Genomic DNA, 115343 nt, shown 5'->3' on the forward strand with positions numbered 1-115343 from the left:
TCGCTCTCGGCGTGGTCCTGCTGCGCCGGCAAGGGATCGGTATCCTGCGCCGGATGTCGAGCGAAGGACGGAACGGCGTGATGCCCGGACGCGATCTGCTGAGGCCGGCGATGACGGTCATTGCCGCGCTGCTCCTGATCATTCCCGGTTTCCTCACGGATATCATCGCCATCCTCATTCTCATTCCGCCGGTGCGCGATTTCGTCTGGCGGTCGATCGCCAAACGCTTTGTCGTCGTCAACGCCAAAGGCGGCTTTTCCGACCGCCCGAAAGCCGATTTCCGCGATCGCAACCCGAATTCAAAGGTGGTCGATCTGGACGAGGAGGACTATCATAGGGAACCGGACCGGAACTCGCCATGGTCCGGCAAACATCTCGGTGACTGAGGTCTTGCCGGCGATCGGGTGCGGCTTGCGCCCAGGGTTGTAAGGCCCTCCCCGAAATGTTAGATGGCGGCACCATTCCCATGCCCTTCGAGGAAAAGCCAATGGCAGACGATACCAACAGCAACGGTGCGACGAACCCCACTCTTTCGATCCTTGCGCAATATACCAAGGACCTCTCCTTCGAAAATCCGGGTGCGCCGCGTTCGCTGCAGGCCCGCGACAAGGCTCCGACGATCAACATCAATGTGAACGTCAACGCCAACCCGCTTTCCGACACGGATTTCGATGTCGTGCTGTCGCTGAATGCCGAAGCCAAGGACGGCGACAAGACGGTGTTCCATACGGAACTCGTCTATGGCGGCGTCTTCCGCGTCGCCGGTTTCCCGCAGGAGCACATGCTGCCGGTTCTCTTCATCGAGTGCCCGCGTATGCTCTTCCCCTTCGCCCGTCAGATCATCGCCGACGTGACCCGCAATGGCGGTTTCCCGCCGCTGATGATCGACCCGATCGACTTCACGCAGATGTTCGCTCAGCGCGTTGCCGAAGAACAGGCCCGCGCCAAGGTTCAGGCCGTTCCGAACTGATCGAATTCTTTTGATTCTGACATGCGGATGCCCGGGCCGGTCCCGGGCATTTTCAATTCGGGCTGGCGTATTTCGCCCAGATGCCCTTTTCGCCGAGTTTGGCGACCAGCGCCTCATGCGCCTGCGCTTCAGACTGGCTGAGGCGGGAGCCAAGCGGACGAGGGCGTTCGAGCGTCGCTGCAAACGCCATATCGTCTTCCATCGCCATGTCACCGCGGGCCGCCTGGCCGGGTTGACCCGATATGCTCAGGCCGAACGCTGCCTGTCTGCCGCCGATCATCTCGATATAAACTTCGGCCAATAGTTCGGAGTCGAGCAGCGCGCCGTGTTTGGTACGATGCGAGTTGTCGATGCCGTAACGCCGGCAGAGCGCGTCGAGCGAATTCGGTCCCATCGGGTGCTTGCGCCGCGCCATCGACAGCGTATCGATGACCTTGTCCGGCAGGATTGGCGGCAAACCGATGCGCGCGAATTCGGCGTTGATAAAGCCCATATCGAAGGTCGCGTTATGAGCGATCCACTTGCCGTCGCCGAAGAAGGCGAGGATTTCGTCGGCAACCGCGGCGAAAGGCTTTTTGTCCTTCAGGAATTCATCGGTAATGCCGTGTACCGCGAGCGCATCCGGATGGACCTTCTGGTCTCCCGGGTTGATGTAGATATGCAGCGTGTTGCCGGTCGGAAAATGGTTGAAGAGTTCGATGCCGCCGATTTCGATGATACGGTCGGCGCGGTTATCGAGGCCGGTAGTTTCCGTATCGAAGATGATCTCACGCATTCCGGAAATCTCCCTTGGCAATCCGCTTCTTCAGCTCGGCGATGATCTCAAGCACCTGCGTCCTCGTCTCGGCAATGCTGTGGCTGGTGTCGACCAGATAATCGGCGCGGCGTCGTTTTTCCGCATCCGGCGTCTGGCGAGAGAGAATCATGTCGAATTTTTCCTCGGTCATGTCGTCGCGCGCAAGCACCCTCTGACGCTGAATCTGTGGATCGGTGCTGACGACGACGATCACATCCACTCTTTCCCAGGCGCCGGTTTCGAAGAGCAGCGGAATATCGAGCAGAACCATTTCAGCGCCGTCTGCCTGCTGTCGCGCCAGAAATTCCATTTCCCGTTTGCGAACCAGCGGATGGACGATCGCTTCGAGGCGTTTAAAGCCTTCGGGATCAAGCGTGAGCTGGCGGCCCAGCTCATGCCGGTCGACTGCTCCATCCTTCATCGTGCCGGGAAAAGCGGCATTCACCAGCGGCGCTGCCTCGCCGGCGTAGAGGTCATGGACAACGGCGTCGGAGTCGTTCAAGGGAATTCCGGCTTCGGCAAAGAGTTTGCCGACCGTCGATTTTCCCATTCCGATTGAGCCGGTGAGTCCGATCTTCAGCATCAGTGGACTTCCATGTCAGCAACGATCAGAGCGCGCAACGCCGCGTCGACAACGGGGCGCTTGCCGAACCATTTTTCGAAACCGGGAACAGCCTGGTGCAGCAGCATGCCGAGACCATCGACGATCGGCCGTCCCTGCTGTTCCGCCTGCCTCAAGATCGGTGTCTTCAAGGGGACGTAGACGATATCGGTGACGACGGCATCCGCTGCAAGCGGCGCAAAATCGATCAACGGCGCCGCTTCGCCATCCATGCCGAGCGAGGTCGTGTTGATGAAGAGGCCGGCGCCATGCATGACTTCGGCAAGCGCGCCCACCGGATGGGCTCGAACTCTCGGACCGAAGCGATCGGCCAGTTCTCGTGCGCGTTCGACAGTGCGGTTGACGACGTGGATTTCCTTAAAGCCACGATCGCGGACCGCCTGAATGATCGCCCGGCTTGCGCCGCCGGCACCGAAGACCACGGCCGTATCATGACGGTCCCAGCCGGGATGGCGCTCGTCGAGATTGGCGGTGAAGCCGCGGCCGTCGGTATTGGTGGCATGCAGGAGGCCATCCTCCAACCAGAGCGTATTCGAGGCGCCGAGCTCATGCGCCAGATCGTCCGGCTTGTCGGCGAGCCGGAAGGCAAGTTCCTTGTGGGGGATGGTGACATTGCCTCCGATAAAACCGGAACTGCCGTCCTTCAGCGAGGCAATGAAATCGGGAAAGACATCGGGCGCCACCTCGTGGGCGCGGTAGCTGCCCGGCAGGCCAAGCGTCTTCAACCAGTATCCATGGATCAGCGGCGAGCGCGAATGCCTGATGGGAAAGCCCGTGACAAATGCATTCGGCCCCAGTGTTTCACGTGAATCATCCATCAATCGCCCCCAATTCTCGCAATTTTCCCAGGAGCGGCAGCATCGGCAGCCCGAGTATGGTGAAATAGTCGCCCTCGATCTTCTCGAAGAGTTGAACGCCCTCGCCTTCCAGCTGGTAGGCGCCGACGCTGGAGAGCGCCCGGTCACCCACCCGCACCAGGTGCCTGGCGATGAAATCTTCCGTCAAGGGTCGCATCGTCAGTTCGGCATGGCCGACATGCTCCCACAGGACGGCGCCGTCGTGGACGATCGCGATGGCGCTGTTCAGCCGGTGGGTCGTGCCCGACAGGGCGCGAAGGTGGTTCGCTGCATCGGCCAGATCCTTCGGTTTGTGAAAAACGCGGTCGCCGAGCGACATCGTCTGATCCGAACCGATGACGAGACCCTCGGGAAAACGGGCGCTGACATCTTCGGCCTTAGCCTTGGCCAGGATGCAGGCGACGGTATCCGGCTTCGCACCGGCTTTTTCCAGCGGCGCCTCAACCGCCCTTTCGTCGATCTCTGCGGGATGTGCCTCAAAGGAGAGACCGGCATTTTCCATCAGCATCCGCCGAAAAGGGCTCGACGATGCAAGGATGAGTTTCGGTGTCATGGATTCTCCACTCCCGGCTTTTCGTCAGCGCTTAGCGCAGCTTCGGGCGGAGGGCAACAATGGCAGCCGCCGTTTCCTCGATCGAGCGGCGAGTAACATCGATCAGCGGCCATCCGTGGCGAGCGCAGAGGGAGCGGGCATATTTCAGCTCCTCGGAGATCGTGGCTCGATCGGTATAGTGCTCGCGGTCGAAACCTTGGGTCGTCCCGAGCACACGATTTTCTCGGACCTGGGAAATCCGGTCGGTAGTGGCGATCAGGCAGACGATCAGCGGTTTTGTTGCCGCGAGCAGGTTCTCCGGCAAGGGTACGCCGTAGACGATCGGGATGTTCGCCGTCTTGATGCCGCGATTGGCGAGATAGATGCTGGTCGGCGTCTTCGATGTCCGGCTGATGCCGATGATGACGACATCGGCATCGTTGTAATCATCCGGCATCTGGCCGTCGTCATGATCCATGGTGAAGTTCAACGCCTCGATGCGGGCGAAGTAACCGGCATTCATCACATGCTGGGCTCCGACACGGCGGCGGGACGGGGCGCCAAGATAGATCTGGAACGCATTCATGACCGGCTCAAGCACGTTGACCGAGGCGACACCCATCTCGACGCAGCGCTCGTCGATCAGGTTCGCCAGATCGCGGTCGACAATGGTGTAGAGCACGATCCCGGGCGCATCATCGATCGCCTGCAGAACCGGCAGCAGCTGTTTGCGATTGCGGATCAGCGGATAGACATGCTCGATCGGCTGAGCGGATCTGAACTGCGCCGAAGCGGCGCGGCCGGCGGAGATGAGAGTCTCTCCGGTCGAGTCAGAAATCAGGTGCAGATGAAAGAAGTTCGTTCTGTTCTCCACGTTATTTTCCGCTGCCTGTTGAAAAGACTGGATGATGGAGAGCTAAGGCGGCGAGGCTGCCTCGGGCAAGGGAAAACATGCCTGCTTATCCACATTTCGAATTTTCCGGACGGGTTTCGACCGCTCCTGTGGAGGCTGGGGATGAAATCGGCTTGTCGTCCACCAGCCCACAGCCTATCCACAGGCACGAAAAAACGCGTCCCCCGGCAAGGATCTGGAATCGCTTTCGGATTCGGATTCTCCCCGGAATTTGACAGGAACGGAGAAATTCTTTCGAGTTCCTCTTCGAACACGCGACAAATGGCATCGGCGGTGGATAGATTTTAATCCTTGATAGACACCGACTCTAAGAAATAGAAACCTTTTAAAATATCTTTGATTTTTTATAGGGAAGACGCGCTTGAGCGATAGGCGGCGAAAGATCATGAGGGTTCTCGACGGCGAAAGCGTCTTCCCTCCTCCTCTCTGGCTGATGAGACAGGCAGGACGCTATCTGCCGGAATACAGGGAGACCCGGGCAAAGGCCGGAAGCTTCCTCGATCTCTGCTACACGCCCGATCACGCCGTTGAAGTGACGTTGCAGCCGATCCGCCGCTACGGCTTCGATGCAGCGATCCTGTTTTCCGACATTCTTGTCATTCCCGACGCGATGAAGCGGAATGTTCGTTTCACTGAAGGCCATGGACCGGAGATGGATCCGATCGATGAAGCGGGCATCGGCAGATTGAACGGCGACGACGTTGTCGATTATCTCGGACCGGTTCTGGAAACGGTTCGGCGGTTGCGGCAGGAATTGCCTGAAGAGACGACTCTGCTCGGTTTCTGCGGCGCGCCTTGGACGGTTGCGACCTATATGATCGCCGGCCACGGCACCCCGGATCAGGCCCCTGCCCGTCTCTTCGCCTACAAACATCCTCGCGCCTTCGAGCATCTGCTGATGCTGCTTGCCGACGTTTCTGCCGATTATCTGGTGGCGCAGATCGACGCCGGCGCCGATGCCGTGCAGATCTTCGATTCCTGGGCGGGTGTTCTCGGCGAGAAAGAGTTCGACGCCTTCGCCGTCAAGCCGGTTGCACGGATGATCGCTTCGATCAAAGCGCGGCGGCCGCAGGCGCGCATCATCGCCTTCGCCAAGGGTGCAGGCTACCAGCTGAAAACCTATCGTCAGAAGACCGGAGCGGATGCGATCGGTCTCGACTGGACCGTCCCGTTGGCCTTTGCCGCCGAACTTCAGAAGGATGGTCCGGTTCAGGGCAATCTCGATCCGATGCGCGTCGTTGCCGGCGGCCGAGCACTGGAAGAGGGTATCGACGATATTCTGCATCATCTCGGCAATGGACCGCTGATCTTCAATCTCGGCCACGGCATCACGCCGCAAGCCGATCCCGAGCATGTGCGTTTGCTGGTCGAGCGCGTGCGGGGCTCACGGATGCCACAGGCATGACGATGGAAAAGCAGACGGATCGCAGAGCCGGCGCTTACGCCCGGCGCCGCGCGCATTTTGCGCTCGTCTTCTTCGCGCTGATGGCAGTTGGGCTTTTCGCCTGGAATCCCGACAACCTCTATCTCTGGATCAAAGCGCTTCATATCATCGCGGTCATCTCCTGGATGGCAGGGCTGTTCTATATGCCGCGGTTGTTCATCTATCATACCGACGCCGAACCAGGCTCGGTGCAGTCGGAAACCTTCAAGGTGATGGAGCGCCGGCTGCTTCGCCTCATCATGACGCCGGCGATGATGCTGACCTGGATCTTCGGTCTCTATCTCGCCTGGTCGGTCTACGGGTTCCAGGGCGGCTGGCTGCATGCAAAGATCGGCCTGGTGGCGCTGCTGACCGCGATCCATATGTTCTTCAGCAGCGCCGTGGGCGCGTTCGAGCGGGACGAAAACCGCCGTTCTGCGCGCTACTGGCGGTTCATGAACGAGGCGCCGACAGTGCTGATGATCGCGATCGTGATCCTCGTGGTGGTGAAGCCATTCTGAGGAGAAATCCTCCCTCAGGTTAAATTTGCTTCATTTTAAGCAGCCCCCTTGCGGCGGCGATAACGAGTCGCTATTTTCCGCGCATCTCATCTACGTGGCATGTGTGTAGATTTCAGTCGTCTGCGAGCCCCTTTCGCAGTACCGAATACGACCCAACATCGCCTTTCCCCTTCGAAATTGAAAAGAGTATTGGTCACTTCATGGCTGAAATGAAGCTTCAGGAACTTAAGAGCAAATCCCCGACGGATCTTCTGGCTTTCGCCGAATCGCTCGAGGTCGAGAATGCAAGCACGATGCGCAAGCAGGAGCTGATGTTTGCGATCCTCAAAATGCTTGCCAGCCAGGATGTGGAAATCATCGGTGAAGGGGTCGTCGAGGTGCTGCAGGACGGTTTCGGCTTCCTGCGCTCGGCGAATGCAAACTACCTGCCTGGTCCCGACGACATCTACATCTCGCCGTCGCAGATCCGCCGTTTCTCGCTGAAAACCGGCGACACGGTCGAGGGACCGATCCGCGGGCCAAAGGAAGGCGAGCGTTATTTCGCGCTGCTCAAGGTCAACACCATCAATTTCGACGATCCGGAAAAGATTCGTCACAAGGTACATTTTGACAACCTGACGCCGCTCTATCCGAATGAGCGCTTCAAGATGGAACTCGAGATCCCGACCTCCAAGGATCTGTCGCCGCGTGTGATCGACCTGGTGGCGCCGCTTGGCAAGGGCCAACGCGGACTGATCGTCGCGCCGCCGCGCACCGGTAAGACCGTGCTTCTCCAGAACATCGCGCATTCGATCACGGCCAATCATCCGGAATGTTACCTCATCGTCCTCCTGATCGACGAGCGTCCCGAGGAAGTGACCGACATGCAGCGCTCGGTTCGCGGCGAGGTTATCTCCTCGACCTTTGACGAGCCGGCAGTGCGTCACGTCCAGGTGGCCGAAATGGTCATTGAAAAAGCAAAGCGTCTGGTCGAGCACGGGCGCGACGTCGTCATCCTGCTCGATTCGATTACGCGCCTCGGCCGCGCCTATAACACGGTCGTTCCCTCCTCCGGCAAGGTTCTGACGGGCGGCGTCGATGCCAACGCGCTGCAGCGGCCGAAGCGCTTCTTCGGCGCCGCGCGCAACATCGAGGAAGGCGGTTCTCTGACGATCATCGCGACCGCGTTGATCGATACCGGCAGCCGCATGGACGAAGTCATCTTTGAAGAATTCAAGGGTACCGGCAACTCCGAAATCGTCCTTGACCGCAAGGTTGCCGACAAGCGCATCTTCCCGGCGATGGACATTCTGAAGTCCGGCACACGCAAGGAAGACCTTCTTGTTCCACGCCAGGACCTGCAGAAGATCTTCGTTCTGCGTCGTATTCTCGCGCCGATGGGTACCACCGATGCGATCGAATTCCTGATCGATAAACTCAAACAGACGAAGAACAATTCGGACTTCTTCGAGTCGATGAACACCTGATCCTTAGCCGGATTCCTCCTATAAGAGCTGGCGCATCGTCTCGATGTCGCCAGCTTTTTGTTTAAGGGAATCGATACGGACTCGAACTGAAAACCGGACGCATGGCCCTGTTGAATGATACCATCTATGCGCTTTCGAGCGGCGCTCCGCCCGCAGGTGTTTCGGTCGTCCGCATCAGCGGTCCGCTGACCAGAGATATATTGATCCGGCTGGCGGGGTCGGCACCGGCTGCCCGAACGGCTTCCTACCGAACGATTCGGACTCGTAACAACCAACCGATCGACAACGGCTTAGTGCTATTTTTCCCCGCCCCATACTCCTTTACCGGCGAGGATGTGGCCGAGTTGCAGGTCCACGGCAGTAAGGCCGTGCTGGCAGCATTGTTCTCCGAACTTGGCGATATCCCAGGTGTTCGTATGGCCAATGAGGGCGAGTTTTCGAGGCGGGCCTTCGAAAACGGCAAGCTTGATCTTGTCGAGATCGAGGGGCTCGCCGACCTGATCGGCGCCGAAACCGAAATGCAGCGCCGTCTTGCCGTGGAGCAGAGTGCCGGCGGTGTCTCGGCAATTTACGATTCGTGGGCGGAACGATTAACCCGGGCTCGGGCCTTGATCGAGGCGGAGCTTGATTTTCCCGACGAAGACGACGTTCCGGGCTCCGTCTCGGATATGGTCTGGACCGACATGACGCGGCTTCGCGACGATATCGGCCTTCATCTCAAAGCGTCCTCGGCGGGCGAAATCATCAGGGACGGCTTTAAAGTGGTGATCGCCGGCGCTCCGAATGCCGGAAAATCGAGCCTGCTGAACGCTCTGGCCCGGCGTGACGTCGCAATCGTCACCGACATTGCCGGAACGACCCGTGATGTGCTGCAGGTTGATCTCGATATTGACGGTTATCTTGTCAAACTCTATGACACCGCCGGTCTGCGCCAGGCGGACGACCGGGTGGAAATGGAGGGCGTGCGGCGCGCGCATGTTGCGCTTCGTGATGCCGATCTTGCGCTGCTGCTGGTCGACATGAGCAATCCGACGATCCCCGGTGACTTGGAGCAGACTTTGCCCCATGTTACTGTCGGAACGAAGAAGGATCTCGTTGAGACTGGTTCGGATCGCTATGACCTGAAGATTTCGACGCTGACCGGTGACGGTCTGTCGGAGTTGCGTCAGCTGATCGGGCGCGTTGTCGCCGAGCGTTTCAGTGGCCTGTCTCTGGCCATCCCCAGCCGACAGCGGCATAAGGATTCGCTGACGAAATGTTTGGCAGCGCTCGACGCGGCAATCTTGGAGATTGACGCAGATCTTGAACTGCGCACCGAGCACCTTCGGCTTGCGGCTGAATACCTGGGGAGAATTACCGGGCGGGTGGACGTCGAACAGTTGCTCGACGTGATCTTCTCGGAGTTTTGCATCGGCAAGTGATTCACGTGAAACCTTTTCCGGCGGAGCGCCCTCAGGTTCACGAGAAACCCTGCTGTTTTGGAGTTTTGATATGACCGATAGTGGCTATGATGTGATCGTCATCGGCGGCGGCCATGCAGGGACTGAGGCGGCCAGTGCGGCTGCGCGCCTCGGTGCGATAACTGCGCTCGTTACCCACAGACGAGACACGATCGGGATCATGTCCTGCAATCCGGCGATCGGCGGGCTCGGCAAAGGACATCTGGTTCGTGAGATCGACGCGATGGATGGCCTGATGGGCCGCGTTGCCGATGTTGCCGGCATCCAGTTCAGAATGCTGAACCGCAAAAAGGGTGCGGCCGTGCGGGGTCCACGGACCCAGGCAGATCGAAAGCTTTACCGGCTGGCGATGCTCGCTGCAATCGAAGCGACGCCAGGCTTGGACATTATCGAGGGCGACGCATTCGATCTCGATGTGATCGATGGCCGTGTTGCTGGCGTCATCATGAAAGACGGCCGACGGCTGCAGGCGCCGGCCGTGGTCTTGACAACCGGCACCTTCCTGCGCGGTCTTATTCATATCGGCTCTGAAAAGACGCCGGCCGGTCGCGTCGGCGAAGCTCCGTCGATCGGTCTGTCCGCCACCCTGGCGGGGTTGGGGCTGCGGCTGGGACGGTTAAAGACCGGAACGCCGGCCCGGCTGGATGGTAAGACGATCGACTGGCAGTCCGTCGGCCGACAGGGTGCGGATGAGGAACTCGTGCCCTTTTCCTTCATGACCGATTCCATCACCACACGGCAGGTCGAATGCGGCGTTACCAGGACCACCGAGGCGACACACCGCATCATTGTCGAGAATATCAAGCGTTCGGCGATGTATTCCGGGCAGATCGAAGGCGTCGGACCGCGTTACTGCCCGTCCATCGAAGATAAGCTGGTGAAATTCGGGGAGCGCGACGGACATCAGGTCTTTCTGGAACCCGAGGGACTGGATGACGACACGGTTTATCCGAACGGCATTTCAACGTCGCTGCCGGCCGAAGTTCAAGCCGCCTTCATCAAGACCATTCCGGGACTCGAATCGGCGAGGATACTGCAGCCGGGTTATGCCATCGAATATGACCATGTCGATCCAAGAGAGCTTACCCCATCGCTTGAGGTCAAGCGACTGAGAGGTCTGTTCCTCGCGGGCCAGATCAATGGCACCACCGGTTATGAGGAGGCAGCGGCCCAGGGACTGGCAGCTGGACTGAATGCCGCCCTACGCAGTTCCGATTCGGACCCGTTCCATTTCAGCCGCACAAGCTCCTATATCGGCGTGATGATCGACGACCTGACGTCGCGCGGCGTTACGGAACCGTATCGAATGTTTACCTCGCGTGCGGAGTACCGCCTGACTTTGCGTGCCGACAACGCCGATGTGCGGCTGACACCGCTGGCTATGGAGCTTGGATGTGTGAGCGCCGAGCGCGCCGAGCGATTCAACAGGTATCAGGCCGAGATTGACGCTGGGCGCGCCCAGCTGATGGCGCTGACAGTGACGCCCAATGAGGCGCGACGGGCGGGCTTGAACATTAACCTCGATGGCCAGCGCCGGACGGCCTACGATCTCTTGTCTTACCCGGCCTATGATTTCGCCGCACTTCGACAGGTTTGGCCGGAGGAACTGGGTAGGCTCCGGCCAAAGGTCGCGGAGGCGTTGGAGATCGAGGCAGGTTACTCGGTCTACCTTGATCGGCAGGCGGCTGCGATCGCCGATCAACAACGCGACGAGGAGCGGCGGATACCGGCTGATTTTAATTATGACGCGCTCTCGGGGCTTTCGAACGAGCTCAAGGCGAAGCTCAGTGTTGCTCGCCCGTTCAACGTTGCCCAGGCAGCGATTGTCGAGGGCATGACCCCTGCTGCCATTGCGCTGCTGCTCGTGCACCTGCGTCGGCAGCGCGGATTTGAACGCCAACGCGCCTGATACAAGATGTGAGAGTCTTTCAGAATGGAATTGAACGGGTTGCGTGTTTCACGTGAAACACAGGAACGACTTCAACATTTCGCGACGCTGTTTCAGAAATGGGCAAAAACGATCAATCTGGTGGCGCCATCGACGGTCGATGCGCTGTGGCACCGCCATATTGCTGATAGCAGTCAGATTTTTCAGATCTGCCCTCGGCCCGTCACCTGGGTCGATCTCGGCAGCGGTGGCGGCTTTCCCGGTGTGATTACCGCAATCTTCCTGGCAGAGCTGCAGGAGGGATGGGTGCATCTTGTCGAAAGCAACCATAAAAAGGCAGCGTTTCTGCGAACGGCGCTGCGGGAGACGAATGCACGGGGGAGCGTACATGCCATTCGAATCGAAGACGCCCCTGGCGAGATCGGCGATTGCGAGGCGATTTCAGCGCGAGCCCTGGCCGATCTTGATGGGTTGATCGGCTATTCAGCCCCCTGGATGCTTGGCAAGGAAAATTGCCGGGGGTTTTTTCACAAAGGCCGGGATTACCTGAGGGAAATCGCCGAAGCCCGTGGTCGGTGGGAATTCGATCTGATAGAACATGAGAGCGTCGTCGAGCAGGAATCCGTGATTTTGGAAGTATCGAACCTCCGGCGCTTGGTTTAACAGATCGGATATTGCAGCAATGGCTGGCGAACGACATCGGATAATAACCATCGCAAATCAGAAAGGTGGCGTTGGCAAGACGACCACTGCAATCAATCTGGCAACGGCGCTGGCCGCTATCGGCGAGCGTGTCCTGATCGTCGATCTGGATCCGCAGGGCAATGCCAGCACTGGCCTCGGTATCGACCGCCGCGACCGCAAGCTCTCCTCCTATGACCTGATGGTCGGTGACCGCGGGATCCGCGACGTGACGCTGGAAACAGCCGTTCCCAACCTCTTCATCGTTCCTTCGACCATGGATCTGCTTGGCATCGAGATGGAAATCTCGCAGCAGAGCGATCGGGTGTTCAAATTGCGGAAGGCACTGTCCTCTCCCGAGGCTATGGCATTCTCCTATATTCTTCTGGATTGCCCGCCCTCTTTCAATTTGCTGACGATGAATGCCATGGCGGCCGCCCATTCGGTGCTGGTGCCGCTGCAATGCGAATTTTTTGCGCTGGAGGGGCTGAGCCAGCTGCTCGAGACCGTCAGTCAGGTTCGTCGGACAGTAAATCCGCGGCTGGATATCCAGGGCATCGTCTTGACGATGTTCGATGCGCGTAACAATTTGGCCCAGCAGGTGGTCAATGATGTGCGGACGCATCTCGGGGAAAAGGTTTATCATACGTTAATTCCCCGTAACGTCCGGGTGTCCGAGGCGCCGTCCTACGGCAAGCCCGCTATTCTCTATGATCTGAAATGCGCGGGTAGCCAGGCCTATCTGCAACTGGCCTCCGAGGTCATTCAGCGTGAGCGCCAGAGACTGGCCGCGTAAGATCATTTCCGGAATGAGGTGAGTGTAGATTATGAATGACGATGTCTCGAAAAGACGACTGGGTCGCGGCCTTGCAGCACTGATTGGTGAAATGGATCAGCCTGTTCCGGTCGAAGCTGAACGCACCGTCAGCGCCGACCGGATGATTCCGATCGAATTCGTCAGCCGCAACCCGCGCAATCCGCGTCGTTTCTTCGATGACACCGAACTGCACGATCTTGCGAGTTCCATCCGTCAGCACGGTATCGTTCAGCCGATCGTGGTGCGGACGATGTCGCAAGACAGATATGAAATCATTGCCGGCGAACGGCGCTGGCGGGCAGCTCAGCTCGCCGGCCTGATCGAAATTCCCGTCATTATTCGCGACGTTGACGACAAGACCGCGCTTGAGATTGCGATCGTCGAAAACGTGCAGCGAGCGGATCTCAATCCTCTCGAAGAGGCATTGGGCTATGAGCAGCTGATCGCCGAATATGGCTACACCCAAAATGATCTTGGCGAGATCATCGGTAAAAGCCGGAGTCACGTCGCCAACTCGTTGCGTTTGCTGAAATTGCCCGATCCGGTTCGCGATCTTCTCGCCGCCGGCAGCCTTTCCGCCGGCCATGCCCGCGCGCTTGTGTCGACGCCCGACCCGGCAAGCCTTGCCCGCACCATTGTCGCCAAGGGCATGTCGGTGCGTGATGCCGAGAAGTTGGCGCAGAACAATATCAAGGCGCAATCGGAGCCGCAGCAGCCGGCCCTCCGTCGCGATCAGAAGGATTCGGATACGCTGGCGCTGGAGCGGACGCTTTCCGATGCGCTCGGCCTTGAGGTTTCAATCAATCACAAGAACGGTGGCGGCCAGATCAAAATTTCCTATAAGTCGCTGGAACAGCTCGAGGAAATCTGCCGCCTGCTGGAAAGGCGATGATCACCCGGATTTGCGACCGGATTGAAGGGTGGTGGAGAGAAGTGTTTGCATCGCAACACTGTCTTCCAGCACCTGCCGCCGTCGGCTCTGGAGGATCGCCGCCTGCAGGCGATTGGATTCACGCGCGATGTTTTCCGCCGACCAGTGGCGGAGCGCCTGCTCAATGATCGGCTTGCGGCGAAAATGCAGATGCCGACCCATCGTCTGCATGACTTGAGGCGCCTGCACCCGCTTTTCTTCCATTTCAGCGCGCATCATGTCCAGAAGCTGGAATTGCTTCAGGCAGGCCTGCAGCACCAGAAAGATCGCGGTTTTTGAACTGCTGATCTTTTGCATGGCATGCAGAAAACCGTTGAGGTCACCGCTGAGGATGGCATCGACGGCGTCATCAACGGAGATCGCGCTGGCGTCGCCAATTATTTCGGCAACGTGATGTTCCTCGACCGTATTGAGTCCGCTGCAATAAAGGGCGAGCTTGCGCACTTCGTTACGAGAAGCGATGCGATCACCGCCGATCAGTGCGATCAGCGCCTGACGGGCTGCCGGGGTAATGCCAAGCTTCTCCGCCCCGAGTTCAGCGTCGATCAAGCCGTTCAGAGCCCGGCTATCGTCGGCGTAGGAGGGGATCGTCATGACGGATCGTGCGACTTCCGCAGTCTTGCGAAGCAGGGATCCTTTTTTCAGGTCGCCGGCCTCGACGATCAGGTAGGCGGCTTCGAGCGGTTTCTCGGCCAGCAGTGTCAGCGAGTCGACCAAGTATTTTTCGTTGGCGGCGCCGCGGATCCAGATGAGTTTCTCGCCGCCGAACAAGCCGATAGACCGAGCCTCGTCAACCAGGCGACCGGGATCCTTCTGCAGATCGCCGATATCGAGTTTGGTCAGCGAGAAAGGGTCGTCGAGTGCGACGCCGGTCTTGCCGGCGATCTGGCCGGCACGTTCGGAAACCAGACCCCGATCCGGCCCGTAAACGACGAAAATCCGATAGTTCCCGGCCGATTTCTGCAGGAAAGTCTCGAACTCATGGGACTTGATTTCAGCCACCTGCCCGCCCTCAGCGGCTGAGGGCAGCGGCGAGATCGGCTCCTACGAATTCCGCCGCCTGATCGGCCGCGCGGTTTTCGGCATCGCGGATCGCCCTTTGCTTGGCGAATTCCTGTTCGGAGAAATCCACCAGAGCCGTCGTCTGGCGACTGCCGGCTTTGATCACGTGACCGTCGGCTACGGCGCTCAGCGTATAGGTGACGGTGACGGTGACGCGACCAGCGCGCGATGTATCGCCGGATTGCCGCAGCAGCGTATCGGCGACGCTCGAGGTAGCGCGCATTTGGACGTGATATTGTGGATTTACCGCTTCGCCGGCGCCTCGCGATGCCAGGAAGATCAGGTGATTGCGCACCTGCTGCTCGACGCGACTGGCTGCATCGGAAAAGCCGACCGAGGACAGCTTTTCGACGACCCCCGAGTTCTCCGAATAGAGCGGCCGAACCTGGCAGGCCGAAAGAAAGGCCGAGGCAGCAAGGATCATGGCGATGCCGGCATTGCGAGCCAGCCTGCGGGAGATATCAGACGACAATGTTCACAATCCTTTGGGGAACCACGATGATCTTCTTCGGCGCCTGACCGTTCAGCACGTTCTTCACCGCATCCAGTTCCAGCACGGCGTTGGTGACGGCATTCTGATCTGCATCGCGAGAAATTGTCAATTCAGCCCGCTTCTTGCCGTTGATCTGCACGGGCAGAATGACGTCATTTTCCATGACCAGCGCTTCCACGTAACGCGGCCAGTCCGTGCGGGCGAGCAGCCCGGCATTGCCAAGCGTCGCCCAGCATTCCTCGGCAAGATGCGGCGTCATCGGTGCGACGAGCTGGATCAGGATCTCGGCAGCGTCACGCACGGCGGCACGATAGGCGATGTCGCCTTCACCCGCCGCAACCCTCGTCAGCGGCGCGGCGAGCGCATTGACGAGCTCATAGATGCGGGCGACGGCCTTGTTGAACCAAAGCTTGTCGTAGTCGTTCTGAACAGCCTTCAGCGTCTTGTGCGCCGCCTGCGAGACTGCCAGAGCCTCTCCTTCGCTTGCCGGTGCGGGGGCAACGGTCGACAGGCCGTCGGCCGCTTCGGAAATCAACCGCCACAGGCGCTGAGTGAAGCGATGGGCGCCTTCGACGCCGGCTTCCGACCAGATGACATCGCGCTCCGGCGGCGAATCGGACAGAACGAAGAAACGGGCGGTATCGGCGCCATAGGAGGCGATGATATCGTCGGGATCGACAACGTTCTTCTTCGATTTCGACATCTTCTCGATCGAGCCGATGGCGATTTCTTCGCCTGACGCCAGCAGGAAGGCATGGCGTTTGCCGTCGATCTCCTCGATGCGGATATCGGCGGGCGCCACCCATTCCCGGCTGGCGCCGGAGCCGCGGCTGTAGGTCTCATGGACCACCATACCCTGAGTGAAAAGGCCCTTGAAGGGTTCGGTGGCGGCGACATGGCCGGTCTCGCGCATGGCGCGGGTGAAGAAACGGGAATAGAGCAGATGCAGGATCGCATGCTCGATGCCGCCGATATATTGGTCGACCGGCAGCCAGCGATTAGCCGCCTCAGGATCGGTCGGCTTGGCTTCCCATGGCGCGGTAAAGCGGGTGAAATACCAACTTGAATCGACGAAGGTGTCCATCGTATCCGTCTCGCGGCGAGCGTCCTTGCCGCAGTTCGGGCAGGCGACGTGACGCCAGGTCGGATGGCGGTCGAGCGGATTGCCGGGCTGGTCGAAGGTTACATCCTCCGGCAGCTTGACCGGCAGATCCTTCTTCGGCACCGGCATAACGCCGCAGGCGTCGCAATGGATGACCGGGATCGGGCAGCCCCAATAGCGCTGGCGCGAAATGCCCCAGTCGCGCAGGCGGAAATTGATCATCCGCTCGCCCTGCGGCGCATTGCCGAGGGAAGCCGCCGACAGCCGGTCGGCGACGATATTGAAGGCTTCTTCCGTCGTCTTGCCGTCGAGGAAACGCGAATTGATCATCACGCCGTCGCCGTCATAGGCGGTGTCGCCGACGGAAAAACTTGCGGCGTCACCATCCCTCGGCATGACGACCGGCACAACCGGCAGGCCATATTTCCGGGCAAAATCAAGGTCGCGCTGGTCCCCCGACGGGCAGCCGAAGATCGCGCCCGTGCCGTAATCCATCAGAACGAAATTGGCGATGTAGACCGGCAGTTCCCAGGAGGGATCGAGCGGATGCCTGACGCGGATGCCGGTATCCATGCCCTTCTTTTCGGCGGTCTCGAGCGCAGCGAGAGAGGTGCCGGCGCGGCGGCACTCTTCGCAGAAGGCTTCGATCTCAACATTCTTGGCGGCCGCATCCTTGGCCAGCGGATGATCGGCGGAGATCGCCAGGAAGGAAGCGCCGAACAAGGTGTCCGGCCGTGTCGTGTAGACCGTGATTTCGGTCTCGCCGGCAGGCGCCGTTTCCGGCACGATCTCCCAGCGGACCGTCAGGCCTTCAGAACGGCCGATCCAGTTCTTCTGCATCAGGCGCACTTTTTCCGGCCACTGGTCGAGCGTATCCAGCGCATCCAGCAGGTCTTGGCTGAAATCGGTGATCTTGAAGAACCATTGCGTCAGTTCGCGCTGTTCGACCAGTGCGCCGGAACGCCAGCCGCGGCCGTCGATCACCTGTTCGTTGGCAAGAACGGTATTGTCGACCGGGTCCCAGTTCACCTTCGACTGCTTGCGGTAGACCAGGCCCTTTTCCAGGAAGTCCAGGAACAGATGCTGCTGGTGCTGGTAATAGTCGACGTCGCAGGTGGCGAATTCGCGGCTCCAGTCCAGCGAAAGTCCCATGGCCTTCAGCTGCGCCTTCATCGAAGCGATGTTCTGGTAAGTCCAGGAAGCGGGATGCACGCCGCGCTCCATGGCGGCATTTTCCGCCGGCATGCCGAAGGCGTCCCAGCCCATCGGATGCAGAACGTTATAGCCGCGGGCACGCTTGTAGCGGGCGACCACGTCGCCCATGGCGTAGTTGCGGACATGGCCCATATGAATGCGCCCCGAGGGGTATGGGAACATTTCGAGAACATAATATTTTTCGCGCGGATCCGAATTGTCGGTCTCGAAGACCTTGTCTTCGTTCCATTTTTGCTGCCAGCGGGGCTCGGCATCGCGCGGATTATAACGTTCGGTGGCCATGGTATTCAAAATTCCGGAAAATCAGGGGAGTTGGTCGAGACCTTCACCATGAAACCACCGTAGCGTCAAGTTTTGCAGGCGTTGCAAGCGTCCGATCTTCATGCCGCCGAAGCGATTTCACCAGCGCGGGTCTTGGCAAGCACGGAATGGCTGGCTAGTTCATTGCCAAATCTTTTCACGCTGATATGTCGAGGCAGAACGATGGACCTTCAAGAGCGGTTGAATGACGTGCGGTCGCGGGTCGCGGCTGGGGAACGCCAGGCAGGCCGTCCGGCTGGTTCCGTTCAGCTCGTCGCCGTATCGAAGACGTTCGAGGCGGATGCGATCCGCCCGGCCATCGAGGCCGGGCAGCGGGTGTTCGGCGAGAACCGGGTGCAGGAAAGCCAGGGCAAATGGCCTGATCTGAAAGCCGAGTACCCTGATATCGAACTGCACCTGATCGGGCCGCTGCAATCGAATAAGGCGGCGGATGCTGTCGGGCTTTTTGACGTCATTGAAACGGTGGACCGCGAAAAGATCGCCCGCGCCCTTGCCGAAGAGATGAAGCGGCAAGGCAGGACGCCGCGGCTCTACGTCCAGGTCAATACCGGGCTGGAACCGCAGAAGGCCGGCATCGCTCCCGAGGATACGCCTGGTTTCGTCGCCCTCTGCCGCGATCAGCTCGGCCTGTCCATCGACGGGCTGATGTGCATTCCGCCGGCCGACGAAAATCCGGGGCCGCATTTCGCCCTGCTCGGAAAGCTCGCACTGAAATGCGGTGTCAAAAAACTCTCCATGGGCATGTCGGGCGATTATGAGACGGCGATCGCCTTCGGCGCCACCAGCGTACGCGTCGGGTCGGCGATTTTCGGCGCGCGCTGATACCTGCTTTCGTCGGGCTTTCCGTCCTCCCCGGCCCAGCCTAAATTGATATCGAGGCTTGCATGTCCTGGGGAGGAGCAGATGCAAAACGGCTATCATCAGGTCTATGCGGCCTGGAAACAGGATCCCGAAGGCTTTTGGCGCGAAGCCGCCGCCGATATCGACTGGTTCAAGCCTCCGGAGCGGATCTTTTCACCCGATGAAGGCGTCTATGGCCGCTGGTTTTCAGAGGCTGAGACCAATACTTGCTACAATTGCCTGGATCGGCATGCCACGGCCGGACGCGGCGGCGAGACGGCGATCCTGTTCGACAGCGCCATGACCGGCGAGAAGCGCCGTTTCACCTATGACGAGGCGCTCGGCGAGGTGAAGGCGATCGCAGCAACACTGCTTGAGATCGGCATCGGGAAGGGCGACCGCGTGATCCTCTATATGCCGATGGTCCCAGAGGCGGTGTTTGCCATGCTCGCCTGCGCTCGCATCGGTGCGGTCCATTCGGTCGTTTTCGGCGGCTTTGCCGCCAGCGAGCTTGCGGCGCGCATCGACGACAGCGGTGCCAAGCTGGTGATCACCGCGAGCTGCGGCCTCGAGCCCGGCCGCACCGTCGCCTATAAGCCACTGGTCGATCAGGCGATCGAGCTTGCGCGGATGAAGCCGGAGCGCTGCCTGGTGCTGCAGCGGCCGCAGCTTCAGGCAGAACTCGCCGGCGGTCGCGACCAGGATTTCGAGGCGGCGGTGGCGCGCCATCGCGGCGCGGAGGTGGCCTGTGTTCCCGTCAAGTCGACCGATCCGCTCTACATCCTCTACACCTCCGGCACCACGGGCCAGCCGAAGGGCGTCGTGCGCGACAACGGCGGCCATATGGTCGCGCTCAACTGGTCGATGCGGAATATCTACGGCCTCAGGCCCGGCGAAGTCTTTTGGACGGCGTCCGATATCGGCTGGGTCGTCGGCCATTCCTATATCGTCTATGCACCGCTGATCGCGGGCGTGACCACGCTGATCTACGAGGGAAAGCCGGTCGGCACCCCGGATGCCGGCGTCTTCTGGCGGATCGTCTCGGAATATAGGGTGCGTGTGCTCTTTACGGCGCCGACTGCATTCCGCGCCATCCGGCGGGAGGATGGCGAGGGCGAACTGCTGCGCCAATATCCAATGCCGGATTTCCGGGCGCTGTTTCTGGCCGGCGAGAGGGCGGACCCTGAAACGCTGAAATGGGCGGAGCGCATGTTCGGCGTGCCGGTCATCGATCACTGGTGGCAGACGGAGACCGGCTGGTCGATCGCCGCCAATCCGCTTGGTCTTGGCGCCCTCCCCGTCAAGCATGGCTCACCGACATTGCCGATGCCCGGTTATGACATCGCGGTGCTCGACGATGCCGGTCACCCGGTCGAGGCGGGAACGCTCGGCAATATTGTCATAAAGCTGCCCTTGCCGCCGGGTTGCCTGCCGACCCTCTGGAAGGCCGACGATCGCTTCCGGTCGGCTTACCTCGATGAATTTCCTGGCTACTACAAGACCGCCGATGCCGGCTGTGTCGACGAGGACGGTTATCTTTTCGTCATGTCGCGCACTGATGACATCATCAATTGCGCTGGTCACCGGCTTTCCACCGGGGCGATGGAGGAGGTCTGCGCGCGCCATCCCGATGTCGCCGAGTGCGCGGTCATCGGCGTGACCGATGCGGTGAAGGGCCAGGTTCCATGTGGTTTCCTGGTGCTGAAACGCGATGTTTCCCGTGAAACGCCGGCGATCGAATCGGAGGTCGTGGCGATGATCCGCCAGTCGATCGGCCCAGTCGCGGCCTTCAAAACGGCCATCACCGTTAACCGATTGCCGAAAACGCGCTCCGGCAAAATCCTACGCGGAACCATGCAGAAGATCGCTGACGGCATACCCTGGAAAATGCCGGCAACCATCGATGATCCGGCGATATTGGAAGAGATCGCAGAGGCACTGCGAAAGCGTGGTTTTGGCTCCCTGCCGATGTGAAATCAGCGGGAAGGCTGCCGGAAGGTCAGCATATTGCTCGGCCTTGTGTGAGATGCTCTACAGCAACGCCAATGAAAAACCCCGCCTTTTCGGCGGGGTTTTTGCATGAGAAGGCTGATATCTCAGTACTGCTCGTCCTCGTCTTCGTCCTTCGGGGCCGAGCGCAGCGAGCTCAGCTTGCGGAAAACGGCGTCGGCGTCGATTTCCTTTTCCTCTTCGCGCTCGTAGCTCGGGGTCAGGCGCTCGGTCTCCTGCGCCGATTGCAGCGTTGCGCCAAGCTCCGCGGCGGTCGGCAGGGGACGACCCTTGGCGGCCTTTTCCACTTCCATGTCGAGGTCGATCTGGCTGCAGAGACCGAGGGTCACCGGATCCATCGGCGCCAGGTTGGCGGAGTTCCAGTGGGTTCGCTCGCGGATCTGCTCGATCGTCGATTTCGTCGTGCCGACGAGTCTCGATATCTGCGCGTCCTTCAGCTCCGGATGGTTGCGGACGAGCCAGAGAATGGCGTTCGGGCGGTCTTGACGCTTGGAGACCGGCGTGTAACGCGGGCCGCGGCGCTTGGATTCCGGCACGCGCACCTTCGGTTCGGAAAGCTTCAGCTTGTGGTTCGGGTTGGCTTCGGCACGAGCAATCTCATCGCGGGAAAGCTGTCCCGTCGAGATCGGGTCGAGACCCTTGATGCCCTGCGCGGCTTCGCCGTCGGCGATGGCTTTGACTTCGAGCGGGTGCAGTTTGCAGAACTGCGCGATCTGATCGAAAGACAGCGCCGTGTTGTCGACAAGCCAGATGGCAGTCGCCTTCGGCATGAGCAATGTTTGAGCCATGGATATAGTCCTTCTATCGTCCGCGCCGGTCGCGGTCCGTGGATTGTCACCACAATGTCCGGGAAATATGGCGCTATATAACTGGACTGTCGCAGAATTGCAATTCTTCCGAAATCAAATGACCTTTGTCTAATTGCCGTGGCGATGCGAACTGCTATGAATCGCCGTGATTTGAAGTTCGGGCCCAGATAGCTCGCGGTCCGTCGCATGTCCCATGAGGAGGAGTTCCATGTCGGAGAAGATCTATCCGGTCACGAAGCCGGTAAAGGCGCGCGCCCTGATCGATAAGGATAAGTACCTGAAATGGTACGAGGAAAGCATCGAAAATCCAAACAAGTTCTGGGGCAAGCACGGCAAGCGGATCGACTGGTTCAAACCTTACACCAAGGTCAAGAACACCTCCTTTACCGGCAAGGTCTCGATCAAATGGTTCGAAGACGGCCAGACGAACGTCTCCTACAATTGTATCGACCGCCATCTGAAGACGAATGGCGACCAGGTGGCGATCATCTGGGAAGGGGACAATCCCTATATCGACAAGAAGGTCACCTATAACGAACTCTACGAGCATGTTTGCCGGACAGCGAACGTGTTGAAGAAGCATGGTGTCAAGAAGGGCGATCGCGTCACCATCTACATGCCGATGATCCCCGAAGCAGCCTATGCGATGCTCGCCTGCGCCCGCATCGGCGCGGTGCATTCCGTCGTCTTCGGCGGCTTCTCGCCGGAGGCGCTGGCAGGGCGCATTGTCGATTGCGAATCGACCTTCGTCATCACCTGCGACGAAGGCGTGCGCGGCGGCAAGCCGGTACCGTTGAAGGACAATACCGATACGGCGATCCATATCGCCGCCCGCCAGCATGTCACTGTCAGCAAGGTGCTGGTCGTGCGCCGCACCGGCGGCAAGACCGGCTGGGCGCCGGGCCGCGACGTCTGGTATCATCAGGAAATCGCCACGGTGAAGCCGGAATGCCCGCCGGTGAAGATGAAGGCGGAAGATCCGCTGTTCATTCTCTATACGTCAGGCTCGACCGGCAAGCCGAAGGGCGTGCTGCACACGACCGGCGGTTACCTCGTCTACGCGGCGATGACGCATGAATATGTCTTCGACTATCATCACGGCGACGTCTACTGGTGCACGGCCGATGTCGGCTGGGTCACCGGCCATTCCTATATCGTCTATGGGCCGCTGGCGAACTGCGCGACGACGCTGATGTTCGAGGGCGTGCCGAACTTCCCGGATCAGGGCCGGTTCTGGGAAGTGATCGACAAGCACAAGGTCAATATCTTCTATACGGCGCCGACGGCAATCCGCTCGCTGATGGGGGCCGGCGACGAATTCGTCACGCGCTCCTCCCGCTCTTCGCTGCGCCTGCTCGGCACTGTGGGCGAACCGATCAATCCGGAAGCCTGGGAATGGTATTACAATGTCGTCGGCGACAAGCGCTGCCCGGTCATCGATACCTGGTGGCAGACGGAAACCGGCGGCCACATGATCACGCCGCTGCCGGGCGCCACTGATCTGAAGCCGGGTTCGGCGACGACGCCGTTCTTCGGCGTCAAGCCTGAGCTGGTCGACAATGAGGGCAAGGTGCTGGAAGGGGCTGCCGACGGCAATCTCTGCATCGCCGACAGCTGGCCGGGCCAGATGCGCACGGTCTATGGCGATCACGACCGCTTTATCCAGACCTATTTCTCCACCTACAAGGGCAAGTATTTCACCGGTGACGGCTGCCGGCGCGATGCCGACGGCTATTATTGGATCACCGGCCGTGTCGACGACGTGCTCAACGTCTCCGGCCACCGGCTGGGAACGGCGGAGGTTGAGTCGGCCCTCGTCTCGCACAATCTGGTCTCGGAAGCGGCCGTCGTTGGCTACCCGCATTCGATCAAGGGTCAGGGCATCTATTGCTATGTGACCTTGATGGCCGGCCACGAAGGCACCGACACGCTTCGCCAGGAACTGGTGAAACATGTGCGCGCCGAAATCGGGCCGATCGCGGCGCCCGACAAGATCCAGTTCGCGCCCGGCCTGCCGAAGACCCGCTCCGGCAAGATCATGCGCCGCATCCTGCGCAAGATTGCCGAAGACGATTTTGGCGCTCTCGGCGATACCTCGACGCTCGCCGATCCCGCCGTCGTTGACGATCTGATCGCCAACCGGCAGAACAAGGCGACCGCCTGATATACAGAGCCGCTCCGACCATCCGAGTCCGGGCGGCTCACTTTGTTTTGGCTGGCCGAATTTGGATGGCCTGCACGAGGCCCGGATTTCGGGCCCGACAATCCGTGCTTAAAAATCGATTGCCCGGCCGTTGATCTCGTAATCGCCGAAGCGGGCCGGCTCGGCCCCGCCGCGGCCGCCGATCTCAGGTGGCAGCTCCAGCGGCTGCTGGTTCTTCCGTCGTTCCTCAGCCTCGGCAAGCGCACGCTGGGCCGCCGGGGACAGCACCTTGCGCGGCGGCTCCGATCCCTCCACCGTCGGCGTTTGGCTATTGTCGTTATCGGCTTCCTGCATCGCCTTCTCCTGCCGGAAATATTGAAAATGGCGGGTGAATAACCAAATCATAATGCGCGGTCGCCGCGAATGAAAGCTTGCGACGCCGAAATCGGAGTTGGAGATTGGCAATGAACCTCGTTCGCACTGCCATGTTGCTTGCCTTCATGACGGCGCTTTTCATGTTCGTCGGCTTTCTGATCGGCGGTCGGGGCGGCATGATGATCGCCTTTCTCATCGCCGCCGGCATGAATTTCTTCTCCTACTGGAACTCCGATCGCATGGTTCTTGCGGCCTATCGCGCGCAGCAGATCGATGAGCGAAATGCGCCGGAATTCTTTGCAATCGTGCGCGATCTCGCCCGTAATGCCGGCCTGCCGATGCCGAAGGTCTATCTTTACGACAGCCCGCAGCCGAATGCCTTCGCAACCGGCCGCAATCCCGAAAATGCTGCCGTTGCCGCCTCGACGGGCCTGCTCGCTGCCTTGTCTCCCGAGGAGGTCGCAGGCGTGATGGCGCATGAGCTCGCCCATATCCGGAACCGCGACACGTTGACCATGACGATCACGGCAACGCTTGCCGGCGCGATCTCGATGCTCGGCAACTTCGCCTTCTTCTTCGGCGGGAACCGCGACAACAACAATAATCCCCTCGGTTTCATCGGCGTTCTCGTCGCGATGATCGTCGCACCGCTCGCCGCTATGCTGGTGCAGATGGCGATCAGCCGCACGCGTGAATATTCGGCCGACCGCCGCGGCGCCGAAATCTGCGGCAATCCGCTCTGGCTCGCCTCCGCACTTGGAAAGATCGCCCGCGGCGCGGCTCATGTGCCGAATGTGGATGCCGAGCGCAATCCGGCGACGGCGCATATGTTCATCATCAATCCGCTTTCCGGCGAGCGCATGGACAATCTGTTTTCCACCCATCCGAACACGGAAAACCGCATTGCCGCGCTGCAGGAGATGGCGCAAAGCGGCATGAATGTCTCGACGGGACCGGTGCGTGCTGCTAATCCGTCGCGGAAATCGCGCTCTGTTCCGAATACGGGTCGCGGTGGTTCGCAACCGCCAAAAGGTCCGTGGTCTTGAATTCAGACGGCAGGAAAAAGCCATTCCGGAAACAGAAACCTTCCGCCGACCGATCGGCTTCAGCCAAGCCCGGCCTGCAGGCCCGGGCGGCGGCGGCAAAAATTCTGGCTGCCGTCGTCGACCGCAAGCTGCCACTCGACGGCGCTCTCGATCATGAACATGGCAATCCGGCCTATAAGGCGCTTGGCGAAAGCGATCGCGCCCTTGTCCGCGCCATTCTGAATACGACACTGCGCCATCTGCCGCGCATCGATGCCGCAATTGCCTCGCTGCTGGAATCGCCGCTACCGGAGGGTGCGCGCGCCCTGCACCATGTTCTGGCAATCGCGGCTGCTCAGGTCCTCTATCTCGACGTGCCGGATCATTCGGCTGTCGATCTTGCCGTCGAGCAGGCCAACCTGGATCCACGCAATCGCCGCTTCGCCAAGCTGGTCAACGCAGTGCTGCGCCGGCTCGGCCGCGAAAAGGACGAGGTGCTGGAGGAGATCGGCAAGGTTCCGCCGATGCCGGGCTGGTTCCTCACCCGGCTGGAAAAGGCCTATGGCCGCGACGCGGCGATGGCGATCTCGCAATCGCAGCTCGAACCTGCGGCGATCGATTTGACCGTTAAATCCGACGCCGAAGCCTGGGCGAAGAAGCTGAACGGCGTTGCCCTGCCGACGGGCGGCGTGCGGTTGGCCGCCTTTGACGGCGGAATTCCTTCACTGGAGGGCTTCGACGAGGGTGCCTGGTGGGTGCAGGATGCGGCGGCAAGCATTCCGGCCAGGCTTTTCGGTGATCTCTCGGGCAAACGTGCCGCCGATCTCTGTGCTGCGCCCGGCGGCAAGACCGCGCAGCTCATCCTTGCCGGCGGCACGGTGACCGCACTCGACCAGTCGGAAAGCCGGCTAAGACGGCTGCGGTCGAATCTCGACCGGCTTGGCCTCAAGGCGGAAACGGTTGCGACAGATCTGACGACATTCAAGCCGACGGAAGGCTTCGATGCGATCCTGCTCGACGCCCCCTGCTCTTCCACCGGTACGACGCGCCGGCACCCCGACGTGCTGTGGACCAAGGGGCCGGATGATATCGCGAGGCTGGCGGCGCTGCAGGAGCGGCTGCTGCGTCATGCGCTGACCTTGCTGAAGCCCGGCGGCACGCTGGTGTTTTCGAACTGCTCGCTCGATCCCGCCGAAGGCGAGGAGGTCGTCGCCCGCATTCTTTCCGATACGGACGCAATCGAGCGCGTTCCGATCAGCGCGGGCGACTGGCCCGGTCTTGAAGCGGCGATCACGCCGCTCGGCGAATTCCGTACGCTTCCGACCATGCTGAAGATGCCAGAAGGCATCGCCTCCGGCCTCGATGGCTTCTACGCGGCGGTGCTGCGGCGAGCGGTCTGATTGAGCCCCAAACGCGTCGCCAAATCCGCACCCCTGCGAGGGCAGCACGTCCGTCGTTCTTTGAGAAACGCCGGAATGTCCTCGAATGACATGCACTAATTTTCGTATATTCGAACTTTGTCACGAATTAATTCATTGTGGGCGATGAAATCGGCTGCTTTTCACCTATTCTTAACCACGAGGGTCAATAGACAATAGAATATGCAGTCCGGTCGGCGTTTTGCGAGCATGTATGTTCGGGAAGCTTGGCGGCGCGCCTTGCGCCGCGTCGCATTGCTGCGCCTGAAGCTCATTCGCCATTCGATCAAACCGCCCGAGCGTCTGATCGTCGCTCCGACCGATCTTCGCGGCATCGATTCGCATGTGGCCGACGAAATTCTCAATGGACGTTTCCTTCTGGCCGGGCGCATGCTGGAAACGAACGGCAAATCGCCCTTCACCTTCACCCTGCCCTCGCGGCCTTTTGCGACCCGCCTGCACAGCTTCGGCTGGCTGCGGCACATGCGGGCGCACAAGACGGAGCGTAGCGCGGCGGCTGCTCGCGCCATCGTCGACAGCTGGCTTTCCATCCATGCCGGTCGTATGGAAGGAATTGCCTGGGAGACCGACGTCACCGCCCAGCGCGTCATCGCCTGGCTGTCGCATTCGCCTGTCGTGCTGCAGAATGCCGATCGCGGCTTCTATCGCCGTTTCATGAAGTCGCTGGCTTTCCAGGTCAGGTTCCTGCATCGCATGGCGCCCTATACGCTCGGCGGCCTGGAACTGTTCCGGCTGCGCATCGCGCTCGCCATGGCCTCGGTTGCCATGCCGGCCCGCGCCTCCACGCTTCGAAGAGCGGCGCAGGCGCTCGACCGTCAATTCGATAGCCAGATTCTGCCGGATGGCGGCCATATCTCGCGCAACCCGCGCATCGGCCTGGAACTGCTGCTCGACCTGCTGCCGCTGCGGCAGACTTACGTCAATCTCGGTCATGATCTGCCGCAGAAGCTGATCTCCGGCATCGACCGCATGTATCCGGCTCTGCGGTTTTTCCGGCATCAGGACGGGGACCTGGCGCTTTTCAACGGAGCAACCTCGACGCTGGCCAATGAGCTGATGTCGGTGCTCAGATATGACGAGACCGCCGGCCAGCCGTTCAAAGCTTTGCCGCAGTCGCGCTACCAGCGGCTTTCCGGGGGCAAGACGGTTATCATCGCCGATACCGGAACGCCGCCTTCGGGCGGCGCAGTACGCACCGCGCATGCCGGCAGCCTCTCCTTCGAAATGTCGTCCGGCCGCCATCGCTTCATCGTCAATTCCGGCTCGCCGAAATTTGCCGGACACCGCTATGTGCAGATGGCGCGCACGACCGCGGCGCATTCGACCGTCATCCTCAACGACACCTCATCCAGCCGTTTTTCACACTCGCCTTTCCTTGATCACGCAATCACCGAACCGGTGAAAACCGTCACGGTCGAACGTTTGGAAACGGAGGATGGGCGCGACAGCATAAAGCTCAGCCATGACGGTTATCTCAGGCCGTTCGGCGTGCTGCACGAGCGTGAGCTGACGCTCAATGCCGCAGGTTCGATGGTGACAGGCCACGACCGGCTCATCCTGCGTGAAGGATATGAAAGTGACGAGTCCCTGAAGGCCGTCGCTCGTTTTCATATTCATCCGTCCATCGTTCTGCAGCAGAGCGATGGAGAATCCGTGCTGCTGACGGCGCCGGACGGCGAAAGCTGGCTGTTCTCCGCCCCCGGCAACGAAGTGCTGATTTCCGAGGACATCTTCTTTGCCGACAGCTCCGGCATTTGCGGCTCTGACCAGATCGAGATCGATTTCGATCTGGCCGAGAAGACCGAGATCCGCTGGTTCCTGTCCCGTAGAGCTTAAACGGGACGGCCGACTGGCCAATTCGAATCCGGGACTAAATCGAAAGGCAGAGCATCAGCGCTGTTTGCGTGGCGTCAAAGCTGTGCTAACGCGGCGACAGCAAGAAAACGTCGCTAAGGCAGGATCTCGTCCGAAAGCCGCTCACACTTTTCGGCCTCATGCTCTAGCGGATATCTCCCGAAGCCCGAACGGAGAAGGTTCATGGCCGTCATTTCCAAAAAGATCCCCGCCCCGGACAAGGTCGAAATCAAGACCGCGCTCCTCTCCGTTTTCGACAAGACCGGCATCGTCGAGCTCGCCCGGGCGCTGTCCGAAAGAGGCGTGCGTCTGCTGTCGACCGGCGGCACCTATAAGGCGATCGCCGCTGCTGGTCTTGATGTCACCGACGTCTCCGAGATCACTGGCTTTCCCGAGATCATGGATGGGCGCGTCAAGACGCTGCATCCGACCGTGCATGGCGGCCTGCTGGCGATTCGCGACGATAGCGAGCATCAGGAAGCGATGAAGAAGCACGGCATCGAGGGCATCGATCTTGCCGTCATCAACCTCTATCCTTTCGAAGAGGTACGCGCGGCCGGCGGCGATTATCCGACGACCGTCGAAAATATCGACATCGGCGGTCCGGCCATGATCCGTGCATCGGCCAAGAACCATGCCTATGTGACCATCCTGACCGACCCCGAGGATTATGCCGAGTTCAAGGAGCAGCTTTCGGCGGATGACGGCAAGACCGCCTATGCCTTCCGCCAGCGCATGGCCGCCAAGGCCTATGCCCGTACCGCGGCCTATGATGCCACGATTTCAAACTGGTTTGCCGAAGCGCTGGCGATCGACACGCCACGCCACCGCGTCATCGGCGGCGTACTGAAGGAAGAGATGCGCTACGGCGAAAATCCGCACCAGAAGGCCGCCTTCTACGTGACGGGCGAGAAGCGCCCGGGCGTTTCGACGGCAGTGCTGCTGCAGGGCAAGCAGCTCTCCTATAACAATATCAACGACACCGATGCCGCCTATGAACTCGTCGCCGAATTCCTGCCGGAAAAGGCGCCGGCCTGCGCGATCATCAAACATGCCAATCCCTGCGGCGTCGCCACCGGCTCGAGCCTGGTGGAAGCCTATCAGCGGGCGCTCGCCTGCGATTCGGTTTCCGCCTTCGGCGGCATTATCGCCCTTAATCGGATATTGGACGCCGAAACGGCCGAGGAGATCGTCAAGCTCTTCACCGAGGTGATCATTGCGCCCGACGTTACCGAGGAGGCCAAGGCGATCGTGGCTCGCAAGCCGAACCTGCGGCTGCTGTCGGCCGGCGGCCTGCCCGATCCGCGCGCGCCGGGACTGACGGCAAAGACCGTTTCCGGCGGTTTGCTCGTCCAGAGCCGCGACAACGGCATGGTCGAGGATCTGGAGCTCAAGGTCGTCACCAAGCGCGCGCCGACGGCGCAGGAGCTTGATGATATGAAGTTTGCCTTCAAGGTCGGCAAACATGTCAAATCGAATGCCGTGGTCTATGCCAAGGATGGCCAGACGGCCGGAATCGGCGCCGGCCAGATGAGCCGGGTGGATTCCGCCCGCATCGCGGCGCTGAAGGCTGAAGAGGCTGCCAAGGCGCTCGGTCTCCCGGCGCCTATGACGCAGGGCTCGGCGGTTGCCTCCGAAGCCTTCCTGCCATTTGCCGATGGCCTTCTGTCGATGATCGCCGCAGGGGCGACAGCGGTTATTCAGCCGGGCGGTTCGATGCGAGACCAGGAGGTCATCGACGCCGCCAACGAACACGGCGTCGCGATGGTGTTCACCGGCATGCGCCACTTCCGGCACTGACGGGTGCCGGAGAATTTTCAGGCGAGATCGGCTGGATAGGGCGTGCGGATCAGCAGCACCAATCCGCCGGCGAGAAAGAGGATCAGCGTCGCCATTCCGAGCCGCGGTGAGCCGCTCAGATAGGTCACCAGCGAGAAAAACAGCGTCGCCATGAAACTCGTGGCGCGCCCCGAAAGCGCGTAGATGCCGAAGTAGCGGCCGGCTTCCTCAAGGCTGACGCTACGCGCGAGATAGGAGCGCGACGAGGCCTGCACCGGCCCGAAGGCGAGCCCGATCAGCAGGCCATAAAGGATATAGGCCTTTTCCGCGGCGGTGCCGAAGAGACCGCCGGAATCGGCGATCGGCAGCGGCATCACGCCAAACAGGGTATAACCCGGCCCGGTCGAGATGATGCCTATGGTGGCGAGAAGCAGCATGGTGAGGCTGATGACGACGGTGACCTTGGAACCGACGCCCTTGTCGACCCGGCCGGCGATCAGGCAGCCGAAGATCGCGACGACATTCAGGATGATGCCGTAGAGGCCGATCTCGATCGTCGCCCAGCCGAACATGCCGGCGGCGAAAACGCCGCCGAGGATCAATAGGCCGTTGACGCCGTCCTGATAGATCATGCGGGCGATGAGGAATTTCAGGATGCCGCGGCGTTCCCGGAGTTCGCCGAGCGTGTTTCTCAGTTCCCGCAGGCCGGCGCGGATGGCGGTGCCGAAGGGCAGACCTCTGCCGACATCGGGTGTGAAGAAGAACATCGGCAGGATGAAAATCAGGTACCAGACGGCCGAGATCGGCCCGGTGATGCGCGCATCCTGGCCGGTCTTGGGATCGAGGCCGAAAAGCGGATCGAGGCCGAGAACGGTCTTGCCGCTTTCCGGGTTTGCCGCCAGAAGCGTGACGACCGCAATCAGCACGATCATGCCGCCGAGATAACCGAGCCCCCAGGCGGTGTTGGAGAGCTTGCCCACCTCATGCTTGCCGACCAGCCGCGGCATCATCGAATCGTTGAAGACGATCGAAAACTCGGCTGAAACCGAGGCGAGGATCATGAAGATCACCGGATACAGGACAGGCGAACCCGGGGCTGCAAACCACAGGCCGAAGAGGCTGGCGATCTTGATGATGGCGAAGAAGCCGATCCAGGGTTTGCGCGCGCCGGACTGGTCGGCGATCGAGCCGAGAACGGGCGAGAGCAGGGCAATGATCACGGACGAGATCGTCGCCATGTTGCTCCACGTCGTCTGCGCCGACACCGGTTCATTGGTCAGCCGGGAGACGAAATAAGGGCCGAAGATAAAGGTGGTGACCACCGTGAAGAAAGGCTGGGCCGCCCAATCGAAGAACATCCACCCCCAGATGCCCTTCTCCGTGGCTTTCGGCGGCTGCGTTCCTGTCCAGTCTATGCGATTCAACATCCGCTCCTTTTTGGCGGACTGTCTCACCTCGCCCGGTCGCGCGCAAGATCGGTCAGGATGCCTGCGGCAACAGTGATGCGCGCAAGATTGGGATCGCCGCTGTCGCTGAGGCTCGAAAGCTCCTCGACGATGCGGTTGATGCGGACGCGATCCTGCGCATGCCAGGCCTGGACGGGCAGCTTCTCCTTGCCGTGATCGGAAAGCGCTGAGATGACGATGTCGCGCCGGGCGCTGGCGATCTGGTCGATGCTGCGCGCCAGCGCCAGATTTTCGTAATGGTCGGAGGTGAGAATGCGGCCGCCGGCCGCCAGCAGCCGGGCGATGCGAAAGGTCTTCGACACCGCAAAATAATTTTCGGCGGCGCGCACCAGCGACTCGCCGGTGCGCTCGGCAATCTGCATGATCTCAGGCACCAGGGCGAAGCTCTGGAGATTGGCGATTTCGGCCGCCAGCTTTTCGGGCACGCCGGCCTCGGCATATTCCGCCTGGCGTGCGGCAGCATCGCCGGCGGCCTGTTCGGCGAAAGCAGGCCGCAACTTCTTCAGGGCAGCCTGAAGCCGACTAATTACCTCGGCCATGTCGGCTTTGGTCATTGCGGTTTTCAACAGCAGGCGCGTGAGCACGATAAAGCTGTGGCTGATTTCCTCGTAAATGCGGTTCTGCACCCCGCCCGATATCTTGCCGTCGAGCGCATCGGTCTCGGCCCAGAGCCGGTTAAGGTCGAAACCGTCGCGGGCGACGATTGCGGCACGCACCACCTCCGGCGCCGACGCCGCAGTCGCGTCCATCATCGCGACGGTGAAGCTCGGACCGCCGCGGTTGATCGCTTCATTGGCAAGCACGGTCGCGATGATTTCGCGCCGCAGCCGATGGCCTGATATATCGCCGGCGTTCGACTTCTGCATTTTGACGGGGAAGTAATTCGACAGGGTCGCGGCAAAATAGGGGTCGTCGGGCAGATCGCTCGCGGCGAGCGCATCGAAGAGCACGATCTTAGCGTAGGACAGCAGCACGCCGATTTCCGGCCGCGTCAGGGGCTTGCCGGCCGTGTAACGTTCGGCCAGCGTCTGATCATCCGGCAGGGTCTCGACCTTGCGGTTCAGCTGGCCGGCGGCTTCGAGCACGCTCATGAAGCGGGCGAGCTCCAGACCGTTTGCCGTGCCCTTACGTTCGGTGAGCGAGATCGCCAGCGACTGGAGATAGTTGTTGCGCAGGACGAGAGCCGCCACTTCGGCGGTCATCGACGACAGAAGCTGGTCGCGTTTTGCCCGCGTCAGCCGCCCGTCATGCATTGGGGCCGCCAGCGCGATCTTGATGTTGACCTCGACGTCCGAGGTGTTGACACCAGCCGAATTGTCGATGGCGTCGGAATTGCAGCGCCCGCCCTTTAGGCCATAGGCAATGCGGCCCTTCTGGGTAACGCCGAGGTTGGCGCCCTCGCCGATCACCTTGGCGCGCACCTCTGTCGCGGTGATGCGGATAGGGTCATTGGCGCGGTCGCCGACTTCAGTATCGGTTTCGGACGGCGCTTTCACATAGGTGCCGATGCCGCCGAACCAGAGCAGGTCGACCGGACTCTTCAGGATCGCCGTCATGATCTCGAAGGGCGTGGCCACGGCTTTGTCGATGCCGATCGCACTCACCGCTTCCGGCGTCAGCGTCACCGATTTCGCCGCGCGCGAAATGATCATCGCGCCCTTCGAAAGGACGCTTTTATCGAAGTCCTGCCAGCTCGATCGCGGCAGGTTGAAGAGGCGCTGGCGCTCGGCCAGTGTCTTTTCCATATCGGGATCGGGGTCGATGATGATGTCGCGGTGATCGAAGGCGGCAAGGAGCCGGATCTTGGGAGAGAGCAGCATGCCGTTGCCGAAGACGTCGCCCGACATGTCGCCGACGCCGGCGACGGTAAAGGGCGTCGTCTGGATGTCGATGTCCATTTCGCGGAAATGGCGTTTTACGGTTTCCCAGGCGCCGCGGGCGGTAATACCCATCTTCTTGTGATCGTAGCCTGCCGAGCCGCCCGAGGCGAAGGCGTCGTCCAGCCAGAAGCCGGCTTCCTGCGCCAACGCATTGGCGGTGTCGGAGAAGGTAGCGGTGCCCTTGTCGGCGGCGACGACGAAATAGGGATCGTCACCATCGAGCCTGATCGTATCCGCCGGCGGCACGACATCGGCGCCGGAGATATTGTCGGTGATCGAAAGCAGCGTGCGGATATAGGTCTTGTAAGCATCGCGGCCGGCATTGAAGATCTCGTCGCGGCTGCCGCCCACCGGAAGCTTTTTGGGATAAAAACCGCCCTTGGCGCCGACTGGCACGATGACGGCATTCTTCACCTGCTGCGCCTTGACCAGGCCGAGCACCTCGGTGCGGTAATCCTCGGCACGATCAGACCAGCGCAGGCCGCCGCGCGCCACCTTGCCGAAGCGCAGGTGCACGCCTTCGACCTCGACGCCGTAGACGAACATCTCGCGGAACGGTTTCGGTTGCGGCAGCCCGTCGACCAGGTGCGGATCGAGCTTGAAGGCCAGCATCGCCTTCGGCGACCCATCCGGGTTCTTCTGGAAATAATTGGTGCGCAGCGTCGCGTCGACGATGTTGACGTAGCGGCGCAGGATACGGTCGTCGTCCAGGCTCGGCACGTTGGCAAGGTCGGCCTCGATCGCCTGGTGCAGGTCGGCGATCTTCTTGACGCGGGCTTTGTCGGAAAGCCTGGGATCGAGCGTGTCGTGGAACAGGCGGAAGATGGCGGCGGCCACACCAGGATATTTGTCGAGCGTCGTTGCGATGTAATCTTGCGAATAGGCGATGCCGGCCTGGCGGAGATAACGGGCATAGGTGCGCAACACATTGGCTTCGCGTGCCGAAAGCCCGGCCGAAAGGATCAGCCGGTTGAAGCTGTCATCGTCGATCGTGCCGGCGAAGGCGGCGACGAAGGCTTCCTCGAGGGCGGCGCCATACCGGTGCAGATCGATTTCGCCGCCGGTGCGGGCCTCGAGCTCCATGTCGTGCAGCACGACGAGTTGGGTTGCGCCATCGGCGACCTGCACCCCGATGTCGAAGGTGCGTTCGCTGACGACATTGAAGCCGAGGTTTTCGAGAAGCGGCACACGGCGCGACAGGGCCAGCTGACCGCCGGCATGAAAGATTTTCAGCGAGAGGATAGCGCCCTGTTCTTCCTGGCGATGATAAAACTGGATGCGGAGCGGCTCGCCGGCGGCGCAGGCGCCGATATCGGCGAGGTCGGCCACGGTTTCCTCAGGGGTGAAAGAATCCTGGAAGGCCTGATCGACCGACAGTTTCGGCGACTTTGGTCCGGCGAGCGCTTCGAAACGGTCGTCCCAGCGGGCGGTGATTTCGCGGATTTTCTGCTCGAGCCTTGCCTGCGGAATGCGCGGCGTCTTGCCGCCGGAACGGCCGATGATGAAGTGCACGCGGGCGACGCCGCCTTCGGGAAAAGCCGGGTAATAGGCGGAGACACGGCCGTCATAGACCGTCTTCAGATAGGTGCCGATCCGCTCGCGCACGATCGAGTCATATTCCTCACGCGGAACATAGACGATCACCGAGACGAAGCGGTCGAAATGGTCGATGCGCGGTAGAACGCGCACGCGCGGCCGGTCGGCGAGATCGTTGATCTGCTCGGCAAAGCTTGCAAGCAGCGTCGTGTCGATCTGGAAAAGGTCGTCGCGCGGGTAGGATTCCAGCGTGTTGTCGAGCATGCGGCCGGAATGGCTCATCGGATCGAAGCCGAAATGCTCCTTCACCTTTTCGATCTTCGACCGCAGCAGCGGGATTTCGGAGGCGAGCGAAGTATAGGCCGTCGAGGTGAAAAGGCCGACGATGCGCAGCTCGCCGGTGACGTTGCCCTCGGCATCGAAACGTTTAACGCCGACATAATCCATATAGGCGCGGCGATGGACGATCGATTTTACATTCGCCTTGGTGACGATCAAAAACTCAGGCCCGTCGAGGAAGGCGAGAATCTCCGGCGTCGTGGTCACGGCGTCCTTGCCGGTGCGCAGCACGAGAACGTCCGGGTTGGAGAGGATGCCGAGCCCAGCGCCTTTATCCCGCTCAACCTTGGCGTCGGCGCCTTTGCCTGAATAGACATATTCGCGCATGCCGAGGAAAGTGAAATTCTCGTCGCGCAGCCAGGTCAGGAAGGCCACCGCCTCGGCGTGTTCGGCCTTCCTGCGGCCGGCGCCGTTGGCCGAGAGTTCGGCGATCACTCCGTCGAGCTTGGCAAGCATCGGCTTCCAATCCGACACCGAAAGACGGACCTGTTCGAGCACGGTCTGGACCCGTTTGACGAGATCGGCGGCCTGGGTGGGGTTCAACGGGGCAATATGGAGCTGGATATGGCTGACGCGCGCGGCCGGATCGCTCGGGTGGTCGGCGGAATAGAGCGCGGGGGCTTTGCCCTTTTCCATAACAAGGATGGGATGCACAGCCATGAACAGATCGCGGTAGGTGCTCGTCACTTCACCCATGACCGATTCATAAAGGAAAGGCATGTTCCGGTCAGTCACCGACAGCACCGAAACGGCGGTGCCGCCAGGCGTCACCTCGGCAATTGTGTCGATGCTGACACGGGGCACCTTGCCGTTCCAGGCGGCAAGTTCCTTTGCCGAATGCACGGCGGAGCGCGCCAGCATGTCGGGCGTATAGAGTTCCAGATCATCATTGCTCGCCCGGCCGAAGAGAATTTCCGGATCGAGATGCGCCTCGCTCATCGCCTTGGCAATCTTGCGCGCAGTTTCGATCTGCTTCTCCCGCTTCGGATTGTTTCTGGCAGCCATGAATCGCCTCCCCGCAATGGTCTAGTTTTTCGCAAGCTAGCAGAAGATTTCTCGAAAAAATCGCTAAAAGAGAGGCCTCGGGCATTGTTTTGATGCTTTTTTGCCGGTGGAAATGGGAAATTGTCAGAGATTTTTTCGCTTTTGAGGCCAAAACGCATTGGCAAGGCCTCTCTTCCGGCTTTGCTTTCGCGGCACATTTCCATGCTCACGTGAAGAATGGTTGACAGCCCGGCGTCAAAAAGATCATCAAACGCCATCATCATTCGGACTTCGGTTTCATGTCGGAAAATGCAGCGGGCGCAGTCATCGTTATTTCCAGCCATGTCGTGCGTGGCTCGGTTGGCAATCGGGCGGCGGTGTTTGCGCTGGAGACGCTCGGCCATCCGGTCTGGGCACTGCCGACCATCGTTCTGCCCTGGCATCCCGGCCATGGCCGTTCGACGCGGCTGACATTTGCCGAAGCCGATTTCGACGCGGCGATCGACGATCTGATCCGCGCACCTTGGATCGGCGAGGTCAGGGCGGTGCTTTCGGGCTATTTCGGCAATGCCGCCCAGGCACGCTCGGTCGCCCGGCTGATCGCTGCGCTCCGGCAAAACAATCCCGAACTGCTTTATGTCTGCGATCCGGTCATGGGCGATCTCGGCGGCCTCTACGTGTCGGAAGCGACGGCCGAGGCCATTCGGGATCATCTCATTCCGGTCGCTTCGCTCGCAACGCCGAACCGGTACGAGCTCGCCTGGCTGTCGGGAGCAGCGCTCGATGACAACAGCGCAATCATGGAGGCGGCGCTGGCGCTCGGGCCGTCACGCATGCTCGTCACCTCGGCGGTCCCGATGATGGCGGGCGGTACCGGCAATCTCTACCTTTCCGGCCGTCACGCGCTTCTTGCCGAGCACCGCGTCGTCGAGAATCCGCCGAATGGTCTCGGCGACCTACTCGCCGCCGTTTTCCTGTCGCGCCTGCTGTCCGGCCTCGAGGATGAAAAGGCGTTGCAGCTTGCCACCGCCAGCGTGTTCGAAGTGCTTGCGCGTGCGGTCAAGCGCGGCAGCAACGAGTTGATGCTGGCCAGCGATGCGTCCAGCCTGGCGACGCCGATGGCCATGGTGCAGATGCGCCGGCTCGTGCACCCGGCGCAGCGGCGAAAAAAATGACGCATTTTCCAAATAGCTCATTTAGCATTGCAGCAGTTGATCTTGTCTTCTGCGCGCGCTAATCCAGAGGCATGCAGCGTTTTCCAAACACCCTTCTGAACGGTTATCGCAACTTTATGAATGGGCGGTATGCCGACGCCCGCGACAGGTATCGGCAACTTGCCGAAAACGGCCAGAACCCGAGCACGCTGGTCATTGCCTGTTCGGACTCGCGTGCGGCTCCCGAGCTGATCTTCGATGCCGGCCCCGGCGAGCTTTTCGTCATCCGCAATGTTGCCAATATGGTGCCGCCCTACGAGCCGGACGGTCATTTCCATTCGACATCCGCCGCTCTTGAATTTGCCGTGCAGGCGCTGAAGGTCTCGGACATCGTCGTGATGGGCCATGGCCGCTGCGGCGGCATTCGGGCGGCACTCGATCCGAATGCCGAGCCGTTATCGCCTGGCGACTTTATCGGCCGGTGGATGTCGCTGGTCAAACCCGCAGCCGAGCAGATTCAGAGCAATGACGTGATGACGGAGGCCGAGCGGCAGACGGCGCTGGAGCGTGTCTCTATCCGCAATTCGATCAACAATCTCAGAACCTTCCCGGAAATCAAGGCGCTGGAGGACGCAGGAAAAATGCACCTTCATGGCGCCTGGTTCGATATCTCGACTGGCGAGCTCTGGGTCATGGACGCCGAAACACGCGATTTCATCCGTCCCGAAATCTAGGAGCGGACCGGTTTATCACTTTTTTAAGGATTGCTGTTAAGCTTCTAATCGGCTGCACACGACCGGCATTTGATCACGTGGCGATTGGCGATGAAGTTTGAAACCATCAAAAAGGTTATCCTGGCCGCCATCCTGCTGCCCTTCGTCTTTATGCTCATTGAAGGCGTCTTCGTCCTTCGAACTTCCATCCTGCAATACAGAGATCTCGAGAAAGACCGGCAGTTCGCCGACGTACTTGCGCGTGGCGGGTCGATCGCGGCCACGGAAATCCTGAGCGAAATCGATGCCACACGCCGCTATCTCGCGCATCCCAGCAGCGGGACTGCTGGCGACATGCAGCAAAGCCGACTGACGCTGGATCGCGAACGCCGCGCTTTCTATGCCAGCTTGCCGCCTCACGATACGCTCGATCAAGGGCTTGCAGGTGAATTGTCGGCCCTCAGCCTTGCCTATAGCCGCATCGTCGCCGCGCGAAGCGCCGTCGACCAGGGCCGTTACTCCGGCAGCAATCCCGGCTCCATCTACTGGTATGCGGCTCTCAAGCAGCTTGCCGTCGTCGACGCACTTTCACCACTGATCAGCGACCCGGTGCTGCTTGAAAAATCCAACCAGCTGATGGGCATCCTGCTGACCTACTACGGCGAAAGATTGATTACCGGGATCGGCACGCGTTACCTCGATCAAGATGTTTCTGCCAGATTTCCGATCGAACTGTTCATTCAGGGCAAAACCATGCTCGGTGCCGGCATGGATCACATGGTCTTCCATTCCACCGCGCCGATCGTGCGCGACATCGTTGCTTATCTCGGTCGCAGCGACCAGGTGAAGGCCAATGCGATCACCGACGCCATTCTCGCCGGGTCGCGGCCGTCGCGCGCAATGGGCGACGCCTGGGCAGCCGCACAGCGCGAACGCATGGCTTTCCTTCAGCAAAAGATGGTAGAGGCCGCGAGCGATATTCACGAGACCGGCGAACAGTTTTCCACCCTCTCGCACATACACCTGACGCAGATTCTGGCGCTGTGCGCAGGCCTGCTGATCCTCGCCACGCTGGTGATGGTGCTGGCGGCAAGAGGGCTTCGGCTGATCGACAAGCTCACTCGGGACCGAGAGGCGCTGGTGGGCGAGCTGCGAAACGCTGCTCAAACCGATCTTCTGACGGGGCTGTACAACAGGCGCGGCTTCGAGGTCGCCGCCTCGGCGCTCCTTACACAGGCCGAGCACGGCTCGCACTGGATCTCCGTCGTCCTCTTCGATCTCGATCATTTCAAGAAGATCAACGATATCCACGGCCACGACGCCGGCGATGCCGTGCTGCGCCACGTCGCCGGCGTCGCGCGGCAGAATTTTCGTTCCTTCGATCTCCTGGTGCGGCATGGCGGCGAGGAGTTCCTGGCGCTTTTGCCGGATTCAACGCCCGACGAGGCCGCCATCGTCGCCGAGCGCGTGCGACGGGCGATCGAGGCGGCGGAAATTCCTCTTGCGAGTGGCGATCTCCTCAAGGTCACGGCGAGCTTCGGATGCGCCGGCCGGGCAAACGACGCCGCCAACCGGAACTTCGAAGATCTGGTCAAGCGTGCCGATCTGGCGCTTTATGCCGCCAAAGCGTCTGGGCGGAACTGCGTCGTTTCGGGGCCGGTCGTGCCGGCGCCGCCGCAGGAGGAGCGACGCAAGACGGTGTCCGGCGGCGGTTTTGATTCCCGCATATGAAAAACGCCGCATTCGCAGCGGCGTTTCCAGATATCGTTATAGATGAAGGCTTATCTGCCGGCGTCGATCTGCTGGCCGATATAGGCGATCGCCTGCTGATAGACGCTTGCGGCGTTCCAGCCCTGGATGGCAGCGAAATTCGGTTCTCCCGGCTGATAGCCGGCGCCGGCAAGCCAGCCGTGGCCCTTGAGGAAATTTGCGGTCGAGGCCAGCGCATCGGCGCGGGAGCCTACCATGTCGACCCGGCCGTCGCCGTCGCCGTCGGCGCCGAAGCGCACGACGTTACGCGGCAGAAACTGCGTCTGGCCGATTTCACCATGGGCGGCACCCTTGGCCTGCGGGCTCAGATAACCCTCGGAGACCAGCTGGAGCGCAGCATAGAGCTGGTCGGTGAAATAGTCCGAACGACGGCAGTCATAGGCAAGGGTCGACACAGCCGAGAGCGTATGCTGGTTGCCCATATAGCTGCCGAAACCGGTCTCCATACCCCAGATTGCGATCAGCGGACCGGCGGGAACGCCGAACCGGCGTTCGATCGAGGCAAAAAGCGCCTGGTTGGCGGCCTTCATCGAACGGCCCCGGGAAATGACGGCGGCACCGCCGCGCTTCTGCATGAAGGCGTCGAAGGAGAGCTTGAAGCTTTTCTGGCCGCGGTCGGCGGCGATCGTCGGCTTGTTGTAGTTGACGTTGGCGAAGGCGCGGCTGAGCACCGATTGGCTGACGCCATTGGCCGCTGCCGTCTGCTTGAAATCGGCGACCCAGGCGTCGAAGCCGGCGCTGGTATTGCCACATTGCGGTCCTTGCGCGAACGCCGGTACCGCGTGGAGGACGCCCATTGCCGCAGCGACCGCCAGAAACAACTTTGTCATGCGCATTGAGAAACCCCGCTCTCGATCTGCATAGTTTTTAAGCGGGCAAGAGAATGCCAGCCACTCGCGATTTTGTCACGATCATCGTTTAGCGAGCGCTTTATACAGTCGTATTTGCCCCGGAAAAAGCCCCGCTCAACGAGCAGGGCTTTAACATCTTATGGTTTACAAATGGTATCAGGCTGCCTGCTTGCGCGGCTTGACCAGGCCGCGATTGACGAGCAGCTCGGCGATCTGGATGGCGTTCAGCGCCGCGCCCTTGCGCAGGTTGTCGGAAACAACCCACATATTGAGGCCGTTTTCAACCGTCGCGTCCTCGCGGATGCGCGAGATATAGGTCGCATCTTCGCCGGCGGATTCATAAGGCGTGATGTAACCGCCGTTCTCGCGCTTGTCGATGACGAGGCAGCCCGGGGCATCGCGCAGGATATCGCGGGCCTGATCGGCGGTGATCTCGTTTTCGAATTCGATGTTGACCGATTCCGAATGACCGATGAAGACGGGTACACGCACCGCCGTGCAGGTCACCTTGATCTTCGGATCGAGCATCTTCTTCGTCTCGGCCAGCACCTTCCATTCTTCCTTGGTGTAGCCGTCTTCCATGAAGCTATCGATGTGCGGGATGACGTTGAAGGCGATGCGCTTGGTGAACTTCTTGTTCTCGATCGGATCGGCAACGAAGACCGCGCGCGTCTGGTTGAAGAGCTCGTCCATGCCATCCTTGCCGGCGCCGGAGACCGACTGATAGGTGGAGACGACGACGCGCTTGATCTTGGCAAAGTCGTGCAGCGGCTTCAGCGCCACCACCAGCTGCGCGGTCGAGCAATTCGGATTGGCAATGATGTTGCGCTTGGTGAACTGCGTGACGGCGTCCGGGTTCACTTCCGGCACGATCAGCGGCACGTCGGCGTCATAGCGCCAGGCCGAGGAATTGTCGATGACGACGCAGCCCTGCTGACCGATCTTGGGGGAGAACTTCTTGGAGACCTCGCCGCCGGCCGACATCAGGCAGATGTCGGTATCGGAGAAATCGTAATTCTCTAGATTGGAGACCTTCAGCGTCCGGTCGCCGTAGGACACCTCGGTGCCCTGCGAACGCGCCGAGGCGAGCGCCACGACCTCATCGGCGGGGAAGCCGCGTTCGGAGAGGATGTTGAGCATCTCCCGGCCGACATTTCCGGTGGCTCCTGCAACTGCTACTTTGAAACCCATTTCTAAAGCTCTCTTTCTCTTCTCTCCTCTGTCCGGTGAGGGGGAAAGGCGCGAATAATCGCGTCTTCCTGTCCCCAGCCGAGCCGGGGAGAGAGCGGCAGGCCAGAGACGTCAGACGGTTTTCGTCGTCGTTTTGGCCTTGGTTTTGGCAGAAACCGGAACGGCAATATCCACCCCGGCAACCCGTGCCCGGTCATTGCATGCGGCAATGGCGTGTTCGTCGCGAACCATGGAGATTCCTTTTCCGCTGTTGCTCTTAGAAGGTTTTCCACAGGAGTCAAGGTTTTTGCGTGAGCAGGCAGCAGGTGAAAGGGGAGGCCGAAAGCCAGGGTATTTTGTCATGCCGCTGTCATGCCAGAGAGATATCCCAACCCGGTTGATAATATCTGCAACGAAAACGGGGGTTTTCCATGCGTACGCTTCTCGCCGTCTTTGCGGCCACTACCATCCTCGCGGGCGCCGCTCGGGCGACGACAGTCTATCCGCTTGATCGCGCGACGATCCTTGCCGGCTCCCCATTCGATTTCAAGGTCGAGCTCAACAAGCAGGTCAAGCCGGAAGATGTGAAGATCACGGTCAACGGTCAGGATTACAAGACTGTCCTTGGAGGCGAAGCGCAATTCATCGAGCTCGAAAAAGGCAAGGAAGATAAGGCCCTCGGTTCCGCTCTTCTGCTCCGCGGCCTGAAGATCTCCGCACCCGGCGCCTACAAGATCGAGGTCTCCGCCGGCGATGAGACGAAGTCGGTCACCTGGGACGTTTACGAAACCGCCGCGCAGCCGAAGACCAAGAACATTATCTTCCTGCTCGGCGACGGCCTTTCCGTTGCGCATCGCACCGCCGCCCGCATCATGTCAAAGGGCATGACCGAGGGCAAAGCGAACGGCCGCCTGAACATGGACGATCTCGATCATATGGCTTTTATCGGCACGTCAGCGACGAATGCCGTTGCCACGGACTCGGCCAACACCATGTCGGCCTTCATGACGGGGCATAAGACGGCCGTCAACGCGCTCGGCGTCTATGCGGACCGAACACCGGCCGCACTCGACGACCCGCGCGTCGAAACCTTTGGCGAGGCCGTTCGCCGCACGACGAAGAAGTCGATCGGCATTGTCGCTACGTCCGAAATCGAGGATGCGACGCCAGCCGCGGTCGTTTCCCATACCCGCAGCCGCAGCGAAAAGGCCGACATCGTCGGCATGCTGCTCGAGGTGAAGCCGGAAGTCATCCTTGGCGGCGGCTCGGCCTATTTCCTCGGCAAGGAAGTCGCCGGCTCCAAGCGCAAGGACAATCAGGATTACATCAAGCTGTTCCAGGACGCGGGCTACAAGCTTGCGACCGACAAGAACGAACTCTCCGCCAATGCATCGGCTGAAGGCAACCTGCTCGGCCTCTTCCACACCGGCAATATGGACGTCACGCTCGATCGCGAGTTCCTGAAGAAGGGCACCGTCGACAAGTTCCCGAACCAGCCGGGTCTGGTCGAGATGACCAAGGTTGCGCTCGACCGCCTCTCGAAGAATGCTGATGGCTTCTTCCTGATGGTCGAAGGCTCCTCGATCGACAAGATGTCCCATCCGCTGGATTGGGATCGCGCTGTTATCGACACCATCGAATTCGACAAGGCGATCGGCGTTGCCCGCGAATTCCAGAAAGCGCATCCGGACACTCTGATCGTCGTCACCGGCGACCACACGCACGGCGTATCGATCATCGGCACTGTCGACGACGAGAAGCCCGGCACGGAAATGCGCGAAAAGGTCGGCACCTATGCCGAAGCCGGCTTCCCGAACTACAAGGACGAAAACGGCGACGGCTACCCTGATAAGGTCGACGTCAGCCGCCGCCTGTTCCTCAGCGCCAACAACGGCCCCGACCACTACGAGACCTTCCGTCCGAAGCTCGACGGTCCTTTCGTTCCGGCCGTTCAGGACGAGAAGAAGGAATATGTCGCCAACGAACAGTATAAGGATGTTCCCGGCGCCGTCTTCGTACCGGGCAATCTTCCGAAGAGCAGCGAGAGCGGCGTTCATGCCGTCGACGACGTCGTCCTGCAGTCGGCCGGTCCGGGTGCCGAAGGCTTCCATGGTTATATGGAACAGAGCGACGTCTATCGCGTGCTCGCCGACACCTTCGCTCTCGGCGCCAAGCAGACGAATTGATCGAAAGCCGATCCTGCAAGGCCGCTTGCCGGCCTTGCCTCTTTCGTCGATCGTGGTCCCGGCCTTTCAGCGGCTGGGATTTCCTTCCTGGAGGTCGCCATGCACAAAGTCTCTTCGCCGCAACTCAGCCGCCGCCGGCTGATCGCCGCCGCTGTTGCGCTTCCCTTTACCGCCTCCATCGTTCGCGCTGCCGATCCTTCGCTCTCCTTCGGCGAGCTCTATGGTAAATTCGGCGTGCTCGGTCTCGAATTCTCCGACAAGGTGAAGCGTCTTGCCGGCCAGGACATCAGCATGAAGGGCTTCATGGCACCGCCGCTGAAGGCCGAGGCGCAGTTCTTCGTACTCACCGAGGTGCCGATGTCGCTCTGCCCCTTCTGCTCTTCGGATGCGGACTGGCCCGACAATATCGTCGTGGTTTATCTCTCGGAAAAGCAGACCTTCGTGCAGCCGCGCCAGACAATCGAAGTGCGCGGCACGCTGGAATACGGCTCCTGGACCGATCCGGAAACCGGCTTCGTCAGCCTGCTTCGGATCCGCGAGGCCGAATATTTCGCTGTTTGAACCGACATGCTCGCACTCGATATCGAAAACCTTGACGTCACCTTTCCGGGCCTCTCCTCGCCGGCGCTGGCGATCGGCCGCCTGTCGATCGCAGCCGGCAGCAAGGTCGCGATCACGGGAGCATCAGGTTCCGGCAAGAGCACCTTCGTCAATGTCGTCACCGGGCTGGAGGGGACGCGGCAGGGCCAGATCCGCTGGAGCGGTGAGGACATCGCCGCTTTTTCGGAAAGCCGGCGCGACCGATTCCGCGCCGTCAATATCGGCTTGGTCATGCAGGAATTCCATCTTTTCCCCGGCCTGTCGGCACTCGAAAACGTGCTTCTCCCTGTCCGGCTTGCCGGTGCCGCGACGGCCGCCGTCATCGAGCGGGCGCATGTGCTTTTGAACACGGTTAACCTGTCCCGGCCCGGCCAGAAGATCGAGACCATGTCGCGCGGCGAGATGCAGCGCGTGGCGATCGCCCGCGCGCTGCTGCGCAAGCCCGGTGTCATCATTGCCGATGAGCCGACCGCGAGCCTCGACGCCGAAAGCGGTGAGGCCGTCGGCGATCTCCTCCTCGAGCTTGCCAATGCCGAAGGCAGCACGCTGATCGTCATTTCTCACGACCAGCGGCTCGCCGGCCGTCTCGACCGGCGCATCACGCTCAGCTCCGGCCGAATCAGCGAGGATTCCATTGCCGCTGCGGGGGAGGCTGCATGATCCGCTTCATTTGTGCCGATCTTCGCCGCCTGTGGGCGGGATCGCTGGTTATCGTGCTCCTAGTGGCGTTTGCGACCGCGCTCGGCGTCTGCGTGGTCCTGCAGGAGCGGGCGCTTCGCCTCGGCAGCGCGCGCGCCGCCGACAAGTTCGACCTCGTCATCGGTGCCGGCGGCAGCGAGACACAGCTCGTGCTCTCCTCCGTCTTCCTGCAACCCTCGCCCCTGCCGCTGATGCCGGGCGAGGTGCTGGCAAGACTTGCCGTCGACCCCCGGGTCGACTGGGCGGCGCCGATCGGCTTCGGCGATTCCTTTTCCGGCTACCCGATCGTCGGTACGACGACAAAAATGTCGAACAAGCTGTCGGGCGACTTTGCCGAAGGCAAGGTTTTCACGCATGAGGCAGAGGCGGTGATCGGCTCCGCGGTCAAGCTTTCGCTCGGCGATGAAATCAAGCCGATGCATGGTTCGGCGGAGGAAGGGGGCGAAACCCATACCGAACTCACCTATCATGTCGTCGGCCGCCTACGGCCGACGGATACTGCCTGGGACCGAGCGATTCTCGTTCCCATTCAGGCGGTCTGGCACATTCACGGGCTGGACGCGGAGGAGCATGCGGAAGGCGCCGAAGAGGTCGGGCACGATCATGATCATGCCGGCGCCGATCATGACGCGCATGAGCATCATGGGGCGCTCGATCCGGAAGCCGTGCTGAAGGAGACCTGGGCCGCAGATGCTCCAGGCCTTCCGGCTATCCTCGTCAAGCCGAAAACGATCGCCGATGCCTATAAGCTTCGACAGGACTATCGCAACGGCAATACCATCGCCGTCTTCCCCGGCGAGGTGCTGACAAATCTTTACGTCACGCTGGGTGACGCCAAGCAGATCCTTGTTGTGGTCGCTTCCGGCGCACAGGCTCTTGTCGCGGCCTCACTGGTGCTGGTCACGGTCATTCATATCGGCCAGCGCCGCCGCCAGATCGGCGCGCTCAGAGCCTTCGGCGCCCCGCGCGGCGCGATCTTCGGCATCGTCTTCCTGGAATTCTTCTTTCTGGTGGCAGTCGGCATAGCACTTGGGTTTGCGCTCGGTTTCGCCGCGGCGCTGACTTTGTCCGGCATGCTCTCGCAGACCAGCGGCATCGCCATGCCGGTTGGCTTCGCCCGGGAAGATGCCGAGCTTACGGGAGTGTTGCTCGCCTTTGCCGGTATTCTCGCCGCATTGCCGGCGGTGATTGCCTACCGGCAATCGCCGGCGCAGGCGCTGAGGGCTTAACAGGTCCCCTTCCGCAAACCGGCTGAAACCGTCCCGCCGCCAGATGCCATCGCCGGGCAGGAGGGCTGAGCAACGCTCCGATGCGCGTGACGGAACGCGGCCTCGTTAGACTAAAGTCATAATCCCAAAGCATCTCTCTTTGCGGCCTGTCTTTTCTGGCACACTCTCGTCAGGCGTGTCGCGGCCCGGGGTATGCTTTGAGGAGAGTCGGCCGCGCCCGTTGCTCATCACTCTGTGGAGGACAGACAATGGCAAATGTCACAAGCATCGACGGCGCGAAGGCCGGTCCGATGACAGGCGAGGAGAAGAAGGTCATCTTCGCCTCTTCGCTCGGCACCGTTTTCGAATGGTATGATTTCTATCTTTACGGTTCGCTCGCTACCTATATCGGTGCGACCTACTTCACCCAATATCCCGAGGCAACGCGCAATATCTTTACGCTGCTCGCCTTTGCCGCCGGCTTCCTGGTGCGTCCGTTCGGCGCGCTGGTTTTCGGCCGTCTCGGTGATCTCGTCGGCCGAAAATACACCTTCCTGGTGACGATCCTGATCATGGGCATGTCGACCTTCCTCGTCGGTATCCTGCCGGGTGCGGCCACCATCGGCATCGCAGCCCCGATCATCCTGATCGGTCTTCGCTTGCTCCAGGGTCTGGCGCTCGGCGGTGAATATGGCGGCGCGGCAACCTATGTCGCCGAACATGCGCCGAACGGACGGCGCGGCTACTTCACCTCATGGATCCAGACGACGGCGACGCTCGGCCTGTTCCTGTCGCTGATCGTCATCATCCTGGTCCAGTCCCTTATGGGTCCGGTTCAATTCGCGGCCTGGGGCTGGCGCATTCCGTTCCTGGTCTCGGTCGTGCTGCTCGGCATTTCCGTCTGGATCCGTCTGAAGATGAACGAATCGCCTGCGTTCCAGCGCATGAAGGCGGAAGGTAAGGGCTCCAAGGCGCCGCTGACCGAAGCCTTCGGGCAATGGAAGAATGCCAAGATCGCGCTCATCGCCCTTCTCGGCGCCACCATGGGCCAGGCAGTCGTCTGGTACGGTGGCCAGTTCTATGCGCTGTTCTTCTTGCAGAATGTGCTGAAGGTCGATCTGTTTTCGGCCAATGTCATGGTCGCTATTGCGCTCTTCCTCGGCACGCCATTCTTCGTCATCTTCGGCGGCCTCTCGGACAAGATCGGCCGCAAGCCGATCATCATGGCAGGCCTCCTGCTTGCAGCAGTGACCTATCAGCCGCTGTTCAAGGCAATGACCTGGATGGCAAATCCCGCGCTTGCCGAAGCGCAGGCGTCGATCCGCGCAACGGTCACGGCCGATCCGTCGGATTGCAAATTCCAGTTCAACCCGACAGGCACGTCGAAATTCACCAGTTCATGCGATGTGGCGACGGCATTCCTGACGAAGAACTCGGTGCCTTATGACGTCGTGCCTGGTCCCGCCGGACAGCCGGCGACGGTGAAGGTCGGTAACGGTACGATTACCAGCTTCGACGTCGTTGCTGCCGGCGACAAGGCGAAGGGCATGACCGCCGCCTTCGAAAAAGGCATCAACATTGCGCTCCACGATGCCGGCTATCCGCTGAAGCGGGCCGCCGCCAAGGTGCCGGATAGCAAGCTCGATGCCTTCATCGCCGCCAATCCGGAACTGGCGCTCAGTGCCGATGCCGTGCGCGCGGGCGACAAGGAAACCGTGCCGGCAGCCAAGCTGGTCGAAGGCAAGCTGCTGACGGCCGACGAGGCCAATGGCGTCACCGACATGGCAGTCTACAACATCGCCAATGGCGGCACCTTCGCCATGGTCGCCGATCCCGCCCGCGTCAACTGGGTCGGCACGATCGCCGTCCTCTTCGTCCTCGTCATCTATGTGACGATGGTCTATGGTCCGATCGCGGCTCTTCTGGTCGAGCTTTTCCCGACCCGCATCCGCTACACCGGTATGTCGCTGCCCTATCATATCGGCAACGGCTGGTTCGGCGGCCTGCTGCCGGCGACGGCCTTCGCGATGAGCGCTGCCGCGGGTGATATCTATTACGGTCTCTGGTACCCGATCGTCTTTGCGGCGATCACTCTGGTGATCGGTCTGATCTTCCTGCCCGAAACGAAGAACAGGGATATCCACGCCATGGATTGAGGCGCTTTCGCGCTCAGCATGCAGGCAAAAGGCCCGGCGCTCACAAGGCGCCGGGCTTTTCCATGTCCGGAAACAGGCGCTTGGCGAGAGGCCAGCCATCCGGCGCCAGCTTGAACAGCAGGCCGCAGCGGGCATAGACGATCGCCGTCAGCAGCGAGAACCAGCCGCCGAGGGCAAGGCCGGCGATGACATCGCTTGGGTAGTGCGCACCGACCATGACACGCGTCATGGCAAGCCATATGGCGCAGGCGATGAAGGGAATGCGGTAGCGCGGAAACAATAACGCAAACGCGGCAAAGAAGGCGCCGACGGTTGTGGAATGGCCGGAGGGAAAGCTTTCGAAAGCGGCATGGCCCGAAAAAGGCGTGAAAGAAAACATGCCGTAATCGTGGAAATGGTCGGGACGCGCCCTTCCAATCGCCCTTTTCAGGAGATTGGCGAGAAGTCCGGAGAAGACGACCGTCGTAAAGAGATAAGCGCCGATCCAGCTGACATAAAGCGCCTGCGCCTTGGAGCGCGCGGTCTTCAAAAGCTTATAACCCGCCCTGCCCTGAAAGAAGAGCAGAATGCTGATGCAGATCAGCCAGGCAGAATCGCCGAAGCCCGTCAGCAGTTCGCCGAGCTGCTTTACCGCCTCAGGACGCTCGCTGGCGCCGACCGGGGCATCGAAGAGCAGCATGGAAAGAGCCACGGCATTGATGGTGATGAAGAGGCAGGCCTGCCACCGTAAGGGCGGCATGCCAACGCTGCCGCGGCGCCAGCGCCTATCAAGGGAAGCCCAAAATGCCCGCATCCTGTCGTCCGTTCGATTTTGCCTGGTTAAAATTCGGCGCAAAAATACACGAGATTGTGGCTGAGAATAGTCCGTTTCGGATATTTCAGCCGACCCGGCTGCGGCTGTTCGGCCTCACATGAAAAAGCCCTCCGCATGCATGATGCGAAGGGCGGGAAACTGTTTCACGTGAAATATATCAGGCGGAAAGGGCCTTGAACTCGGCAAGGATCGCCTCGCCCATCTCGACGGTGCCGACCTGCCTTGCGCCATCGGCCATGATGTCGCCGGTGCGGATGCCCTTGTCGAGCACGTTGGCGATCGCCTTTTCCAGATCGTCAGCTTCCTTGACCATATTGAAGGAATAACGCAGGCACATGGCGAAGGAGGCGATCATGGCAATCGGATTGGCAACGCCCTTGCCGGCGATGTCGGGGGCCGAGCCGTGCACCGGCTCATAGAGCGCCTTGCGCTTGCCGGTCTTACCATCCGGCGCGCCGAGCGAGGCCGACGGCAGCATGCCGAGCGAGCCGGTCAGCATGGCGGCGACGTCGGAGAGCATGTCGCCGAAGAGATTGTCGGTGACGATGACGTCGAACTGCTTGGGCTGGCGCACGAGCTGCATGCCGCCGGCATCGGCCAACATATGTTCGAGCTGAACGTCGGAATATTTCGTCTTATGCGTTTCGGTCACGACCTGGTTCCAGAGCACGCCCGATTTCATGACGTTGCGCTTTTCCATGGAGCAGACGCGGTTCTGGCGCGTGCGGGCCATTTCGAAGGCGACGCCGGCGATGCGTTCGATTTCGTAGGTATCGTAAACCTGGGTGTCGATACCGCGCTTCTGGCCGTTGCCGAGGTCGATGATCTCCTTGGGCTCGCCGAAATAGACGCCGCCCGTCAGCTCGCGGATGATCAGGATGTCGAGGCCTTCGACCAATTCCGGCTTCAGTGACGAGGCCGAGGCAAGCGCCGGGTAGCAGATGGCGGGGCGCAGGTTTGCGAAGAGCTGCAGGTCCTTGCGCAAGCGAAGCAGGCCGGCTTCCGGGCGCACTTCGTAAGGCACGCTATCCCATTTGGGACCACCCACCGCGCCGAAGAGAACGGCGTCGGCGGCAAGCGCCTTCTGCATGTCGGCTTCCGAGATCGCCGCGCCATGGGCATCGTAGGCGCAACCGCCGACAAGGCCTTCGTCGGTGACGAAACCGGCATCCATCGCCTCGTTCATATAGACGATGATCTTGCGGACTTCGCTCATGGCCTCGGGACCGATGCCGTCACCCGGCAGCAGGAAAAGATTGCGCGCAGTCATGAAACCCTCCTGGAAAAACAAGTTGCGGCTTCTTAGACCCCGGAAATGGGCATTTCAAGCGAGAGAAAGGTTGAATCGGTACGCTTCAATATCTGCATCGGCCCGATTTTCGGGCCGATGCAGATATTGAAAGTGTTACAGCGTCCTTTGGGCGTCTGAAGACGCGCGGGCCTGTAGGTCATGATGGTTGCTCCTGTGCCGGCAAACGGATTAGAACAATCGTCTCACTTTATTTCCTGGATGTTCCCATGGCTTCAGCACCCCTCCATCTCGACACGCCCCTGGTTCGAACATCCCCCGGCTATAGCGCCAGCGGCAAGCCGCTCTGGCTGAAGCTCGATGCGCTGCAGCCTTCCGGCAGCTTCAAGCTGCGCGGCGTCGGCCGGCTGTGCCAGCAGGAGGTGGAAAATGGCGCACGCGAGATCTTCTGCGCCTCGGGCGGCAACGCCGGCATTGCTGCGGCCTATGCCGGCCGGACGCTCGGCGTGCCGGTCACGATCGTCGTTCCGGAGACGACGGCGGCCGATGTGCGGCAGACGATCGCCGCAACCGGCGCCAGTGTTCTCGTTCATGGTTCGGTTTTCGATGAAACCAACGCTCATGCGGTCGAGCTCGCCCGCAGCCGCAAGGCGACCTATGTGCACCCTTTTGACCATCCGCTTCTGTGGGATGGTCATGCCACGCTGATCGACGAGGTGGTGGCGAAGGGCGTGACATTCGATTGCGTCATCACCAGCGTCGGCGGCGGCGGGCTGCTGGCCGGCATTGTCGAGGGGCTGAGGCGGAACGGGCTTTCCGACATTCCCGTCATCGCCGTCGAAACCGAAGGGGCGGCTTCGTTCCATGCCAGCCTCAAGGCCAATGAACGCATCTCACTACCGGCGATCACCTCGATTGCGACGTCGCTCGGTGCGCGGCGGGTGGCGCAGCATGTCTTCGAGCTGCCGAAGCAGCACCCGATCGAAAGCGTTGTCGTCAGCGACGCCGATGCCGTCGCCGCCTGCCTGAAATTTGCCGATGCGCATCGCATCCTCGTGGAGCCGGCCTGCGGCGCCGCCCTTGCCGTTGCCGATGTACATGCCGGACTGCTTCAGCACTTTGACAATCCGCTGATCGAGGTCTGCGGCGGCATTGGAGTGTCGCTCGAAAAGCTGAGGGTCTGGAAAGAGAAGTTTCTCTGACTAGGAAAGGCTTTTAAAGAAAAAGCCGGGCGTAAGCCCGGCTTGATCGATAATCCGTTGGGTGGCTCAGGCGGCCCAGGGATGCGAAGCGGCGTTTTTCTTTTCGAATTCGTCGATCGCCTTGCCCTTTTCCAGGGTCAGGCCGATATCGTCGAGGCCGTTCAGCAGGCAGTGGCGCTTGAATTCGTCGAGATCGAACTTGATCGAGCCGCCATCGGGTCCGGTGATCTCGAGGTTCTCAAGGTCGACCGTCAGGATGGCGTTGGAGCCGCGCGAGGCGTCGTCCATCAGCTTGTCGAGGTCTTCCTGGCTGACCTTGATCGGCAGGATGCCGTTCTTGAAGCAGTTGTTGTAGAAAATGTCGGCGAAGCTGGTGGAGATCACGCAGCGAATGCCGAAATCGAGCAGCGCCCAGGGAGCGTGCTCACGCGAGGAACCGCAGCCGAAATTATCGCCGGCGACCAGGATCTTGGCATCGCGATAGGCTGGCTTGTTCAGCACGAAATCGGGATTTTCGGAGCCGTCTTCATTGTAGCGGGCTTCGGCGAAAAGGCCCTTGCCAAGACCCGTGCGCTTGATGGTCTTCAGATAGTCCTTCGGAATGATCATGTCGGTGTCGATGTTGACGACCGGCAGGGGCGCTGCAACGCCCGTGAGCTTCACGAATTTATCCATGACCCATGCTCCATTTCAGCAAATGTACTTTCCTGAATGTGCATCTAGTCCAGTTTTTTGCCGAAATGAAGGAGAATCTTTCTAAATTGGCGGCCACGCGACGTTCGCGTGGCCCGGCGACGGTCCGCGTCCGGTTAGTTGGCGGGCGCGTTCAAGCCCCAGAGGACGCCGAACGGATCGCGAAGCTGGCCGTAGCGGTCACCCCAGAACATCAGTTCGACCGGCATGACGACTTCGGCGCCGGCGGCCACCGCACGATCCCACCAGAAATCGATATCGTCGATAACAAGCTGGATGGCGAAGCCTTCATGGCCTTTGAAAGGATGGCCGTATTCGGGATAGGCATCCGCCAGCATGAGGGAGCTGCCATTGATATAGAGATGAATATGCATCGTCCGGCCGCTTTCATCGACCGGCACCCTGTGGGCCTCTTCGGCGCCGAAGGCCTTCTTGTAGAATTCCGCGGCCTTCACCGCGCCGTCGACGGTCAGATAGGGCAGCAGGCCATTCTTCACCGGCGGCAACTTGGCCGGCTTGTTTTCCGTCGTATCCATGCTCGTCCTCCATCGTTTTTTAAGCGCCGGCAGAATGCCAGGCTGCTTCAAAGACGTATCATGGAAGCATGATGCGACAGTGTCGGCCAATTTTTTTGAAAGCAGGCCTCAGAGATCGATGATCGTGCCGCGACCGTCGTTCCAGATGCGCATCTCCGGCTTGCCGTTGTTTGCCTTGGCGCGGACCGGAGCGGGCTTCATCTTCATCGAAAGCGCGCGTCCGACCATGAGCACGGTCAGGATGCCGCCGACCGCAAGCGTCACCGAGAAGGTGAGAAGCAGCATGGCGACAAAGAAGGTGGCGCCGGCCAGCATGAAGAAGATGGAGCGAATGTTCTGCATGGGTTTGAGACCTTTCTACAGAAAGGAATGTGGTCCTTCCTTTTCCTCTCTGCAAGGCAAGCATGGCTTTTTGTTGTCTTGCCGGGCCTTGCGAAGCTTGGCACTAATGGCTGATGAAGCAAACCACACCTCTCCGCTCCTCAAGTCTGCGCCGCTCGGTGCTGAGTGTGCCGGCCATCAATCTGCGGGCGCTCGAAAAGAGCCGTTCCCTTGATTGCGATGCCGTTATTTTCGATCTGGAGGATTCCGTCGCGCCCGAGAACAAGGGCCAGGCGCGGGAAAATCTGCGAGCTTTTTTTGCCGGGCAGCCGCTCAAGGGCAAGGAAAGGATCATCCGCATCAATTCTTTGTCATCCGCATTCGGGGCGGCGGATCTCGATCTCGTCAAGGCGCTTTTGCCCGACGCCGTTCTCCTGCCGAAAGCGGATGGCCCCCAGGATGTCACCGACATCGGCGATCTGCTTGCCGATGCAAATGCGCCGGAGGAGCTGCGCATCTGGGCCATGATCGAGACGCCGCGTGGCGTGCTGAATGTCGGAGCGATCGCCGAAGCCGGCTGCATGCCGGGGGCGCGGCTCGATTGCCTCGTCGTCGGCCTCAATGATCTGCGCAAAGAAACCGGCGTCCAGCCGCAGCCGGGGCGAAGCTTTCTCGTGCCCTGGCTGATGCAGGTCATTCTGGCGGTCAAGGCCTATGGGCTCGATGCGCTCGACAGCGTCTTCAACGATTTCCGGGATGACGAAGGTTTCGATGTCGAATGCGGGCAGGGGCGCGCCATGGGTTTTGCCGGCAAGATGCTGATCCATCCCGCGCAGATTGCGGCCGCCAACCGGCATTTCGGTCCGAGCGCCGAGGAGATTGCCGAAGCGCAGGCAATCATATCAGCCTTTGCCGACCCGGCTGCCAGGGGCCTCAACGTCATCAATGCGAACGGGCGGATGATCGAGCGGCTGCATCTTGTCCAGGCCGAAGCTCTGGTTCATAAAGCGCGTCTGATTTCTGCAAGAAAGCACGCCCGATGAAACTCTACCGCTTCCTGACCGGCCCCGACGACGCTTCCTTCTGCCACAAGGTCACCGCCGCCCTCAACAAGGGCTGGTCGCTGGAGGGCTCGCCGACCTATGCCTTCAATGCCGCAACCGGCGCGATGCAATGCGGCCAGGCCGTCGTCAAGACTGTCGAAGGCAAGGATTATGATCCGGAGATGAAGCTCTCCGAGCAGTAGTGTTCTGCCGAAGGCGTGGTTTCAGCGCTCTGCGGCTTCCTCGGCGCTAGCCTCGATCCGCTCCATGTCATCGTCGCTCAGCCCGAAATGATGGCCGATCTCGTGGATCAGGACATGGGTGATGATATCGCCGAGCGTCTCGTCGTTTTCTGCCCAGTAATCGAGAATGGGGCGGCGGTAGAGACGGATGCGGTTGGGCATCTCGCCGGTTTCCACGGTGAAACGTTCGGAAATGCCCCTGCCTTCGAAAAGGCCGAGCAGATCGAAAGGGGTTTCGAGTGCCATGTCCTCGAAAACATCGTCATCTGGGAAGTCTTCGATCTCGATCGTGAGATTGGTCGTCAGCTGGCGGAATTCATCCGGCAGATGGCTGTAAGCCTCCATGGCCAGCGACTCGAAGGTGCTGATCGTCGGCGCATGGCGGTCCTGCCAATCATCGCTCTGGTCTACGCGGGCCATGAATATTCCTTCCTTTGCGGGCCCATATAGAACCTTTGCCGCCGATTTTCGAGTGCGGAATCAAAGGCAGGAATAAATTCATAGAAAATCGTTGTTGACTCTTCTTCAGCTCTCTGGAATCCATAAGAACATAACAGGAACAAGACGGACGGAGTAAACGCCATGGCGCAGAACGCCCTGGCGCGCGAGCGGCTTTTTGCGCTCCGCGAAACCATCGCCAAGCTGGAAGGAAAGCCTGCGCCGGCGCTTGCGGCAGCGGAGCGGGAAGCCCTGGCTTCGGGTGAGACCGGGCGGCAGGATGCGGAGCGGAATGGGCGCAGACAGCGCCTGTCGTTTGGCGTGACATCGCTCGACGAAGCGATGGAAGGCGGGCTGCCGCTCGATGCGATAACGGAAATCCGTTCGACGCTTTTCCGGGATGCGGGAGCCGCCAGTGGGTTCGCCCTTGCGGCCGCAGCGCTGCTGCAGCGGGTGGAGGAGGAGACGAGCGATTGTTCGCCAATACTCTGGATCGGCGATACGGTCTCGACGATGGAGGCCGGCCTTCCCTATGCGGTGGGTCTGCAGGATTTCGGCCTGCGGCCCGAGTGTTTCCTGCAGGCTTTGCCGCGCAAGCTCGACGAGGCGCTCTGGCTTGCGGAAACCGCGGTGGAAAGCGGCGCCTTTTCGGTGGTCATCCTGGAGATCAGGGGCAATCCTGCGCATTTCGGCCTGACCGAGAGCCGGCGGCTCGGTCTTCGCGCCAAGGCGGCCGGCCGGCCCCTCTTCCTGCTTCGGCAGGCCGGAGAGGAGGAGGCGAGCAGCGCCGCCTTCCGGCTGCTTGCCGAGCCTGCGCCAGCCGGCATGCGGGCTCTTCCGGGTGGATCGAGACTTGCCGGCAGCATCGGCAATCCGGTTTTTCGTCTCAGCCTGGAGAAGAGCCGCAACCCGGCTCCGCTCTCCCTTCTTCTGGAGTGGAACCCTCATGAACGTCAGTTTTTCCCCATCGACGAGCCAAGGCACGCTCTTACTCCAGACGAACGGTCAGCGTATCCTGGCGCTCAGCTTTCCGCATCTTTCGACGGACAGGATCGCCCGCAGAAAATGGGGCCTTTCCTGGCGTTCGAGAGGGCGTCCTGAGGCTGCGCCGATCGTCTGCGCCGGAAAGCACGAAAATGCCATGCGGCTGATGGCGCTGGACGAGACTGCGGAGGCGCTTGGCTTGAAGAAGGGTCAGGGTGTCGCGGAAGCGCGCGCCATGCATCCGAAGCTCGATATCGTCGAGGAGGATCCGGCCGCCGATGCGCGGCTGCTCGAAGCCATCGCCGACTGGTGCGACCGCTATACGCCGCTGGTGGCGATCGACGGACGGGACGGGCTGTTTCTCGACATTAGCGGCTGTGCCCATCTTTTCGGCGGCGAGAGAGCGCTGCTGAAGGATATTCTGCTCAGGCTTTTCCATATGGGGCTCGACGTCCAGGCTTCGATCTCCTCTTCGCCCGGCCTTTCCTCGGCCGTCGCTCGTTTCGGCAATGGCGGCGTCATCGAAGACGAGAAAATGGGGGATGTGCTGGCGCCGCTGCCGGTCGCCGCGCTTCGGTTGAACGAAGACACCGTGGCATCGCTGAAGAAGCTCGGGCTGAAATATATCGGCGATGTCATGAATGCGCCGCGGGCGCCGTTGACCCGTCGTTTTGGAGCGAGCCTGCTTTTGCGGCTCGATCAGGCGCTCGGACATGACGAGGAACCGGTTTCGCCGCGCCTGCCGGTTGCGAGCCTTTCGGCCGAGCGGCGGCTGGCCGAGCCGATCGGCACCGAAGAGGATATTCTCGCCCTTGCCGGCCAGATCGCCGTGTCGCTGAAACCCTCCCTGGAAGCCCGCGGTGCCGGCGGCCGCGTCTTCGAACTCGTGCTGTTTCGGGTCGATGGCCAGGTTTTCCGGATTTCCGTCGGCGCTTCACGGCCGCTCAGGGAGCCGAAGAGGATCGCCGATCTTTTTTCCCAGCGTCTGCAGGCAATTCATGACGATCTCGATGCCGGATATGGTTTCGAGATCCTGCGGCTGAATGTCGTGCGCCACGAGCCCTTCGAAGGCACGCAGGGCGATTTCGACGGCGGCCGGCAAAGAGAGGTCTCGCTTGCAGCTTTCGTCGACCGCGTCTCGGCCCGCCTTGGCGCGGACTGTCTCCAAAGCTTTCAGCTCCACGAAAGCCATGTGCCGGAGCGTGCGGTTGTCATAAGCCCGTTCTTGGAAAGCTTTCCGGCGCATCGCAGGAGCGAGGGAAGCCGTCTTTCCGCCGCTCGCAGCGAGCGGCCTCTGAGGCTTTTTGCCAGACCGGAACCGGTCGAGGCCTTGCTTGCCGAAGTTCCGGAAGGGCCGCCGCAAAGTTTTCGGTGGCGCCGCATGCAGCATCAGGTTCTGCGCAGCGAAGGCCCGGAACGGCTTGCCATGGAGTGGTGGATCGATGGCGCCGACGCCAAAACGCGTGACTATTTCCGTGTCGAGGACAATGCCGGGCATCGTTTCTGGATTTACCGCGAAGGCTTTTACGGTGAAGAGCCGCCGCCGCGCTGGTTCATGCACGGGATTTTCGCATGAGCGCGGCGCCTGCATTTTTCGAGATCGGCGCCCGCACCAATTTCTCCTTTCTGGAGGGTGCCTCGAAGCCTGAGGAAATGGTGGTGCAGGCCGCCGCGCTGAAACTTTCCGGTCTTGGAATCGCCGACCGGAATTCGGTTGCCGGGGTCGTCAGGGCGCATGCGCAGGCGCAGGAGATCGAAGAGAAATTCAGAAGAAGGCACGAGAAGAACCTCGACGGCAGAGAGGAAGAGAAGGTTCTCGATCCAATCCGGATTCAGCCGGGCGCCCGCCTCGTCTTTGCGGACGGAACGCCTGACATCCTTGCCTATCCTGAGAACAGGCGAGGATGGGCGCATCTCTGCCGTTTGCTGAGTGCGGGAAATTTGAGAGCGGAAAAGGGATCTTGCCTGCTTTACGAGGCGGATATCATGGAATGGGGGGACGATATGATGCTTGCCCTCGTTCCAGGCCAGGCGGCTGCCGTCGAGCTTGTCGCCCAACAGGAGTTGGAAGCCTGTCTCGCCCGCTTCCGGAACCGTTTCGGCACGGCCTTTCACGTGGCGCTGACGCCTGCCTATGATGGCCGTGACAGGCAGGTTTTCGCGGCACTTTCCGTGATCGCCGCCCGCCACCGCATTCCTGTCATCGCGACCAACCAGCCGCTCTATCACCATACGGATCGCCGCCCCCTTTCCGATATCGTCATCTCGATCCGCGAGCATGTTCCGATCGCCGAGGCAGGTTTTCTTCTTGCTCCGAATGCCGAGCGTTATCTCAAGGGCCCACGTGAAATGGCCCGGCTGTTTCGCGACTATCCGGAGGCGATCGCCAATACTGGGACATTCTTCGGCAGGCTTTCGTTTTCGCTCGATGAGCTGAAACACAATTATCCGCCGGAAAACGATCCCGGCGAGACGCCTTATGAAACCCTCGAGCGTTTGACGAGGGAGGGGGCTAAGAAGCGCTATCCGGATGGCGTTCCTGCTCAAATCCTGACCCAGATCGACTATGAACTCGATCTCATCCGGGAGAAGAAATACGAGCCCTATTTCCTGACGGTCCACAAGCTCATCCAGCATGCGCGTTATGAATTGAAGATCCTGTGCCAGGGCCGCGGTTCTGCAGCCAACTCGGTCATCTGCTATTGCCTCGAGATCACGGAAGTCGATCCGACCAAAAGCACGTTGCTTTTCGACCGCTTCATCTCGATGGATCGCGACGAGCCGCCTGACATCGATGTGGATTTCGAGCATGACCGCCGCGAAGACGTCATCCAGCACATCTATAAAAAATATACCAAGGAGCATGCCGGGCTGACGGCCGGTGTCACCACCTATCGCACCCGTTCCGCCGGCCGCGAGGTTTCCAAGGCCTTCGGGCTTTCGGAGGACGTCCAGGCGGCGATCAGCAGCCTGGTCTGGGGCTGGTCGGAGGATAATCTGTCGGAGCGGGATGCCAAGGCCGCTGGGCTCGATATTTCGGACCCGGTGACATTAAACGTTCTGCGCTATGCGTCCGAGCTCCTCGGATTTCCGCGTCACCTGACCCAGCATGTCGGCGGCTTCGTCATCACCCGGGATCGGCTTGACGAAGTCGTGCCGATCATGAAGACGGCGATGCCGGATCGCTACATGATCGAATGGGACAAAGACGATCTCGACAACGTCAAGATTCTGAAGGTCGATGTTCTGGCGCTCGGAATGCTGACCTGTCTCAGGAAAGCCTTCTCGTTGCTCGAACTGCATTACGACGTGAAGAAAACCCTTGCCGATCTCGGCAACAGGGAACACGGAGACGAGGGCGTACCGGTTTATGACATGATGTGCCGGGCCGACACGCTGGGCGTCTTTCAGATCGAAAGCAGGGCGCAGATGAGCATGCTGCCCCGGCTGAAGCCGCGACGGTTCTACGATCTCGTGATCGAAGTGGCGATCGTCCGTCCAGGTCCGATTCAGGGCAATATGGTCCATCCCTACCTGACGCGACGGGAGCAGTCGCATTCTCCCGGTTTCAAGATCGACTATCCGAAAGACGAGATGATCCCGATCCTCAAGCGGACGCTCGGCGTGCCGCTGTTTCAGGAACAGGCGATGCAGATCGCGATCACGGCGGCGGGATTCTCGCCTGCCAAGGCCGACCGCCTGCGCCGCTCGATGGCGACCTTCAAACGGTTGGGAAAGGTCAACGCGTTCAAGGATGATCTGATCAATGGCATGACCAGCAGAGGCTATCCGAGGGATTTCGCCGAACGTTGCTTCAGCCAGATCGAAGGCTTCGGCGAATATGGTTTTCCGGAAAGTCATGCGGCTTCCTTCGCCCTGCTGGTCTATGCTTCGTCCTGGGTCAAGGCCTATTATCCCGACGTCTTTTGCGCTGCCATGCTCAATTCGCAGCCGATGGGCTTTTACGCGCCGGCGCAACTCGTTCGTGATGCCAGGGAACACGGGATTGAGGTCCGACCCGTCGACATCAACAGATCCAATTGGGATTGCCATCTCGAGGAGGCGGTCTTCGACAGAAATGCCGTCGACAGGCGGCATGCCGACATGCGAACCATCATCAAGGCAAAGCGAGCCGTTCGCCTCGGCTTTCGGCAGGTCAAAGGTCTGTCCGAGAAAGCGCTGGAGAGCCTTCTCGCCAACAGAGGTGATGGTTATGGCTCGGTTCGTGATCTCTGGCTGCGGTCCGGTCTCGACAAAGCCGATATCGAAAGGCTGGCGGATGCCGATGCCTTCGGCTCGATCGGCCTGTCGAGACGTGAGGCGCTTTGGGCTGCAAGAGCGCTGGATACGAAATACGCTCCTGAAAAATTGCCTCTGTTCGATCGGGTGAACCATATCGATCTGCAGGTCGAACCGAAGACCAGTCTGCCTGATATGCCGCCGGGCGAGCAGGTGATCGAGGACTATCGTTATCTGTCACTGTCGCTGAAGGCGCATCCGGTGTCTTTCCTGCGGGAGGAATTCCGAAAGATGGGCATCACGCGCAATGTCGATCTCCTGACGGTGTCGAACGGAAAGAGGGTGACCATCGCCGGTCTGGTGCTGGTGCGCCAGCGCCCGGGTTCGGCCAAGGGCGTAATCTTCATGACGCTGGAGGATGAGACCGGCGTTGCCAACGCTATCGTCTGGAACAAGATATTCGACAAATACCGGGCGGTCGTCATGGGTGCCCGGCTCGTGAAAATCCGGGGCAGGCTGCAAAGCCATAGTGGCGTCATCCATACGGTCGTCGAGCATATCGAGGATATGACGCCGGCACTTGGCATCCTGCAACGCGAGGCCCGACGTTTCGGCGCCTGCGATCGCGCCGACGAGGTTCTGAGGCCAGGGATCGATCCACGACAGAGAAGGCTTGCGAATGCGCAGGAAAGGGCGGAATTGGAAAGACAGGCGGGTGCCGGGGACCGCCATGCCGGTGCGGCGGAAAGCGCCGAGGTCATGCCGCGCGGGCGGAACTTTCATTGAGCAGTCGGATCGACCAGGGCATGCCTCATCGTGCGGTCGCCGCACCGTTTCAGTCAATCTGCAACAGGCCGCGCCCCATCGCTTCCAATCGATGCCGGCTGATTCGAATTTTTTCTTGACAGCCGCCATCTTCTTTAGCAGAAAACACGATAGTCAGTGTCATGTTTGGAAATGAAGACGTGCTTGTCTGCAGCTGCAATTACATAACCGACAAGGAAATCCGGGAGGTTATCACCAACCTTCTCGACGAAGACTGTTGGCAGCTTATCGTGCCTGCGAAGGTCTACCACGCCATGGAAAAACGCGGCCGTTGCTGCGGCTGCTTCCCCAACGTTGTCGACATCATTATCCAGACGACCGAGGAATATCACGCCCGCCGCCACTCGACGGAGACGGAGATATTTGATTTCATGTCGCGCTTGAAGCAGTTCCATGAGGAAAACAGGAGAGCGGACATTGAAAGGCGACAAAAAGGTCATCGAGCGGCTTAACGAGGCACTGTTCCTCGAACTCGGGGCGGTCAACCAATATTGGGTTCACTATCGTCTTCTCGAGGATTGGGGCTACACCAAGCTCGCCAAGAAAGAACGCGCCGAATCCATCGAAGAGATGCATCATGCCGACCGGCTGGTCGCCCGCATCATCTTCCTCGAAGGCCATCCCAATTTGCAGACCCTGGCCTCTCTGCGCATCGGCCAGAACGTCAAGGAAGTCCTCGAAGCCGATCTCGCCGGCGAGTACGACGCCCGCACGGCCTACAAGAAGTCGCGCGATATCTGTTATGACGCCGGCGACTACGTTTCCATGAAGCTTTTCGAAGAGCTTCTCGCAGATGAGGAAGGCCATATCGATTTCCTCGAAACACAGCTCGATCTGCTCGAGAAAATCGGCGAAAGCAAATACGGCCAGCTCAACGCCGATTCCGCCGACGAAGCCGAATAGCATTCGCATGAGGCCGGCCGCATCGGCGGCCGGCGTTCCTCATAAAAGCGCGTCGCAATCTTTCAGCTTTCCGCGCGCTTTACCTCGATCAGTCTTCCGATTGCAACGCCGCCAGATGATGGAACTCGGCGATCACCTGGTCGTAAACAGCGCGCTTGAAGGGAACGATCAGGCCCGGCAGTGCCTGCATCGGCTTCCATTCCCAGGCATCGAATTCGGGATCGTGGCCGCCGGGCGGCGGGTTGATGGCGATCTCGCTCTCGTCGCCGTCGAAGCGGAAGGCGAACCAGCGCTGCGTCTGACCGCGGAATTTTCCTTTCAGCCCGATGCCGATCAGCGCCGGCGGCAGATCGTAATTGATCCAGTCCCGCGCTTCTGCGAGCAGCGTCACCGTCCTGATGCCGGTTTCTTCATAGAGCTCGCGATAGGCGGCATCCAGGGGATCCTCGCCCTTGTCGATGCCCCCCTGGGGCATCTGCCAGAGCTGCGGCGAGCCGTCATATTCGGAATTGCCGTCGGGGACGCGCCGGCCGGCCCAGACCAGGCCATCGCGGTTCAGGATCATCACGCCGACGCATGGGCGATAGGGTAGATCCTCGGCTTTCACGGTCGCCTGGCTCATCTTCTTCTCCGTTGAGGACATTATCTCAGGGGGTTCTGGGGTCGTTGGAAAGCGAGGCGACGCCGACGATCTCGATGCCGCGCATCGAAGCTTCCTCGCTCCACTTGGCAATGGCGTCGACGCTTTCGTCAAAAGCCGAGGCGATGCCGATCGCCTGGCCGTTCTTGCGAGCGATGCGTTCGAGCTCGTCCAGTTTCTTCAGGATGGCGTTGACGTCGAGCTGGCCGTCGAGCTGCAGATCGGCAAAGGCATAGGGCAGTTCGGTCCCCTTGGCGACATCAGCCGTTTTCGACTGCGCCGACGTCCCGTCGTCGAGGAAGAGCAGGCCACGCTTGCCGATATCGCGCATGATGGGCTCCATGGCGACAGGGTCGGAAAGGAAGCGGCCGCCGAGATAGTTCATGATGCCGGTGTAATTGGTGATCTCGCCCATCGCCTTGTGCAGGTTCTCGATGTTGCGGGCGACCGGTTTTGAGGTCAGCAGGGTTTCCGGCCCTGGATCGTTTGCCGGATAATCAAACGGTTCCAGCGGCACCTGCAGAAGGATTTCATGGCCGCCGCGGCGAGCCTCCTGCATCCAGCGCTGGAGGCTGTTGCCGCTTGCGGCAAAGGCCAGCGTGATCTCCTCGGGCAATTCGGCGATGGCGCGCTGCGTTCCCGTCTGGCTGAGCCCAAGGCCGCTGACGACAATGGCAACGCGCACACCGCGGGCGCCGGACGAGGGACGGGCATACTGATCCATCGGCCGTCGACCGTCGGGACCGACGATCGGCAGCCTGCCATAGGCCGAATCCTCAAGCAGCGTCTCGTTCGGCAGCGCCGCCATGCGCGGATCCTGGCCGATCTTCATGGCGTCGACCAGCACCGGTCCGCTGCCGTCGCGGGGGCGGGGGCTGTATTTGGTGACGACGGAGCCGTCGCCGGTCACCATCTGCTCGACATTGGCGCCCGAACGCGGTTCGGCGCGCGGCATGCCGTCCGCCGACTGGCCGGCCGGCGTCTGTGCTGGTTGAGGTGTGCCGGAAGAGGGCGCTGCCGCTTGCTCGGTTGCCGGCGGTTTTTTGCGTTCGAGCCCGTCGTCGCGAAACGCCGTATAGAGAGAGAAGCCGCCTATCGCGAAAAGGCACAGACTGGCGGCGATGCGGCCAAGGCGCAGCACTCCCGGCCGCCGGCTGCCGGTTTTGCGGTTGCGCCCCAAAGGCGCATGCAGGTCCGTTCCCAATTTTCTCGCCCGCTCCAAACCGGGAAACAGCAGAAAGGGTCAAGGCCGGGCGAGTGCCCGGCCTTGCAATGATCGATTACTTGGCGACGACGGCCTTGTCCGGGTTCGGCGGGAAGGCCGGATCAGTCTTCTTGCCGCGCAGCAGGTCGAGCGCGTAGTTCAGCTGAACGTCATCCTTCGGGTCCGGCGGCACATAGGCGACGGAGCCCGAACCCTCGTCGGTTTCGCTCTGGCCCTTGATGTGGCCACGCAGGCTGGATTCGCCTTCGGTCACCATCTTGCCCTGCAGTTCCTCCGGCAGCGGCTCCTCGACCTTGATGTCAGGGGTGATGCCGGTGCCCTGGATCGAGCGGCCCGACGGCGTGTAATAGAGCGCCGTGGTCAGGCGCAGCGCGCCGTTTTCGCCGAGCGGAATGATCGTCTGGACTGAACCTTTGCCGAAGGAGCGGGTGCCGAGAACGGTGGCACGGCGCAGATCCTGAAGAGCGCCGGCGACGATTTCCGATGCGGAAGCCGAACCGCCATTGATCAGCACGATGACCGGCTTGCCGTCCGTCAGATCGCCCGGGCCGGCACTGAAGCGGCGGGTTTCATCGGGATTGCGGCCGCGGGTCGAAACGACCTCGCCACGCTGCAGCAGCGCATCGGAGACGTTGATCGCCTGGTCGAGCAGGCCACCCGGGTTGAGGCGCAGGTCAAGGATGTAACCCTTCAGCTTGTCGGCCGGAACGGTGTCCTTGATCTTCTTGATCGCCTTCTCCATGTCCGGATAGGTCTTTTCGGTAAAGGAGATGATGCGGAGGTAACCGACATCGTCCTCGACGCGCGACTTGACGGCCTGGACGGCGACGACGTCACGGACGATCGTCAGTTCGATCGGCTTGTCGGCGCCCTTGCGGATCAGCGTCAGCTTGATCGGAGTGTTGACGGCGCCGCGCATCTTCTCGACGGCGTCTTCCAGCTTCAGGCCGCGAACGGACTGCCCGTCGATCTCGGAAATGTAGTCGCCGGCGAGGACACCGGCCTTGGCGGCGGGCGTGTCATCGATCGGGGTGATGACCTTGACGAGCTCGTCTTCCATCGTGACTTCGATGCCGAGACCGCCGAACTCACCCTTCGTCTGGGTGCGCATATCTTCGGCGTCCTTCGCATTCATGTAGCTCGAATGCGGGTCGAGCGAAGACAGCATGCCGTTGATGGCATTCTCGATCAGCTTGTCCTCGGCCGGCGGCGTGACGTACTGCGCGCGCACGCGTTCGAAGACGTCGCCGAATACCGACAGTTCCTTGTATGTGGAGGATCCGGCTGCTTCTGCCGGCACACCTGCCGAGTAAATGACGCTCATCGCGGTCGCACCCATCAATGCGCCGACCAGAACAAGAGAAGCCCTACGAATCATTGCGTGCCTTTCCAGTGTCCTTGGCGGTCCACCACGGTCGGGAATCGACCGGTTTACCGTCTTTTCGAAATTCAATGTAAAGCGTTGGCCGGTCCGTTTCCAGCGCCAATGCAGTTGCGCTCGCCACTCTTTTCGCTCCCATCACGGCGAGCGGTTCGCCGGAGAAAACGAATTTTCCCTGACGGGTATTGATCGCATCCATTCCCGAGAGAACCAGGTGGTATCCGTCGCCCGCGTCGAGAATGATCATCTGACCGTAGCTGCGGAAAGCGCCGGCAAAAACCACCAGGCCGTCTGCCGGGGCCGTCACCACTGTCTCCGGGTTGGTGGCGACCGTCATTCCCATGGCTTCATGCCCGGTGCCATCGGCATCGCCGAACTGGCGCAGGATATCGCCGGCCACGGGCAGTTCCAATTTCGCCGTCAATTCTGCGAAGGGATATGCGGGCGCAATGCGGTTTTTATCGGGCACGCCGCTCTCGGCCAGCGCCTTCGCCTGAGCCCGCTGCTCGTCGGTCAAGAGCTTGCGGCTTTCCTCGGCCTGGCGGGCGGCGGCGGCCGCTTCGCGGACCGAGGCAATCTCCGATTCCATCGAGGCGACGAGGCCTTCGAGGCTGGTCGCCTTGCCCGCAAGTTCCTGCGAGCGTTTCCTTTCGGCCTCCAGTTCGGCGGCGTTGCTGCGGCTGAGCTTGTCGTTTTCGGCAAGCAGCAGGTCCATGCGCCGCTCTTCCTCGATGCTGTCGGTCATCGTCGCCGTCAGCTGCGTCTTTTCGGCGGCGCTTGCCGTCTGCAGCGCGGCCAGACTTGCGAGATCGGCGGCGAGCTTGTCGGTTTCCTTGCGGATGCCCGGCACGACGGCGCCGAGCAGGATGGCGCTGCGCACGGAAGCAAGCGCGTCGTCGGGCGTCACGAGCAAAGCCGGCGGCGGATTGCGGCCCATGCGTTGGAGTGCGGCCAGCACCTCGGCCAGCAGGCCGCGGCGTTCATGCAGCGAACGGCGGATGCCGTCCTGCTTGACGCCGAGGTCGGCAAGCTTCTTCTCGCTCTCGAGGATCTGCTTTTCCAGCCCTTTGCGGCGGGCGGCGGAATCGATCAGCGCCTGGCGAATGCTCTGCGTGCTCTTCTCCAGATTGGCGATACTCTGCTGGAGTTCGCTCACCTTGTCGGAGGACAGGCTGATCGTCTTCGACAAGGTTTCGAGCTCGGCGCGGGTCTGATCGCGTTTGGCGGCAAGTTCGGCGGCCGGATCGGGCGGCGGCGCCTCGGCGGGCGGCGGGTTTGAAGATTGCGCCGCTTCCGGGGCGGCATCCTGGGCCCGGACCGAAAAAGGGCTTGTCGAGACGAGGATGACCGCAACACCGAAACCGGCCGCCAGTGCCGGCAGAATCATGCGGTGTCGCCTGGTTGGAGTCGTCGTCATGCGTGTCCGGGCACTCTCTCAAATCGCGCGGAGACTAAGCTGATTTGGCACGCTTTGCCAGAAAGTTTGCAGGAGAAAGCCTGCCTGCGCAAAACACGGCTGCGTGACAATGCGACGCATCGCCAAAGCCATGGACCGAGTCTGAATGGTCAGACGCGGTGATAGGGGTGGCCGGACAAGATGGTGACGGCGCGATAGAGCTGCTCGGCGATCAGCGTGCGCACGAGTTGGTGCGGCCAGGTCATTTTTCCCAAGCAAAGCGTGGCGTCGGCCCGCTCGTAAAGGGCGGGATCGAGGCCGTCGGCTCCGCCGATTGCGATCGTCAGCTCACGTTTGCCCTGGTCGCGGTAGCTGCCGAGCAGGTTTGCGAAGGCGTCGCTGTCGAGCGCCTTGCCGCGTTCGTCGAGGAGGATGAGAACACTGCCGTCGGCCAGTGATTTCGAAAGCATCGCCGCTTCGTCGCGCTTGCGGGTCTCTGCATTGGAGGCGCGGCTTTCGCCAACTTCGGCAACACGGGTGAATTCGAGCCCAACCGCAGGGCCGGCCTTGGCAAAACGATCGAGGTAACGGGCCACAAGATCCTTTTCGGGGCCGGACTTCAGCCGTCCCACCGCAAAAAGGCCAATTCGCATTTCCCCGCTCCTGCTCGTGACGGCATTTCAGGCACACGATGCACCGCAGCCGGCTTCTCATGTGTTCCGGCCAGTCAAATGCCGCATCTCAGGCGCCGGGCAATGCCGGCCCGCCTGTCAGTGCCGTGTTTCTTCATCCATATCCGGAGCCGCCCACATCTTCTCGATGTTGTAGAACTCGCGGATTTCGGGGCGGAACACATGCACGATGATGTCACCGGTGTCGATCAGGATCCAGTCGCCGCCCTCCTGACCTTCGACGCGGGCCGTACCGAAGCCTTCGTCCTTGAGATCGGTGAGCAGGTGATCCGAGATCGCCAGGACATGCCTGTTCGAGCGGCCGGAGACGACCACCATGTAGTCTCCAAGCGCCGATTTTCCGGCAATGTCGATCGTGACGATATCTTCAGCTTTGGAGTCCTCAAGGCTGGTGAGGACGGCTTCTAAGGCGCGGGCAGCGGCATCGGCGCCACGTTCCGCACTCTTCGGGACAACGGCGAGCGTTTTTCCCTTGGCGTGTACTGTTGTCAGTTTTTTCCCTTTCCTGGAATGACAAACCATGCACAACACGAGATCCGATGACGACCGGATCATGGTTAAGATAGGCATCAAACCATTAATGTTTCAAGACGTGCTAAGGTACAGAGCGGTCGAAAATCCGATCTGGGGTCCGAATTGAAGAATATTGCCGCTCGGGCTGCTTGTGCGGTCGGTGTACAGTTTCCGTACCGCGGCGTAAAGTGCGGCAAATTCCTCGATTTCTCGATTCGATGACCGACCCCGCCGCAAAAACACCTGTTCCCGTCCTGCGAATCAGCTTCCCGAATGAGCATCGTCTCGGTCACGGCAAGATAGAGCTGCTGGAGCATATCCGCGCGACCGGATCGATCTCGGCGGCCGGGCGGGCGATGGACATGTCCTATCGCCGAGCTTGGCTGCTCGTCAGCGAGATGAACCGGATGTTCTCAGAACAGGTGGTGGAGCCGCAACGCGGCGGGCAGAAGGGCGGCGGTGCGGCGTTGACGCCGTTTGGCGAAGAATTGCTCGCGCGGTTTCGCCGGATGGAAAAGACCCTCCGCGCAAGTCTTGCCGAGGACCTCGCCTGGCTCGAAGCCAAGAGCATGTCACTTGGCGAGCACGGTTGATCAGCCTTCCAGGGCAACCGTTTTGATGATCGCGAAGACGGTCTTGCCGGGCCGGAGATCGAGGCGCTCGCAGGAAAGCGCGGTGATGCGGGAGAGAACGGTGTCGCCGTCGCAATCGAGCCGGATTTCGACCGTTCCGTCGTCGTCCGGCGCCATGTCTTCGATTCTGCCTTCAAGAATGTTCAGCGCGCTCAGGCCCTCGGGCCTTGCGGTCGCCAGCATGACATCGCGGGAAGGAATGCGGATGCGGACCGATCTGCCTGATGCAAGGGCGGTACCGGGAACATGCAGCCGGTTGGATTTCAGGGCGACGATCGACAGGCGGTGGCGCGCGTCGAAGCTCTCGACGGTGCCTTCGAGCAGCGCGCCCGCCTCTTTGCGGTCGGAGGCCGCAGAGGCATGGCTCAATATGTCGACGGCGGGACCCGTCGCCTCCACTTTGCCGTCGTCCATGATTACGACCTGGTTTGCCAGCCGCGCCACCTCGGCAATCGCATGGCTGACATAGACGATCGGGATTTCGGTCTCATCGCGCAACCGCTCGAGATAGGGCAGGATCTCGGCCTTGCGCGCCTCGTCGAGGGCGGCGAGCGGCTCGTCCATCAAGAGCAGGCGGGGTGAGGAGAGAAGGGCGCGGCCGATTGCGACCCGCTGCCTTTCGCCGCCGGAAAGTTTTGTCGGGCTGCGTTCCAACAGCGTCTCGATGCCGAGCAGGTCGATGATATGATCGAAACTCTCGCCGCGTGCCGCCCTCGGTGCGAACCAGCGCCCGTAGGTAAGATTGGCGCGGACGCTCAAATGCGGGAACAGCCGTGCCTCCTGGAAGACATAACCGAAACGGCGGCGGTGTTTCGGGACGAAGATCCCAGCTGCGGTGTCGGTCAAGGTTTCGCCGTCAAGCGCGACGCGGCCCTCATCCGGCCGGGCGAGACCGGCAATGATGCGGATCAGTGAGGTCTTGCCGGAGCCGGAGCGGCCGAACAATGCGGTCACACCGCCTTCGGAGGTGAAGGCCGCGTCGAGCGAAAAGGCGCCTAGTCTTTGTTTTGCCTGGACGATCAGGGTCATTCCGGATCGATCCTTCGGCCGGCGAGACGAGCGAGCAATTCGGAGGCGAGCACGGCAGCCATGGAAATGACGATGGCGACCAGCGTCAGCCGCAGCGCGCCGGCATCGCCGCCCGGCACCTGGGTAAAGGTGTAGATCGCGGACGACAGGGTCTGGGTCTCGCCGGGAATATTGGAGACGAAGGTGATCGTCGCGCCGAATTCCCCCATCGCCTTGGCGAAGGAAAGGATCATGCCGGTGATGATGCCGGGCAGGGTCAGCGGCAGGGTGATCGTCAGGAAAATCCAGACAGGGCCGGCGCCGAGCGTTCCGGCCGCCTCCTCCAGCTTACGGTCAACTGCCTCGATCGACAGGCGTATGCTGCGCACCATCAGCGGAAAGGCCATGACGGCGCAGGCAAGCGCGGCGCCCGTCCAGCGGAAGGAGAAGACGATGCCGAAATGCTGGTCGAGCAGGCTGCCGATCGGACCGCGGCGGCCGAAAAGGATGAGAAGAAGGAAACCGGTGACGACGGGGGGCAGGATCAGCGGCAGGTGAACGATGCCGTTCAGCACCGACTTGCCCCAGAAACGGCCGCGGGCCAAGAGCAGGGCAACGAGGATGCCGAAGGGCAGGCTCGCCAGCATCGCGACGATAGACACGCGCAGGCTGAGCAGGATCGCCGTCCATTCCTCATCGCTCAGGCCGAATATGTTCAACTGCAGTCGTCTCCCTGGAAAATCCGGCATCATCCGACGCCTGCCCCTCATCCGCCTGCCGGCACCTTCTCGCCGCCCGCGGGGCGCAGGGGGATCGCCGCAACCTCTCCGTCCCTCGCTAACGTCTCGCAGGGCACGTCCCCTCTCCCTGCGAGCGGGGAGAGGGTTAGGGTGAGGGGCAGCCGTGGCTTGGTGCCTAACACCTGCTGTACATCAACCAATTGCAGTGCTCGGGACAAGCCCGAGCATGACGAAACATTAGCTGGCCGACTATTTCAGAATAGTGAAACCCTGCGCCGCGAAGAAAGCGGCTGCCTTGTCTGACTTCAGAAAATCGAGATAGGCAGCTGCATCCGGGTTCTTGCTCTCGGCAAGAATCGCGACCGGATAGATGATCGGCGGGTGGGAGTCGGCCGGGAAGGTGCCGACGATGGCGACACCCTTATCGGCCGCCGCGTCGGTCTGGTAGACGATGCCGTAAGGCGCTTCGCCACGGGAGACCAGGGCGAGGGCGGCGCGCACGCTTTCGGCACCGGCGACCTTGCTTTCGACCGATGTCCAGACGCCGAGTTTTTCGAGTGCGGCCATGCCGTATTTGCCTGCCGGAACCGATTTCGGCTGACCCATGGCAAGCCTGCCGTCACCGAGCAAAGCGGCGAGATCGAAACCCTGTTTGATCTCGACCGGCTTAGCCTTGTCCTTTTCGGCCACGAGCACGATCCGGTTTCTGAGCAGGTCCGAACGGCTGTCGGCTTTGATCAGCTTCTTCTCTGCGAGATAATCCATCCAATCGCGATCCGCCGAAATGAAGATATCGGCCGGGGCAGCGTTTTCAATCTGCTTGGCAAGCGCCCCGCTCGCCGCATAGGAGGCGACGGTTTGCTTGCCGCTCTCCCTGGTCCAGGCGGCATTGGCAGCGTCGAGCGCGTTCTTGAGGCTCGCCGCGGCAAAGACGGTCAGTTTTTCAGCGGCTGCGGCCGGCGCCGGTAGCGCTGCCGCACCTAACCAGAGAGCCGCGATCGCGGCGGTTGCCAGGTTCATCCATTGCCGGCCGTTCTGCATGCTTCACTCCCTAGGGGTTCGAAATATTTCGACGAATATAACGACACTCACGGTTTGGCCAGGGATATATCCAGGAAAATATATCCGCGATGGCCAATCGGCCTTACCTCATCAAGAGATGCATGGCTTTCTGGGACAAGATACTCGCTGGCTGCCGTGCGCGGCGGATGCGATCGGTCAGCCAGAGTAACCGCAGGGCAAAGATGCTGTTTTGCGGGGCTTGCCGATAAAAGCGGCAGCATTCCAGGCTGGTTACCCGCAGTATTGCATCGACCGCATTGCTGCATTGCACAAAATGATATTCACCTTCCCGCGGAATATGGTACAACACACTCATCGAAACGGCTTTCTCCTCCTCCCATAGCCGTTCGACAGGATCGGCAACACTCCTCCTCCCAGTTGTCGATCGAGTTTATAAGCCCGACGGATCTCCTCCCCCGTCGGGCTTTCTCGTTTCCGGGATTTCCTTGAAGATCAGCTATCCGACCGCGCCCGGCAATGCGCCGTTGCGGATGGCCGTCGAGCTCAGGCCGGAGCGTGGGCCGTGGATGAAAGTCCAGGCCGGTGCCGGCTTCTTCCAGAGAACACGTGCGTCGTCTTCGTCGATGCGCGCGAAACCGAAGGTCCGCGTCATTTTCGAAGAGAGGTAGGAGAGTGTGGCGCCCGGCCGGTCGATTACAGCGATCGGGAAGGTGCGGGCGATCTCCTGCCATTTTTGCCATTTGTGAAAGGTCTGCAGGCTGTCGGCGCCCATGATCCAGATGAAATGTACATGCGGATTGCGGGCCTTGATGCGGGCCAGCGTGTTAGCGGTATAGCTGACGCCGAGCGCCTGCTCGAAAGCCGTGACCTTGATGCGCGGATCGGCGGCGACACGCTCGCTTTCGGCAATGCGCTCGGCGAGCGGCGCGAGAAGATTGCGGCTTTTCAGCGGGTTGCCGGGAGTCACCATCCACCAGAGCTGGTCGAGACCGAGCCGCTTGATGGCAATTTCGGCGACGAGCGCATGGCCCTCATGCGGCGGATTGAACGACCCGCCGAACAGGCCGACGACCATGCCGCGCTCGCTGTGCGGCATGCGGAGATAACGTCGGTCTAGCTTATCCGTCGTCACGTCAGGGTCGGGTCTGTCCGGCACCGCGCACCCGGTATTTGAAGGAGGTCAGTTGTTCGACACCGACGGGGCCGCGGGCATGCATCTTGCCGGTGGCGATGCCGATTTCCGCACCCATGCCGAACTCGCCGCCGTCGGCGAACTGGGTCGAGGCGTTGTGCAGCAGGATCGCCGAATCGACTTCGGTAAAGAAACGTTCGACGACAGCAGGATCCTCGGCGATGACGGCCTCGGTGTGGTTGGACGAATATTTCTGGATATGGGCGATCGCGCCCGATATGCCGTCGACCACAGCGACCGAGATGATCGCGTCGAGATATTCGGTCGACCAGTCCTCCTCCGTCGCGGGCTTGAGGCCGGGCGCAACCTTCAGCACCGCCGCCGAAGCGCGGATCTCGCAGCCGGCGCCGGTCAGCACCTCAAGCAGTGGCGTCAGATGCGTGCCGACTGCAGCACCATCGACGAGCAGCGTCTCGGCCGCCCCGCAGATGCCGGTGCGGCGCATCTTGGCGTTGACGACGATCTTCTTCGCCATCTCAATATCAGCCGATGCATCGACATAGATGTGGCACAGGCCTTCGAGATGCGCGAAGACCGGCACGCGCGCTTCGCTCTGGACGCGGGCTACCAGGCTCTTGCCGCCGCGCGGCACGATGACGTCGATTGCACCCTCGAGGCCGCGCAGCATGGCGCCGACGGCGGCGCGGTCGGTGACCGGAACGAGCTGGATCGCATGCTCCGGAAGTCCCGCCGCCTTCAGGCCTTCGACCATGCAGGCATGGATAGCATGCGATGAACGGCGCGAATCCGAGCCGCAGCGCAGGATGACCGCATTGCCTGCCTTGAGGCAGAGCGCGCCGGCATCGGCCGTGACGTTCGGCCGGCTTTCGAAAATGACGCCGATGACGCCGAGCGGCGTGCGGACGCGCTCAATCTTCAGGCCGTTCGGCCGGTTCCAGGCGGCGATGACTTCGCCGACCGGATCGGCAAGGGCGGCGATGGCGCGGATTCCTTCGGCCATCTCGGCAATGCGCTTTTCGTTCAGCGTCAACCGGTCGACGAAGGAGGCAAGCGTTTCGCTGCCTTCGATTTCTTTGAGATCCTTGGCGTTTTCGGCCAAGATATGCGCCTTGTTCGCCAGGATCGCGTCGGCCATGGCGTTCAGGGCCTTGTTCTTCGCCTCGGTGGAGGCAAAGCCCAACGGTCGCGCTGATGCCTTCGCCTTGCGGCCGATGTCGTTCATCAGCGCATCAATGTCAGGGCCCGGCGCAACGGTATCAAGCATAGCTCGCGTCCTTCTTCAACCTGTCCGATTTCGACCGGATCTGCGCGTTCGTCACCATATCGTCGCGATGGACCATGGCGGCGCGCCCGGCATAACCGAGAATGGCCGCGATCTCCGCCGATTTGCGGCCGGCGATGCGGCGGGCGTCCTCGGCATCGTAGCTTACCAGGCCGCGGGCGATCTCGCGGCCTGCAGGGCCGATGATCGCCACGGTGTCGCCGCGGCTGAAGAGGCCGGAAATACTGCGCACGCCGGCCGGAAGCAGGCTCTTGCCGGCGCCGAGCGCCGTGACGGCGCCGTCATCGACATGCAGTTCGCCCGCCGGCTGCAACTGACCGGCGATCCAGGTCTTGCGCGCGGTGACGGGCGTTCCGGAGGGGGCGAACCAGGAGGAACGGGCGCCGTTTTCGATTTCCGAGAGCGGGCTGTCGGTCTTGCCCGAGGCGATGATCATGGCGCAGCCCGATGTCGTCGCGATCTTGCCGGCATCGATCTTGGTGCGCATGCCGCCGCGCGAAAGCTCGGAGGCGGCGCCGCCGGCCATCGCTTCGATCTCCGGGGTGATTTCGGCGATCGTCTCCAGGAAGGTCGCATTCGGATCGAGATGCGGCGGCGCGGTATAGAGGCCGTCGATATCGGAGAGAAGGATGAGCAGGTCGGCGCCGGTCATCGTCGCCACGCGGGCGGCCAGCCGGTCGTTGTCGCCATAGCGGATTTCGCTGGTCGCGACCGTGTCGTTCTCGTTGATAATAGGCACGGCGCCGATCTTCAGCAGCTGATTGATGGTGGCGCGCGCGTTGAGATAGCGGCGGCGCTCCTCGGTATCGCCGAGCGTCAACAGGATCTGGCCGGCGACGATCTCGTCGCGCGACAGGCTCTCCGACCAGGCGCGCGCCAGCGCGATCTGGCCGACGGCGGCGGCGGCTTGGCTTTCCTCCAGTTTCAGCGCCCCCGAGGGCAGGTCGAGCACCGAGCGGCCGAGCGCGATGGCTCCTGATGAAACGACGAGCACGTCGATACCCTTGGCCTTCAGGCCTGATATATCGGCGCACATGGCATCGAGCCAGGCCTTCTTCAGCCCGGCCTTGCGATCGACCAGCAGGGCAGAGCCGATCTTGATGACGATGCGGCGGTAGCGGCCGAGCGGCTTACGGCTGGTCATCGGCCCCATCCTCGTCCGTGCCGTCTTCACTGACGACCATGTCGCGATGCCGGAGTTTCGGCGCCTTGGCCGGCTTCTCCTCGGCATTGTTCTCGACGATGATGTCGCGCAGTGCACGCAGAACCTCGGTCATACCCCTGCCGGTAACGGCCGAGATCTGGAAGGGGGTCTTGCCGCAGGCCCTGGCCAGTTCCTTCGTCTTCTTCTTCAGTTCGGCCTCGTCGAGCACGTCGATCTGCGACAGCGCCACGATTTCGGCCTTGTCGGTCAACTCGTTGCCGTAGGCTTCGAGCTCGTGTTTGACCGTCTTATAGGCCTTGCCGACCTTTTCTTCCTGGGCGGAAACGAGGTGGAGCAGCACGCGGGTGCGCTCGACATGGCCGAGGAAACGGTCGCCGATGCCGACACCTTCATGGGCGCCTTCGATCAGGCCCGGAATATCGGCAAGAATGAACTCCCGCTCGTCGATGGTGGCAACGCCGAGATTGGGGTGCAGCGTGGTGAAGGGGTAGTTGGCGATCTTCGGCCGGGCGCGGGTAACCGATGCCAGGAAGGTCGACTTGCCGGCATTGGGCAGGCCGACTAGGCCGGCATCGGCAATCAGTTTCAGCCGCAGCCAGATGGTTTTTTCCTCGCCGGGCAGGCCGGGATTGGCCCAATCCGGCGCCTGATTGACCGAGGTCTTGAAATGGGCGTTGCCGAAGCCGCCATTGCCGCCATGGGCGAGGCAGTAACGCTGGCCTTCCTCGGTCAGGTCGCAGATCATCGTTTCCCGGTCTTCCTCGAAGATCTGGGTTCCCACCGGGACCTTCAACGTCACGTCGCCGCCGTTGGCGCCGGTGCGGTTGCGGCCCATGCCATGGGTGCCGATCGTCGCCTTGAAATGCTGCTGGTAGCGGAAATCGATCAGCGTGTTGAGGCCGTTGACGGCCTCGACCCAGACATCACCGCCGCGTCCGCCGTCACCGCCATCGGGGCCGCCGAACTCGATGAATTTCTCGCGCCGGAAGGAAACGCTGCCCGCGCCGCCATCTCCGGATCGGATATAGACCTTTGCTTCGTCGAGAAATTTCATTTTACTTCCAATATTCCGTGGCAGTTGGACGGCCCGTCTTGGCCCATTCGATATAGGCGGTTCCGACGGAGGTCAAAGATTATCGTGAATTTCGTGAGCTATAACATACAGTACGGCTTCGGTCTCGACGGCCGATACGATCTGGCGCGGATTGCCCGGAGCCTCGAAGGCGCCGATGTCATCGCGCTGCAGGAGGTGACCCGCGGTTTCTGGCGCAACGGTTTTGCCGACATGGTGGCCGAGATTGCCGCTTTGTTTCCCGACCATTTCTGGGCGTATGGGCCGGCCTGCGACATACATATCGATGGGGGTGAAGGCGGCCTGCAGCCGGCGCGCGGCACGCGTTTTCAGTTCGGCAATATGGTGCTGTCGCGCTGGCCGATCCTGTCGACGCGGACGCTGCTTCTGCCACGCAGCCGGACGATCGCCAAGATCAACCTGCAGCGCGGCGCAACCGAGGCGCTGATCGCCCTCCCGGGCGGCGCGATCCGTCTCTACTCCGTGCATCTCGACCATGTCTCGGCCGACGAGCGCATCCGCCAGCTGCAATTCTTGAACGCGCGTATCAACGCCTTCGTCGAGGAGGGCGGATCGCTGACCGGCGGTGGCGAGCTTGATCTGCCGGAGCTGCCGCTGCCAGAAGACTTTATGATCTTGGGCGACTTCAACATGGAGCCGGAATCGCCGGAATATTGTGCGCTTGCCGGCGCCGGCGGCGGCTATTACGGCCGCGTCGCCAGAATCGGCACGCCGATCGACGCCTTTGCGGCGCTCGGGGCTTATCGTCCGGGAGGCTACAGCTGGATGGACCCGGCAGATCACGGCAAACGCATGCATCTTGACTATTGTTTCGTCAGTTGCGGCCTGGAGGGCCGGTTGAAATCCGCGCGGATCGACACGCAATCCCTCGGCTCCGATCATTTTCCTGTCTGGGTCGAGATCGGCGATTGACGAAGACGCCGCCGAGCCGGCGGCGCCTCCTGTTTGACTAAGCCACCTTGCGCGGCTGCAGCGCGCCCGGCTGCAGCACGGTTTCGATGTGCGACACCATGGTGTTGCGGGCGAAACAATAGATTTCGCCGCAACCCGCCATGCGGAAACCGAGCTTCTCCTGCAGCCGCAGCGAAGCCGGGTTGTCGGCGAAGACGCCGGAATGAACAGGCGTCTCCGGCATACGGCGCGAGAAGCGCTCGATGATCGCCGCCACCGCCTCGCTCATATAGCCGCGCCGCCAGTAGTAGCGGTTCAGCCAGTAGCCGAGATGCCAGCGGCCGTGGCGCAGCTCGATCGAGACGGTGCCGACATGGACATCGTCCTTGCCTGTTATCGCGAGCGACCAGTCCGGCAGGGTGCCTGACGTGATCGGCATCAGCCAGTCCAGCGCATCCTGCCGGTCGAACGGCGCGGGCACGCGGGAAAGCATGCGCGTCACCGCGAAATCGGACAGCGATTCCGCGATGGCGGGCGCGTCGCTCAGCCGGTGGGGGCGGAGCGTCAGCCGGGCGGTCGGGATGACCGGCGCGGGGCCGGGCATCATCGGCCTGGTGTCCGGCCTTTGCAGTGCTGTCGTGCTCATGCGATGTTCCCCCAGCTTCTCAGCGACATCCAGGTCTTGCGGTCGAGCCTGTACCATTCCACAGGCACGTTGCTGCCGAGCGCCAGCGAGGCGGCAAGCCCCGAACCCTGGAACTGGAAACCGCACTTCTGGATGACACGCCGCGAGGCGACGTTCATCACCCGGCAACGGGCGTCGATCTGGTCGACGTCCTGCCGCGTCCGGAACACCATATCGACGAGGGCATGGCAGGCCTCGGTGGTGTAGCCCTGGTTCCAATAGGGCTCACCCAGCCAGTAACCGATCTCGACGGTCTTGCCGTCGCTATGCGGTTCCACGCCGCAGCACCCCATGAAGGCGCCGTTTTCGGCTTTGGTGATGGCATAGACGCACTTGCCAATCTCGCCATTTCGCGAACGCCAAACAAAGTCGGCGGCATCATTGGCGGTATAGGGGTGCGGCATACGCGATACCATGGTGGCGACTTTGGCGTTGTTGGCGAGATGGGCAAGGGCGTCGATGTCTTCTTCGTGGGGCGCGCGCATGACGAGCCTTTCCGATAACAAGACAGGGCAATCGGTCCTTAACCGCTCCGGCCTCAGCCGTTCCTTGGAAGACCGCTGGTCTTCCCGGGAAGACCGTGATTGGTCTACCCTTATCAATTCGCCTTGCATGTTCAGTCCTCCTGTTTGGACAAAGAAAAAGGGGAGATGGCGCCCCATCTCCCCTGTTTTCTGGACTGAACCTGGTACGGTCAGCCGGGTCGATGAGACGCCGGCTGTTTTTGAGCGCTACCGGCTTATTCCGCTGCTTCCGCTTTCGGCATGACAGACACGTAGACGCGACCGTTGGCCTTCGTTCGGTAGTCCACATTGCCGGCGGTAAGTGCAAAGATCGTGTGATCCTTGCCGAGGCCAACGTTGGAACCGGGATGCCACTGCGTACCGCGCTGACGCACGATGATGTTGCCTGCGATGACGGCTTCGCCGCCGAACTTCTTCACGCCAAGGCGCTTGGATTCGGAATCGCGACCGTTGCGCGAGGAACCGCCAGCTTTTTTATGTGCCATTGGAGTTCTCCTTTAAACCTGAAACCCGTTGATCTTACTTGGCAGCCACGATGTCCGTGATACGGACGACCGTGTGATGCTGGCGATGGCCGCGCGAACGCTTCGAATTCTGACGACGGCGCTTCTTGAAGGCGATGACCTTCTTGCCGCGGGTCTGGTCGACGACTTCCGCCTTGACGGAGGCGCCGGCTACGAAGGGCGCACCGATCGCCGCGTCGGCGCCTTCGCCGATCACGAGGACTTCGGTGAATTCAATGGAATCGCCAGCGGATGCTTCAAGCTTCTCGATGGTCAGCACGTCGTTGGCTGCCACACGGTACTGCTTACCGCCGGTCTTGATGACTGCGAACATTTTTTATCCTTTCATGTTCGTTCCAGCGCTCCCCGCCAAGCAGGTGGCTGTCTTTTTATCAGTCGAAGTTGAGCAGGGATTTCAGGGAACTAGCCCGGAATTCTGGTCTGCCGGTGAAACCCCGCGCGAGCGCGAGGCGGGCAAGGGGCGGACTACTCCACTCCTATTGCGGATGCGGGATACGCGAGTGACGGAAAGGTGTCAAGGCAAAAGGATGGAAAAGCTTGAGATTTCGGCTTGCCAACCTGTCATATGCCCGTTATGAGAACGCCCGCGCCGAACAAGCGCCGACCAAGACCGCGGAGAGGTGGCAGAGTGGTCGAATGCACCGCACTCGAAATGCGGCATACCTGCAAGGGTATCGTGGGTTCAAATCCCACCCTCTCCGCCATTCATCCACTTGTCCATTCCGGCTGCACAGTCTGATTTTTCCGGCGAAATCGGCTCGCCTCGATTCACCGGTCAAGGTCGACTGTAGTTCGCCGCCAGCAGCGCCGCCAGTTCGGCGCGGCAGTCGCGGAGCGGGCCGACATCCTGGCTTGTCTTTGCCATCGTCATGGCGCCGGAATAGGCGGCAATGACAAGCGTTGCGATTCTACCTGGATTGATCCCGACGGCGCGTTTTTCTTCCATATCTGCTGCAAACTTGGCGGAGAGCGCTTCGTGCCAGTCTCCGAACACGGCACTGGTAAGCGCCCGCATTTCGGCGTCAAACTGGGAAACTTCCATTGCCATATTGTTGAGCGGGCAACCGGAGACCCGGTCCTTTTGCGTCAGTTCACCGATGAAGGCTTCAAAAATCAGGTCTATGGCGGTTGGCGCATCCGCACATCTGCGCAGCGGCTCGATCCATGTCTGCCGAACGGCGGCAGCGACGCGATCACGGATGACTGCAAGTCCGAGGTCGCGCTTTGCAGGGAAATGATGCGCCATCGCGCCGCCGGACACGAAAGCCCGCTCGCGCAGCTCCAGCATGCCGGTCGCGAGATAACCCTGCGTGACAAAGGCGTCATAGGCGGCATCGATGATCCGGCGGCGCACGCCTTCGGGGTCATTGGTTCTCTTGTTTTCGATCATTGTGTCTCACGTGAAATCGACCCTCACTCTAGCAGCTTGACAAAACAGGTCAATTGTCCTGTGATAAAACAGGATGATCGACCTGTCAGGAAAAACCATGGACCCTCACATCATATTCGAGCTTCGCCGCTATCGGCTTCTTACCGAGCGCAGAGAGGCATTGATCCGCCTGTTTGATCGCGAGTTCGTTGAGCCCCAGGAGGCGTTGGGCATGCGCGTCGAAGGGGAGTTTCGCGATCTCGGCGATCCCGATTGTTTTGTGTGGGTTCGCTCCTTCAAGAACATGGACGCCAGAACAGATTCGCTCGAATCCTTCTATTCGGGGCCGGTGTGGAAGGAGCATGGACCGGCCGCCAACGCGACAATGCTGAACTCGGACAATGTCCTGCTGCTGAAGCCGGCGGCCGGCGTTCTTCCGTTTGCGCATAACCTGCCACGGGAGAAAGAGGCGGAGCGCGCGGAAGCACAAGGGCTGATCGTCGTAAACATCTGTTCGCTCGCGCCCGGAACGGAAGAAGATTTTTCGGAATTTTTCCGCGACAGGGCGATGCCGGCCATGTTGGCCGCCGGTGCGCGGATCGAGGCGGTGTTTATGACCGAGCGAAGCAGGAACGGTTTTCCCCGCCTGCCGGTGCGCGAGGGAGAAACGGTGTTCGTCTGGTTTGAAGCTCACGCGGATCAAAGCGGTGCAGCCGCCTACCAGCATCGATTGCGGCAGAATCCGATCTGGACGGCGGAGATTTATCCATGGATGGACAGCCGGTGCTGGCGGAGTATCGATGTCGCACTGTTGTCGCCGACGTCGCGGTCGCTTTGCGCCTAGTGAGCGATCTTGCCCGCACGTCGACGCAATTTCTTCCCCGCCAGTCATCGAAAAGATATTTCAGGATCGACCCGGATCGATTTTGTCATGCAATGCGGTTGATCGGCTCGTTTTGCGAACTATCATCAGGGTCGGATAACGGCGGCACCCCTGCAGAAACCGCCCCGTCTTCACCTTCAACTCATCGCACCCATACCGTCCTGATTGCTCCCACTTTCAACCGAGGTTTCCCATGCGCATCGCCGTCGGTGGCATTCATACCGAATGCAGTACGTACAATCCCGTTCTGAATGAGGAGAAGGATTTTCGGGTGTTGCGCGGGGAAGGGCTGCTGGAATCGCCCTATTTTGCTTTTCTGAAGGATTACGATGCCGAGTTCCTGCCGACGATCCATGCCCGCGCCATTGCCGGCGGGCCGGTGTCGCGCGCCACCTATGAGGGCTTCAAGACCGAATTCCTCGAGCGGCTGAAGCCGCTGCTGCCGCTCGATGGCCTCTACCTTGCCATGCACGGCGCCATGTATGTCGAAGGCATGGAGGATGCCGAAGGCGACTGGATCAGTGCGGCCCGGGCGCTGGTCGGCGAGGCATGCACCGTCTCGGCGAGCTACGACCTGCACGGCAACATCACCCAGCGCATTATCGATGCGCTCGACATCTACTCCACCTATCGCACCGCCCCGCATATCGATGTCGAGGAGACGATGCGCCGCTCGGTCTCGATGCTGGTCAAAAGCTTGAGGACCGGCGTAAGACCGTTCGTTCTCTGGGCGCCGATCCCGGTCGTCCTGCCCGGCGAGCGCACCAGCACCGTCGATGAGCCGGCGAAGAGCCTCTATGCCAGGCTGCCCGAGATCGATGTGATTGATGGCGTCTGGGACGCATCGCTGATGGTCGGTTACGTCTGGGCCGACGAACCGCGCGCCACGGCCGCCGCTATCATGACCGGCACCGACCGTGCCGTGCTGGAGCGTGCGGCGAAGCGCCTCGCCAAGGCTTATTGGGATGTTCGCGAAGACTTTGTCTTCGGCTGCGAGACCGGTTCGGTCGAGGAATGCGTTGCAAAAGCGATCGCTAGCCCGACCGCTCCCGTCGTGCTCGCCGAATCCGGCGACAACCCGACAGGCGGCGGCGTCGGAGACCGGGCCGATGTCCTGGCCGAGCTGATCGCCAAAGAGGCTGACGGCGTCGTCTTTGCCGGCATCGCCGACAAGGCGGCGACCGAAGCCTGTTATGCCGCGGGGGTCGGTGCGCAGCTTGTCTTGAGCGTCGGCGCCTCGCTCGATACCAAGGGCAGCAGGCCGGTCAACGCGCGCTTCACCGTCAAGTTCCTGCATGAGAGCCCCGACCTCGCCGATCGGCAGGCGGTCGTTTCGATCGGCGGCATCGATCTCGTGCTCTCGACCAAACGGCGGCCCTACCACAATATCGCCGACTTCACTCGGCTCGGCCTCGACCCGCATGGCGCCAGGATCATCGTCGTCAAATCGGGCTATCTCTCGCCGGAACTGGCGCCGATCGCCAATCCCAACCTGATGGCATTGTCGGAGGGCGTAGTCGATCAGTTCGTCGAGCGTCTGCCGCGGCTGCGTAAGCAGCGTCCGACCTATCCCTTCGACAAGGATTTTGCCTTCGAGCCGCAGGTCTTCCTCTCCGCGCGCTCGCCAGAGGCTTGAGTCCCAGCGATCCGAACGGGAGATGATTTCCCAAGGAAGGATGTTCGGCATGACCGGATTTACGACCCGTCCTGAAATTCTCGGCACTTTCGGCGTCGTCACCTCGACGCACTGGATCGGCTCTGCAGTCGGCATGAGCATTCTCGAAAAGGGCGGCAACGCTTTCGACGCGGCGGTGGCGACCGGCTTCGTGCTGCAGATCGTCGAGCCGCATCTCTGTGGCCCCGGCGGCGACCTGCCGGCGGTGATCTATTCGAAGAGGAAGGACAAGGTCGAGGTCATCTGCGCGCAGGGGCCGGCACCCGCCGGCGCGACGATCGAACACTATACGAGGGAAGGCCTGACGCTGATCCCCGGCGACGGCCTGCTTGCGACCGTCATTCCCGGTGCCTTCGATGGCTGGATGCTGATGTTGCGCGACTACGGCACGATGAGCGTGCGCGAGGTGCTGGAACCGGCGATCTATTATGCCGAGCACGGCCATCCGCTGCTGCCGCGCGTCGCAGCGACCATCAAGGGGCTTGCGGCTTTTTTCGAAAAGGAATGGCCGACCTCCCACGAAACCTGGCTGCCTGATGGTAGCGTTCCCGAAGCGCAGGCGAATTTCCGCAATCCGGCGCTGGCTGAAACCTGGAAGCGCGTCATTGCCGAAGCCGAGGCGAAAAGCGGCCGGGAAGCACAGGTGCAGGCGGCCCGCGACGCCTTCTATCGCGGCTTCATCGCCGAAAAGATCGACGCTTACCTGAAGACGGCCGAAGTGATGGATGCAAGCGGCAACCGCCACAAGGGCGTGCTCACCGCAAGCGACATGGCCAACTGGTCGGCGACGATCGAGGAGCCGCTGACCTATGACTATCACGGCTGGACCATCGCCAAAACAGGTCCCTGGGGTCAGGGGCCTGTCTTCCTGCAGACCCTGTCGATCCTGAAGGGCTTCGACCTCGCCGCAATGAGACCGGATGGCGCCGATTTCGTTCATACCGTCGTCGAGGCGATGAAACTCTCCTTTGCCGACCGCGAGGTCTATTACGGCGATCCCAGTTTTTCCGAGATCCCGGTCGCGCATCTGCTGTCGGAGAGCTACGCTGCCGAACGCCGCAAACTCGTCCGCGCGGATGCCTCCTTCGATCTTCGCCCCGGCATCATTCCAGGTTTCGAAGCACAGCATGATCTAACGATGAAGATGCTCGGCGCCGAATCCAAGACCGGCGCCGTCTACGAGCCGACCATGGCGCATCTGTCCGAAAAGCGCGGCGACACCGTGCATATCGACGTGATCGACCGTGACGGCAACATGGTCTCCGCCACGCCGTCCGGCGGCTGGCTGCAGTCTTCGCCAACCGTGCCCGGCCTCGGCTTCTGCCTCAATTCCCGTGCCCAGATGTTCTGGCTCAAGCCAGGCCTGCCGACATCGCTTGCTCCGGGAAAACGGCCGCGTACGACGCTGACGCCTTCCCTCGGCCTCTATGAAGGCCGCCCGACCCTTGCCTTCGGCACGCCGGGCGGCGACCAGCAGGAGCAATGGCAGCTTTCCTTCTTCCTGCGGCATATCCATCACCAGCTGAACCTGCAGGCGGCGATCGATCAGCCGCTCTTTCATACCGCTCATTTTCCGAGCTCCTTCTATCCGCGCAGCCGCGAACCCGGCAGCCTGATAGCGGAAGAGAGTTTCGGTCCGGATGTGCTCACCGCGCTCGCCCGAAAGGGCCACAAGCTGACGATCACCGATCCTTGGACGATCGGCCGGCTGACGGCCGCACGACGCGATGCCGACGGACTGATGCGCGCCGCAGCCACCCCGCGCCTGATGCAGGCCTATGCGGTCGGACGATAGCGGCCGCTTCCCGCAGCGCCCGCTGGCAACAAGTATCCCCTGGGATAGACTGTGCCGGTGCGGTGCGCGGCCGTGCTTTTGCTGCACCGCTTATATGACTTATGCTAGATATTATTTCACCGATAATTGTTAACGACCGATCGCCTCCGTTTGTGTTCTCTTATCCCTGCGAATCAAAAAGGTTTGATTTGCCCGGGGACGACCACCATGTTCAAGCATGGGTCGATGCAACAGTTGGGTAGGAGCCTATGCTGCAACGGATCGAAGACATTGATGCAGCCCTCATCGACAGGTTGCAGCATTCGGCTTTCAAGTACTTCCTGAAATATTCCAATCCCGAAAATGGCCTGGTGGCTGATACCTCGATCGGCGGCGTGCCGGCGAGCATCGCGGCTGTCGGCTTCGCCCTTTCCTCCTATCCCGTTGCCGTCGAGCGTTGCTGGATCAGCCGCAAGGAAGCAGCCCAGCGCACGGTCAATACGCTACGTTTCTTCGCCGAGGCGCGGCAGGGCGAAGAGCGCCATGCGACCGGCCATCGCGGCTTCTTCTACCATTTTCTCCACATGGATAGCGGCAATCGTGCCTGGAACAGCGAGCTTTCGACCATCGACACGGCGCTGCTCATCGCCGGCGTGCTGACCTCAGCGCAATATTTCAATCGCGAAGACGAGACCGAGACTGATATCCGTGAGCTCGCGACCTTCATCTACGAACGCGTCGACTGGCGCTGGGCGCTGAACAAGGGCGACACGATTTCCATGGGCTGGAAGCCTTCGTCGGGCTTCCTGCGCTGGCGCTATCACGGTTTCGACGAGGCGATCATTCTTTATGCGCTGGCACTCGCCTCGCCGACACATCCCGTGCCGCAGTCGAGCTACGACGCCTTCACATCGAGCTATTCCTGGATGATGTTCGGCGACCAGCCGTATCTCTATGCCGGCCCGCTGTTCATTCATCTGTTCTCGCATGCCTGGATCGATTTCCGCGGCATCCAGGACAAACCGATGATGGAACGCAACTGGGACTATTTCCGCAACACCCAGGTCGTCATCAACATGCAGCGCGACTATGCCGAGCGCAATCCCGGCGGTTTCGTCGGCTACAACAGGAACGTCTGGGGCTTTACCGCCTGCGACGGCCCGCCGCCGACCCGGCGCATGCGTGGCGGCCGGCAGCCGAAGGTTCTGGGTTATGCCGCCCGCGGCGCGCCGCTCGGACCTGATGACGGCACGATCGCACCCTGGACCGCACTCGCCTGCCTGCCCTATGACCGGCAGGCGGCGCTCGACGGCACCAAGGCGCTTCTGACCACCTATCCGAACCTGCTCTTGGAAGGCGGCTTTCCCGGCGGTTTCAATCCGACCGTGCAGACCAAACGTCCGGAGGGTTGGGTGGACGACCGCACCGTCGGCATCGACCAGGGCCTTGTTGTCATGACCATCGAAAACGAGCGTTCCGACTTCATCTGGAAGCTGATGCGGCAATCGCCGGTCATCCGCCTCGGACTCGAGCGCGCCGGCTTTACCGGCGGCTGGCTCGAGGGCATCGAGCCGCAAGAGCTGGTGCGCCGGGTCGGCTAAGCTCAGCGCTCGAAGACGTGCGCCTTGCCTGATATATCCAGGCGAACGAGATCGCCTCGCGAGGGAAGGGCGACACTCGAGGTCTTGATCCGGATCGGCGGCAGGGCAACGCCGTCGAGCGAGACGGCGACGGTGCAGACCGCGCCGCCGAATTCCACCTCGACAACCCGTCCGCCGTAGTCGCGATCGCTTTCATCGGCAACGACGCGGATCTGTTCGGGCCGCAGCATGATTTCCGCCTTGCCCTGGCGGCTGCCTTCGACGGCGACATGGCCGAGGGCGCAGTCGGCAAGGCCGTTGCGGATGATGGCCGGAAGCAGCACGGCATCGCCGAGGAACAGCGCCGTCTCGCGATCCCTGGGATGCAGATACAGGGCTTGCGGCGTTCCCGCCTGAATCAGCCGCCCTTCCCGCAGGACCGCGACCTGATCGGCAAAACTCAGCGCCTCTTCCTGATCGTGCGTCACGAGAACGGCGGTAATACCGGCCGCCTGCAGGACGCGCGCGACAGCCTTGCGCATGTTTTCCCGCAAGCCGGTATCGAGCGCCGAGAATGGTTCGTCGAGCAGCATCAGCCGCGGCTTGCGGCCGAGCGCGCGGGCGAGCGCCACGCGCTGCTGCTGACCGCCGGAAAGCTGATGCGGGCGCCGCGCCAGCATGCCGCGGTCGAGCTCGACCATATCGAGCAGTTCGGCGATGCGCCGCTCACGATCGGCAGCACCTCGTTCGAAGCCGAAGCCGATATTCTCAGCCACGCTCAAGTGTGGAAACAGCGCGCCATCCTGCGAGACGATGCCGATGCCCCGCTTGTGAGCCGGCACTGCCGCCGGGCCATCGGCCAGCACGTCGCCATCTAGGGTGACCCTGCCGGCATCGGCCTGCTCGAACCCCGCAATGATGCGCAGCAGCGTCGTCTTGCCCGAGCCGGACGGCCCGATGACGGCGGTGCGGCTGCCGGCCTGGACGTCGAGCGAAATATCCTTCAGCGCTTGGACAGGCCCGTAGCGCTTGCTGATGTTTTCGATCGTAAGCAGCGTCATTGGCCGGCGGTCCGTTTCGATTGCGTATAAAGCGTCAGGGTGAGCGGCAGCGACAGCACGACCATCATGAAGGCGTAAGGCGCGGCCGAGACATAATCGATCTCGCTGGTCAGCGACCAGAATTTCGTCGCCAGCGTATCGACGCCGTTTGGCGAGAGCATCAGCGTCGCCGTGAGTTCATTGGTAATGCCAAGTGCGGTCAAGGCGACGCTGGCAGCGGCTCCCGGTGCGGCAAGCCGCATGGTGATCTGCCGCACCGCCTGACCGGGCGTGCGGCCGAGGCCCATCGCGGCGCGCTCCAGCTCCACCGGCGCCTGAGCGATGCTGGCGCGTAAGCCGACCATGGCACGGGGCAGGAAAAGCATCACATAGGCGACGAGCAGCGTTGCGAAGGTCTGATAGAGCGGCAGCACGAGGCGCACGGTGATCGTCACCAGCGCCAGCGCCACGACCACGCCGGGCAGCGAGCCGACATAATAGTGGCAGGCTTCGAGCACGCGCTGGAAGCGGCCGGGCGCGCGCACGGAGAGCCAGGCCATGGGGGCTGCGGCAGTCGTCGCCAGCACGCCGCCGGCGAGAGCGAGCGCCATTGTCTGCAGGAAGGCAGTGCCGACCTCGATGCGCCAGATCTCGCTGCCGCCGAGATAGAGCCAGCGGCCGAGCGTCATCAACGGCACGCCGAGCGTCAGCACCGCCAGGACGACAGGCAGCAGGATGGCCGGCACCACGAACCAGCCGAGACGCCGGCGATCGGCCGGACGCGGCGAGCCGGGGCCGACGCGGGCATAACGTTCGTTGCCGCGCAGCAGCACTTCGAGGCCAAGCAGGAAAAGGCAGCAGGCAACGAGCACGCCGCCGAGCATATTGGAGGCCGGGCTGTTGTAGGAGGATTGGAACTGGTCGACGATCGCGGTTGCGAAAGTATCGAACCGGATCATCACGAACAGGCCGTATTCCGACAGCAGATGCAGCGCAATCAGCAGCGAGCCGCCGCAAATGGCAAACCTCAACTGCGGCAGCACGGTGCGGAAGAAGACGCGCCAGGGATTGAGGCCGAGGGAGGCGGCGGCATCCTCGATGGCCGGATCGAGACGGCGTAGCGCTGCGGCGACCGGCAGATAAAGAAAGGGATAGTAGGCGATAACAGAAACGAAGACGCCGCTCTGGAGGCCGCGCATGCCGGGAATGAGGCTGACCCAGGCATAGCTGTGCACGAAGGCCGGCACTGCGAGCGGCGCGATCGCCAGCCAGGCCCAGAGCCGGGCGCACGGAATATCCGTTCGTTCGGTCAGCCAGGCAAGCGTCACGGCCAGCGCGATCGACAGCGGAATGGTGGCCGATTCCAGGAGAACCGTATTGACGAGGAGTTCGCCGACACGTGGCCGGAAGACGAGCGTTTTCACCGTTTCCCAGCCGACATCGTAAGTGATCCAGCCGATGAAGCCGAGCGGCACGAGACTGAAGATCGCGATGACGGTCGCGAGAAGCATCACCGGCGCGTGCGGCATGCGCCGGCGCGGCAATAGCATTCGCGCGGCCTTCGGCGCGACCGGCGCCTTGTTGCCGGCTACGAAAAATCTGTTGTCCTGCAGCAAGGCCGATGCCTTCATACGCTGAAAAAGGAAGGCAACCGTCTTGGAAAGACAGTTGCCCGATCCCGTCATGCCCTAAGGTTTTCTTGAGCCAAAAGCAATAGTTTTGGCTGCTGCAAGCCTGCGGCAGAAAGCCCGAAGCCTCTCCCGCGTAAGTGCTACGACACGCAGAAAGCCTAGATCAGACCTGCCGCCGTCATCAGTTCCACGACCTTCTTGCTGTCCAGCGTCGAAGCTTCGACCTTCGGCGCATTGAGATCGGCAAGCGGGACGAGCTTGTCGTTGGAAGGGGCGTCCTTGCCGACGGCATATTCATAGGACGTGCCGTTCTTAAGCACGGCCTGACCTGCCTTGCTGGTGACGAATTTCAGGAAAGCCTGCGCTTCCTTCATGTGCTGCGTGGACTTCAGGACGCCGCCGCCCGAAACGGAAACGAAAGCGCCCGGATCCTGGTTCTTGAAGTAATGCATGCCGACATTCTTGCTGTTCTCGCCGGTCTTCGCCTGATCGCCGAACCAGTAATAGTGATAGATGACCGCGCCTTCGACTTCACCAGCATTGACGGCCTTCATGGCGACGCTGTTGCCCTTGTAGGGCGTCGCATTGTCCTTGAGACCCTTCAGCCATGCCTTGGTGGCGTCTTCACCCTTTAGCTGCAGCAGGGCGGCGACGATGGCCTGAAAGTCGGCGCCGGCGGGCGATGCACCCCAGCGGCCCTTCCAGGCGGGATCGGCGAGGTCGAGCAGCGACTTCGGCAGCTTGTCTTCGCTGAGCTTCGTTTTGTCATAGGCAAAAACGGTAGAGCGGGCGGCAATGCCGGTCCACATGCCGTCGGCCGGACGATACTGCTCCGGGACCTGATCCAGCGTTTCCTTTTCGACCGGGGCGAAGAGGCCGGCGCCGTCGACCAGCGTCATGGCCGGCGAATTCTCGGTCAGGAAAACATCGGCGGGCGATGCGTCGCCTTCCTGAATGATCTGGTTGGCGAACTGCATGTCGCCACCCTGGCGCATGGTGACCTTGATGCCGGTCTCCTTTGTGAAGGCATTGATCCATTCGCGGCCCAGGCTTTCGTGCTGCGCATTGTAGACGACGAGACCTTCATCCTGCGCATGGGCGCTGCCTGCGAGCGCCGTGGCGGAGAGAAGCGACGCGGCGAGCGTCAGCACGTGGGAAAAACGGTTAAAAGCAATAGTCATGATGGCCTCCATGATAATGTCACCCTGCGGGTAAGAGGCGTATATTTTTCTTGACTCGCTATTTCAAGTTTCGTCACCAAGAAAAAAGCATCACGATATCTTGACCCAATATTTCAGATAGCGGGCGAATAAATCTCGATCGAGCCAAAAGGCGACGCTCGGCCAGCATCGCCTTTTTCGCTGCAATGTTTATTCGACGTCGAACTTGACGCCTTGCGCAAGTGGCAGCGTGCTGCCGTAATTGATGGTGTTGGTCGCGCGGCGCATATAGGCCTTCCAGGCATCAGAGCCGGATTCGCGTCCGCCGCCGGTCTCTTTTTCACCGCCGAAGGCGCCGCCGATTTCGGCGCCCGAAGGGCCGAGGTTGACGTTGGCGATGCCGCAATCCGAGCCGCGCGCCGAGACGAAGGTTTCCGCCTCGCGCACGTCGTTGGTGAAGATCGACGACGACAATCCCTGCGGCACGGCATTGTGGAGCGCCAGCACCGCGTCGAAATCGCTGTATTTCATCACGTAGAGAATGGGCGCGAAGGTCTCGTGCTCGACCGGGCCGGTCTGATCGGGCATTTCGACGAGCGCCGGGCGAACGTAGAAGGCATCGGCGGAGCCATTGTCGACGCGTTCGCCGCCGGTCACCTTGCCGCCGGCCGATGCCGCCTGACCAAGGGCTGCCTGCATCTTCTCGAAAGCCTGGCCGTCGATCAGCGGCCCCACCAGTGTGCCGGTCTCCAGCGGATTGCCGATGGTGACGGAGCCGTAGGCCTTCTGCAGGCGCGGCACAAGCTGGTCGTAGACGCTTTCATGGACGAAGAGACGGCGCAGCGTCGTGCAGCGCTGGCCGGCCGTTCCCATGGCGGAGAAGGCGATGCCACGCAGCGTCAGGTCGAGATCGGCGCTCGGGCAGACGATGGCTGCATTGTTGCCGCCGAGTTCAAGGATGGCGCGGGCAAAACGCTGCGACAGGCGCGGGCCGACGGCGCGGCCCATGGCCGTCGAGCCGGTGGCGGAAACGAGCGGGATCTTCGGATGGTCGACCAGCACCTCGCCGACGTCGCGGCCGCCGATGATCAAGGTGGACAGATTGGCGGGGGCCTTGCCGCCCTCAGCAACGAAACGCTTCAGGGCCTTTTCGAACAGCGCCTGCACGGCCAGTGCGGTCAACGGCGTCTTCTCCGACGGCTTCCAGACGGTGGAATTGCCGCAGACCATCGCCAGCGCCGCGTTCCAAGACCAGACGGCGACCGGGAAGTTGAAGGCGGAAATGATGCCGATCGCGCCGAGCGGGTGCCAGCTTTCCATCATCCGGTGTTCCGAGCGCTCGGTGGCGATCGTCAGGCCATAGAGCTGGCGCGACAGACCGACGGCGAAATCGCAGATGTCGATCATCTCCTGAACCTCGCCGAGGCCTTCGGAGGTGATCTTGCCGACTTCGATCGAGACGAGACGGCCGAGCGCCGTCTTGGCGCTGCGCAGCTCCTCGCCGAGCAGGCGGATCAGTTCGCCACGCTTCGGCGCAGGCACGGAACGCCATTCGAGGAACGCCTTGTGCGCCTCTTCGATCGCCGCTTTCGTTTCGAAAACGGAATGTTCTTTGAGCTTGCCGATCTCCTTGCCGGTGACAGGCGAGGAGACAGACAGTGTGCCGCCCTGATAGCGGCCGGCATCGACGCCGAGTTCGGCGAGCAGCTTGGCGGTTTCGGTGGCGAGATCGAGGACGGCGATGGTCATTGTCGTGTTTCCAATCTTATTGTTCTCAGAAGCGCTTGTCGGTTTTCAGAAGCGGGCATCGGCGAAATGGGCGACCTGAGCGCCGGCTTCGTACCATAGTTCCTTGAGCGCACGGAAGCTCGGCTCGGTGGGTGACGTCAGCGGCAGCGGCAGATCGGCCTCGGCAAGCCGGCCGAGAATATGTTCGGCCAATGTACGGCCGAAGACCGTGCCGGGGGCTATGCCGCGGCCATTATAGCCCGAAAAGCCGATGACATTCGGGGCGAATTTGTGGAAGCGCGGCAGCGCATTGTCGGTCATGCCGATCTGGCCATACCATTCGCATTCGAATTCGACATCGCCGATCATGGGAAAGAGCCGCTTCAGGGCGCGCTTGGCCCAGCCCTTATGCACGGTAAGCCCGGTATTGCGCAGCGCGCCGACGCTGCCGAAAACGAGGCGCCCAGCGTGATCCATGCGGAAGGAGGAGAGAATATCCTTGGTGTCCCATGCGCCCTCCCGCCCGGGCAGGATCGACTGACGCAGATTGTGGCCGAGCGGCACGGTGGCGAAATTGAAATAGGGCAGATAGACCTGCTCGTTGCGCACCTGCTCGAAGGGGCCGGTGCTGTAGGCATCGGTCGCGACGATGATCCAGTCCGCGCAGACTTCGCCCGTTTCCGTCTTCACGGTCCAGCGGCTGCCGCGGCGCTCGGTTGCGATGACGGGGCTCGATGTATGGATGGCGACTCCCGCCTTGACGGCGGCATGGGCGAGGCCGCGCGCATAGGCGAGCGGCTGCAGCGTTCCGGCGCGCAGATCGAGCAGCGACGCGGCATAGGCATTGCTGCCGATGCGTCTGGCCGTCTCCGCCGCATCGAGCAGTTTCACGGGCGCGCCGCGGGCAGACCATTGCGCCGCGCGCTCCTCGATCTCCTTCAGCCCGTCGGCGCCGACGGCGCAGTGCAGCGTGCCGTTGCGCTCGAGTTCGCAGGCGATCCCGTGTTTATCGATCAGCTCCATGACGAGCTTCGGCGCATTGCCGAGCAATTCGAGCAGGCGTTCGCCATGGACCGGTCCGAGCACGCCCGGCAGGTCGCTGGGCATCACCCACATGCCGGCATTGATCAGGCCGACATTGCGCCCTGCACCGCCGAAGCCGATCTCTTTCGCCTCCAGCAGCACCACCTTCGACCCGGCTTCGGCAAGATGCAGGCCGGAGGACAGGCCGGTATAGCCGCCGCCGACAATGACGACGTCTGCCGATATCGCACCTTGGAGAGGCGAGGTCGCCGGCGGTTCGCCGGCGGTCTTTTCCCAGAGGCCGTGGGAGCGCGGATCATTCAGCATGACACAGTCCGATCGGATTGAAACCGGACTACTCTAGCGCATAAGAACAGGTGTTGAAGCGGCGATTTCACGCAACGGTCCTCAGCTGCAGGCCCGCGAGCCCGAGCGCCTGCAGCGCCGCATCCAGCGATGCGGCCTGCCGCTCCGCATAAAGCGCCAGTTCGTCCTGAACGGTCGCTCCAAGTGCGGTCTCGAAGGCGTCGCGGTTCGAGCGCGTTGCATAATTCTGCTGCTGGTCGGTGCCGAGATTCGACTGGAAGATGCCGGCCGCGCTGACGGGCAGGAAGTCTTCGTAGACAATCGGCGCAAAGGCGAGGTAGCCCTTGGTGACAAGCGCTTCGGGATCGCGCGGCAGTGTTCCGGCGACGGAGGCGGCGATGCCTGCAGGCGTGGCGGAATAACGGAAGAAGGCGAGATCCTGCTTGCGCAACTCATCCCAGCTGTCCGGCAGCGCCTTGAAGCGCTCGGCCAGTTCCTGATCATAGGCGCCGGCTTTGGAGCCGCCGGCGCCGACCTGCACCTCGCCGCGAACCGACGCAAGCAGCCGGTCGTAGAGCGCCCGGCCCTTCGCCGTCAACGCCACGCCGCGCTGTTCGATCTCGCCGAAGCGGGCGGTGTGTGTGCCCTGGACCGCGCCCTCGTTACCTGAGAAGACGATCGCCTCCTCCAGCGCCTTGAAGCTCGTCTGCCGCAGCAGGATGTCGCACTGCCGGCGCGGCGGCCCTTCGATGACGGCCTTCGGGGTAATGCCGCGTTCCGGCATGCGCGCCTGGACGGCATCGATATCGAGCGTGCGCGGCGTCAAGTGGTTGATGTGCGGCCCCTTGAAGCTGACGACGTCGGCGATCAGCCGATGCGCATCGTGCAGGCGCTTGTAGGTTTCGGCGCTGACAGTCGCCTCGCCGTGCCAGCGGAAGGTTTCAAGCGCCTCAGCGACAAATTCGCTCGCTTCTGCCTCGGTCAGGCCGCCATTCTGCTCGTGACGCTCGATCAGCGCGACGGCGCGCGGCGTATAGATGCGCCGCTTGGCCAAAATGGCCTCGGCCTCCCGGCGCAGATTTTCATCCTCGATCAGTTCCAGGCGCAGCAGCGAGGTGAAGACGCGGAACGGATTGGTGTTCAGCGCCGTCTCGTCGATCGGCCGGAAGCAGGTGGAATGAACCGGCACGCCGGCAACCGAAAGATCGTAATAACCGACCGCCTGCATGCCCATGACGGTAAACAGCCGGCGGATGGTGAAAAGCTCTTCCGCCGTGCCGAGGCGGATGGCGCCGTGGCGCTCGATATCGATGCGCTCCAGTTCGCCGGCGCCGGCGAGGCGTTCGCGTAGAGCGGGGTCCTTTTCGAGGCAGCCGGCATTCACCTCCGCCACCAGTTCGATCAGCGTGCCATATTGCGGCACCTCCGTCCGGTACATCTGCGACATCGCCTCGGTGAACAGCGAACGGATACGGTCTGTGGAAACGAAGGCTTGCGGCATCTTGGAAAACTCCGGCTCATTCCGTTTTTGCAGGATGAATCTCTTTACAATCGTCAGAAAGCCGAAAATATCGACATTTCGGAAATAGCTCATTCTGAAACGGAATGATCATGCTCGCTTCAAGACGTTTTCTGCCGTCGATTTCGCATCTCGCCGCCTTCGAGGCGGTCGCCCGCACAGGCAGCGTGACGGCGGCGGCGCGCGAACTCGATCTGACGCAGAGCGCCGTCAGCCGTCAGGTCAGCGCACTGGAGGAGCAGCTCGGCGTCGAGCTCTTCCTGCGTGAACGCCAGACCATGCGGCTGACGCTGGCCGGCGACAGCTATGCCCGCGAGATACGCGAGGCGCTGCGGCGCATCTCGAGTGCCTCGCTGAACCTGCGCGCCAATCCGCATGGCGGCACGCTCAATCTCGCCATCCTGCCGACCTTCGGCACGCGCTGGCTGGCACCGCGCCTGGGGGGCTTTCTTAGCACCAATCCCGGCGTAACCATCAATTTGGCGACCCGGCTCTCGCCCTTCGACTTCCGGCTCGATTCGATCGACGCCGCGATCCATTTCGGCCACCCGCACTGGCCCGGCGCGGAACTGACCTTGCTGATGTCGGAACGCACGGTGCCGGCCTGCAGTCCCGATTTTCTGCAACAGCACAGGATTTCACGGCCAGAGGATCTGCTTGCCGTTCCGCTTCTGCATCTGACGACGCGCCCCGATGCCTGGGAGCAATGGTTTGCCGGCAATGGCGTTTCCTTCGAAAGCGTGCACGGCATGCTCTTCGATCAGTTCGCCACCGCAGCGCAGGCGGCGATCGCCGGTCTCGGTGTCGCCCTGTTGCCGACATTCCTGATGCAGGAAGAACTCAGGCGCGGCGATCTCGTCGCCGCCGTCGACCGGGAGATGGAGAGCCGCGAGCGCTATTATCTTGCCTGTCCCAGCGAGCGCGCCGATTATGCGCCCCTCGCCGCCTTTCGCGACTGGATCGTCGCGGAAGCGACGGCCGGAGAGACCACGTGAGGAACGGCTTGCATCCGCATGGCGCTTTCGACCATTATGCGGGCCAAACAACTTTGCAGGAAATTTCCATGAAGCCGATCTTCGTCCAGCTCCAATGCGCCCCCGGCAAGACCTATGAGGTCGCCGACGCGATCTACCAGACCGAGCTGGTCTCGGAGCTCTATTCCACAAGCGGCGATTACGACCTGCTGTTGAAGGTCTATATCGAGGAAGGCCAGGATATCGGCAAGTTCATCAACGACAATATCGCCAATATTCCAGGCATCGTCCGGTCGCTGACGACGCTCACCTTCAAAGCCTTCTGAACTCCCGTCAGACACGATTAACCCTGTTGCGAAGAATCGCTTCCGCAGGACGTTGCTGAACCCACGCCTTAACGCCTGAGATATCTGGTCGTTGCTATAAATCCGCGCCAACACGAGTTTGGCGCGCGCAGCGATAGGTGGAAAATGGCGATCGTCGAGGCAGATAGTGGGCGCGAGAATCCGCAGCCGCAAACGGCTCCGCTGATCGTCCATGTCGTGCGCCAGTTCCTGCCCAATCGCGGCGGCCTGGAAGACGTCGTCGCCAATCTCAGCCGCCAGACCCTCCGGCGTGGCTATCGTGTCCGCGTCGTCACGCTGAACTCGCTGTTCACCGCGCCTGAAGATAAGCTGCCGGCTTGCGAGAATATCGACGGCATCGAGGTGGTGCGCATCCCGTGGTCCGGCAGCTGTCGCTATCCGTTGGCGCCGCAGGTTTTTCGCCATCTCGGCGACGCCGATCTCGTGCACGTCCATGCGATCGACTTCTTCTTCGATGCGCTCGCCTGGGGCCGGATGCTGCACGGCAAGCCGATGATCGTCACCACCCATGGCGGTTTCTTCCACACCAGGAAATACGCGGCGATCAAGAAGATATGGTTCCGCACGCTGACCCGCGCCTCGGCGAGGGCCTATCGCCGTGTGGTCTGCTGTAGCGCCTCCGATCTCAAGCAGTTTTCCGAGATCGTGCCGGACAGCGTGCTGATCGAGAACGGCGCCGATATCGGCAAGTTCGCCGACACCGCCTCACGCCTGGCAAGGCGCCGCATCGTCAGCATCGGCCGATTTTCGGTGAACAAGCGGCTGGACCACCTGCTCGACGCGATGGCTGTCCTGAAGGGCCGCGATCCGGAATGGCATCTCGACATCGTCGGAGCCGAATCCGACCGGAATCGGGTGGATATCGAAGGCAAGATCGAAAGCCGGGACCTGACCGGCCGCGTCACCCTGCATGTGTCGCCAGACAACGAGACCATCCGCCGCATCATCACCGCAGCCTCGCTCTTCGCGTCCGCCTCGGAATATGAAGGTTTCGGCCTGGTGGCGCTGGAGGCGATGAGCGCCGGCCTGCTGCCGGTGCTGAACGCCAACGATGCCTTTCAAACACTTGCCGAGCGGCATGCCGTCATCAGGCTTGCCGATTTCACCAGTCCGGAGACTGCCGCGACGGCCATGGAATCGGCTTATGCCGACCTTGCGTGCCGGCCGCACGCCCTTCGCTCGGAGCTCCTTGACGCCGCGCGCGGCTATTCCTGGGATATCGTCGCCGGGCGTTACATCGATCTCTACAGATCGCTCGATATCGCCGCCGCGGAAAGCCTCTGACCTACCCCGCAGAAGACCCCGCTTACGCTCTTGCGAGACGAATGATCTCGTCGAGGACGAATTTACGCGATTGCGGCGGCGTCAGATTGTGGTCCGCATCCGGCAGCATCAGCAGCCGCACGTTCGAATAGCGGGAAAGCCTGGCGCCACGCGGGCCGAAATGGAAATAGACATGGTCGAGACCGACGTCGCCTTCGCTGTAGATCAGCGTCAGCGGCACCTTGCGCCTGCCGAACAGCGCGAAGGACTGCCGGACCTCGCGGGCGATATGGCGCCGGTCGGGAAGCAGTTCGAGCAGCGGCGCGACGAAGGGCGACAGTCGCCGGCCGCCGGCGATGACGATATTCCGCAGCGCCGACACCACGTCCACCTGACCGCGCAGCAGCCGCTTCAGCGTGTCGAGCCTCGCCAGGCGCTGGCCGTAATCGTCGAGGCTACGGGGAACGGAGACGACATGCTCGCGGCGCACCGGCACCTTCGGATCCCAGTAATAGACGAAGGGATTGATCGAGACGACCGCCTTCAGCCGTTCGTCGGCAACGCCGGCGCGGAAGGCGACATAGCCGCCGCTGCAGCGGCCGGCGACCATGATGGGGCCGGCAACGACGCTTTCGAGCAGATCGAGCGCGGCGATCGCATCGTCGGTCTGTGTCATCGAATAAAGCACCTGCTCCGGCGCATCCGGCCGCGGCGGGCTGTCGCCGACATTGGCGGAATCGAAGCGCAGCGACACGACGCCCTGGCGGGCGAGTTCGCGCGCCATGTCTACCGTCGTCCGCCCCCAGCCGGCATGCCGGTCATAGGCGGTCGACAGGAAGAGCACGGCATTGCCCTTGATCTCGCCGAGCGGCCGACTGACGACACCGACCAGATGATCGTGACTTCCGAAACGCACCGGCATTTCCAAGAAACCTTCGCCGGCAAGCGGCGTGGTTTCGATCGCTGCCGGCGAATGAGCGGCGGATGTCTCCGCCGTCGCCGTCTTCAGCCAAGCCGTCAGAAGCTCGACGACATCCATGGGTGTCTTGGCGAAGAGCGGATTGGTGACGAGCTCGTCATAGCCGTCGAACACTTTCTGCTCGACATTGGCGCCAAGCGCCTGCAGCGCATCGGCAAAGCCGGTATCCTCGGCCCTGACCGGACGTTCGAGGATCAGGTAGCGTGACGCCGCCAGCCCCTGCGGTGCGGCGATGTTGAGCTTGCCGAGCTCGGCGGCGATCTCTTCCGGCATGACAAGCCCGGCGATCTGCACCTTTGCAGCCTGCACGTGCTCATGGCCGAGGCCGAGATCGGCGTCGATGATCTTCGACCACATGTTGAGTTCACGCATATAGGCGCGGCCGCTCAGCACTGGTGCCAACATGACGAGGCTGTCGACGCCCTCGATCGACGAGCCGATGCGCTGAGCAAGGGTCGCGCCGAGACCCTGGCCGATCAGGATGATGCGGTCGCAGCCGGTAAGCGATTTCAGCTTGGCGGCCGCCGCGCGGATCGAGTTTTCCCAGGTTTCCAGCCTTGCCGGCAGCGCACCGAAATCGAGCGCATCGCCGGTGCCGCGGTAATCGAAGCGCAGGCTGGGTACGCCGATATCGGAGAAATGTTCGGCCGCGACGCGGAAGAACTTGCGGCTGCACATTTCCTCGAAGCCCCAGGGGCTGACGAAGAGCACCGCAGCCGAGCGCTTCCCGGCTTGAGGATTTTCCGGCATGAACAGCCCGATCGTGCCGTCGAAAGCGACGGGCAGAGCGGCGCTGCGTCCGGCACCTTCGGCCGGTTCGAGCGAAAGTTCGCCGGGCGCGACCTTGGCGCGGTCGGGATCGCCGGGGCGCCCCGGCGCAATGAAGTCGATCACGCGGCCGACTGGCCGCCGCAGCGCCGACGGCATCTTTTCGACAATGGAGCGCATGACCTCGACATCCTCGAGGGGCACGGCGCGCAGCACGCGGAGTGCGGCGAAATGTGCGAGCATGCCGGCGATGATCGCGGAGATAAGGCCGATCGGGCCATGGACGAATTCCAGCACTGAAATCGCCGCGCAGGCGCACAAGACGGAGGCGAGCGTCACCTTCGTCAGGCTTGCGTAGAGACCCGAAAGCTGAGACCCGAATCCTGTCTGTCTGATCATCATCACCGACATCGCAACGAACACGAGAATGCGCACGATTGCGGCCCCCTCGGCGGCAAGCCTAGGTACGATCAGTAAACAACCCGCTACCATGAGGAGGCCACCTATCACACTGATGTTCAGGCGGGAGCGGACCTTGTCCATCGACAGCAGATAGAGGCTGAGGATCTGCATAAAGGTGTAGGCGGGAGCGACGAGCGCGAGCAGCGCGACCACCGTGCCGCTGCGGCGGAAGGCTTCCCCGAACAGGACGAGCACCAGTTCGCTGGAGATCGCGGCCAGCCCGAGGCTCATCGGCAGCACGATATAGGCCATGCTGCGGGTGACGGCGGCGAAGACCTCGACCGGCAAGGTCGAATCGTCGCTGCTGTGCCGCCGTTCGGAATAATAGGGCAGCAGGCTGCCGGTCATCTGGATCGGCAGTTGCAGCGCGATGTTGGCGATCGACAGACCGACGGCATAATAGCCGACCATTTCCACCGACCAGAACTGCTGCAGGAAGAGCAGTTCGAGCCGGTTGAGGAAGATAGAATCGATGATGAACTGGATCGATAGGATGATGGAGGAGGAGGCGAGGTATTTCAGTGAAACCCCGCACCAGTCGCGCCGGGTAAGAAGGATCGGCAGTGTGGCGAAAAACAGCACGAGCTGGCCGAGCGCATAACCGACGAGAACGCCTTCTACGCCATAAAGCACGGCGCCGGCGGCGACACCGGCGAGCTGGATGATCGAGACGGCGACGGTCAGTTTGAAGAAGCTGCCCAGCCTCTTTTCGCCGATCAGGTAGAATTTGACGAAAGATCCGATCGCTTGGACGAAGAACAGCACTCCAGTGACGAGCGCGACGGAAGGCGCGGTTTTCGCCCAGTGCATCTCCTCGGAGGTCAGGAAGAACAGGGCATAGAGCGCCAGCAGCAGCACCGTCGAAAACATCATGAAGCTGACGAGGATGGCGGCAAAGCCTCTCCGGCGTCCCGCGTCATAGCCCTCCGCCGAAAGCTGCGGCAGGGTCTTCAGCAGCGTGATGCTGGAGCCGAGCTCGGCGATCGAGGCGCCTGTCATCACCAGCCACAGCGAGAAGGCGACGATGCCGTTGGCTTCCGGTCCAAGCAGACGCGCGGTGATGATCGAGGAGACGAAGCCCGTCAGCAGCAGCAGCATGCCTGCCGCCGCATTCATCACCGAATTTGCGATAATACCCTTCGACATCTGTCCATCCGCCAGGATCGACCCAAAACGCGCCGCGATCTTTCAGATCGGCTTCTCGCGCTTTAGCTCTTTGTTTTTACGCTTGTCTTTATCGCAAACCGCTGCACATTTTTGCGCGACGTGCTCTAAGCCGCATACCCGCCATCTCTAATGCCAAAATGTTAAAATAAAGCGGAGTGGCGACCTCACCTTAGCTGGCCTGCATCGCCGCCAGCTTCTGGAGCGCCTTCTCATAGCTGTTCTCCGCGAGATAGCGCAGCAGGAACTCCCGCGCCTTCCCGGCCTTCTCTCGTGCACGCTCGGGCGCACGGAAGATATCGCCGAGATGTGCGGCCGCGATTTCAGGAGAGGGATCTGCCCAGACCGCGCTTTCGAGCCCGGCAAATTCAGGATGGGTATCGACGACGGGAATGAGGGGGGTGTCGACCAGCCAGGTATTGTCGGGATCGCAGAAATCTTCCGTACCCGACCAGGCAGTGGAAACGACAGGCGTATGCTGCATGATCGCCTCGGCCACCGTCAGCCCGAAGCCTTCCGAGCGATGCAGCGAGAGATAGGCATTGGAAGAGCGGATGAGGCCGTTGATCTCGGCGTCCGAGAGCTTGTCGGTGATGATCCTGATACGGCTGTTGCCGGCGACCGAAGCAATCACATCGCGCAAGCCCTGATCCTTGTCGATATCGCCGCTCGCCTTCATCAGCAGAAAGGCGCTCGGGCATTCGGCGCCGAACAGTCTGAAAGCTTCGATGACGGCTTGCGGGTTCTTCCGGTTGATCGAGGAGCCGGCGCTGAAGATGAAGCTGACGAGAAAGGCATCTTTCTCGATGCCCAACTTCTCCCGTATGCCCTCTGCGGCCGGCTTCTCGGTTACGGGATGCGGAACCACCATGACGGGCGCCGCCGTCAGCGGCGCAATCGTCCGCCTGGTGAATTCCGAGGGGACGAAGACGGCATTCATGTAACGCAATCCGTTGCGCCACTCCGCCGGCACCACTTCAAGCTCCCAGGCGAAATAGCCGATGTTGAAGGCGCGAGTGAAATTGGCGACACCCATCTTCAGAATGGCCCGCGGCAGCATCGGCGGATTGAGATGCCAGATACGGCTTCCCGGCGGTTCGGCCGAAAGGTGCGACGAAGCCCAGCCGGCAAAGGATTTTTCACCCGGGTGCGTGCTGACATCTGAGAGCGAAATCGCTCGCCCCGCCTCCGAAAGCGCCCCGGCACAGAGCCTTGCCGATTCACCGATACCAACGGGCATCGAGAGATAGCCGACGATTTCGACCGGCTTGCGTGGATTGAAGGCGAGGCGCGACCGCGGGATCAGCCGCTGCAGGATATGGGCGCGTAGATAGCGGTATACCGTTCTCAAATTACGATCTTTCGGTGAGTTTGCATTGTTCGCTGCGAGCCTCAGCCCGTGAGCCCGATGCTACGCGAACTGCCTAGGCTTCTGATTTCGCCCGTCGGCGGAACGTCGCTCTCAGTGCCGGAGAGCGCGGAGAGCTTCACGCGCCGCACCGGGCCGGGAGCAAGGTGGAACCAGTCGTCGTCGGCCCTGTAGCCTTCGACGTCGATATGCACCGATTGCGCCAGCCGGTCGGTCCTGAGATCGATGACCCAGCTGTCGCCGTCTCTGCCGAGCGACGCTTCGATGCTGGCGTCGTGCAGTGCTTTTCCGCGTCCGCAGGGGAAATGGAAGCTCTCGGCGAGAACGGCCCCATCGGCGAGGGATCGCAGGCGCGCCAAGCTTGCATCATGCGCCGGTGGGCCGAAACGGAAGGCATAGGTCGTATCGAAAAAGGCGCCGAACAGCGCGGTCGAGGCAAGGCGTTCCACGCTTCTTGCCGCCAGCTTGAAAGCCATGTTGCCGCTGACGACCTGCTGTTTTCCATCACGTAGGCAGACGACCTCGAGCTCCAGATCGAGGTCGGTGTCCGTCTCGTTGACGACATGCACGTCGAGGCCATTGGTTCCCTCATCGGTGAAGACCGCCTGAACCGGCCGGAAGGCACGTCGCATCGCATACCAGACAGGTTTCGGCTCGCCGGTGGAATCGATGACGCCCCAGCCGGGGCCGGGCAGCAGGTCCTGCAGCGTCCAGACGAGCGCTCCGTTGCAGCCGGAGCCCTTGCGCCGCCATTCGGCGAAGGTCTCTTCGATGACCTCGCCGGTAACGGCACGGGAAAAGTCGAGATAGCGTTCCTGATCTTCGCGGCGCACCAGGGCCGGATCGAAATCGTAGAGAAGCTCCAGATAAAAGTCGCGAACATCCTCGAAATCCCATGATGCGCTCCGGTCGCGGGGCACCCGCGCCTTCCACTGCGGGCTATGGACGGCGGGCACGTCGAGATGGCGCTGCAGCGTCCTTTGCTGCGGCACATGCGCAAAGGCGAGGCTTTCGGAGGCAAAGCGCACATCGGCGCGGCGGGCATCGGCAATCGGCCTCATATAGGCGCCGACGCCGTAATAATGCGCAATGCCTGAATTGGGCGAAAAGGGCATCGCTCCGCCATAGGGCGAATTCGGCACATAGGGCACGTCGGGACGCATGCGCGCGGCGATGGCCGGGATGATTTCGTCGGTGACCGGTCCACTCCAGAATTCCATGGGCAGGCCGAGCATCGCCGCCTGCTGATGGATCTCGCTGCCGCCGCAGAGAACGGCAAGGGAAGGCGACGCCTGGACGCCGTACAGGAATTCCTCGATTTCGGCATGCACATGGCCAAGAAAGGCCTTGTCGTTGCGCGGATAGTCGAAATTGGCGAACATGAAATCCTGCCACACGAGCAGGCCGAGCTCGTCGCAGAGCGCAAAGAAATCGGGTGTCTCGTAAGCCATGGTGCCGCCGATACGGATCATGTTCATGCCGGCTTGCCAGGCAAGCCGCAGGAACGGCTCATAATCCGCCCTCCCGCCTGGCAGCCGCGCAATATCGGCGGTCGTCCAGACCGCGCCGCGGCAGAAGACCCGCTCGCCGTTGACAAGGAGCGCGAAGTCTTCGCCATCCGCACCGCGATCGACGTCGATGCGCCGGAAGCCGGTGCTCCCGAGCGAATATTCCTCGCCATCGGAAACCAGCGTCAGATCGTAGAGACGCGGATTGCCGTGCGTATGCGGCCACCAGGGCTCGATGTCGGAGAGCTTGAGGATAGCCGAGTAATGATTTTCGCCGATCTTCTCGAAAGGCTGTTCCATGCCGCCGCAGCGCAGCAGCATTGACGGATCTTCGGCATTGTTATGCAGAGAAACGCTCAGCCGGCCGACGCCGCTCTCCTCCAGGACCGCGCGGATGGAGACATTGTCGATCGATACGGTATCGCGTTGCACCAATGAAATCGGCCGCCACGGCCCGACCGCATGGATATCCGGGCACCAGCCCGGCATATGGCCGAGCAGTGTCGTGCGGAAATTCTTCAGGCCCGCCGGCGTGATCATCTGCGGCCGCCAGCGCGCCCGCGGGCCGGGTTCGGACAGCCGGGGGCCGAGCGCCCGGAAGCAGAGCGCTAGCTCGTCGCCGCCCGAAAGCGTCACCGGGAGCTCATGCGCCGTGAACATGCTTTCGGAAAAGAGGATTTCCTGACCGTTGAGGAAGACATTGCAGATCGTGGCCAGCCCGCCGAAACGCAGGATGGCTTCGCCGGGCTCGGCATCAAAAAGCCGGCACACGTACCAGGCGTCCTTCATATTCAGCGGTTCGGGATTTTCCCGGTCGAAGAGCCCTGCTTTTTCAAGCGCGGCCGCAACGGTGCCGGGAACGGGCGCTGGAATGAACTGCGCGGAAAGATGAATATCGTGCGGTAGGGCGCAGGCGCCCGGCTCCGTCAGGACCAGGTTCCAGCCTTCGGAAAGCACACTTTCCCGGGCTCCGATGCTTGCCAAACGCCCCCGCATTGTCTGATCTCCGGCCTCAGATTCGCTCCGCAAGCGATGCCATCATGGAATCCCATGCATCGGCGGCCGGATCAAGGGCTGCCTGCAGCGGTTCGAACTTCCTGCGGGCGACAGCGCGGGCAAGCTGGAACTGCACGGATTTCGCCGCGTCGGAAATGCGCCGGGCATCCGCGGCGGCCGTCGCGAACTCCGTTGAGGACAGCCAGGTCAGATAATCAGCGGCCAGCTCGAAATTGGCGCCCACCTGACGAAGCGTGTTGAAGGCGTATTTGTGGAAGAAGCCAAACGGCCGCTCCGCCACCGCTTCCACCTGCTGGGGGAAGACGCGCGCGAAGGCGCGGATAGGGTTTTCGCGGGGACGCCTGGCGAAGTGAAAACCGGCAAGCCGCCGCGCGGTCGCGCGAAGATGCGCTTCATCGGCGGGCTTTTCCGGAAACCGTGCAAATTCCGTGTAGGGCAGGAACGGTAGACCGCTCTCCGTCAGCTGCAGCTGGAACAGCCCATCGAAATCCTCACCCTCGAGCTGGAAATAGCCGGCATTGTGAAAATACTCGACCCGCTTTGCCGCAACATCAAGCCGGTTGATCGCAACCGTCGTCTTGCCGTGCTCCTGCCGGTAGGCGGTGCCGCGGGTATCCGGCATGTAGAAGGAATCCATCTCGATCAGGCAGAGGCGACCCCGCGCGAGCTGCACTTCGACATGCCGTTCGACGCGGTCGTAGATCGCCAGCTCGGTCGCGCGGATGCCATAAAGCGCTTCAAGATCTTCGAGCGGCACCTTGAAGAAGGTGAACTGGTCGCCCTCGAAGTCCTGCGCCAGGGTAAAACCCAGCATCGCCTCGGGCGCGACGCCTGATGTCGCCAGCACCTCGATCCAGAGATCGACATAGCAGTTGGTTTCCGGCCATGCACGTTCGCCGGCATGCAGCGCGTGCTGCCGGTAGGTTTCCGGGCTGATCCCCGGGAAGACCGATGTCATCGCCGTCATCAGCCCCACAGCGTTTTCCTAACGCTGGCCGGCCATTCCTTCACGTCGAGGCCATGGTGGTGGAAGAGGGCGAGCGCGATACGCTCCAGACCGAAGCCGACGCAGGCGGTGTGCGCCACGCGGCCGTCTTCGAGGTTCAGGCCCCACTTCAGACCGAAGGAGTCCTGATGGTAATTGAAACTCATGCAGGCGGTCGGCTTGGCCACTGAGGTAATCGGGATCAGCAGTTCGAACTTCAGGTTCTGGTCTCGCTGATTGTTGACCATCATCTTGCCGGCGCGGCCGAAGAACGGATCGTTGGCAACGTCGATGGTCACGTCGAGGCCGAGCTGCTTCATCATTTCGACGCCGCGGTCCATCCAGCGCTGGCGGAAATCGGTGACGTGCTGCTCGGTTCCCATGCAGACATATTCGCGCATGCGGAACAGCTGCTGGCGGGCGGGGTCCTTCGAAGGCTCGTGGCGGAAGCAGTAGGATTGCAGATCGAAGAGACCACCCGTCTTCGGCAGGTTGCCGCGCTTGGCGACCGTCGGATAGAGCGGGTAGCAGGCAGCCGGCGTCAGCACGATATCGGTCGCTTGCTGGTCCTTGGTCCAGTCCTCGCCGACCTCCATGCATTCAAGCAGGCTCATATGATCGAGCTCGCTGCCGCAGAAACTGTGCACCGTGCCGGCCAGCTGAGGGAAGCTTTTCATGTAACCGCTCTTTTCGAAGAGTGCGCGGTTCATGCCGGGCGGGAAACGCATCGCCTCGGCGCCGTCGGAGCCGCCGAACGTATCGATCAGCCGTTCGAAAGCGGTGATGACATCTTCGAACTGGCCGCTGCGGCCATAGAGACCGTCAACGCCGGTATCGATCAGCAGACCGGACTCGAAGAGCCGGTCCAGAAACGAGGTCTGCATATCCATGGCTTTACCCCAGTAGGCTAGTGTCCTGCTTGTGGACGAGAAGCATGCTCGACGTGTTGCCGAGGATGCGGTCGTTCGAGATCATGAGCTGAGCGGAATGGGCATCGCGCAGATGGCGTCCGAGGCTGAAGGGCGTGCCGTTTTTGTAGCCCATGATGCCGCAGATCAGCATGGAATGGTTGACGATCTCCAGGATCGTCTCGGAAGAGGCGATCTTGACGTTGTTCATCGCCACCGCAAAGCCCATCGACGACAGCCTGTCCGGATTTAGTTTGGCATCTTCATAAGCCTTCAACCCGGCAACGACGTTGGATTTCACCATTTGCAGCAGGGTCGAGACCTCGGCGAGGCGCAGGGCGCCCGGCGGCTGGGCGTCCGGCGCCTTGCGGGCAGCGGCGCGCACGAAGGCCTGGGCGCGGGCGACCGCATCGACCGCGATGCCGTACCAGACGCCGCTCCAGAGCAGATGCGAGGAAGCGAGCATGGATTGTGCGGCAATCTCGGCGAAAGGTTTCGGCAGGATCTGCCGTGCGGGCGCTTGGCCTTTGAAGAGGAAACCGTCGGAACAGGTGCCGCGCATGCCGAGCGTGTTCCAGGCATGCGTTTTTTCGAGCGTATACTGGTCCTTGAGGAAGGCCGTCAGCACCTGATCGGAAGAGGCTGCCTGCGGATGGCTGCGCGAAGTGATGAGGATGGCGTCGGCATGCGAGCCGTAGGAAATGACGGTCGCATCCTTTTCGAGGCGGCAGGTATCGCCGTCGATCTCGATCGCACAAATGCTGTTGCGCAGGTTGCCGCCGATGCCGCCCTCGGTGGTGGCCGATGCGATCAGCAGCTGGTCGGCGGCGATGCCGCGCATGAAACTGCGGTGCCATTCGCTCTCGGCGCCGTGTTCGACGAGGCTGGACAGCTTGATATGGTGCATGGCGAAGACCATGGCGCTTGCGGCACAGGCCTGGCCGAGCATCGAGCACAATTCGGCGATCTCGGTGGTCGAGGCCGATTCGCCGCCGAGCTGGCGCGGCACCTGAATGCCGAGCAGCCTCTCGGCCTTCATCGCATCCACGGCTTCCCGGGGGAAGCGGCCTTCGATGTCGACGGCGTCCGCATGTCTCGCCGCAACTTCGGCGACACGAGCGACCCTTGCGACAAGACCGTCCTCTATGATCTTGACGGGGAAGTTCATCAGGCGACCTTCCGGCCATCCTGGATGATATCGACCGTCTTGGCGATGGCCGAGATGCTCGCGAAGGATTTGCGGTTCAGCAGATTGTCGGGAAATTCGATGTCGAACGCCTCTTCAATGCCGAGCATCAGCTGCACCGAGGCAAAGGACGTCAGACCTGCCGCATAAAGATCGGCGTCGTCGGCGATCTGGTCGACCGACGTAGGAAGCTTGCCGAATTTGGCTACGAGGTCGCGGATTGTCTTATTCATCCCATCACTCCAAGATTCTCATGATCCCGAACCGGCGTTCATCGCCTTGTCATGAGTGTTCTTTTAGTGCGGAAAACAGAACATTCCGCTAATTTATTGGGTTAAAGATGATTGGTCCTCATGGTTAGGATTTTAGCGATCCTTCCGGAGAGGACGCGAATGTCTATTTTATATCAATCTGCTAAGGTCATTTCAGCGATAATGCTCGAGACAGCTTCCGGTGCCGCGAGTACAGAAATGATACGGAAAGCCGCTAAGCCTCGTCAGTGGGCGGATAGCAATGCTCGCCGCCGCGGTAATCCGAAACTGAATAACAGCCGTCGCCCGTCGGCCGGATGCTGCTTCCGCTGACGACGGCTTTGCCGTGACCTCCCGGAATATCGAGGATGTAGGTCGGCTGGCAAAGACCGGAAATCCGTCCACGCAGCGCCGCCACGATCCTCTGCCCCTCCTCGATCGTCAGCCTGAAATGACCGGTTCCCGGCGCAAGATCGGGATGATGGAGGTAATAGGGTTTCACGCGGATTTCGACAAAAGCCTTCATCAGCTCCGCGAGTACGTCGGGATCGTCGTTGATGCCCTTGAGCAGCACCGACTGGCTGACCATGGCGATTCCGGCATCGATAAGGCGCGCGCATGCCGCACGCGCTTCCGTCGTCAATTCCCTGACATGGTTGGCATGCAGCGCCACATAAACGGTCTTGCCACTCGCCTTCAGCGCGGCGATGAGCGCCGCATCTATTTTCTCGGGATCGACGACGGGAACGCGCGTGTGGAAACGCACGATCTTCACATGCGCGACATTAGCGAGCGCCTCCATGATGTCACGGAGCCGGCGCGGCGAAAGCACCAGCGGGTCGCCGCCGGTCAGGATGACTTCCCAGATTTCCGGGTGGCCGCCGATATAATCGAGAGCTGCCTGCATCGCTGCGCCGTCGAGCGTGCCCAAACCCTGCGGCCCCACCATTTCGCGACGGAAGCAGAAGCGGCAGTAGACCGGGCAGACATGCACGGCTTTGAGCAACAAGCGGTCGGGATAACGATGGACGATGCCTTCGACCGGGCTGTGGGCATGGTCGCCGATCGGATCGGCGCGTTCCTCGGGGGTGACGATAAGTTCGGCAGCGTCAGGCACGAACTGCCGCGCGATCGGATCATCAGGATCGGCGCGGTCGATCAGCCTGGTCATCGCCGGCGTCAGGGCAATGGCGTAACGCGCGGCCACCGCTTCGAGCGCGGCACGATCGGCAGGCGCGGCAAGCCCCGCCTTCACGAGGTCGTCGACACTCTTCACCGGTTTGACGACATTCATCTTCCATACTCCGCAACCGGCGCCCAGAGCACCTGGTCGATACGCGACGCTCCCGTCGCCAACATCACCAGCCGGTCGAAACCGAGCGCAATGCCGCTTGCCTCGGGCATCAATGACAGCGCAGCCAAGAAATCCTCGTCGATCGGATAGGTCTCGCCGTAGATCCGCGCCTTCTCGGCCATCTCGATCTCGAAGCGCCGGCGCTGCTCGGCAGCATTGGTGAGTTCGCCGAAGCCGTTGGCAAGCTCGACGCCGCAAGCATAGAGCTCGAAACGCTCGGCAACCCGTGGGTCATGCGCCGAGGGACGCGCAAGTGCGGCCTCAGAGACGGGATATTCATCGAGGATGGTGATACGACCAAAACCGAGATGCGGCTCGATCTTTTCGACCAGCACCCGGCTGAACAGATCGGCCCAGCCGTCGTCTTCGGCGACACGCATGCCGACGCGCCTGAGCTCGGCCGCCAGATGAGCGCGATCGGTCGATCCGTCAGCGGCGACGGAAGCGAGAAGATCTATGCCGGCATGACGCTCGAAGGCTTCGGCCACACTGATCCGCTCCGGTCCCGCGAAGGGATCGCTCTCGGCGCCGCGATAGGCGAGCCTCGGTGTCTTCACCGATTCGGCGGCCAGCGCCAGGAGCCGCACGCAATCCATCATCAGGCTCTCGTAACTTTCGCCGGCCCGATACCATTCGAGCATGGTGAACTCGGGATGGTGCAACGGCCCGCGCTCGCGGTTGCGGTAGACATGGGCAAAACAGGAGATGCGCTCCTCGCCCGCCGCAAGCAGCTTCTTGCAGGCGAATTCCGGCGAGGTGTGCAGGTAAAACGGCGCCGTCTGACCGTCCGTCGTTATCGCTTCCGTCGCGAAGGCATGCAGATGCGCTTCGTTGCCGGGCGAGACCTGCAGCACCGCCGTATCGACCTCGATGAAATCCTCGCGCGCGAAAAACCCGCGCAATGCCGCCTGAATCGCGTTGCGCCCGATCAGGAACGGGCGGCGATCGGCATGGACGGAGGGGGTCCACCAGGGGGAGGCTTTGGCCGAAAAGTTCATTCCAAGCTTTCTTCGCCGGAGAAGCCGGTATGGGGGTGGCTATTTCCCGGATTTTAGGTTAGTTGCGCCCCCAAAGAAAAACATTTGCGTCTTGGGGCGTCTCGACAGTCCTCTACGACGCCGAAAGCCGAGTTACAAGGAAGTCTTATGGTCAAGGTCATCGCCTCTTCGGTCCGCAAGGGCAACGTTCTCGACGTGGACGGCAAGCTCTACGTCGTTCTCACCGCCCAGAACTTTCATCCGGGCAAGGGCACGCCGGTCACCCAGGTCGACATGCGCCGCATCGTCGACGGCGTGAAGGTTTCCGAGCGCTGGCGCACCACCGAACAGGTCGAGCGCGCCTTCGTCGAAGACGTCAACTTCCAATACCTCTATGAAGATGGTGAAGGCTTCCATTTCATGAATCCGGCAACCTACGACCAGGTGGTCGTCAGCCAGGAAACGATGGGCGACCAGAAGGCCTATCTCCAGGAAGGCATGACCTGCATCCTGTCGATCTATGAAGGCATTCCGCTGGCGCTCGAACTGCCGCGCCACGTCACGCTCGAGATCGTCGAGACGGAACCGGTCGTCAAGGGCCAGACGGCATCCTCGTCCTACAAGCCGGCCATGCTCTCCAACGGCATCCGCACCTCGGTTCCGCCGCATATCGACGCCGGCACCCGCGTCGTCATCGCGACGGAAGACAATTCCTACGTCGAACGCGCCAAGGACTGATCCTGGTTTTCATCCATCGAGGAGGCCGGCTCACGCCGGCCTCTCACTGAAATGTGAACTTCAGGCAGGTGTCGATGACCGCTCATTCTGCCCGGAAGTATCTTCGCTCAGCAAAAGCTGGACCTAATTCCTAGAGCCGAAATCAGATAACCTTTCGGACCTCGCTCTCGAAGCTCATGACATGAGCCATTGCGATCTTTTCAGCCTCATCTGCATCCCCTCTGCATACCGCCTCAAGCATGAGGACTTGATCATGCAAGACGTCCTCAAGGCGCGGCACCAGAGTCGGAAAGCGTTTCATGGCGACGTAAAGGATTCTCAGCGACAGATTGTGGTAGTGATCCAGGGTATCGAACAGGAAAGAGTTCTTCGCCACTTTGTAAATGAAGCGGTGAACCCGCCGATCCAGGGCAAGGATATCTTCCAGTGCCATCGGACCGGTCGTTTGCTTGAGCTCATCGATCAGTAGCCGCGCTTCTTGCCGCTCGAACTCGCGCAGCCTTTCCGCAGCTAGCCGGGTCGCCCAGGATTCGATCCGTGCCCGCGCCTCGTAAACCGCCGTCAGATCATTGATATCGATCTTGCTGACAAATGTGCCGCGCCGCGCGCTGACGACAACGAAACCATCATATTGCAGACGCTGAAGCGCCTCCCGGACCGGAGTGCGCCCGACTTCCATGCGTTTCATGAGGTCGGCTTCCCGCAGAAGCGTGCCCGGAGGAAGCAGCGTCGTGATGATGTCGTCGCGCAGCCGAATATAGGTCCGCTCCGCCAGCGTTGCTTCAGCCGCTTCGTAATCCACTTCGAATGCCGACATATTCAGCGTGTTCCTCTCTGTCCATTTCCGCATAGCTAGAGGTTGCTCCGCCTAGAAAAAGGCGCTCAACGAATCTGCTTGACTTCGTATCATGGCTGCATATTGTCAATATATCAGCAATATATAACCACAAAGAGGGGTTTCAAATGAAACATGCTGAATTGACAAAAAAACCGCAGGCGAATGGGATCATTGCCGTGGCGATCTTGAGTTTGGGGCTGTTTGCGACGGCTGTGCCATTCACTGCGAACGCCGACGATCTGGAGCTGATGAAGGCGGGCACGCTCGTCGTTACTGTCCAGCCTTACATGCCCTATACGGCGGTCAAGGATGGAAAGCTCGTCGGCCTCGACAGCGACATCTTGACAGCCATAGCCGATAAGCTCGGTCTCAAAATCGAAATCAACGTCACCGACTTTCCGGGCATGCTGGCTTCCGTCCAGACGCAGCGGGCTGATATAACCATTGGCGGAATCGCCTGGTCCGACGCTCGCCAGAAAGTCGGCTTGTTCACGGACCCGCCGTATTATTCGCCGCCGGCGATGGCCGTAAGCGGCACGGCGAGCTTTCCCGATGTTGCGAGCCTCGAAGGCAAAAATCTCGGCACCGTCACCGGCTATGTCTGGGCGAAATCCATCGCTCAGGTACCTAACGCATCACCCCATACGTTCCCGAGCGCCGACAGTGTGTTCCAGGATATTTCTGCCGGGCGGCTGGACGTCGGCTTTCTCGATCCGCTGCTGATCACCTATCAACAGCAGCAGCGCCCCGACATGAAGGTCCGCATCGAATATCTGAAACCGCCGACAGACGAACAGGTCGCCGCGCATCCCGATTACAAATATTTTCAAGCCTACATGACCGGATTCTACCTTCCAAAGCAGTCGCCGAAGCTGGCCAAGGCTGTTTCCGATCAGATCGACGGCATGTACAAGGACGGATCCCTTGCCGCTTTGATCACGAAATGGGGCGGCGATCCCCAGCAGTTCTTGGTCCCATCGCCCGAGATGGCGGCACAGCGGCGCGGCGTCGACCGTCCGGCCGACTGGAACCCGCCTTCCGTCGCGAAGTGAGATCGAAGCATGACGGCGTTGTCATCCTTCACCGATATCTTCCAGGTTCCTTGGAACGACTACGTCGGAAACATTGCCGGGGGTCTGCTCAAGACCCTCGGCTATACCGTGGTCAGCTTCATCGGCGCGACGATTCTTGGTCTTGTCCTTGCGTTGATGAGGCTCAACCGCCTGCGACTGGTCCGCGTCCCTGCGGCGTTCTACACCGAGCTTTTCAAAAACGTACCGCTCCTGGCGATCATTTTCCTCACCTATTTCGGCCTGCCTTCCGTGGGCATCAGGCTGGAGGTTTTCGAGGCTGGAGTGTTGAGCCTGGTGCTCTTCTACGCTGCCTACCTGTCCGAGATCTTTCGAGCAGCTATCGCCGGCGTGCACCAAGGACAGCAAGAGGCGTCTCAAGCTCTCGGGCTAGGGCGCGTCAAGACTTTCAGCCATGTCGTCCTGCCGCAGGCGGTGCGCCTGGCGCTTCCCGGTACGAACACGATGTTCGTCGATCTGATCAAGTCGACCTCGCTGCTTGTGACGATCTCCGCTGCCGAGTTGATGACGCAGGCGCAGTTGATCGCCTCGGAAACATTCCGGGCGCTTGAAGTGTATCTGGTGATCTCGGCCGTCTATTTCGCTATCTGTTATCCGGTGTCGCAATGTCTGCTTCTGCTGGAGCGCAAGATCCAAGCTGGTGTGCCATTGTCATTGGCCAGAAGGCGCCGGCTCAAATTGGCCAAGACCTATCTCGCCGAGGGAAAGGTCTGACCCATGACGACCACTCCTGCCAAAACTGCCTTTGTGCCAAAGCAGCCGGTCGGTCGCCCCGCCGTCAAAATTAGCGGATTGCGCAAGTCTTTCGACGGGCGCCTGGTACTCGACCGCGTCGATCTCGAGGTTCCCACAGGCAAAATCGTGAGCATCATTGGCCAGAGCGGTGGAGGAAAGACCACCCTCATGCGCTGCGTCAATTTGCTTGAGCGTCCCGATCAGGGAACGATCACTGTCGGCGATGAAACGATTTTTGCCGACGGCAAGGTGACCTGCCGCAACCTTGCAAAGCTTCGGCAGCGTGTCGGCATGGTGTTTCAGCGTTTCAATCTGTTCCCGCATCTGACGGCCCTGGAGAACGTCGTTCTCGCTCAGATGCACGCGGCCGGGATTAGTGAAGGACAGGCTGTGGAGCGGGCCGTGAAACTTCTGACCAGAGTGGGCCTTGCCAAACGGGCGATGGCTTATCCGGAACAAATGTCGGGCGGCGAGCAGCAGCGTGTGGCGATCGCACGCGCTCTGGCGCTGGAACCGACCGTGTTGCTGTTCGACGAGCCGACGTCGGCGCTCGATCCTGAATCGACCGGCGAAGTGCTCCGCGTCATGCGGGAGCTTGCGGCCGACGGCATGACAATGATCTTGGTCACCCACGAGCTACCCTTTGCGAAGGAGGTGTCGGACTGGGTCGTGTTCATCGATGGTGGTCTTATCATCGAGCAAGGAACCGCCGGAGACGTGCTTGACCGTCCTACCGAAGCGCGCACGGCTGCCTACGTCGCGCGCTACGCGTCGCCAGGCTAGCTCCTGGTCTGATCGGCATCCAAGCCTCGTTTCTCTAAAGATAAATCCACATCTGATGAATAAGCTAACAACAGATATCGCCGTCATCGGCGGCGGCGTGATCGGCGTGGCAACCGCTCTGCGGCTGCGTGCCGACGGTCGCGATGTCGTTGTGGTCGAACCCAACAAACCTGGTTCGGGCGCATCGTACGGCAATGCCGGGACGATCGCCGATTATGCAATCATTCCCGTTGGCACGCCCGCTGTCCTCAAAAACCTGGTCTCGCTGCTGCTCAATTCCGACAGCCCGTTATCCATCCGCAAGGCGGCATTGCCCACCTTGTTTCCATGGTTGATGCGTTTTGCCTACGAATCCCTCCCTCACAGATACAGAGACAATACCAGCCGTATCGCCGACCTTCTGTCCAACGCTTCATCGGAATGGCTCGACCTTGCATCAGAGATCGGCGCATCCGATCTCTTGAGTGCGAAGGGATGCCTCTACCTCTACCAAACGCCCGAGGCCTTCAAGGCGGCCGCTTCGGATGTCGAGCTTCGCCGAAACTACGGGATTGCGCAGCAGCTCCTCACTCCCGACGAGGTGCGAAGCCTGGAGCCTCGGCTGCCGCAGGTTCATGGCGGAGGGCTTTTCTTTCCGAACGCGATAAACTTCACCGACCCCGGCGAGGTCATGAGCGTGATGGAAGCCGCCGCCAGACAAGCGGGCGTCGAGTTCGTCCGAGACGCCGTGACGACTATTTCGCGCGAGCGGAATGGAGTGAGGATGATGGCTTTAGCCCACAGCATTCATGCCCGAGCGGCAGTCATCGCTGCCGGCGCACATTCCCG

Annotated in this window: 101 protein-coding genes, 1 tRNA gene and 1 pseudogene (2 of these 103 cut by a window edge); 48 read left to right on the forward strand and 55 right to left on the reverse strand. The window is 61.4% G+C overall.

Features of this window, described 5'->3' with window-relative positions; genetic code table 11:
• Together GGD53_RS05785 and secB are read left to right on the forward strand one after the other, a co-directional pair.
• On the forward strand, window positions 1–386 hold the 3' portion of the coding sequence (locus GGD53_RS05785; protein ID WP_348647399.1) for an FxsA family protein. 121 nt of this gene lie to the left of the window's left edge; the window shows 386 of its 507 coding nt (coding positions 122–507); the start codon falls outside the window, past its left edge; the stop codon is at window positions 384–386.
• Window positions 387–487: 101 nt separating this feature from the next.
• A complete protein-coding gene (gene secB / locus GGD53_RS05790; RefSeq protein ID WP_184454436.1) occupies window positions 488–970 on the forward strand; it encodes a protein-export chaperone SecB in 483 nt (160 codons plus the stop codon).
• A gap of 52 nt (window positions 971–1022) precedes the next feature.
• Here the strand turns inward: secB and dnaQ are convergent, their stop codons facing one another.
• The 5 genes from dnaQ to GGD53_RS05815 are packed head-to-tail and all read right to left on the reverse strand — an operon-like array spanning window position 1023 to window position 4651.
• Complete coding sequence (gene dnaQ / locus GGD53_RS05795; protein WP_184454438.1) at window positions 1023–1745, reverse strand: DNA polymerase III subunit epsilon; 723 nt, start codon at window positions 1743–1745, stop codon at window positions 1023–1025.
• On the reverse strand, window positions 1738–2349 hold the full coding sequence (gene coaE, locus GGD53_RS05800; RefSeq protein WP_184454440.1) for a dephospho-CoA kinase: 612 nt from the start codon (window positions 2347–2349) through the stop codon (window positions 1738–1740). The genes dnaQ and coaE overlap by 8 nt, the downstream gene beginning before the upstream one ends.
• A complete protein-coding gene (locus GGD53_RS05805; RefSeq protein WP_184454442.1) occupies window positions 2349–3206 on the reverse strand; it encodes a shikimate dehydrogenase in 858 nt (285 codons plus the stop codon). Before GGD53_RS05805 ends, coaE begins: the two co-directional genes overlap by 1 nt.
• Complete coding sequence (locus GGD53_RS05810; protein ID WP_184454444.1) at window positions 3199–3798, reverse strand: Maf-like protein; 600 nt, start codon at window positions 3796–3798, stop codon at window positions 3199–3201. The genes GGD53_RS05805 and GGD53_RS05810 overlap by 8 nt, the downstream gene beginning before the upstream one ends.
• Before the next feature lie 31 nt (window positions 3799–3829).
• Window positions 3830–4651 carry a pyruvate, water dikinase regulatory protein gene (locus GGD53_RS05815; RefSeq protein WP_184454446.1) on the reverse strand — a complete coding sequence of 274 codons (822 nt, stop codon included), beginning with the start codon at window positions 4649–4651 and terminating at the stop codon, window positions 3830–3832.
• 400 nt (window positions 4652–5051) lie between these two features.
• On the opposite strand from GGD53_RS05815, the gene hemE reads away from it, so the two are divergent.
• The 8 genes from hemE to GGD53_RS05855 all read left to right on the forward strand — a co-directional run bounded on the left by hemE (window position 5052) and on the right by GGD53_RS05855 (window position 13838).
• Window positions 5052–6095: a uroporphyrinogen decarboxylase gene (gene hemE / locus GGD53_RS05820; RefSeq protein WP_184454448.1), complete on the forward strand. Its 1044-nt coding sequence runs from the start codon at window positions 5052–5054 to the stop codon at window positions 6093–6095.
• On the forward strand, window positions 6092–6634 hold the full coding sequence (gene hemJ, locus GGD53_RS05825; RefSeq protein WP_184454450.1) for a protoporphyrinogen oxidase HemJ: 543 nt from the start codon (window positions 6092–6094) through the stop codon (window positions 6632–6634). Before hemE ends, hemJ begins: the two co-directional genes overlap by 4 nt.
• A 200-nt stretch (window positions 6635–6834) precedes the next feature.
• Window positions 6835–8100 carry a transcription termination factor Rho gene (gene rho, locus GGD53_RS05830; RefSeq protein ID WP_088391233.1) on the forward strand — a complete coding sequence of 422 codons (1266 nt, stop codon included), beginning with the start codon at window positions 6835–6837 and terminating at the stop codon, window positions 8098–8100.
• A 101-nt stretch (window positions 8101–8201) separates the two neighbouring features.
• Window positions 8202–9521: a tRNA uridine-5-carboxymethylaminomethyl(34) synthesis GTPase MnmE gene (mnmE, locus tag GGD53_RS05835; protein WP_184454452.1), complete on the forward strand. Its 1320-nt coding sequence runs from the start codon at window positions 8202–8204 to the stop codon at window positions 9519–9521.
• A gap of 70 nt (window positions 9522–9591) precedes the next feature.
• Window positions 9592–11469 (forward strand): tRNA uridine-5-carboxymethylaminomethyl(34) synthesis enzyme MnmG, encoded by a 1878-nt coding sequence (gene mnmG / locus GGD53_RS05840; RefSeq protein WP_184454454.1) that lies wholly within the window; start codon window positions 9592–9594, stop codon window positions 11467–11469.
• Between the two features lie 24 nt (window positions 11470–11493).
• Window positions 11494–12111: a 16S rRNA (guanine(527)-N(7))-methyltransferase RsmG gene (gene rsmG / locus GGD53_RS05845; protein ID WP_184454456.1), complete on the forward strand. Its 618-nt coding sequence runs from the start codon at window positions 11494–11496 to the stop codon at window positions 12109–12111.
• Window positions 12112–12130: 19 nt separating this feature from the next.
• Complete coding sequence (locus tag GGD53_RS05850) at window positions 12131–12925, forward strand: ParA family protein (protein ID WP_184454458.1); 795 nt, start codon at window positions 12131–12133, stop codon at window positions 12923–12925.
• Between the two features lie 31 nt (window positions 12926–12956).
• Window positions 12957–13838 carry a ParB/RepB/Spo0J family partition protein gene (locus GGD53_RS05855; RefSeq protein ID WP_184454460.1) on the forward strand — a complete coding sequence of 294 codons (882 nt, stop codon included), beginning with the start codon at window positions 12957–12959 and terminating at the stop codon, window positions 13836–13838.
• Here GGD53_RS05855 and holA read toward each other — a convergent pair whose 3' ends face one another.
• The 3 genes from holA to leuS are packed head-to-tail and all read right to left on the reverse strand — an operon-like array spanning window position 13839 to window position 18031.
• Window positions 13839–14879: a DNA polymerase III subunit delta gene (gene holA, locus GGD53_RS05860; protein ID WP_184454462.1), complete on the reverse strand. Its 1041-nt coding sequence runs from the start codon at window positions 14877–14879 to the stop codon at window positions 13839–13841. It abuts the gene before it with no gap.
• A 10-nt stretch (window positions 14880–14889) separates the two neighbouring features.
• Window positions 14890–15411, reverse strand: coding sequence for an LPS assembly lipoprotein LptE (gene lptE / locus GGD53_RS05865; RefSeq protein ID WP_085860753.1), 522 nt, complete (start codon window positions 15409–15411; stop codon window positions 14890–14892).
• Window positions 15401–18031 (reverse strand): leucine--tRNA ligase, encoded by a 2631-nt coding sequence (leuS, locus tag GGD53_RS05870; RefSeq protein ID WP_184454464.1) that lies wholly within the window; start codon window positions 18029–18031, stop codon window positions 15401–15403. The genes lptE and leuS overlap by 11 nt, the downstream gene beginning before the upstream one ends.
• 201 nt (window positions 18032–18232) lie before the next feature.
• Here leuS and GGD53_RS05875 point away from each other — a divergent pair, with 201 nt between their 5' ends.
• Window positions 18233–18892, forward strand: a complete 660-nt coding sequence (locus GGD53_RS05875) for a YggS family pyridoxal phosphate-dependent enzyme (protein ID WP_184454467.1) — start codon at window positions 18233–18235, stop codon at window positions 18890–18892.
• Between the two features lie 81 nt (window positions 18893–18973).
• On the forward strand, window positions 18974–20884 hold the full coding sequence (locus GGD53_RS05880) for a propionyl-CoA synthetase (protein WP_184454469.1): 1911 nt from the start codon (window positions 18974–18976) through the stop codon (window positions 20882–20884).
• 122 nt (window positions 20885–21006) lie between these two features.
• Here the strand turns inward: GGD53_RS05880 and GGD53_RS05885 are convergent, their stop codons facing one another.
• Window positions 21007–21708, reverse strand: a complete 702-nt coding sequence (locus tag GGD53_RS05885) for a DUF1013 domain-containing protein (RefSeq protein WP_097601297.1) — start codon at window positions 21706–21708, stop codon at window positions 21007–21009.
• A 229-nt stretch (window positions 21709–21937) separates the two neighbouring features.
• Here GGD53_RS05885 and acs point away from each other — a divergent pair, with 229 nt between their 5' ends.
• Window positions 21938–23893: an acetate--CoA ligase gene (gene acs, locus GGD53_RS05890; protein ID WP_184454471.1), complete on the forward strand. Its 1956-nt coding sequence runs from the start codon at window positions 21938–21940 to the stop codon at window positions 23891–23893.
• A 108-nt stretch (window positions 23894–24001) separates the two neighbouring features.
• Here the strand turns inward: acs and GGD53_RS05895 are convergent, their stop codons facing one another.
• Complete coding sequence (locus GGD53_RS05895; RefSeq protein ID WP_184454473.1) at window positions 24002–24226, reverse strand: DUF1674 domain-containing protein; 225 nt, start codon at window positions 24224–24226, stop codon at window positions 24002–24004.
• A 110-nt stretch (window positions 24227–24336) separates the two neighbouring features.
• Between GGD53_RS05895 and htpX the strand changes: the two genes are divergently transcribed.
• The 4 genes from htpX to purH all read left to right on the forward strand — a co-directional run bounded on the left by htpX (window position 24337) and on the right by purH (window position 30365).
• Window positions 24337–25293 carry a zinc metalloprotease HtpX gene (gene htpX / locus GGD53_RS05900; RefSeq protein ID WP_184454475.1) on the forward strand — a complete coding sequence of 319 codons (957 nt, stop codon included), beginning with the start codon at window positions 24337–24339 and terminating at the stop codon, window positions 25291–25293.
• On the forward strand, window positions 25284–26672 hold the full coding sequence (locus GGD53_RS05905) for a transcription antitermination factor NusB (protein WP_184454477.1): 1389 nt from the start codon (window positions 25284–25286) through the stop codon (window positions 26670–26672). The genes htpX and GGD53_RS05905 overlap by 10 nt, the downstream gene beginning before the upstream one ends.
• Before the next feature lie 201 nt (window positions 26673–26873).
• The gene (locus tag GGD53_RS05910; protein ID WP_184454479.1) at window positions 26874–28547 is read left to right on the forward strand and encodes a heparinase II/III family protein; all 1674 of its coding nucleotides are present in this window, start codon (window positions 26874–26876) and stop codon (window positions 28545–28547) included.
• Between the two features lie 201 nt (window positions 28548–28748).
• Window positions 28749–30365 (forward strand): bifunctional phosphoribosylaminoimidazolecarboxamide formyltransferase/IMP cyclohydrolase, encoded by a 1617-nt coding sequence (gene purH, locus GGD53_RS05915; RefSeq protein ID WP_184454481.1) that lies wholly within the window; start codon window positions 28749–28751, stop codon window positions 30363–30365.
• Between the two features lie 17 nt (window positions 30366–30382).
• Here the strand turns inward: purH and GGD53_RS05920 are convergent, their stop codons facing one another.
• Window positions 30383–31771 carry an MFS transporter gene (locus GGD53_RS05920; protein ID WP_184454483.1) on the reverse strand — a complete coding sequence of 463 codons (1389 nt, stop codon included), beginning with the start codon at window positions 31769–31771 and terminating at the stop codon, window positions 30383–30385.
• Window positions 31772–31794: 23 nt separating this feature from the next.
• Window positions 31795–36570: an NAD-glutamate dehydrogenase gene (locus tag GGD53_RS05925; RefSeq protein WP_184454485.1), complete on the reverse strand. Its 4776-nt coding sequence runs from the start codon at window positions 36568–36570 to the stop codon at window positions 31795–31797.
• Between the two features lie 278 nt (window positions 36571–36848).
• On the opposite strand from GGD53_RS05925, the gene pdxY reads away from it, so the two are divergent.
• From pdxY to GGD53_RS05940, 3 genes are all read left to right on the forward strand, one after another.
• On the forward strand, window positions 36849–37724 hold the full coding sequence (pdxY, locus tag GGD53_RS05930) for a pyridoxal kinase PdxY (RefSeq protein WP_184454487.1): 876 nt from the start codon (window positions 36849–36851) through the stop codon (window positions 37722–37724).
• A gap of 71 nt (window positions 37725–37795) precedes the next feature.
• A complete protein-coding gene (locus GGD53_RS05935) occupies window positions 37796–38437 on the forward strand; it encodes a carbonic anhydrase (protein WP_184454489.1) in 642 nt (213 codons plus the stop codon).
• Window positions 38438–38527: 90 nt separating this feature from the next.
• Complete coding sequence (locus GGD53_RS05940; RefSeq protein ID WP_184454491.1) at window positions 38528–40147, forward strand: GGDEF domain-containing protein; 1620 nt, start codon at window positions 38528–38530, stop codon at window positions 40145–40147.
• 50 nt (window positions 40148–40197) lie between these two features.
• Here GGD53_RS05940 and GGD53_RS05945 read toward each other — a convergent pair whose 3' ends face one another.
• The 3 genes from GGD53_RS05945 to GGD53_RS05955 all read right to left on the reverse strand — a co-directional run bounded on the left by GGD53_RS05945 (window position 40198) and on the right by GGD53_RS05955 (window position 42570).
• Window positions 40198–41022, reverse strand: coding sequence for a lytic murein transglycosylase (locus GGD53_RS05945; protein WP_184454493.1), 825 nt, complete (start codon window positions 41020–41022; stop codon window positions 40198–40200).
• A gap of 171 nt (window positions 41023–41193) precedes the next feature.
• Window positions 41194–42228, reverse strand: a complete 1035-nt coding sequence (locus tag GGD53_RS05950) for an aspartate-semialdehyde dehydrogenase (protein WP_020922622.1) — start codon at window positions 42226–42228, stop codon at window positions 41194–41196.
• 111 nt (window positions 42229–42339) lie between these two features.
• Window positions 42340–42570, reverse strand: a complete 231-nt coding sequence (locus GGD53_RS05955; protein ID WP_184454495.1) for a hypothetical protein — start codon at window positions 42568–42570, stop codon at window positions 42340–42342.
• A gap of 68 nt (window positions 42571–42638) precedes the next feature.
• Here GGD53_RS05955 and GGD53_RS05960 point away from each other — a divergent pair, with 68 nt between their 5' ends.
• The 5 genes from GGD53_RS05960 to GGD53_RS05980 all read left to right on the forward strand — a co-directional run bounded on the left by GGD53_RS05960 (window position 42639) and on the right by GGD53_RS05980 (window position 49056).
• Entirely contained in the window at window positions 42639–44393 is a 1755-nt protein-coding gene (locus GGD53_RS05960) for an alkaline phosphatase (protein ID WP_184454498.1), read from the forward strand.
• 99 nt (window positions 44394–44492) lie between these two features.
• On the forward strand, window positions 44493–44954 hold the full coding sequence (locus tag GGD53_RS05965; protein WP_184454500.1) for a hypothetical protein: 462 nt from the start codon (window positions 44493–44495) through the stop codon (window positions 44952–44954).
• 6 nt (window positions 44955–44960) lie between these two features.
• Window positions 44961–45653, forward strand: a complete 693-nt coding sequence (locus tag GGD53_RS05970) for an ABC transporter ATP-binding protein (protein WP_184454502.1) — start codon at window positions 44961–44963, stop codon at window positions 45651–45653.
• The gene (locus GGD53_RS05975) at window positions 45650–46921 is read left to right on the forward strand and encodes an ABC transporter permease (RefSeq protein ID WP_184454506.1); all 1272 of its coding nucleotides are present in this window, start codon (window positions 45650–45652) and stop codon (window positions 46919–46921) included. The genes GGD53_RS05970 and GGD53_RS05975 overlap by 4 nt, the downstream gene beginning before the upstream one ends.
• Window positions 46922–47169: 248 nt before the next feature.
• The gene (locus GGD53_RS05980; RefSeq protein WP_184454508.1) at window positions 47170–49056 is read left to right on the forward strand and encodes an MFS transporter; all 1887 of its coding nucleotides are present in this window, start codon (window positions 47170–47172) and stop codon (window positions 49054–49056) included.
• A 40-nt stretch (window positions 49057–49096) separates the two neighbouring features.
• Here GGD53_RS05980 and lpxE read toward each other — a convergent pair whose 3' ends face one another.
• Together lpxE and leuB are read right to left on the reverse strand one after the other, a co-directional pair.
• A complete protein-coding gene (lpxE, locus tag GGD53_RS05985; protein ID WP_184454510.1) occupies window positions 49097–49849 on the reverse strand; it encodes a lipid A 1-phosphatase LpxE in 753 nt (250 codons plus the stop codon).
• A gap of 178 nt (window positions 49850–50027) precedes the next feature.
• Entirely contained in the window at window positions 50028–51140 is a 1113-nt protein-coding gene (gene leuB / locus GGD53_RS05990; RefSeq protein ID WP_184454512.1) for a 3-isopropylmalate dehydrogenase, read from the reverse strand.
• Window positions 51141–51388: 248 nt separating this feature from the next.
• On the opposite strand from leuB, the gene GGD53_RS05995 reads away from it, so the two are divergent.
• Window positions 51389–52321: a pyridoxal-phosphate dependent enzyme gene (locus tag GGD53_RS05995; RefSeq protein ID WP_184454513.1), complete on the forward strand. Its 933-nt coding sequence runs from the start codon at window positions 51389–51391 to the stop codon at window positions 52319–52321.
• Between the two features lie 66 nt (window positions 52322–52387).
• On the opposite strand, the gene leuD is transcribed toward GGD53_RS05995, so the two are convergent.
• The 3 genes from leuD to GGD53_RS06010 form a co-directional block, all read right to left on the reverse strand.
• Entirely contained in the window at window positions 52388–52996 is a 609-nt protein-coding gene (gene leuD, locus GGD53_RS06000) for a 3-isopropylmalate dehydratase small subunit (protein ID WP_064708129.1), read from the reverse strand.
• Between the two features lie 134 nt (window positions 52997–53130).
• The gene (locus GGD53_RS06005) at window positions 53131–53550 is read right to left on the reverse strand and encodes a VOC family protein (RefSeq protein ID WP_184454514.1); all 420 of its coding nucleotides are present in this window, start codon (window positions 53548–53550) and stop codon (window positions 53131–53133) included.
• A gap of 108 nt (window positions 53551–53658) precedes the next feature.
• Window positions 53659–53892, reverse strand: a complete 234-nt coding sequence (locus tag GGD53_RS06010) for a hypothetical protein (RefSeq protein WP_064708240.1) — start codon at window positions 53890–53892, stop codon at window positions 53659–53661.
• Window positions 53893–54005: 113 nt separating this feature from the next.
• On the opposite strand from GGD53_RS06010, the gene GGD53_RS06015 reads away from it, so the two are divergent.
• Window positions 54006–54914, forward strand: coding sequence for an HpcH/HpaI aldolase/citrate lyase family protein (locus GGD53_RS06015; protein ID WP_184454515.1), 909 nt, complete (start codon window positions 54006–54008; stop codon window positions 54912–54914).
• A complete protein-coding gene (locus GGD53_RS06020; RefSeq protein ID WP_009996762.1) occupies window positions 54911–55117 on the forward strand; it encodes a DUF1737 domain-containing protein in 207 nt (68 codons plus the stop codon). Before GGD53_RS06015 ends, GGD53_RS06020 begins: the two co-directional genes overlap by 4 nt.
• A gap of 21 nt (window positions 55118–55138) precedes the next feature.
• Here the strand turns inward: GGD53_RS06020 and GGD53_RS06025 are convergent, their stop codons facing one another.
• Complete coding sequence (locus GGD53_RS06025; RefSeq protein WP_131628227.1) at window positions 55139–55576, reverse strand: metallopeptidase family protein; 438 nt, start codon at window positions 55574–55576, stop codon at window positions 55139–55141.
• Window positions 55577–55738: 162 nt separating this feature from the next.
• Here GGD53_RS06025 and GGD53_RS31615 point away from each other — a divergent pair, with 162 nt between their 5' ends.
• From GGD53_RS31615 to bfr, 5 genes and pseudogenes are all read left to right on the forward strand, one after another.
• Window positions 55739–56695 carry an ImuA family protein gene (locus GGD53_RS31615; RefSeq protein ID WP_246717708.1) on the forward strand — a complete coding sequence of 319 codons (957 nt, stop codon included), beginning with the start codon at window positions 55739–55741 and terminating at the stop codon, window positions 56693–56695.
• Window positions 56696–56735: 40 nt separating this feature from the next.
• Window positions 56736–58154, forward strand: a complete 1419-nt coding sequence (locus GGD53_RS06030; protein ID WP_246717713.1) for a Y-family DNA polymerase — start codon at window positions 56736–56738, stop codon at window positions 58152–58154.
• Window positions 58151–61603 carry an error-prone DNA polymerase gene (locus GGD53_RS06035; protein WP_184454518.1) on the forward strand — a complete coding sequence of 1151 codons (3453 nt, stop codon included), beginning with the start codon at window positions 58151–58153 and terminating at the stop codon, window positions 61601–61603. Before GGD53_RS06030 ends, GGD53_RS06035 begins: the two co-directional genes overlap by 4 nt.
• Window positions 61604–61694: 91 nt before the next feature.
• Window positions 61695–62094, forward strand: a pseudogene (locus GGD53_RS06040) ((2Fe-2S)-binding protein).
• On the forward strand, window positions 62060–62545 hold the full coding sequence (bfr, locus tag GGD53_RS06045; protein ID WP_184454520.1) for a bacterioferritin: 486 nt from the start codon (window positions 62060–62062) through the stop codon (window positions 62543–62545). Before GGD53_RS06040 ends, bfr begins: the two are co-directional and overlap by 35 nt.
• Before the next feature lie 88 nt (window positions 62546–62633).
• On the opposite strand, the gene GGD53_RS06050 is transcribed toward bfr, so the two are convergent.
• The 6 genes from GGD53_RS06050 to rsfS form a co-directional block, all read right to left on the reverse strand.
• On the reverse strand, window positions 62634–63167 hold the full coding sequence (locus GGD53_RS06050) for an RNA pyrophosphohydrolase (protein ID WP_184454522.1): 534 nt from the start codon (window positions 63165–63167) through the stop codon (window positions 62634–62636).
• A 25-nt stretch (window positions 63168–63192) separates the two neighbouring features.
• Window positions 63193–64389, reverse strand: a complete 1197-nt coding sequence (locus GGD53_RS06055) for a divergent polysaccharide deacetylase family protein (protein WP_184454524.1) — start codon at window positions 64387–64389, stop codon at window positions 63193–63195.
• Window positions 64390–64465: 76 nt separating this feature from the next.
• Window positions 64466–65788, reverse strand: a complete 1323-nt coding sequence (locus GGD53_RS06060; RefSeq protein ID WP_184454525.1) for a S41 family peptidase — start codon at window positions 65786–65788, stop codon at window positions 64466–64468.
• A complete protein-coding gene (locus tag GGD53_RS06065) occupies window positions 65778–67178 on the reverse strand; it encodes a murein hydrolase activator EnvC family protein (protein ID WP_184454526.1) in 1401 nt (466 codons plus the stop codon). Before GGD53_RS06065 ends, GGD53_RS06060 begins: the two co-directional genes overlap by 11 nt.
• Before the next feature lie 179 nt (window positions 67179–67357).
• Entirely contained in the window at window positions 67358–67840 is a 483-nt protein-coding gene (rlmH, locus tag GGD53_RS06070) for a 23S rRNA (pseudouridine(1915)-N(3))-methyltransferase RlmH (protein ID WP_184454527.1), read from the reverse strand.
• Window positions 67841–67957: 117 nt separating this feature from the next.
• Entirely contained in the window at window positions 67958–68401 is a 444-nt protein-coding gene (gene rsfS, locus GGD53_RS06075; protein WP_085779863.1) for a ribosome silencing factor, read from the reverse strand.
• A 209-nt stretch (window positions 68402–68610) separates the two neighbouring features.
• Between rsfS and GGD53_RS06080 the strand changes: the two genes are divergently transcribed.
• Window positions 68611–68985, forward strand: a complete 375-nt coding sequence (locus tag GGD53_RS06080) for a winged helix-turn-helix domain-containing protein (protein ID WP_184454528.1) — start codon at window positions 68611–68613, stop codon at window positions 68983–68985.
• On the opposite strand, the gene modC is transcribed toward GGD53_RS06080, so the two are convergent.
• The 7 genes from modC to obgE all read right to left on the reverse strand — a co-directional run bounded on the left by modC (window position 68986) and on the right by obgE (window position 76449).
• Complete coding sequence (gene modC / locus GGD53_RS06085; protein WP_184454529.1) at window positions 68986–70053, reverse strand: molybdenum ABC transporter ATP-binding protein; 1068 nt, start codon at window positions 70051–70053, stop codon at window positions 68986–68988.
• Window positions 70050–70751: a molybdate ABC transporter permease subunit gene (gene modB / locus GGD53_RS06090; protein WP_184454531.1), complete on the reverse strand. Its 702-nt coding sequence runs from the start codon at window positions 70749–70751 to the stop codon at window positions 70050–70052. The genes modC and modB overlap by 4 nt, the downstream gene beginning before the upstream one ends.
• 270 nt (window positions 70752–71021) lie before the next feature.
• A complete protein-coding gene (gene modA / locus GGD53_RS06095; protein WP_184454533.1) occupies window positions 71022–71813 on the reverse strand; it encodes a molybdate ABC transporter substrate-binding protein in 792 nt (263 codons plus the stop codon).
• 478 nt (window positions 71814–72291) lie between these two features.
• Complete coding sequence (locus GGD53_RS06100) at window positions 72292–72891, reverse strand: nicotinate-nucleotide adenylyltransferase (protein ID WP_210303103.1); 600 nt, start codon at window positions 72889–72891, stop codon at window positions 72292–72294.
• A gap of 37 nt (window positions 72892–72928) precedes the next feature.
• A complete protein-coding gene (locus tag GGD53_RS06105) occupies window positions 72929–74212 on the reverse strand; it encodes a glutamate-5-semialdehyde dehydrogenase (RefSeq protein ID WP_184454536.1) in 1284 nt (427 codons plus the stop codon).
• Window positions 74205–75374: a glutamate 5-kinase gene (gene proB / locus GGD53_RS06110; protein ID WP_184454538.1), complete on the reverse strand. Its 1170-nt coding sequence runs from the start codon at window positions 75372–75374 to the stop codon at window positions 74205–74207. The genes GGD53_RS06105 and proB overlap by 8 nt, the downstream gene beginning before the upstream one ends.
• Window positions 75361–76449 carry a GTPase ObgE gene (gene obgE, locus GGD53_RS06115; protein WP_184454540.1) on the reverse strand — a complete coding sequence of 363 codons (1089 nt, stop codon included), beginning with the start codon at window positions 76447–76449 and terminating at the stop codon, window positions 75361–75363. The genes proB and obgE overlap by 14 nt, the downstream gene beginning before the upstream one ends.
• 84 nt (window positions 76450–76533) lie before the next feature.
• Here obgE and GGD53_RS06120 point away from each other — a divergent pair, with 84 nt between their 5' ends.
• A complete protein-coding gene (locus tag GGD53_RS06120; protein WP_184454542.1) occupies window positions 76534–77400 on the forward strand; it encodes an endonuclease/exonuclease/phosphatase family protein in 867 nt (288 codons plus the stop codon).
• A gap of 37 nt (window positions 77401–77437) precedes the next feature.
• On the opposite strand, the gene GGD53_RS06125 is transcribed toward GGD53_RS06120, so the two are convergent.
• The 4 genes from GGD53_RS06125 to rplU all read right to left on the reverse strand — a co-directional run bounded on the left by GGD53_RS06125 (window position 77438) and on the right by rplU (window position 79425).
• Window positions 77438–78025, reverse strand: coding sequence for a GNAT family N-acetyltransferase (locus GGD53_RS06125; RefSeq protein ID WP_184454544.1), 588 nt, complete (start codon window positions 78023–78025; stop codon window positions 77438–77440).
• Window positions 78022–78678: a GNAT family N-acetyltransferase gene (locus GGD53_RS06130; protein WP_011427247.1), complete on the reverse strand. Its 657-nt coding sequence runs from the start codon at window positions 78676–78678 to the stop codon at window positions 78022–78024. The genes GGD53_RS06125 and GGD53_RS06130 overlap by 4 nt, the downstream gene beginning before the upstream one ends.
• 125 nt (window positions 78679–78803) lie before the next feature.
• A complete protein-coding gene (rpmA, locus tag GGD53_RS06135; RefSeq protein ID WP_004676172.1) occupies window positions 78804–79073 on the reverse strand; it encodes a 50S ribosomal protein L27 in 270 nt (89 codons plus the stop codon).
• A gap of 34 nt (window positions 79074–79107) precedes the next feature.
• Window positions 79108–79425, reverse strand: a complete 318-nt coding sequence (gene rplU / locus GGD53_RS06140; protein ID WP_007824851.1) for a 50S ribosomal protein L21 — start codon at window positions 79423–79425, stop codon at window positions 79108–79110.
• Between the two features lie 301 nt (window positions 79426–79726).
• On the opposite strand from rplU, the gene GGD53_RS06145 reads away from it, so the two are divergent.
• Window positions 79727–79816: transfer RNA gene (locus GGD53_RS06145), tRNA-Ser, on the forward strand.
• Between the two features lie 71 nt (window positions 79817–79887).
• On the opposite strand, the gene GGD53_RS06150 is transcribed toward GGD53_RS06145, so the two are convergent.
• Window positions 79888–80502 carry a TetR/AcrR family transcriptional regulator gene (locus GGD53_RS06150; RefSeq protein ID WP_184454546.1) on the reverse strand — a complete coding sequence of 205 codons (615 nt, stop codon included), beginning with the start codon at window positions 80500–80502 and terminating at the stop codon, window positions 79888–79890.
• Between the two features lie 73 nt (window positions 80503–80575).
• Between GGD53_RS06150 and GGD53_RS06155 the strand changes: the two genes are divergently transcribed.
• The 4 genes from GGD53_RS06155 to GGD53_RS06170 all read left to right on the forward strand — a co-directional run bounded on the left by GGD53_RS06155 (window position 80576) and on the right by GGD53_RS06170 (window position 86414).
• Window positions 80576–81325: an NIPSNAP family protein gene (locus GGD53_RS06155; RefSeq protein ID WP_246717709.1), complete on the forward strand. Its 750-nt coding sequence runs from the start codon at window positions 80576–80578 to the stop codon at window positions 81323–81325.
• Between the two features lie 232 nt (window positions 81326–81557).
• Window positions 81558–83000, forward strand: coding sequence for a M81 family metallopeptidase (locus tag GGD53_RS06160; RefSeq protein WP_184454547.1), 1443 nt, complete (start codon window positions 81558–81560; stop codon window positions 82998–83000).
• A 49-nt stretch (window positions 83001–83049) separates the two neighbouring features.
• On the forward strand, window positions 83050–84834 hold the full coding sequence (locus GGD53_RS06165) for a gamma-glutamyltransferase family protein (protein WP_184454548.1): 1785 nt from the start codon (window positions 83050–83052) through the stop codon (window positions 84832–84834).
• A 248-nt stretch (window positions 84835–85082) separates the two neighbouring features.
• A complete protein-coding gene (locus GGD53_RS06170; RefSeq protein ID WP_184454549.1) occupies window positions 85083–86414 on the forward strand; it encodes a glucoamylase family protein in 1332 nt (443 codons plus the stop codon).
• Between the two features lie 2 nt (window positions 86415–86416).
• Here GGD53_RS06170 and GGD53_RS06175 read toward each other — a convergent pair whose 3' ends face one another.
• From GGD53_RS06175 to hglS, 6 genes are all read right to left on the reverse strand, one after another.
• Complete coding sequence (locus GGD53_RS06175; protein ID WP_184454550.1) at window positions 86417–87454, reverse strand: ABC transporter ATP-binding protein; 1038 nt, start codon at window positions 87452–87454, stop codon at window positions 86417–86419.
• Complete coding sequence (locus GGD53_RS06180) at window positions 87451–89118, reverse strand: ABC transporter permease (protein ID WP_184454551.1); 1668 nt, start codon at window positions 89116–89118, stop codon at window positions 87451–87453. The genes GGD53_RS06175 and GGD53_RS06180 overlap by 4 nt, the downstream gene beginning before the upstream one ends.
• 104 nt (window positions 89119–89222) lie before the next feature.
• Window positions 89223–90245 carry an iron ABC transporter substrate-binding protein gene (locus GGD53_RS06185; RefSeq protein WP_184454552.1) on the reverse strand — a complete coding sequence of 341 codons (1023 nt, stop codon included), beginning with the start codon at window positions 90243–90245 and terminating at the stop codon, window positions 89223–89225.
• 189 nt (window positions 90246–90434) lie between these two features.
• Complete coding sequence (amaB, locus tag GGD53_RS06190) at window positions 90435–91973, reverse strand: L-piperidine-6-carboxylate dehydrogenase (RefSeq protein WP_184454554.1); 1539 nt, start codon at window positions 91971–91973, stop codon at window positions 90435–90437.
• A 45-nt stretch (window positions 91974–92018) separates the two neighbouring features.
• The gene (locus tag GGD53_RS06195; RefSeq protein ID WP_184454556.1) at window positions 92019–93302 is read right to left on the reverse strand and encodes an NAD(P)/FAD-dependent oxidoreductase; all 1284 of its coding nucleotides are present in this window, start codon (window positions 93300–93302) and stop codon (window positions 92019–92021) included.
• A gap of 67 nt (window positions 93303–93369) precedes the next feature.
• Complete coding sequence (hglS, locus tag GGD53_RS06200) at window positions 93370–94782, reverse strand: 2-oxoadipate dioxygenase/decarboxylase HglS (RefSeq protein ID WP_184454558.1); 1413 nt, start codon at window positions 94780–94782, stop codon at window positions 93370–93372.
• Between the two features lie 104 nt (window positions 94783–94886).
• Here hglS and GGD53_RS06205 point away from each other — a divergent pair, with 104 nt between their 5' ends.
• The 3 genes from GGD53_RS06205 to GGD53_RS06215 all read left to right on the forward strand — a co-directional run bounded on the left by GGD53_RS06205 (window position 94887) and on the right by GGD53_RS06215 (window position 97423).
• The gene (locus GGD53_RS06205) at window positions 94887–95795 is read left to right on the forward strand and encodes a LysR family transcriptional regulator (RefSeq protein WP_184454560.1); all 909 of its coding nucleotides are present in this window, start codon (window positions 94887–94889) and stop codon (window positions 95793–95795) included.
• A gap of 68 nt (window positions 95796–95863) precedes the next feature.
• Window positions 95864–96100 carry an Lrp/AsnC ligand binding domain-containing protein gene (locus tag GGD53_RS06210; RefSeq protein WP_003567502.1) on the forward strand — a complete coding sequence of 79 codons (237 nt, stop codon included), beginning with the start codon at window positions 95864–95866 and terminating at the stop codon, window positions 96098–96100.
• Between the two features lie 144 nt (window positions 96101–96244).
• A complete protein-coding gene (locus tag GGD53_RS06215; protein WP_184454562.1) occupies window positions 96245–97423 on the forward strand; it encodes a glycosyltransferase family 4 protein in 1179 nt (392 codons plus the stop codon).
• A gap of 22 nt (window positions 97424–97445) precedes the next feature.
• On the opposite strand, the gene GGD53_RS06220 is transcribed toward GGD53_RS06215, so the two are convergent.
• The 9 genes from GGD53_RS06220 to epmA all read right to left on the reverse strand — a co-directional run bounded on the left by GGD53_RS06220 (window position 97446) and on the right by epmA (window position 110351).
• Window positions 97446–100757 carry an oligosaccharide flippase family protein gene (locus GGD53_RS06220; protein WP_184454564.1) on the reverse strand — a complete coding sequence of 1104 codons (3312 nt, stop codon included), beginning with the start codon at window positions 100755–100757 and terminating at the stop codon, window positions 97446–97448.
• Window positions 100758–100947: 190 nt separating this feature from the next.
• On the reverse strand, window positions 100948–102126 hold the full coding sequence (locus GGD53_RS06225; RefSeq protein ID WP_184454566.1) for a glycosyltransferase family 4 protein: 1179 nt from the start codon (window positions 102124–102126) through the stop codon (window positions 100948–100950).
• Window positions 102127–102167: 41 nt separating this feature from the next.
• Window positions 102168–104648, reverse strand: coding sequence for a glycoside hydrolase family 2 protein (locus GGD53_RS06230; RefSeq protein WP_184454568.1), 2481 nt, complete (start codon window positions 104646–104648; stop codon window positions 102168–102170).
• A gap of 16 nt (window positions 104649–104664) precedes the next feature.
• Window positions 104665–105627 (reverse strand): DUF1839 family protein, encoded by a 963-nt coding sequence (locus GGD53_RS06235; protein ID WP_184454845.1) that lies wholly within the window; start codon window positions 105625–105627, stop codon window positions 104665–104667.
• 8 nt (window positions 105628–105635) lie between these two features.
• Window positions 105636–106544: an amino acid--[acyl-carrier-protein] ligase gene (locus tag GGD53_RS06240; protein WP_184454570.1), complete on the reverse strand. Its 909-nt coding sequence runs from the start codon at window positions 106542–106544 to the stop codon at window positions 105636–105638.
• Between the two features lie 4 nt (window positions 106545–106548).
• Window positions 106549–107730: an acyl-CoA dehydrogenase family protein gene (locus GGD53_RS06245; protein ID WP_184454572.1), complete on the reverse strand. Its 1182-nt coding sequence runs from the start codon at window positions 107728–107730 to the stop codon at window positions 106549–106551.
• A complete protein-coding gene (locus GGD53_RS06250; RefSeq protein ID WP_011427229.1) occupies window positions 107730–107981 on the reverse strand; it encodes an acyl carrier protein in 252 nt (83 codons plus the stop codon). Before GGD53_RS06250 ends, GGD53_RS06245 begins: the two co-directional genes overlap by 1 nt.
• Window positions 107982–108234: 253 nt before the next feature.
• Window positions 108235–109293, reverse strand: a complete 1059-nt coding sequence (locus GGD53_RS06255) for a lysine-2,3-aminomutase-like protein (RefSeq protein ID WP_184454575.1) — start codon at window positions 109291–109293, stop codon at window positions 108235–108237.
• The gene (gene epmA, locus GGD53_RS06260) at window positions 109290–110351 is read right to left on the reverse strand and encodes an EF-P lysine aminoacylase EpmA (protein WP_184454577.1); all 1062 of its coding nucleotides are present in this window, start codon (window positions 110349–110351) and stop codon (window positions 109290–109292) included. Before epmA ends, GGD53_RS06255 begins: the two co-directional genes overlap by 4 nt.
• Window positions 110352–110498: 147 nt before the next feature.
• On the opposite strand from epmA, the gene efp reads away from it, so the two are divergent.
• Window positions 110499–111068 (forward strand): elongation factor P, encoded by a 570-nt coding sequence (gene efp / locus GGD53_RS06265; RefSeq protein ID WP_184454579.1) that lies wholly within the window; start codon window positions 110499–110501, stop codon window positions 111066–111068.
• A 142-nt stretch (window positions 111069–111210) separates the two neighbouring features.
• On the opposite strand, the gene GGD53_RS06270 is transcribed toward efp, so the two are convergent.
• A complete protein-coding gene (locus GGD53_RS06270; protein WP_088391103.1) occupies window positions 111211–111885 on the reverse strand; it encodes a GntR family transcriptional regulator in 675 nt (224 codons plus the stop codon).
• A 146-nt stretch (window positions 111886–112031) separates the two neighbouring features.
• Here GGD53_RS06270 and GGD53_RS06275 point away from each other — a divergent pair, with 146 nt between their 5' ends.
• The 4 genes in view from GGD53_RS06275 to GGD53_RS06290 are tightly spaced (at most 55 nt apart) and all read left to right on the forward strand, a layout consistent with a single transcriptional unit that may run on beyond the window.
• Window positions 112032–112958: a substrate-binding periplasmic protein gene (locus tag GGD53_RS06275; RefSeq protein WP_184454581.1), complete on the forward strand. Its 927-nt coding sequence runs from the start codon at window positions 112032–112034 to the stop codon at window positions 112956–112958.
• Window positions 112959–112967: 9 nt separating this feature from the next.
• Window positions 112968–113711: an amino acid ABC transporter permease gene (locus tag GGD53_RS06280; RefSeq protein WP_184454583.1), complete on the forward strand. Its 744-nt coding sequence runs from the start codon at window positions 112968–112970 to the stop codon at window positions 113709–113711.
• A 3-nt stretch (window positions 113712–113714) separates the two neighbouring features.
• Window positions 113715–114515, forward strand: a complete 801-nt coding sequence (locus GGD53_RS06285) for an amino acid ABC transporter ATP-binding protein (RefSeq protein ID WP_184454585.1) — start codon at window positions 113715–113717, stop codon at window positions 114513–114515.
• A gap of 55 nt (window positions 114516–114570) precedes the next feature.
• Window positions 114571–115343, forward strand: the 5' portion of a protein-coding gene (locus GGD53_RS06290; RefSeq protein WP_184454587.1) for an NAD(P)/FAD-dependent oxidoreductase. Its footprint extends 424 nt past the window's final position; only the first 773 of its 1197 coding nucleotides appear in the window; the start codon lies at window positions 114571–114573; its stop codon lies beyond the right edge, outside the window.

The sequence above is a fragment of the Rhizobium aethiopicum genome, from assembly GCF_014197535.1.
GTDB classification, from domain to species: domain Bacteria; phylum Pseudomonadota; class Alphaproteobacteria; order Rhizobiales; family Rhizobiaceae; genus Rhizobium; species Rhizobium aethiopicum_A.

Bases quoted from the DNA above. Each gene is read 5' to 3' on its own strand.
- GGD53_RS05810 (WP_184454444.1), bottom strand. From the start codon at position 3,798: ATGACACCGAAACTCATCCTTGCATCGTCGAGCCCTTTTCGGCGGATG.
- GGD53_RS05885 (WP_097601297.1), bottom strand. From the start codon at position 21,708: ATGGCTCAAACATTGCTCATGCCGAAGGCGACTGCCATCTGGCTTGTC.
- GGD53_RS06160 (WP_184454547.1), top strand. From the start codon at position 81,558: ATGCGCATCGCCGTCGGTGGCATTCATACCGAATGCAGTACGTACAAT.
- GGD53_RS06060 (WP_184454525.1), bottom strand. From the start codon at position 65,788: ATGATTCGTAGGGCTTCTCTTGTTCTGGTCGGCGCATTGATGGGTGCG.
- leuB (WP_184454512.1), bottom strand. From the start codon at position 51,140: ATGACTGCGCGCAATCTTTTCCTGCTGCCGGGTGACGGCATCGGTCCC.
- GGD53_RS06080 (WP_184454528.1), top strand. From the start codon at position 68,611: ATGACCGACCCCGCCGCAAAAACACCTGTTCCCGTCCTGCGAATCAGC.
- GGD53_RS06270 (WP_088391103.1), bottom strand. From the start codon at position 111,885: ATGTCGGCATTCGAAGTGGATTACGAAGCGGCTGAAGCAACGCTGGCG.
- GGD53_RS06165 (WP_184454548.1), top strand. From the start codon at position 83,050: ATGACCGGATTTACGACCCGTCCTGAAATTCTCGGCACTTTCGGCGTC.
- GGD53_RS06210 (WP_003567502.1), top strand. From the start codon at position 95,864: ATGAAGCCGATCTTCGTCCAGCTCCAATGCGCCCCCGGCAAGACCTAT.
- obgE (WP_184454540.1), bottom strand. From the start codon at position 76,449: ATGAAATTTCTCGACGAAGCAAAGGTCTATATCCGATCCGGAGATGGC.
- GGD53_RS06035 (WP_184454518.1), top strand. From the start codon at position 58,151: ATGAGCGCGGCGCCTGCATTTTTCGAGATCGGCGCCCGCACCAATTTC.
- GGD53_RS06240 (WP_184454570.1), bottom strand. From the start codon at position 106,544: ATGGATATGCAGACCTCGTTTCTGGACCGGCTCTTCGAGTCCGGTCTG.
- htpX (WP_184454475.1), top strand. From the start codon at position 24,337: ATGAACCTCGTTCGCACTGCCATGTTGCTTGCCTTCATGACGGCGCTT.
- GGD53_RS05855 (WP_184454460.1), top strand. From the start codon at position 12,957: ATGAATGACGATGTCTCGAAAAGACGACTGGGTCGCGGCCTTGCAGCA.
- GGD53_RS05935 (WP_184454489.1), top strand. From the start codon at position 37,796: ATGCAGCGTTTTCCAAACACCCTTCTGAACGGTTATCGCAACTTTATG.
- rplU (WP_007824851.1), bottom strand. From the start codon at position 79,425: ATGTTCGCAGTCATCAAGACCGGCGGTAAGCAGTACCGTGTGGCAGCC.
- purH (WP_184454481.1), top strand. From the start codon at position 28,749: ATGGCCGTCATTTCCAAAAAGATCCCCGCCCCGGACAAGGTCGAAATC.
- epmA (WP_184454577.1), bottom strand. From the start codon at position 110,351: ATGAACTTTTCGGCCAAAGCCTCCCCCTGGTGGACCCCCTCCGTCCAT.
- GGD53_RS06275 (WP_184454581.1), top strand. From the start codon at position 112,032: ATGAAACATGCTGAATTGACAAAAAAACCGCAGGCGAATGGGATCATT.
- hemJ (WP_184454450.1), top strand. From the start codon at position 6,092: ATGACGATGGAAAAGCAGACGGATCGCAGAGCCGGCGCTTACGCCCGG.
- GGD53_RS06245 (WP_184454572.1), bottom strand. From the start codon at position 107,730: ATGAACTTCCCCGTCAAGATCATAGAGGACGGTCTTGTCGCAAGGGTC.
- hglS (WP_184454558.1), bottom strand. From the start codon at position 94,782: ATGCCGCAAGCCTTCGTTTCCACAGACCGTATCCGTTCGCTGTTCACC.
- GGD53_RS06105 (WP_184454536.1), bottom strand. From the start codon at position 74,212: ATGCTTGATACCGTTGCGCCGGGCCCTGACATTGATGCGCTGATGAAC.
- GGD53_RS06205 (WP_184454560.1), top strand. From the start codon at position 94,887: ATGATCATGCTCGCTTCAAGACGTTTTCTGCCGTCGATTTCGCATCTC.
- leuD (WP_064708129.1), bottom strand. From the start codon at position 52,996: ATGGATAAATTCGTGAAGCTCACGGGCGTTGCAGCGCCCCTGCCGGTC.
- efp (WP_184454579.1), top strand. From the start codon at position 110,499: ATGGTCAAGGTCATCGCCTCTTCGGTCCGCAAGGGCAACGTTCTCGAC.
- mnmG (WP_184454454.1), top strand. From the start codon at position 9,592: ATGACCGATAGTGGCTATGATGTGATCGTCATCGGCGGCGGCCATGCA.
- rsmG (WP_184454456.1), top strand. From the start codon at position 11,494: ATGGAATTGAACGGGTTGCGTGTTTCACGTGAAACACAGGAACGACTT.
- GGD53_RS06050 (WP_184454522.1), bottom strand. From the start codon at position 63,167: ATGAGCCAGGCGACCGTGAAAGCCGAGGATCTACCCTATCGCCCATGC.
- GGD53_RS05940 (WP_184454491.1), top strand. From the start codon at position 38,528: ATGAAGTTTGAAACCATCAAAAAGGTTATCCTGGCCGCCATCCTGCTG.
- GGD53_RS05805 (WP_184454442.1), bottom strand. From the start codon at position 3,206: ATGGATGATTCACGTGAAACACTGGGGCCGAATGCATTTGTCACGGGC.
- GGD53_RS06175 (WP_184454550.1), bottom strand. From the start codon at position 87,454: ATGACGCTGCTTACGATCGAAAACATCAGCAAGCGCTACGGGCCTGTC.
- GGD53_RS05970 (WP_184454502.1), top strand. From the start codon at position 44,961: ATGCTCGCACTCGATATCGAAAACCTTGACGTCACCTTTCCGGGCCTC.
- GGD53_RS06255 (WP_184454575.1), bottom strand. From the start codon at position 109,293: ATGAATGTCGTCAAACCGGTGAAGAGTGTCGACGACCTCGTGAAGGCG.
- GGD53_RS05955 (WP_184454495.1), bottom strand. From the start codon at position 42,570: ATGACAAAATACCCTGGCTTTCGGCCTCCCCTTTCACCTGCTGCCTGC.
- GGD53_RS05965 (WP_184454500.1), top strand. From the start codon at position 44,493: ATGCACAAAGTCTCTTCGCCGCAACTCAGCCGCCGCCGGCTGATCGCC.
- proB (WP_184454538.1), bottom strand. From the start codon at position 75,374: ATGACCAGCCGTAAGCCGCTCGGCCGCTACCGCCGCATCGTCATCAAG.
- GGD53_RS06065 (WP_184454526.1), bottom strand. From the start codon at position 67,178: ATGATTCTGCCGGCACTGGCGGCCGGTTTCGGTGTTGCGGTCATCCTC.
- GGD53_RS06025 (WP_131628227.1), bottom strand. From the start codon at position 55,576: ATGGCCCGCGTAGACCAGAGCGATGATTGGCAGGACCGCCATGCGCCG.
- GGD53_RS06005 (WP_184454514.1), bottom strand. From the start codon at position 53,550: ATGGATACGACGGAAAACAAGCCGGCCAAGTTGCCGCCGGTGAAGAAT.
- GGD53_RS06230 (WP_184454568.1), bottom strand. From the start codon at position 104,648: ATGCGGGGGCGTTTGGCAAGCATCGGAGCCCGGGAAAGTGTGCTTTCC.
- GGD53_RS06180 (WP_184454551.1), bottom strand. From the start codon at position 89,118: ATGACGGGATCGGGCAACTGTCTTTCCAAGACGGTTGCCTTCCTTTTT.
- GGD53_RS06280 (WP_184454583.1), top strand. From the start codon at position 112,968: ATGACGGCGTTGTCATCCTTCACCGATATCTTCCAGGTTCCTTGGAAC.
- rho (WP_088391233.1), top strand. From the start codon at position 6,835: ATGGCTGAAATGAAGCTTCAGGAACTTAAGAGCAAATCCCCGACGGAT.
- mnmE (WP_184454452.1), top strand. From the start codon at position 8,202: ATGGCCCTGTTGAATGATACCATCTATGCGCTTTCGAGCGGCGCTCCG.
- acs (WP_184454471.1), top strand. From the start codon at position 21,938: ATGTCGGAGAAGATCTATCCGGTCACGAAGCCGGTAAAGGCGCGCGCC.
- GGD53_RS06195 (WP_184454556.1), bottom strand. From the start codon at position 93,302: ATGCTGAATGATCCGCGCTCCCACGGCCTCTGGGAAAAGACCGCCGGC.
- GGD53_RS06155 (WP_246717709.1), top strand. From the start codon at position 80,576: ATGATCGACCTGTCAGGAAAAACCATGGACCCTCACATCATATTCGAG.
- modA (WP_184454533.1), bottom strand. From the start codon at position 71,813: ATGCAGAACGGCCGGCAATGGATGAACCTGGCAACCGCCGCGATCGCG.
- GGD53_RS05950 (WP_020922622.1), bottom strand. From the start codon at position 42,228: ATGGGTTTCAAAGTAGCAGTTGCAGGAGCCACCGGAAATGTCGGCCGG.
- pdxY (WP_184454487.1), top strand. From the start codon at position 36,849: ATGTCGGAAAATGCAGCGGGCGCAGTCATCGTTATTTCCAGCCATGTC.
- GGD53_RS05850 (WP_184454458.1), top strand. From the start codon at position 12,131: ATGGCTGGCGAACGACATCGGATAATAACCATCGCAAATCAGAAAGGT.
- GGD53_RS06150 (WP_184454546.1), bottom strand. From the start codon at position 80,502: ATGATCGAAAACAAGAGAACCAATGACCCCGAAGGCGTGCGCCGCCGG.
- GGD53_RS31615 (WP_246717708.1), top strand. From the start codon at position 55,739: ATGGCGCAGAACGCCCTGGCGCGCGAGCGGCTTTTTGCGCTCCGCGAA.
- GGD53_RS05995 (WP_184454513.1), top strand. From the start codon at position 51,389: ATGGCTTCAGCACCCCTCCATCTCGACACGCCCCTGGTTCGAACATCC.
- GGD53_RS06170 (WP_184454549.1), top strand. From the start codon at position 85,083: ATGCTGCAACGGATCGAAGACATTGATGCAGCCCTCATCGACAGGTTG.
- leuS (WP_184454464.1), bottom strand. From the start codon at position 18,031: ATGGCCACCGAACGTTATAATCCGCGCGATGCCGAGCCCCGCTGGCAG.
- modC (WP_184454529.1), bottom strand. From the start codon at position 70,053: ATGACCCTGATCGTCCAGGCAAAACAAAGACTAGGCGCCTTTTCGCTC.
- GGD53_RS05910 (WP_184454479.1), top strand. From the start codon at position 26,874: ATGCAGTCCGGTCGGCGTTTTGCGAGCATGTATGTTCGGGAAGCTTGG.
- rlmH (WP_184454527.1), bottom strand. From the start codon at position 67,840: ATGCGAATTGGCCTTTTTGCGGTGGGACGGCTGAAGTCCGGCCCCGAA.
- GGD53_RS05880 (WP_184454469.1), top strand. From the start codon at position 18,974: ATGCAAAACGGCTATCATCAGGTCTATGCGGCCTGGAAACAGGATCCC.
- rsfS (WP_085779863.1), bottom strand. From the start codon at position 68,401: ATGGTTTGTCATTCCAGGAAAGGGAAAAAACTGACAACAGTACACGCC.
- GGD53_RS06125 (WP_184454544.1), bottom strand. From the start codon at position 78,025: ATGAGCACGACAGCACTGCAAAGGCCGGACACCAGGCCGATGATGCCC.
- GGD53_RS05960 (WP_184454498.1), top strand. From the start codon at position 42,639: ATGCGTACGCTTCTCGCCGTCTTTGCGGCCACTACCATCCTCGCGGGC.
- GGD53_RS06030 (WP_246717713.1), top strand. From the start codon at position 56,736: ATGCGGCTGATGGCGCTGGACGAGACTGCGGAGGCGCTTGGCTTGAAG.
- GGD53_RS06220 (WP_184454564.1), bottom strand. From the start codon at position 100,757: ATGTCGAAGGGTATTATCGCAAATTCGGTGATGAATGCGGCGGCAGGC.
- GGD53_RS05945 (WP_184454493.1), bottom strand. From the start codon at position 41,022: ATGCGCATGACAAAGTTGTTTCTGGCGGTCGCTGCGGCAATGGGCGTC.
- GGD53_RS06250 (WP_011427229.1), bottom strand. From the start codon at position 107,981: ATGAATAAGACAATCCGCGACCTCGTAGCCAAATTCGGCAAGCTTCCT.
- lpxE (WP_184454510.1), bottom strand. From the start codon at position 49,849: ATGCGGGCATTTTGGGCTTCCCTTGATAGGCGCTGGCGCCGCGGCAGC.
- GGD53_RS05875 (WP_184454467.1), top strand. From the start codon at position 18,233: ATGGACCTTCAAGAGCGGTTGAATGACGTGCGGTCGCGGGTCGCGGCT.
- GGD53_RS06235 (WP_184454845.1), bottom strand. From the start codon at position 105,627: ATGACATCGGTCTTCCCGGGGATCAGCCCGGAAACCTACCGGCAGCAC.
- GGD53_RS05925 (WP_184454485.1), bottom strand. From the start codon at position 36,570: ATGGCTGCCAGAAACAATCCGAAGCGGGAGAAGCAGATCGAAACTGCG.
- GGD53_RS06010 (WP_064708240.1), bottom strand. From the start codon at position 53,892: ATGCAGAACATTCGCTCCATCTTCTTCATGCTGGCCGGCGCCACCTTC.
- GGD53_RS06185 (WP_184454552.1), bottom strand. From the start codon at position 90,245: ATGACTATTGCTTTTAACCGTTTTTCCCACGTGCTGACGCTCGCCGCG.
- GGD53_RS06015 (WP_184454515.1), top strand. From the start codon at position 54,006: ATGAAGCAAACCACACCTCTCCGCTCCTCAAGTCTGCGCCGCTCGGTG.
- GGD53_RS06020 (WP_009996762.1), top strand. From the start codon at position 54,911: ATGAAACTCTACCGCTTCCTGACCGGCCCCGACGACGCTTCCTTCTGC.
- GGD53_RS06130 (WP_011427247.1), bottom strand. From the start codon at position 78,678: ATGCAAGGCGAATTGATAAGGGTAGACCAATCACGGTCTTCCCGGGAA.
- rpmA (WP_004676172.1), bottom strand. From the start codon at position 79,073: ATGGCACATAAAAAAGCTGGCGGTTCCTCGCGCAACGGTCGCGATTCC.
- GGD53_RS06100 (WP_210303103.1), bottom strand. From the start codon at position 72,891: ATGCCGCACAGCGAGCGCGGCATGGTCGTCGGCCTGTTCGGCGGGTCG.
- GGD53_RS05980 (WP_184454508.1), top strand. From the start codon at position 47,170: ATGGCAAATGTCACAAGCATCGACGGCGCGAAGGCCGGTCCGATGACA.
- GGD53_RS05975 (WP_184454506.1), top strand. From the start codon at position 45,650: ATGATCCGCTTCATTTGTGCCGATCTTCGCCGCCTGTGGGCGGGATCG.
- GGD53_RS05895 (WP_184454473.1), bottom strand. From the start codon at position 24,226: ATGCAGGAAGCCGATAACGACAATAGCCAAACGCCGACGGTGGAGGGA.
- amaB (WP_184454554.1), bottom strand. From the start codon at position 91,973: ATGACCATCGCCGTCCTCGATCTCGCCACCGAAACCGCCAAGCTGCTC.
- coaE (WP_184454440.1), bottom strand. From the start codon at position 2,349: ATGCTGAAGATCGGACTCACCGGCTCAATCGGAATGGGAAAATCGACG.
- GGD53_RS06285 (WP_184454585.1), top strand. From the start codon at position 113,715: ATGACGACCACTCCTGCCAAAACTGCCTTTGTGCCAAAGCAGCCGGTC.
- GGD53_RS06215 (WP_184454562.1), top strand. From the start codon at position 96,245: ATGGCGATCGTCGAGGCAGATAGTGGGCGCGAGAATCCGCAGCCGCAA.
- dnaQ (WP_184454438.1), bottom strand. From the start codon at position 1,745: ATGCGTGAGATCATCTTCGATACGGAAACTACCGGCCTCGATAACCGC.
- GGD53_RS05920 (WP_184454483.1), bottom strand. From the start codon at position 31,771: ATGTTGAATCGCATAGACTGGACAGGAACGCAGCCGCCGAAAGCCACG.
- secB (WP_184454436.1), top strand. From the start codon at position 488: ATGGCAGACGATACCAACAGCAACGGTGCGACGAACCCCACTCTTTCG.